Source organism: Enterobacter sp. HG048, from assembly GCF_024702055.1.
GTDB classification, from domain to species: Bacteria; Pseudomonadota; Gammaproteobacteria; order Enterobacterales; family Enterobacteriaceae; genus Enterobacter; species Enterobacter dykesii.
Map to the genome: position 1 here is coordinate 170,079 of NZ_JANLIZ010000001.1, position 114,182 is coordinate 284,260.

Sequence of the window (114,182 nt, forward strand, 5' to 3'; positions counted from 1 at the left end):
TAGACGCCGGGGATCCCGGGTATCTCTTTGCCGAAGCCGTTGTAGCACGCGATGATTGGCTGACCCGCATCCGGCGCGGAGTAACAGTTTCCCGCTATGTGGACACTGCGTTCAGTTCCCGGAATGGTCGACCCCACGGGCAGGCTGGTGGGCACTGAAATAGACGCTAACGATAGCAGCGCGGGCAGGCTCGGCGATTGGCAAGAAGCCTTCGCGTGCGGCATAAAAAGTGCTGCCGTCGTCAGAACGACAAGTAAGAAAAACGATTTTGCTATCTGCATTATGATCGGTCCGGTGTTAATCAGTGGCACTGCGCGGCAGCGTTAATAATGTTGGTGTCATCCTTCTCCTGCATCAGGGCATAATCGGCGACACAATGCTCGCTCGCCTCCTTGCCCCAGGAAACGAAAAGGCGTCCGTGCTGCGGCAGGCCGGTGAGATACACCAGGCCGTCGTTGCCGACGATAAATTCACTGCTCTTATCTTCCGTGGTGACCGTTGCGCCGAAGGGCAGCGGTTTGTCTTTCCAGGCCAGCGTCATTAAGACGCGTTTGCCCACGCGGGTATCAAAGCTGGCGCGAACTACCGCGCCGCGTGACGGTGTGACCGTCTGCGAGGCGTGCGTGACGTCGGCATCTTCTGGCAGTGTCTCCGTGTCCAGTGAAATGGGGTTGTGACGCCACGGCGTGACAAACGGCACCAGCGTATAGCCGCGAGAGTCCGTTTCCACGCCCGTCTGGTTGGCAACGTGCGTGCCATGTGTGCCCGGCGCTTTAATCAGCACCACGGTTTCGCCCAGGGTCTGGCCGAAGGTGATGCCGTCAGAGTGGGCGACGATGCCGCCCTGGATCCCGGCGTTCACGGTGTGCTGATGGCTGTCCTGACTTACGCCGCCGCGCACTTCACCGTAGGTGCCTTTGTAATCCGCATTCATACTGGTGGAACTGTTGTTATTGGCGCTGTCCAGCCCCTGCTGAACGTTCCAGCTCAGCTTGTCCCCCTCCAGCGCGGTACCATTCAGGCCCAGGTTGTGGGTGGTGCCGTCTTTACTGTTGTTCAGGCTGTAGTTTGCCCAGGTGTCAGGCAGCCAGCGGTCGAGCGGAACCGACACGTTGAGGCCGATTTGTCGGTCATAGCTGATGGATTTACCGTCCTCGTCAGTGTCGTCGCTGTTTTTATTGACGCTGTAGCTCAGGCTATAGCTCACGCCGTGCCAGCTGTTGTTGTAGTTAACGCTCAGTGAGGTCATATCCTGACTCTGGCTCCAGTAACTCTCTTTCACCAGGCTCAGCGTCAGCGACCCCCACTTGTCGCCCAGTGTCTGGTCGATGGTGGCCTCCGCCCGCGCGCGGCGCTGCTGTGGAGCGGACCAGTCGTTTGCACGGGTCCAGGACTCCATAGTGTCCTGCAGGGTGTAAAAGCCTTTGCTGTTGTAGCGATAACCCGCCAGCGAGAAGCTAGTGCCGGTCGCGGTAAAATTTTTGCTGTAGCGCAGACGAAGGGATTGCCCTTTGCGGGTTTTGCGCTTTTTCAGTAACGCTTTGGCGCGGGTAACGTCTACGGAGAACGCGCCGAGGTCACCAAAGTTTTTCCCCGCCCCGAGCGCGGTGGAGTGGTAATGCGAACTCTGCTGTGTACCGCCATAAACGGTGACGCCATGTGACAGGCCATAGATGGCGCTGCCCTGGGCGAAAGGGGTCTTCTCAACCTCTTTATCGTATGAACGGTAGCGCCCTGCCGCGACGCTGTACTTCAGGTGCTTTTCCCGCTGCAGAACCGGCACGGAGGCAAACGGCACCACGAAATGACTCTCGCTGCCGTCGGTCTCTTTTACCGTGACGTTCAGATCGCCGCTGCTGCCGGTGGGGTAGAGATCGTTAATCTCAAACGCGCCTGGGGCCACGGTGTTTTGATAGATAACGTAGCCATTCTGGCGAACCACCACCTGGGCGTTACTGTGCGCCGTGCCGCGAACCACCGGGGCATACCCGCGCTCGCTGTCCGGCAGCATGTCGCTTTCGGTAGCCAGTTGTGCACCAGTGTAAGAGACGCTGTCGAAAACGTCGGCCTGGGTGCTGCTCTGACCCACGGTCATCTCGCTCTTCAGCCCCACGATATCGCGATGGGCATAGGTATAGACCGGGGTCAGCTTGCCGTCATCCTGACCGCCGTTCGAATTGTGGTTCCAGGTGCTGTAATTACGCACGCGCCAGGCACCGGTGTTAAAGCCGGGGCGCAGGTTAATAAACTGGCTGCTTTTGTCCGCTTCCCCTTGCTGACGGGCGTGGCTTTGGCTGGCGTTAACGCTATAGTTCAGGATGCCCGCGGTGATCCCTTCGTCATACTCTTTCGGATCGATATAGCCGCGAGGCACCTGGCCCAGCGCCGACTGGGGAATACTCAGCAATAGCTGCTGGTTTTTGATGCGGAAAGTCGCCGAGGCCGAAGGGATAGCGCTCAGATCCGCGCATTCTCCTTTTGCCGCCAGCTTTGGATAATCTTTGGTTTTGATACCCAGATGCGTTAATTCATCCAGGCTCAGGCAAGGCTGCAGAGAATTATCTCCCTGCGCATCTTTTTGTAATGTAAAAAGGACGTCACGTGTGTCGACTTTATTGTTATTGACGAACATCGTGACCTGATATTTACCCGGTGCCTGACCGGGACCGTTTTCATATACAGAGAGATCGGTCTTTGCCTGCTCTGGATTATCAATATCCAGCAGGGCAGGGTTAAAATAATCATCAGCGTGGGCCTGCAGCGCGCAGCATGTCACCGCTATCCCACAAAAAGTGGGCAGCCTTTCACGCAGTCGACGGAATAGCGGCTTAGTTGTGCTGTACATGATTATCCAGGCGTCAAATAGAGTATTAACGAACGGATGCAGACCAGGTTTTACTGATGCTTCCGTAATCGTTAATGACCGACCAGTTTACGGTGTTACCGTTCATATTTGCCGGAAGGGCAAAGCGGGTAGAGGTATCAGGCACAGCCCAGGTCGCTTTTGCCACTTTTTGGCCGTTCAGCGTTACGCTCTGGAAATTCATATAGAAAGGCGTGGGGTTGTTTACCACCAGATCGTTGCCTTCGCGGTGCCATTCCAGTTTATCTGCCACTTCTTCGGGTTTGCCTTTAATCGATGCAGGGCGATACAGCAATTTAATACGGGTATTGATGGCTATTTGTAATGTATTAACGCCCTGTTCATGGCTTGAAGAAGGAATGGCTTTAATATTTAACCAGTATAACGACTCGCGATCTTCTGGCATATTTCCGCCGGTGCGCACCACGCGCAGCACGTTATCTTCTTTAGCGTTCAGACGGAACAGAGGCGGGGTAATCAGAAACGGTGCTTTACCGCCTTTTTTCAAACCGGTATCCACCCAGGACTGTACCAGATAGTTAATATCATCCGGATTGGAAATCCCAATCGAAGACTCTTTTTTCTCTCCCTGATAAACCAGTCGGGTGCCATTAATTATTACACCTGCATGGGCTGTTACTGCGGTCAGTAAAAGTGCGCTTAATAAATAACTGTGTCGCATAAATCTGTCTCAAAGAAAGAGGAGATATTCGCCTTCGCGTGAAGGCGAATATCTCCTTATTGATCGTATCAGTTATAAATAACGGTAAAAGTAGACGCTGAGTTAGCCTGCCCGGCAGTGATCGATGCCTGAGTCTGAATATAACGTGCGCCAAACTCCAGATTATTTACCGTCGTGCCAGCAGCTAAAGGATACTGCTTCGAAGGCGTATATAAACTGACGGGCTGTTCGGAAGAATCAACCAGCTGAATCGCCACGCCGGTTGCCGTCGTCGCACCCGGGGTCAAGGCCAGCGTGGTATTATTATCCGCGTCGGGCGTACCACCGAAATTGATGGCTGCAGACGTGACCGTTTCCGGGCAGTCTTTTAACTGAATGTCAAATTTCGTTAAGGTGCTGGTAGAGCCTGCGCCGGTAAACGTTGTTTTGGAGACTTTGCCCAGCGCAACATTCAGCGGACTGCTTAAGCCGTTAACCACCTGACAGGCGGAATCGATAATTTCACCTGTGAAGTTAATTTGCCCTTCACCGGTGGATGCTGCGAAAGAAGATGCAGAGCATCCCAAAGCGGCAGCAATGAGTAAACCTAAAGTCACTTTTTTCATATTTAAACCTGTATGTTTCTCCTTTCGACCTCTGCATCCCGCATTATTCGAAGTTATGTCTCAACTACTCACCGCTGAGTATTTAATCAGAAAATTCAGGTCGGAAAAGGTCCCGCGCGGCTTCCAAATAATTCAATTAATTCTTGCAAAATAATTTTTCTTAATAAAACAATTGATTATAAAAAACCGCAGGGTGGGCAAAAAAACTAACAGCGGCGACATCATCAGGGCTATATTGTTAACAAGATAAGGCTGTCAGGAGGAATGTCGTGGATTATCGCAAAATTATCAAAGAGGTAGGGCGCGGGAAAAACCATGCCCGCGACCTGGACCATGAAACCGCGCGTGCGCTTTATACCCGCATGCTTAACGGCGAGGTACCTGAGCTGGAGCTGGGTGGTATCCTTATTGCGCTGCGTATTAAAGGCGAAGGGGAAGCGGAGATGCGCGGCTTCTATGATGCCATGCAGGCGCAAACGCTGCGCTTAACGCCGCCGGTGGCTAAACCCATGCCAATCGTCATCCCGAGCTACAACGGCGCGCGCAAGCAGGCAAATTTAACCCCGCTGCTCGCTATCTTGTTACACAAGCTGGGGTTCCCGGTGGTGGTGCACGGCGTCAGCGAAGATCCCACCCGCGTGCTGACGGAGACCATTTTCGGGATGCTGGGCGTTGAGCCCACGCGTCATGCCGGCCAGGCGCAGGCGAAGCTGGATGGCCATCAGCCTGTTTATATCCCGGTCGGCACACTCTGCCCGCCGCTGGAAAAGCAGCTCGATATGCGCTGGCGCATGGGCGTGCGCAACAGCGCGCACACGCTGGCGAAACTGGCCACGCCGTTTGGCGAAGATGCCGCTCTGCGTCTTTCCAGCGTCTCGCACCCGGAATACGTGGCGCGCGTGGGGCAGTTCTTTGAGGCAATTGGCGGAAGAGCGTTGCTGATGCACGGCACTGAAGGCGAGGTTTATGCCAACCCGCAGCGCTGCCCGCAGGTGATGCTGATTGATTCTGCAGGTACGCGCGCCATTCTGGAACGCGGGGAAGAGAATACCGGTGTGATATTGCCTGAAGCAAAAGACCCCCATACTACAGCCCACTGGATTGAGCAGTGTCTTGCCGGAAATGTTCCTGTTCCGCATTCAATCAAGCTGCAGATGGCCTGCTGTTTGCTGGCAACCGGAGAAGTGGAATACATTCAGGCCGGGCTTGAACGCGTGGCGCAGGCGTTTTAGACAAAAAAAAGCCCGTCCAGTGGCGGACGGGCAAGCAAGGGTAACAAACAACAGGGTCAATGAGGGTTGGAGCAGCTCACCAGAGGGTTTGGCGAGGGGACAGCATTCGTTCAGGCGATTATTTGTAGATAACCGCGGTACCGCTCAGCTTGTTATTGCCGTTAGCGGAAGTAATGGTGTATCCGCTTGCACCGGCAGCAGCGGCTTTCTCAGCCAGTTTGGCTTCCAGACCGTCCAGCGTGGTGGCGCCATCAGCACTTACCACACCAACTTTGTTCATGTTCTGTGCCTGAGTAGAAGAGACAGGCTCTACGGCGAAAGCGCCGAAAGACAGAGCGGACAGGGCAACAGCAGCTACAGCATATTTGATGGTTTTCATAATTAATCTCTCGCAGGTGTTTCTGTTAAGGGGACGATGTTCCGTCGATGTGATAAGTATCACGGTTTTTTGCGAGTGATAAAATCGAAGAGAATTGACGTGGTTGCTCAAAAAAATTGAATGACAAATAACTTATTGAATATTAATAAATTCAAAGCACCCCTTTACACTTCTTGCGGGGGCGCTTTACAGAAGCGATACGAAGGGCACGTTTTGCTACGCGTCTGGCTAAAAACCGTGAGCGTAAAGGAACGCGTGCACTCGGTTAGCTTCGGTAAAGCAAAGTCAACGTAACTGGCTGTCTTTCGAACCTCTGCGATTATATCCCGAGTGTGATGCGTTTTTTGAATCTTTATGCTGCTGGCAGGCAATGCAAAGCCGTACGCCGGGAATGGCTTTTCGGCGCGCCTCCGGAATGGGGTCTCCACATTCTTCGCATTCCGTTAAGCTTTCGCCGCGCGGAATTTCACCGCGGGCACGCGCAACCGCATCTTCAATTGTACTGTTGATCTGTTCGTTAACAGCGTCGTCATTTGCCCAGCCGGAAGCCATAGCGTCCTCCTGAAATAGGTTTAGGCCATACGTTTACTATGGGGTTAAAAAATGAACAATCAAGGCGAAGGGAGAAGAGAACTGCATCCGTTGGGCAGATGCAGTCTTATATTATAGAAGAGGTCGGTTATTTATAAATGGTCGCAGTGCCGTACATATGGTTATCTCCGCCAGCGGAGTTTACCACGAATCCTTTTGCGCCTTCCTGACGGGCTTTTTCGGCGAGCTTAGCCTGTAGATCGTCAAGGTTACTGGCACGGCTTACCGAAACGGTGCCTGCTGGACGCAGCTGGCTGGTATCGTTACTCTCGGTCAGCGACTGAACGGACATGGCAGAAAATGAAGCGGTCGCCAGAACGCCGGCGATAACAGCAAGGGTCAGGTACTTTTTCATAATCACATCCTCATGAGGAAACAACAGGTGATTCCCTTTAAGTTTAGAAGCCTGACGAGTGTGACTTAGCGCAAATATTTGATGATGATCTGCTTATTTTTTGAACGATATAAATTGACAATTCGCTGACGAATCATAGACATAAAGGTGTTTGATTTGTGGCGAGTTTTTGAGCGCCGCAGAGAAAGATTTACCGTTGGGCCAGCAAAGGGTATCTTACGCCGCTGTTTAAAGGAGAATGCCATGACTGCCCAAAAGCCGGGATTGCACCCGCGAAATCGCCACCGCAGCCGCTACGACATGAACGCGTTATGCCTGAGCTGCCCGCCGCTGCAGGACTACCTGGTTCAGACCCCAGCGGGTGAGCCCTCGGTCAACTTTGCTGACCCGCAGGCGGTTAAAATGCTGAACAAAGCCCTGCTGGCGCATTTCTATGGTGTGGCTCACTGGGATATTCCGGAAGGCTTTCTCTGTCCCCCTGTGCCGGGCCGCGCGGATTACGTTCATCACCTTGCCGACCTTCTTGCCGAAGGCAATGAGGGTGTTGTTCCGCCGCAGGCCACCATTCTGGATATTGGCACCGGGGCGAATCTGATTTACCCGCTGATCGGGGCGCATGAATATCAGTGGCGCTTTACCGGAAGCGAAATCGGTGACGAGGCCTTTGCCAGCGCCCAGGCGATTATCAGCGCTAACCCGGGAATGAGCCGCGCCATTCGCCTGCGTCGTCAGAAAGATGCAGGGTCGATCTTCAACGGCATTATTCACAAAAACGAAACCTATGACGCCACGATGTGCAACCCGCCGTTCCATGATTCGGCGGCATCGGCCCGTGCGGGCAGCGAGCGCAAGCGCCGTAACCTGGGTCAGGCTGAAGATGCTGCGCTGAACTTCGGTGGTCAGCAGCAGGAGCTCTGGTGTGAAGGGGGCGAAGTGGCGTTTATCCTTCGCATGATTGCGGAAAGCAAACAGTTTGGCCGTCAGGTGAAGTGGTTTACTACGCTGGTTTCCCGCGGTGATAACCTGCCGCCGCTCTACCACGCGCTGACCGAAGCGGGCGCCGTAAAAGTGGTGAAAAAAGAGATGGCGCAGGGCCAGAAACAGAGCCGCTTTATTGCCTGGACGTTTATGGACAATAACAAACGTCGCAAATAGCACTCCGTCGTAGGCCGGGTAAGGCGAAGCCGCCACCCGGCTCGGTTACAGCGTCGGCTCCTGCGGCGGGAGCGGCGATGCGGGTGGCGGCAATACCTGATAAGTCTGTACTGGCATCCGCACGTTCGCCAGATCGAAGTGTTTCTTCACCATGCTGTCGAGCGCAAAGCGTACCGTCCACTGCTTCAGCGGCTGGGTAGTGAACGACACGCGCAGGGTAAAGGCCGTGTTCGTCAGCCCGACGATGCCGGCAAATGACGGCTCTCCGATCACCAGCCCGCGAATATCTTCCATCAGCATCAGTTCTTCTACCGCATCGCGCAGCGCCTGCTTCGCTTTGTCCGCATCCTCGTGGCGATCCACATCGTAGTTCGCCACAACGGAACCAATCCCGCGCACAAAGTTGGCGAAGGTGGTGATCGAAGACCAGGGGATGATGTGGTAGGCCCCGGTGTCCTGACGCACGCCAACCGAACGGATGGACATCCTCTCCACGGTGCCGGTTAACGGTCCGATGGTCACCAGATCGCCCGTGTTCATCCCGTTCTCAAACTGGATAAAGATGCCGGTAATAATATCCTTCACCAGCGTTTGCGACCCGAAGGAGATCGCCAGCCCCAGAGCACCGGCACCCGCCAGCAGTGGGGCGATATTCACGCCGATTTCCGACAGCACGATCATGATGGTGATGGTGCTGATAATGACCGCCAGCGCGTTACGGAACAGGGTTAACAGCGTTCTTGCCCGGGCGCTGGGCAGCGGCCTGCCGTGAATATCCGATACCAGGCGGTTCTCAATAAGGCTCGCCAGCAGCGTCCAGCCGACGGCGGAGAAGAACAAAATCAGCGCGATGCGAATCAGGATATCAACCGTTTTTTCACCCGCACCGTTGTGCAGCCAGTTCCAGAAATCAAACAGGCTCCACGCATTCAGAAGCAGCATAATCGCCACGCAGACGGTGAGAATGCGCGCCACTTTGAGCGATACCGACATCCAGCCGTTTACCCGCTTTTGCAGTTCCGGGTAATTACGCTGGACCTGCGGCGACAGGGTGATGGTTTTCGAGATCCAGCGCGACAGCAGCCCCGACACAAACGCCGCGATGCCGATAATAGCCAGGCTTTTGAACGTCGCCCCCATCATAAATTTCAGGCTATTGCCCGGGTCGAACAGCGAGAAGAAGCACAGCACGATGAAGTAAGCGCTTGCCAGCCAGTGCCACACCAGGGCGAACGCGCGAATAAAGAGGCTAAAGAACGAGAGGGAGCGATCGGCCAGATTCAGCAGGCTTTGGGTAATGGTTTTTTTATTGTGGAAGATCAGATACAGCGACCAGACGGTAATGCAGATCATGATTAGGACGTTTGCCAGCGCGCCAAACTGGACGTTCACCTGGTTGGAGATGATCGGCACGGCAACCAGCAGGCCGTAGCCAATCAGCCCGCTGAGCACGCTCAGGCGCAGCGCCCAGTACTTCGCGGTCGCATCCCGAATGGAGAAAGGACGCAGCTCCGGCACGTGCGGACAAAAGAGTAACCGCAGCAGCGCCTTAAAGAACTCAATCAGGGCAAAGGCATTCAGGAAAAGCGACTGCTGAAAGGCGATGGTTTTGTTGCCTGCATTCAGCCTGTCGGCCAGCATCTGGCCTAAAAACAGCGTCAACGCCAGCAGCAGTAAATCAATGATAAACGCTGAGGCGATCATCAACGGCAGATGCAGCCAGCTGCTTTTATGCTGATTTTTCCTGCGTCCCCATTGCCCCATTTTGCGGTACAGCGGCCACGCGCACAGGCGCACCAGCCAGTAAAAAAGAAATACCGCACCCGCCAGCATCAGGAACTGCGTGGCGGCGGCGGTAAACGTTTGCGGATTAAATGCCTTATGCGGTGAGCCAATCAGGTTGCGGTAAAGCTGAGCGAAGCGCGAGGAGAGCGCTTCCCCATAGTAGCGGCTCACGTCGGTGACGTTTTCCAGCACCGTTTTTTGCTCCTCAACCTGAGGAGGGGTTAGGGTTGGCACCGACTCCTGCGGCGGCGTGGCGGCGGCTTTGCGCAGCTGGCCAATAAGCTCCTGCCGGGAGGTGTCGTTTTCAAGGACGTCGGCAAGCGCACTGTAGGCGGCTTTTTTCTGTTCAACATCGGGTTCCGGAGGTGGCGTACTTTGCTGGGCGGCAGGGGCGCCGGTGGTCACTCCGGGGATCGCGACGGCGAACGATGGCGCACTAAACAGGCTAATCAACAGCAACAGGATCCACGGCACGGCGTCCTCCGGTGAAAATGTCGAACAAAATGATAAGTATAGAAGTCGGGGCGAGGAGGGGGATTTTTGGGAACAATCTGGCGTAAAAAAGCCGGGCATGCCCGGCTTAGCGTAAAGCGATGGATCAGGAGACGTGCTGCAGGAACTCCTGCAAACGCTGGCTCGGCGGGTTCGCAATCAATTCCTGCGGGTTACCGTCTTCCGCGATACGGCCTTTATCAATAAAGATCAGGCGGGACGCCACTTTTTCAGCAAAGCCGATTTCGTGGGTTACGATCACCATCGTCATCCCTTCTTCCGCCAGATCCTGCATGACTTTCAGCACCTCGTGACGCAGCTCCGGGTCAAGCGCAGAGGTTGGCTCATCAAACAGCATCATTTTCGGTTTGACCGCCAGGGCGCGGGCAATCGCCACACGCTGCTGTTGACCGCCAGACAGCTCGGAAGGGTAGTGGTGCGCACGTTCTGCCAGGCCGACTTTCGCCAGCAGGTCTTTTGCCAGCGCTTCCGCTGCCGCTTTGCTGGCACCGCGCACGCGCAGCGGGCCAAACATCACGTTTTCCAGCGCCGTCAGGTGCGGGAACAGGTAGAACTGCTGGAACACCATGCCCGCTTCCTGACGGATCAGACGCTCATCCACTTTCGGGTCGTTTACCTTCAGGCCGTCGACGATCAGATCGCCGCTGGTGATCTCTTCCAGCTTGTTGATGCAGCGCAGCAGGGTGGATTTACCGGAGCCGGAAGGCCCGATAATCACTACCACTTCACCCTGCTTGATGTTCAGATCGATATTGTGCAGCACCTGGGTTGGGCCAAAGTGCTTGGAAACGTTTTTAAATTCAATCACAGGATTTTCATCCTTCTTTCAAGACGACGCAGAACGAAGCTCAGAACCAGAGTAATGATCAGGTAGACAACGGCTACCGCACTCCAGATTTCCAGCGCGCGGAAGTTGCCAGCAATGATCTCCTGCCCCTGACGGGTCAGCTCGGCCACGCCGATAACAATGAACAGCGACGTATCTTTAATGCTGATGATCCACTGGTTACCGAGCGGCGGCAGCATGCGACGCAGCGCCAGCGGCAGAATAACGTGGCGGATCGTTTCGCGACGAGAAAGACCTAGCGCCAGACCGGCTTCACTGAAACCTTTATGAATCGACAGCACCGCACCGCGGGTGATTTCCGCAATATAGGCGCCTGAGTTGATCATAATTGTGACGACGGCTGCGCTGAACGGGTCGATGCGCAGGTCGGTGAACGCCATAGGCAGGGCGAAGTAGATGAACATGACCTGCACGACAATAGGCGTGCCGCGGATCACTTCGATGAAAACCAGTGCGATGTGGTTTGCGATCCAGCCGCCGTAGGTGCGGGCGAAACCGGCGACAAGACCGATAATCAACCCACCAACCAGACCCAGGACCGAAATCCACAGGGTCATTTTAGCGCCTTCAAGCAAGATAGGAATGGCAGGCCAGATGGCGCTCCAGTCAAACTGCATGATAATTTCCTGTTACTGTTACCGTGTTTCAAAAATAGCAGGGGCGAAAGGTCGCCCCCGAGTGAACGTCATTTTTACGTCTTATTATTTAGGCTCGGTGCCGAACCATTTTTTGTAGATTTCGTTATAGGTGCCGTTCTCTTTCAGCGTTTTCAGCGCGCCGTTAACTTTCGTACGCAGGTCGTCGCTGCCTTTCGGGAACGCGATACCGTACTGCTGCGCTTCCAGAGACTCGCCAACGGCTTTGAACTTACCGTTACCGGCTGTCTTGATGAAGTACAGGATGTTAGGCGTGTCGTGCAGAACAGCGTCAGCACGGTTGGTGCCGAGTTCCATGTACGCGTTGTCGATGTTCGGGAACTGACGCAGGTCTTTGGTTTTGATATTTGCTTTAGCGTAATCAACAGAACCGGTTCCGCTCTTCACAGCCACCACTTTGCCGTCGAGATCTTTCACGCTTTTTACGTCGTTATTATCGGCTTTGACCATCACCAGCAGGCCGCTTTTGTAGTAGCCGTCAGAGAAGTCGATCGCTTTTTTACGTTCATCGGTAATGGTGATGCCTGCCAGTGCCAGATCAACGTTTTTGGTTTGCAGTGCCGGGATGATGCCGCTGAAGTCCATAGGCTTCAGGGTGTAATCCAGCTTGAGTTCTTTTGCGATAGCGGCCCACAGATCCACATCAAAACCAACGTATTTATCACCCTGTTTGAATTCAAACGGAACGAACGCCGTGTCGGTCGCCACAACCAGTTTGTCGGCAGCCTGAGAGGACACTGCAAAAGCCAGGGTAAGTGCAGCCAGTGAAACTTTTAATACAGACTTCATAGCATTTCCTTTTATATCCACGGGGCGATCCCCTGCGAGAACAGGTGGCACAATGAAAAAATCGTGCCAACTTTACAAGCTATTGTTTTGCAAAGGGGATGATGTCATGCATTGCACAATAAATGGGGCAATGAGGCTTTATTGCACCAAAGTGAAGCACCGTTTTGGTGCGCTTCGTTTGGCCCAACTGACGGGGAGATATTTAGCGTAAATTCTGACGAAAAAACAATCTTCCGTTAACGGTTGTGTGAGGTGATTATTACATTTCGTTCACTTTTGCAGGCGTGCAGACAAAAACTGTGCACCATAGATGTGCAAAACCCTCACCAATGGCACAGGTGACAGGCAGCTGAAAATGAAAGTGTCAAAACAGGCACGGAAAGAGAAACCTTCACTGCCAGAGTACTGATATGTCCGAGGGATATCTTGTGAGGTTCACGGCGTGGAGAAAATGGTGCTGACATCGCTCCCGCGGACCGCTATTACGGCGTGAGGCAACAAACGCCCCCGACCAGCAAGGCCGAGGGCGATTAAGATAGCAAAAACCGTTCTCCGATGAATTGGCTGCGGAATCCAATAATTTCCCCTGTTAACCCGGAGGAAGGAACGTTAAATCAGCTCCATTAATTTGCTTTTTTTTGCCTGGAATTCTTCTTCCGAAATGATCCCGCTCTCTTTGAGTTCGGAAAGCTTTTTGAGCTGCTCATAGGGATCCTGATGGGTCATAGCCGGTTCGGCTATTGGTGTTTCCGTCTTCACTCCGCGGCCAGCTTCAATCGCCTCAATCAGGGCGAGTTCTGCATCCTTGCTGAACATCTTAAATTCCAGATCGTCGTGGGAAGTATGGATCCGAATGACCCGGTGACCCAGCGTGGACTTGCGTTCAATCGACGTAATGGATTTTAACGGGATAGTCTCAATCACCTCGCCGAGAAAACCTTTACGGTAGAATGCCACTCGCTGGCCCGTAACGATCAGTACACCGTTGTGCTGTTTGTCCTTACCCTGTCCCATCACTTTGCCGATATAGCCTTCTCCCCACTGCAGAACGGCTTCACCAGGATTGAGATGGTTTGCTTCGAATTTGCTGACGTGCTTATTTTCTTTCATCAAAAAACTCCCTTTAAGAAGACCGATGCATTTGGCCTGCATCGGATTGAAGTCACTGCAAAATGAATCATCTATCATATTGCATACCCGGGATAACTGCACTTCTTGAAAGGCGATTGTGTACACGGTATTTACCGGATGATCTGCTTCAGACGCGGAGAGGTCAGCGAGCGGATGCTAAGAAAGAATCCTGCCGGCAGAATAAAGACGACCGCCACGTCTCTTCCGATGCTGGCGCATGAGAGTGAATTACTCCCTAATTAGATCTTATTTTCTGATAATATGACATTGTTTTTTAATGGATATATACAGTCAAAAGGATAACGATGAGCACTTTTCTTTCTTTAATCGCATTTATTCTGTTTGTGGCCTTTTTTATTGGCCTGATTAAACCCTCGCTGGTCAAAATGCCCGGTCGTAAGCAAGCCAGTGCCGTTTATCTGGGCGGTTTTCTGGGCCTCTGCGTAATCAATGCCATCCTGCTACCGGCCGACCGCAGTCCGGCCGTTGTGAAAAAACAGGATCAGCCGCAGAATGCGGATGTCTCCCCGCCGCCTTTCAAATATGCTGATAAAACCCTTACCGAGTATCGTAGGGAGCGTAAGGATACGCGACACAAGATTGTGGCTGCTTATATGGCATATCGTCAGGTGCCCGTTGCGTCAGAAGAGGGGTTTTATGCCTGCGTGAGCCAGAACAGCTACACCACGCAGGGTGACACACCGTTTGGCGTGATAGCGAACTGGTGTGTCACTGAATACCGTTCCAGTCCTGAGATGCTGGCAAAACGCATCAACTTCGATACATTCCAGGATAATTTTAGCGGTTGGAACGGGGCTTATCGTCCGTTAGAGGCCATGATCAAAGCCGACATGCATGATGATTCTTCCTACAAACACCTCTCCACACGGTATCATCTGGTTCTGACCGACGATCCGCATGCCACGATAGATACCACATTCCGTGGCACCAACGCCTTTGGTGGCATAGTCAAAGAGACTGTCTCTGCGCGGGTAGATCTGCGAACCGGGAATGTTATTTCGATCGTTGAACAGTAAGGACAGCACGCTTCCTCGTATGTTTGGGCGCGTGAAGGGCCAAGAGCGAGGCTGCTTTTTTAACATTCATTGATAATATGATTTTTATCATATGTCTTGCTCTCTTTTTTCGCCGAAAAATTAAGCATTAGCGTTTGGCGGCAGAGCGATTATGCGCTCTGCCGTTTTTTTATCCTCGACCCGACGTTAACACCTTGCTCAAGATCGCTTACTTGCTTATAGCGACGGACAGGCTAGTGCTGGAAATAGAGCGTCACCAGGAACCATCTCGAAAAAGCTGGAACATCTGCGTGGAAATCTGGAAGCGTTGTTCATAATAAAACGCCCCCGACCATGAAGGCCGCGGGCGGTTAAGATATCAAAAACCCTTTAATCAGTGAAACACAGTGCCGCTCCGCTTATGTGAACGGCATCGCGTCATGGCGAGGGTTTAATAGAGCAATTATATGAATTACTCGATGTTAGATTCGATAAACCACAGGAACTGATCCAGGTCGCGGGACGCGGCGGTGAAAATATCTGCGGTATCTTCATCTTTGGCTTCGCCAATCGCTTTGCGCACGTCATTGGCCACAATCGCGTAGCGGTCTGCCAGCTCTTTCAGGTGATCCTGAACGGTATGGATATCCAGCGGATAACTTTTCAGTGGCGTTTTGCTGTTGATAACCTGCGTGGTACCCAGCGCCACACCGCCTAGCTGAACGGCACGTTCAGCCATCGTATCGAGGTGGGTCACCAGTGCTGTGCGGAAGCCATCCAGCATTTCATGAACGGCAATAAAGTTTGCACCGCGCATATTCCAGTGGGCCTGTTTGGTGATCAGCGAAAGATCGATGAACTGGATCACCTGACGATTCAGCAACTCAATGGTCGCTTTTTTGTCGCTATCCGATACATCGTTACGGGTATAAAGCAGATTAGACGCTTTCGTTTTCACCAGTTTAGCGGTACTCATAATCTCATATCCTCTTGATGTTTATGTCCCAGGTAATTACGGAACTAAGTATAGCACCGGATTTTTTCTCTGCGGTTTGGCTGTGCCTATCGGTTTAATAGCGAGAAGTGGCTTGAGAATTTAATTAATTGAAACTAAAGAGTTATTTTTTAATTGATACAGATCAATCTTAATTGCTGGATAGGCGTGTAACCGCAGAGGGATATTTCGAAAATAGCGAAAAGAATGTAAAAAATTATAACGTCTGTCTTTTTGGCCTTTATTCTGCATGGCATGGACGCCATGCAGAATATATGGTCTTAGCTGATATCCACTTTCTCAACTTTAGGTTCCGGGCGCATGGTGAGCGTCGAGCCCATTGATGCCGCGATAATCGAGCAGAGCGCCAGCGTCTGGGTCAACGTCAGAGTTTCGCCGAGAAACACCATCCCGGAAATGGCAGCTAGCGCAGGCTCCATGCTCATCAGCGTGCCAAATATGCGCGTCGGCAGACGCGTAAGGGCAATCATCTCCAGAGAGTAGGGAAGTGCGGTAGACAGAATCGCGACCGCCAGCCCGATGGGCATGACGGACCATTGCCAGATAGATTCGGTCGCCTGCGCCATGCCGATGGGCACAAAGACGATGGCAGCGATCAGGGACCCCAGCGCGACGGTCGCAGGACCGTGCTCTTCTCCTGCACGCTGGCCCGTAAGTATATAGACGGCCCAGCAGGCGCCAGCACCCAGCGCCAGGGCTGCGCCCGTCAGATCAATCTCAGCGACGCTCTGGCCCAGCGGCAGCAGGAACCATAAGCCCAGAACGGCTAACACGACCCAGATAAAATCGACCGGACGTCGCGAGGAGAAAAGCGCCACCGCCAGCGGGCCGGTAAACTCCAGCGCGACGGCGATCCCCAGCGGTATTGTCTGAATAGAGAGGTAGAACAGATAGTTCATTGCCCCGAGGGAAAGTCCATAAAACAGCAGGGGTAAACGCTGCTCCTTTTTGAAGCGCAGACGCCAGGGTTTGAAAATGACCACCAGTATCGCCGTGCCCAGCACGATACGCAGGGCTGTCACCCCAGGCGCACCGACCAGCGGAAAAAGTGATTTCGCAAGCGAAGCACCGCTTTGAATGGACAACATGGCAATGAGTATGACTGCGACCGGCAACCAGACCGACGACGTGCGGGATAACCCAGGCATCCTTTCTCCTGTCAGCTTATGTCAAATGAGGTAAAGGTTGCAGTGTAAAGGAAATAAGCGGCAACGGTTGAGGCGCTGTTGAAAAAAAACCGTGTCAAATCCGTAAAATGGTTAAGCGCTGGTGGATTTATCGCCTGATAGATTAGGAATAATCTGGATGAATGTAACGGCGCGTGCGCGCAATATGCGCATTTAGTAGTGAAAATTGCATGTGATTTGAAAGAGATAGCTGAGGCTGGAAACGTTCTGTTACAGGAAAGGTTTCATTAGACATCACGAATCACAAAGAGTTTCGCAAATTTTTTTGATATATTTAAAACTTACGGACTTACTTGAAGCACATTTGAGGTGGTTATGAAAAAAATTGCATGTCTTTCAGCACTGGCCGCTGTACTGGCTGTTTCCGCAGGTACCGCTGTAGCTGCTACTTCGACTGTTACTGGTGGTTACGCTCAGAGCGACTATCAGGGCGTGATGAACAAAGCTAACGGTTTCAACCTGAAGTATCGCTACGAACAGGATAACAATCCACTGGGCGTGATCGGTTCTTTCACCTACACCGAGAAAGATCGTTCTGAAAACGGCGCATACAACAAAGGCCAGTACTACGGCATCACCGCTGGTCCAGCTTACCGTCTGAATGACTGGGCAAGCATCTACGGTGTTGTAGGTGTTGGCTACGGTAAATTCCAGCAGACTGAAAACCAGAGCGAAAGCCGCACTGCAAGCAATAGCGACTATGGCTTCTCCTATGGCGCAGGCCTGCAGTTCAACCCAATCCAGGACGTTGCTCTGGACTTCTCCTATGAGCAGAGCCGTATCCGCAACGTTGACGTTGGCACCTGGATCGCGGGCGTAGGTTACCGCTTCTAATCACTCCGGTGATTAAATAAAAAATCCGCCCAATGTGGCGGATTTTTTTTTGTCTTTTTCCCTCTCCCCGTGGGGTGAGGGCATCAGATCGCTACTTACTCTTAATATCAAAAATATCCGTACCCAGATGGTTGTAGTCAACTTTCTGTAACTTGAAGTTGGTAACGTACACTGGGGGAGCTTTCTTGTTAGAGACAAACGGGTAAGCCGTTTTTATCTGCTCGGCTGTAATTCCCGTCCACTGCGAGAAGAACTGCAGGAAATCATTTGCCGAACGGCGCGCTTTAATCACGCGATGCGTTTTATCGTCGCTCGACAGCACCATAAACGGCACCTGGAAGTTCTGCTGGAACTTGTCATCGTGCGCCAGATACTGCACCTCTTTACCACGCTCTTTAAACGCCAGCCCGTGATCCGAGAAATAGACCATCGAGAAGCTGTCGCCCGTATTGCGTAGCTGATCGTACAGTTTGCTCAGCAGGTCGTCGGTTTGCGTCATGGTGTAGAGATAGCAAGAGGTCTCTTTGGACTGCACGAATTCAGCGTACTTCCCGCCAGTCCGATCGCAGGCCTGCGGGTGCGACCCCATCAGGTGCAGGACGATCAGCTGAGGCTGGGTGCGCGGCGTGGCGAAGACCTGTGCCGTCATTTTCAACAGCGCTTCGTCTTTGGTGTTTTTGTCGGCTTCGAAGTCGCCATTTTTCAGGAACTGCACTTCGTCAGCGCGTTTGGCGATACTGGCGATGGCCGTATCGTATTCGCCAATTTGCCCCTGATTAGAGAACCACCACGTCTGAAAACCCGCGCGGTTTGCCAGGGTGACAAAATTATCCTGATACTGGGGTTTGCCGTCGACGACACGGTTTAGGGTCAGGCCGAGCGATTTCTGCGTCGAGCCGCTGGCCGCGACGTAATCGGTAAACAGCGTGCCTTTGACCGAACTGGCAAACGGTGTGTTATCCCAGTGTCCGCCGAAGGCTCCCATTGCATCGCGACGGGCACTTTCGCCAATCACCACCACATAGGTGTGATATTTCGGCTTAACGGCCAGCACGTTCCAGGTGTCTTTCATATTGGAAAGCTCAGCCATGCGCGCCTGCTCGTCGAGAACCTCTTTATTATTGACAACGACGTCCTTCACGAAGCGGAAAACCGGATAGCCGATATTGCTGAGCCTTAGCTTACCGTCCCAGGGAATATTCTGGATGGGGGCGACAAACGCCACGGCAACGCTGAACACCAGACAGAGTATTTCGATCTTACCCCAGGATTTTTTCTCGCCCGACTGACGGCGGATGGCAATAACGCCCAACGCGAAGATAAAGAGCCCGACCACGTAGCTGTACCACGGGAAAATCGTCAGGATCTCCGTCGACTCTTCCATATTGGTCGAGTGCAGCGCCAGCAGGGTATTAAAGTTTGGCGCGCCGTAAGCCTGACCAAACGGGAAATAGAGTGCAGCGACCAGCGAACAGATCCCGATTAACGCTTTTTGCACGCGCGGTGAGGCTCGCCACAGCAAATGCAGAACGCAGGTGAAAGCCACCGCGTAGAGCAGACTAAAGGGATAACCCAGCGCAAAGTTAATCAGTAATGACTGCAAAAAGTAAAAACCCGTCCACGGGCTTAAGGCCCGGCTGCGGGTCACAACGGTATCTATCAGGGTTACATTCATAGGTCACTATCATGGATGAAAACGCCATGTGCTCACCCTGGCGTCAAGGGTCATAACCTGCCTGACAGTGCGTGGAGAGGGAATGAGGGTCCGCTTCAGCGAGCCGCAAATTGTGCAGGGCTGCAAGAAGATAGTGCGAGCGCTAAATAATATCAACAGTTGCTAAGCAGATGTTTTGCGAAGGGGATTGCAAATCCGTAAAAAAGATCGGGAATAAGGAGGCTGGAAGCCAGTTTACAGCGAGATTGTGACGGGAAAATGAAGCGGCGTACCGCAACGCCGCTTAGTGGGAAGGTTTGTCGTCCTGATGCGGTTTGTTGTTAAACATATCGCACAGCATGTTCAACAGCATTAAGCGCACTTTAAAGGGAGAGTGGGTAAACACGGTCATGCACCTCTTGAATTCGTTCATAAGACCTCCTGAGTTTTGATCCCTTCGATCCGTGAAGGGTGACTGCATTACATACAGATATAGCACAGGCTATATTGTATAGCTATGGCTATTTCGTTAATTTTTTGTGCTTGCGGAGCTATGGTTTACAATGTGCGCTCTCGAAACCGGGCGCTGGAAGCGTCACCCCACTGAGGAAGTACAATGAACCGTCGCGCAGGTCATCCGACAATCAGGAAAACGACGCAACTGGTGAATGTTGAAGAACATGTCGAAGGTTTTCGCCAGGTCCGTGAAGCGCACCGGCGTGAACTGATTGATGACTATGTTGAACTCATTTCCGATCTGATTCGTGAGGTTGGTGAAGCGCGCCAGGTCGATATGGCCGCCAGGCTGGGGGTTTCACAGCCAACTGTCGCTAAAATGTTAAAACGCCTGGCCTCCGTGGGCTTAATTGAAATGATCCCCTGGCGCGGTGTTTTTCTGACGCCGGAAGGGGAGAAGCTCGCGCAGGAGAGCCGCGAGCGCCACCAGCTTGTCGAGAATTTTTTACTGGTGCTGGGCGTCAGCCCGGAGATTGCCCGCCGGGATGCGGAAGGAATGGAACACCACGTGAGCGAAGAGACGCTGGTGAAGTTTCGCGAATTTACCCTTAAATATGGTCCCTCCGCTGAATGAAAATCCCTGGACTGCAGGCCCTGGCACGCGATCGTTTCTTCCATCTCTTATTACTCATTGGCGCAGGGTTAAGCCTCTTTGTGCCGTTTGCGCCACACGCCTGGCCCGCCGCAATTGACTGGCGAACCATCATTACCCTGAGTGGCCTGATGATGCTCACCAAAGGGGTCGAGCTGAGCGGCTATTTTGACGTTCTGGGCCGTAAAATGGTGCGCCGCTTTGCCACCGAGCGCAGGCTGTCCCTGTTTATGGTGTTCTCCGCCGCGGTGCTGTCGACGTTTCTGACCAACGATGTGGCGCTGTTTATCATCGTGCCCCTCACGCTCACGCTGCGTAAGCTGTGCGAGATCCCGGTCAGCCGGCTGATCATCTTTGAAGCGCTGGCCGTCAATGCGGGCTCGCTTCTGACGCCAATCGGCAACCCGCAAAATATCCTTCTCTGGGGACGGTCCGGTCTGTCGTTTGCCGCCTTTACCTGGCAGATGGCCCCTCTGGCGCTGGTGATGATGCTGTCGCTGATGGCGGTGTGCTGGTTTGCGTTTCCGGATAAAAAGCTGCAGTACCACAGCGGCACAACCGGCCCGCAGTGGCAGCCGCGCCTGGTGTGGAGCTGTCTCGGGTTATACATCGTCTTTCTGTTCGCGCTGGAGCTGAAGTATGAGCTGGCGGGCGTCCTGCTCGTTGCTGCGGGCTTTGTCGTCCTGGCGCGTCGCGTGCTGGTGAGCGTGGACTGGACGCTGCTGCTGGTCTTTATGGCGATGTTTATTGATGTGCATCTCCTTATCCAGCTTCCGGTGCTGCAGAACGTTCTGCACAGCGTCAGCACGCTGTCTCAGCCGGGACTGTGGCTGACGGCGATTGGCCTGTCGCAGTTTATCAGCAACGTGCCGTCCACCATTCTGCTGCTCAACTATGTTCCGCCCGATACGCTCCTGGCCTGGGCGGTGAACATCGGCGGGTTTGGGCTGCTGCCCGGCTCGCTGGCAAACCTGATTGCGCTGCGTATGGCCAATGACCGTCGTATCTGGTGGCGTTTCCACGTCTGGTCGATTCCGATGCTGGTTTGGGCCGCGGCGATCGGTTTCGGAATATTCCTTCTCATATAGTGCGCAATTTGTCAGTTTTTCCTGGCAAACGTATAGCAACGTCCTAGCTTTAGTGAACGGCATAGTGTGATGCCGCTCACTGACAGGACCGTTGCTGAACTATGGCTGAAGATCAAAACCCGCCTGCTGACGAGCAGGACAAAAACAATAATGAGCGTAAGCGCCCGGGCAAGAAACCATTAATTATCCTCGGCGTTGTCGTGGTGGTGATGGTCGTCGTGGCGCTGGTCTGGTGGTTTTTAACCCGTAACGAAGAGACGACCGACGACGCCTTTACCGACGGCGACGTGGTGACGATTGCCCCCAAAACGGCGGGCTACGTTACCGAGCTGCGCGTGCGCGATAACCAGCGCGTGAAAAAGGGCGATCTGCTGGTGGTTATCGATCCGCGAGATACCACCGCGCAGCGCGATCAGGCCCAGGCCCAGCTTGGGCTGGCTATCGCGCAGCTGCATCAGGCCCAGGCGCAGCTGGCGCTTTCAAAAGTCCAGTATCCCGCCCAGCGTGACGAAGCCAAAGCGCAGGTGCTGAAAGCGCAGGCCGATCTGGCGAACGCGCAGGCGGAGTACCGTCGCCAGCGCGGCGTCGATCCGCGAGCGACCACCCAGCAAAGTATCGATTCCGCGAACGCTCAACTGCGTAGCGCACAGGCGGGGCTGGCCAGCGCTCAGGCGCAGCTGGAAGTGGCAGAACAGGTCCAGCTGCAAATCCGCCAGCAGGAAACCAACGTTGAAGCGCGCGAGCGTCAGGTCGATCAGGCTAAAGCGCAGCTGGAAACGGCCAATCTGAACCTCTCTTACACCGAAGTCCGCGCCCCTTTCGACGGGTTTGTCACCAAACGCAACGTGCAGCCCGGCACGCTGGTGCAGGCGGGAACGGCGCTGTTCTCTCTGGTTTCCCCGAACGTGTGGGTGGTGGCGAACTTTAAAGAGTCGCAGCTTGAGCGCATGAAGCCCGGCGATAAGGTCACCGTGTCCGTCGACGCGTGGCCGGATATGGCGCTCGAGGGCCACGTAGACAGTATCCAGCAGGGCAGCGGCTCGCGCTTCTCCGCCTTCCCGGCAGAAAATGCCACCGGCAACTTCGTCAAAATTGTGCAGCGCGTGCCGGTCAAAATCGTGATTGATAAGGGCCTGGATCCAAACAAACCGCTGCCGCTGGGGCTGTCGGTGGCACCGAAGGTGACGGTGGAATGACGGATCACAGCCACGACAGCTGGAAGCCCGCCAGCAATCCGTGGGCGGTGGCGATTGTCGTTACCCTGGCGGTATTCATGGAGATTCTGGATACCACCATTGTTAACGTGGCGCTCCCCCACGTGGCAGGCTCGCTCTCGTCCAGCTATGACGAATCCACCTGGGTGTTAACCAGCTATCTGGTGGCGAACGGCATCGTGCTGCCCATCTCGGCGTTTCTGAGCCGGGTGTTTGGCCGCAAGCAGTTCTTCCTGATTTGCATCGTGATGTTTACCGTCTGCTCGTTCCTGTGCGGGATCGCCACCGAACTGTGGCAGATCATCCTGTTCCGCGTGATGCAGGGCTTTTTTGGCGGCGGGCTGCAGCCCACGCAGCAGTCGGTGCTGCTCGACTACTTCAAACCCGAAGACCGGGGCAAAGCGTTTGGTCTCTCCTCCATTGCGATTATCGTTGCGCCGGTGCTGGGCCCGACGCTGGGTGGCTGGATCACCGATAACTACTCCTGGCGCTGGGTGTTCTTTATCAACATTCCGGTGGGGATTGTCACGGTGCTGGCGATCTACCAGCTGCTGGAAGATCCGCCGTGGGAGAGCAAGTCAAAAGAGAAGCTGACTATCGACTGGACGGGGATCGGCCTGATCGCGCTGGGGCTGGGCTGTCTGCAGGTGATGCTCGACCGGGGAGAAGATGAGGACTGGTTCTACTCGAACTTTATCCGCACCTTCGGCGTGTTGACGCTTGTCGGCATTATCGGCGCCATCTACTGGCTGGTATATGCCAGAAAGCCGGTGGTGGATCTGCACTGCATGAAGGATCGCAACTTTGCCATCTCCAGCCTGCTGATGGCGGGGATGGCGATGATCCTGTACGGCAGCTCGGTGGTGATCCCGCAGCTGGCGCAGCAGGATTTGGGCTACACCGCTACCTGGTCGGGGCTGGTGCTGTCGCCCGGCGCGGTGCTGATTGTATTGACTATCCCGCTGGTGCTGAAGCTGATGCCGGTGGTGCAGACGCGCTGGATTATCGCCTTTGGCTTTACCTGTCTGGCGGTGTCGTTCTTCTGGTCGCGCACGCTGACGCCGGATATCGACTTTGAAACGCTGGTGCTGTTCCGCAGCGCCCAGTCGATAGGGCTGGGGTTCCTGTTTGTGCCGCTCACGACTATTGCGTTTATCTCGATACCGAGGCGGCTGAATGCCGATGCGGCGGCGCTGTTTACCATGTTCCGTAACGTTGCGGGGTCGATTGGCATATCCCTTTCGACGGCGGCCATTACCGAACGCGCCCAGGCGCACAGCGCGCATCTGGCGTATCACGCCTCGCCGCTTAACGAGCAGTTCCAGCAGGCGATACGCGAAAGCGCCCAGGCAATCCAGAACTTCACCACCCAGGTAGGGGACCCCACCGGGATTGCCACCGGACGCATGTACCAGACCATGATTGAGCAGTCGCGCTTCCTTGCCTACATCGACGTCTTCACCATCCTGAGCGCGGTGGCCTTGTTACTGATTCCGTTTTGTTTGTTGCTCTCGCCGGTTAAGAGCGAGGGGAGTGCAGGAGCACATTGATGATACACAGACGTTTACACCCCCTGATGATAATGATGCTGCTGGCGGGCTGCGCCGTCGGGCCGGATTACCAGCAGCCTGCGCCGCCCGCCGTTACGCACTGGAACGATAAGGGCGACAGCGCGGTGAAGTCGCAAACTACCTCAGCCGCGACCAATCCGCGCTGGTGGAAGACCTTCGGCTCGCCGCAGCTCGACAGCCTGGTTGAGCGCGCCATTGCCGGAAACCTGACGCTGCAGCAGACGGTGCTGCGCATTGCCGGGGCCCGCGAGCAGATTAACCAGGCGGGCGGGGCGTTTTATCCGTCGGTGAACGGTAATTTGCAGGCAACGCGCCAGCAGCTTGGCCTGGAAGGAGAGCTGAAATCCCACGGCGTGTATGACCAGCTTGATAATGTCGATCCTGAACTGCGGGGCGCGTTAGGGCCGCTGACGCAGCCGATTAATCTCTACCAGGGCAGCTTCGACGCCCAGTGGGAAATCGACCTGTGGGGCAAGGTGCGTCGTCAGGTGGAAGCCGCCGAAGCGCAGCAGAAAGTCGCCATTGAGCAGCGTAACGATGCGCTGGTGTCGCTGGAGGCCGAAGTGGCGCGCGCGTGGCTTCAGCTGCGCGGGGCGCAGAGCATTATCGCCACGCTGAACACCCAGATTAAAAGCGCGCAGCAGACGCTGGATCTCACCGAAAGCCGCCAGCGTGGCGGGCTGTCGCCGCAAATGGATGTGGAAAACGCCCGGGCGCAGTTAGGCAACCTTGAGGCACAGCTTCCGCAATATCAGGCGCAGGAGCGGCAGGCGATGAACGGCCTGGCGATCCTGCTCGGCAAGCCGCCGGGGGCGCTGGATGCGGAACTGCAGAGCGTGCAGCCGATGCCTGCCTTGCCGGATATTGTGCAAACGGGCATTCCGTCCACGCTGGCGCGCCGTCGGCCGGACGTGCGCGAAGCGGAGGCGAACCTCCACGCCGCCACGGCGCAAATCGGCGTCTCGGTGGCGGAGCTGTTCCCGAGCTTTACGCTCTCCGGCCAGTTTGGCCTGCGCAACAGTGAAACCAACTGGCTGACCGACTGGAGCAGCCACTTCTACAGCTTTGGCCCGCAGGTCTCTATTCCTATCTTCCAGGGCGGTCGACTGGTCTCCAGCGTCAAGGTGGCGCGCGCGCAGCAGGGAGCGGCGGTGCTGGACTATCGCCAGACGGTGCTGACCGCGCTCGGGGATGTGGAAAACGCGCTGGTGAGCTATCGCACCGACCAGCAGCGTGAAGCGGGTCTCGCAAAAACGATCGACGCCCTGCAAAACGCCTTTGATTTAGCGAGCGACAGCTACCGGCAGGGGATCGCCAGCTTTATCGACGTGCTGGACGCCCAGCGTCAGCTGGCGCAGGCCCAGCAGCAGCGCGCACAGGCGCAGGTGCAGAGCGCGCTTGATCTGGTGGCGCTCTACAAGGCCCTCGGCGGCGGCTGGGAGCCGTATCAGCAGGTGCAGTTACCGGACTACAGCGTCTTTGGCGACGCCCCGCGTGGATAAATTCAGAGGATTGGGCAAGAAACGGACAGGAACACCACATTCGCGATGGCTGAGGGGCGGGTATAACTATCGGGTACCCAATCGACATGCGAGGAATAACTTATGCGTTATCAAAAACTGGGCAACACCGGTCTGTTTGTTTCTGAACTGTGCCTCGGCACCATGACCTTCGGCGGCGAGGGCGGCATGTGGGGCAAGATTGGCCAGCTCCAGCAGAGTGAAGCCGAGCAGCTGGTGGGCCGCGCGCTGGATGCCGGGATCAACTTTATCGACACCGCGGACGTTTACTCGGAAGGACGCTCGGAGGAGATCACCGGTCAGGCGCTGAAAAACCTGAAAATCCCGCGCGAGAACGTGGTGGTTGCCACCAAAGTGTTCGGCGAAACGGGAACGGCAGGGGTGAACTCGCGCGGCAGCTCGCGCTATCACATCATCAGCAGCGTGAAGGAGAGCCTGCGCCGCCTGCAGCTCGATCATATCGATCTCTACCAGCTTCACGGCTTCGACCCCGCAACGCCGATTGAAGAGATGCTCTACGCGCTGGATAACCTGGTGCAGCACGGCCACGTGCGCTACATCGGCGTCTCGAACTGGGCGGCGTGGCAGATTGCCAAAGCGCTCGGTATTTCTGAACGTCTTGGGCTGGCGCGTTTCGCATCATTGCAGGCGTATTACACCATTGCCGGACGCGATCTGGAGCGCGAGCTGGTGCCGATGATGCAGAGCGAAGGCGTCGGGCTGATGGTCTGGAGCCCGCTGGCAGGCGGTCTGCTGAGCGGAAAATATGGCCGCGACGGGCAGAGCGAAGCCGGTGGTCGCCGTCTGGAGTTTGACTTCCCGCCGGTGAATAAAGATCGCGCCTTCGACTGCGTGGACGTAATGCGCACTATCGCCGAAAGCAAGGGCGTCTCCGTCGCGCAAATCGCGCTGGCGTGGCTGCTGCATCAGAAAGCGGTGACCAGCGTCATCATTGGCGCGAAACGCGTTGAACAGCTGGACGACAATATCGCCGCGACCGGGATCCGCTTAAGCGAAGACGAACTCAAGCAGCTTGATGTGGTGAGCGCGCTGCCGCGCGAATACCCGGGCTGGATGCTGGAGCGGCAGGGGGAATATCGCCGCAATCAGCTCGCGCAACAATAACCTTCCTCGCCCCGGCAGTGCATCGCTTACCGGGGCTTTTTTTCCCCGCATTGCTCACAAAAAACGATCCTCCCCTTTGATCCCCTTTTCATCTTCGCCTATATGACTAGTCATAATATTTTAAATGACTAGGCATATAGGGAGAGACCATGAACAATCAGCTGCCAGCAAACTTTTTATGGGGCAACTCGGTATCCAGCATGCAGACGGAAGGTGCATGGAACGAGGGTGGGAAAGGCATGTCGGTGTACGACATTCGCGAAGCCGGGGAGAACGTCTCCGACTGGAAAGTCGCGACCGACTCCTATCACCGCTACCGGGAAGATTTCGACCTGATGCAGGATCTGGGCATGAACTGCTACCGCTTCCAGATCTCCTGGAGCCGCGTCTGCCCGCAGGGCGACGGCGCGTTCAACGACGAAGGCATCGCGTTTTACGACCGCTTTATTGACGATCTGATCGCCCGCGGCATCGAGCCGATGGTTTGTCTGTATCACTTCGATATGCCGCTGGCGCTGGCGCAGGAGTACAACGGCTTCAACGACCGCCGCGTGATGGAGGCCTTTATCCGCTACGGCAAAAAGATGATCGACTGCTATGGCGACCGCGTGAAGTACTGGCTGACCTTCAACGAGCAGAACATCTTCCATATGCCGGAAGCCTTCCGCATTTCAGGCTATATGCAAGGCGATAAAACCCTGCGCGAGCTGTACGAGCTGCAGCACCATACGATGGTGGCGCACATGGCGCTGACCGAGTATCTGCATCAGACCAGACCCGGCCAGCTGATGGGCGGCATGCTGGCGCACCAGCTGATCTACCCGGCCACCTGCAAACCGCGCGATATCTTCTGCGCCCAGCAGTACGACGAGTTCCTCAACCAGAACCTGCTGCGCGTCTTCGCAGGGCAGGGCTACAGCCCGGCGGTGATGGCGGTGGTGGAGCAGGAAGGCTTTGGTGATATCTACCGCACCGAGGATTTAGCGCTGCTGGCGCGCACCAGAAACGACTATATGGCCTTCAGCTACTACGCCAGCAAAACGCTGGACAGCGATGCGATCCCGGAAGGCACGCCGGTGAACTATTACCTGCTGCACGGCGAGAAAAACAATCCGTACCTGAAGGCCACCGAGTGGAACTGGCAGATCGATCCGCTGGGCTTTCGCACCATCATCACCCGCTACGCCAACGACTGGCGGATGCCGGTCTTCCCGATCGAAAACGGCATCGGGGTGATTGAGTCCTGGGACGGCGTGAACCCGATCGAGGACACCTACCGCATCGACTACCACCGGGCGCATATCAATGCCATGAAGGAGGCGATGTTCGAGGACGGGGCAGAGGTGATCGGCTACCTCGGCTGGGGGTTAATCGACATTCTCAGCTCCCAGGGCGACATGCGTAAGCGCTACGGCGTGGTCTATGTCAACCGGGAAAACCACGACCTGAAAGACCTGAAGCGCGTGCCGAAGAAGAGCTACGCGTGGTTAAAACAGGTTATCCATACCAACGGACGCGAGATGTAAGCCGTACGCTGCCGGGCCGTTTTTGTGACTGATTGATGGGAACACTCCGCTATGTCTGAAACAAAAATAACACCGCACATGCAGTCTTTTGTCGATAAGTTTGTTGAGTTCTCGGCGCGCCTGGCTAATCAGGTGCATCTGCGCTCCCTGCGCGACGCCTTCGCCACGGTGATGCCCATTTTCATCCTCGCCGGCCTGGCGGTGCTGGTGAACAACGTGGTATTTCCGTGGATTTTTCACGGCGACACGCTCGCGCAGTTTAAGGTGTGGGGCGAGGCGATTATCAACGGCACGCTGAACATCGCCGCGCTGCTGCTGGCCCCGATGATTGCCTGGTCGCTGGCGCGCAACAAAGATTTCGACAATCCGGTCTCGGCAGTGGTTATCGCCGTCAGCAGCTTCATCATCATGATGCCGATGCGTCTGCAGATTACGCCCGTCGGCAGCGATGCCGCGGTGAACGTCACCCAGGTGCTAACGTTCGCCAATATTGGCTCAACCGGGATTTTTGCCGGGGTGCTGATCGGGCTGATCTCAACGGAAGTGTTTATCGCTATTTCGCGCCTGAAGGCGCTGCACATTTCCCTCGGGGAAAATGTGCCTCCGGCGGTGAGCAAATCCTTTACCGCGCTGATCCCGACGATCTTCACGCTCTCCCTGTTCGCGGTGCTGGCGGCGATACTGGCAAACGTGCTGCACACGGACCTGATCCATCTCATTACGACCTTTATCCAGCAGCCGCTGCGGCTGATCAACACCAGCCTGCCGGGGACGATTTTCATTTATAGTTTCGGTAACTTCCTGTTCACGCTCGGTATTCATCAGTCAGTCGTTAACAGCGTGGTGCTGGAGCCGTTCCTGCTGATCAACACCAACGAGAACATGCTGGCCTTCGCCAACGGTCAGCCCATCCCGCATATCATCAACAACATCTTCGTGCCGACGTTTGGCATGGTGGGCGGCACGGGCAGCACGATCTCGCTGCTGATCGCCATCTTTATCTTCTCCCGTCAAAAGTCGGCGAAGCAGGTGGCGCGTCTGTCGCTGGCGCCCGGTCTGTTCAACATCAACGAACCGGTGATTTTCGGGCTGCCGATCGTGTTTAACCTGCCGCTGATGATCCCGTTCGTGCTGCTGCCCGCCATCGGTATTTACTTCGCCTGGCTCTGTACCACGCTGGGGTTAATGTCGCGCTGCGTGGTGATGATCCCGTGGACCACGCCGCCCATTCTCAGCGCCTGGCTTGCCACGGCGGGAGACTGGCGGGCGGTGGTGGTGCAGTTGGCAATCATCGTATTTGGTGTATTCTTCTACCTGCCTTTCCTCAAAATTGCTGAGCGAGTGGCCTTGAAAAACAGTGGGATAGAAAACTAACAGAAAGGAAGGACGATGGCGGCGAAGTACATCACCATAGCGCGGGAAATTAAGAAACGCATTATCAGCCAGCAGTACGCCGCCAATGAACCCCTGCCGGACCAGTTTGCGCTGGCGGCGGAGTTCAGCACCAGCCGGATGACCATTCAGCAGGCGATGCGCCAGCTGATCGTCGAAGGGCTGGTCTATACCCGCCAGGGCCAGGGCACGTTCATCCGCAAAAACTTCCTCCAGCTTTCGCAGTGGGATCTCTCCGGCAGCGACTACTTTGGCGCGACCAAAACCTGGGAGCATCTGGGCACGGTGGCCAGCCGGGTAGTGCATTTCGAGCTGCGCTTTCCGAACGAGAAAGAGCAGGCGTCGCTGATGATTAATGCCGATGCGCCGATCTATGACTTCATTCGCCTGCGTTTGCTGAACGGTGAACCTATGTCGCTGGATTCCACGGTGATGCCGATGAATCTGGTGCCGGGCCTGACGAAAAACCATCTTGAAGGTTCAGTGTTCCAGTACGTGCAGGAGACGCTGGGGCTGAAAATTATGGGGTCGTACCGGGTGGTGCGGGCGCTTAAGCCCAACGCGCTGGACAGGGAGCATCTGGTCTGCGAGGAAACCGATCCGGTGCTGGAAGTGGAGCAGGTGATTTATCTGGAGGACGGCACGCCGCTGGAGTATGCCCATTGCCACTATCGGTACGACCACGGCGGGATCGTGATCGTGAATAACGGATAAAAAAAAGCGGGCAACGAGGCCCGCTTTTTTTAATGCTTCTCTGTCAGTTCAAACGCACCGGCATACCGGAGCGGTTCTGCACGGCCTGGTCAACAATCGCCGTTTCGACGTCTGGCTGAGAAGTCACCGCCTGTACCGCGCTGTTCAGCGTAACAGGGACGACTTCGTTGTTGTTGATCTGGTCTTCGCTGGTGGACAGCGGGTTGTGCACTTCGATGTAGCGGCTGCCGTCTGGCTCAGAGGTCGCCTTCACCGGTTCGTTGATGAACTGCACGCGCGTACCGACCGGCACGTTTTCGAACAGGAATTTGATGTCGTCGTTACGCAGACGCACGCAGCCGTGGCTCACGCGCAGGCCGATACCGAAGTTGGCGTTGGTACCGTGGATAGCGTACAGGCGGCCAATGTACAGCGCGTACAGACCCATTGGGTTATCCGGGCCTGCCGGTACAACGGCTGGCAGTGGTTCACCGGCGGCGATGTATTCCGCGTGCATTTTGGCGGTCGGCGTCCAGGTTGGGCCGGCTTTCTTACGCTCAACTTTGGTGGTCCAGTTCATCGGGGTATCTTTACCCAGCTGGCCGATACCGATTGGCAGCACGATAACGGTGTTGGTGCCTTTCGGGTAGTAATACAGACGCATTTCGGCGCTGTTAATCACGATACCTTCATGAACGGTATCCGGCAGGATCAGCTGCTGTGGAATATTCAGCACGGTACCCGCTTTCGGCAGATACGGGTCAACGCCCGGGTTTGCTTCCAGCATGTTAGACAGGCCCAGCTGGTACTGCGCAGCGAAATACTCCAGTGGCTGAGAGTTACCTTCTGGTACCGTCACAACCTGGTTCTGGCCTACCAGACGGCTACCGTCTGTTGGCAGGGGATACGTCACCGCAGACGCGGTCTTACAAAAACCTACTACGGCTAACGCCGCCGCTAAAAGCGTTGTTAATTTCATGTTCATGTTGTGCGAGGTATCTAAGCCATTCTGGCGATGAGTTGATAAGTCTGAATCTGTGATGGGAGCGCATTATATGTGCATTCCCGCTCACAGGGAATTCAGATGTGTACGAAATCACATTTTTTTCGATTTTGTTAAAGTTTAGTGGATTGCCGCAACACGGGATCTCAATTCGGAATTGTGGCATAATGCCGTGTTTATCACACTTTTCGCAGGAATCTCCCCGTGTTAGTTACCAGCAACGTCACTATGCAGTTTGGCAGTAAGCCGCTGTTCGAAAACATTTCCGTCAAATTTGGCGGCGGCAACCGTTACGGCCTGATTGGTGCCAACGGTAGCGGAAAATCCACCTTTATGAAGATCCTCGGCGGTGACCTGGAGCCGACGCTCGGCAACGTATCGCTCGACCCTAACGAGCGTATCGGTAAGCTGCGTCAGGATCAGTTCGCCTTCGAAGAGTTCACCGTGCTCGACACCGTGATCATGGGGCATGGGGAACTGTGGGAAGTGAAGCAGGAGCGCGATCGCATCTATGCGCTGGCCGAAATGAGCGAAGAAGACGGCTATAAAGTGGCCGATCTGGAAACGCAGTACGGCGAGATGGACGGCTACTCTGCGGAAGCGCGTGCGGGCGAGTTGCTGCTGGGCGTCGGTATTCCGGTTGAACAGCATTACGGTCCGATGAGCGAAGTGGCGCCAGGCTGGAAGCTGCGCGTGCTGCTGGCACAGGCGCTGTTCTCTAACCCGGACATCCTGCTGCTCGACGAACCGACGAACAACCTGGACATCGACACCATCCGCTGGCTGGAGCAGACGCTGAACGATCGCGACAGCACCATGATCATCATTTCGCACGACCGTCACTTCCTGAACATGGTCTGTACGCACATGGCGGATCTGGACTACGGCGAGCTGCGCGTTTACCCGGGCAACTATGACGAGTACATGACGGCGGCCACCCAGGCGCGTGAACGTCTGCTGGCGGATAACGCCAAGAAGAAAGCGCAGATTGCTGACCTGCAGTCCTTCGTCAGCCGCTTTAGCGCCAACGCCTCTAAGTCGCGTCAGGCGACCTCGCGTGCCCGTCAGATCGACAAAATCAAGCTGGACGAAGTCAAAGCCTCCAGCCGTCAGAACCCGTTCATCCGCTTCGAGCAGGACAAGAAGCTGTTCCGTAACGCGCTGGAAGTGGAAGCCCTGGCAAAAGGCTTTGAGAACGGTCCGCTGTTTAAAAAGTTCAACCTGCTGCTGGAAGTGGGCGAGAAGATTGCCATCCTCGGCGCCAACGGCGTGGGTAAATCCACCATGCTGAAAACCCTGGTCGGCGAACTGCAGCCGGACAACGGCACCGTGAAGTGGTCTGAAAACGCGCAGATTGGCTACTACGCGCAGGACCATGAGTACGAGTTCGAAAACGACCTGACCGTCTTCGACTGGATGAGCCAGTGGAAGCAGGAAGGGGACGACGAGCAGGCGGTGCGCAGCATCCTGGGCCGTCTGCTGTTCAGCCAGGACGACATCAAAAAGCCGGCTAAAGTGCTCTCCGGTGGTGAGAAGGGCCGCATGCTGTTCGGCAAGCTGATGATGGAAAAACCAAACATCCTGGTGATGGACGAACCGACTAACCACCTGGACATGGAATCTATCGAATCCCTGAACATGGCGCTGGAGATGTATCAGGGTACCCTGATCTTCGTTTCTCACGACCGCGAGTTCGTCAGCTCGCTGGCGACCCGCGTGATCGAAATTACGCCAGAGCGCGTGGTGGACTTCACCGGTAACTACGAAGATTACCTGCGCAGTAAAGGTATCGACGGCTAAAAAAAGCCGGGTGGCGGCTTCGCCTTACCCGGCCTATGTTCTGTTCCCTCTCCCAGTGGGAGAGGGTTAGGGTGAGGGCATCAGGCCGCACTAGATCACCCACTTGCTCCCTTCAGCCCCGTTCACCAGCAGTTTGCGTTTCTCCCCCGCCGGTAATGACACCTTCAGCACCTTCCACGCCGGACGATAATCCCCGCGCGCGTTGACCTTCAGGTTGATGGTTGCGCCGTCGCACACCATTTCCCACTCCACCCACAGCGCATTGCCGTTCTGGTAGCCCCAGCTTTCGCCGTCGTCTTCAAACAGCATTCCGGTGGTCGTGCCGACGCCCTTCACCGGGAACAGCTTCAGCTCGCGGGTGTTGTCTTTTTCAGCGGACACGTGGGTAATGCGTTCGCTCAGCGGCAGAGCGGCACCGGCGCGCACCAGCAGCGGCAGTTTTTCCAGCGGCGCGTCGAGGACGATCGACTGGCCGCCAGCAAACCACGCGTGGGTGTAAAAATCATACCAGCCGGTGTCGTTATCCGGCAGCCAGACGCGGCGCTCGCGCTGCCCGGCTTCGACGACGCTGGCCACCAGCAGGTCGCGGCCCAGCAGGAAGTCATCGCACTCCTCAAACGTCTGCGTATCGTGCTCGTGATCGAGGAAGGTCGGGCGCAGCATCGGCTCGTCGTCGGCGTGCGCCTGCCAGAGCAGGGTATAGAGGTACGGCAGCAGGCGGTAGCGCAGCTCAACCGCGCCGCGAATGGCTGGCGTGACGCCCGGGTACATCCACGGCTCGTTCACGGTGTGGTCATCGTTCCACGAGTGAATGGTAAAGCGCGGGTGCATCACGCCGTTCTGCACCCAGCGTACGAACAGCTCGGCGTCCGGTTTGTCGCCGGAGAAACCGCCGATGTCGTGACCGACGTTGAACAGGCCGGACAGGCTCATGCCCAGCCCCATGCGGATGTTATAGCGCAGGGTGTCCCAGTTGGTGCGGTTGTCGCCGCTCCAGGTCTGAACGTAGCGCTGCATCCCGGCGCAGCCGGAGCGGGAGATGAGATACGGACGTTTTTCCGGCGCGAAACGCTGCTGCGCTTCCAGCGAGGCGCGCATCATCAGCAGCGGCATCACCGGGCGAATGTGCTTGATGGCGATCTCCTTGCCGAAGCCAAAGCAGCGCGCTTCTCCGTCCCACACTTCATATTCGTTGTTGTCGTTCCAGGTGGAGTCGATGCCCATCTCCAGCAACTGCGTGGTCACGCCGTTCTGCCACCACTGCACCGTCTGCGGGTTGGTAAAGTCGAGGTGCGAGCCTTCGTCATCCCAGAAGCTGGAACGTTCAGGTGCATCGGTTTCTGAATCGCGAATGAACAGGCCGCTCTCCGCCACTTCGTTATAGCGCGGATGATCCTGCAGCAGGCACGGCTTGATGTTTGCCGCCAGCTTCAGCCCCGCGTCGTGGAAGGCCTGGCTCATCACCTTCGGCTGCGGCACCTTGTCATAGTTCCAGTTAAAGACGTAGCGCTTGCCGTTGATGGAGGTATAGCCGGAGGAGAGCTGGAACGAGTCGCACGGAATGGCGTGCTCTTCGCACAGGCGGATGAAGTTCATCAGCTGGTTCTGGGCGTCCGGCGCGTCGGTGTAGTGCATGGTAGAGCCGCTGTAGCCCAGGCTCCATTTCGGTCCGAACAGCGTTTTCCCGGTCAGGCGCACGAAGGCTTTGGTGACGTCCAGCACGCGCGTGCCGGTAAAGATGTAGTAATCGATATCGCCTGCTTCCGCCTGCCAGCGGCGATAGGCGGTGTGGTAGTTGTCGATTTCGTTACCCAGATCCAGCCAGCAGCTGCTCAGGTTGTCGTAGAACAGTCCGTAGCTGACGTCGTCGCGGCGGGCGATTGTGAACGGGATGTGCTTGTAGAGCGGGTCGGTGCTGGCCGCGTTGTACCCCATTGCGTCGAGGTTGCGCATCTCATAGCGTTTACCGTTGCGCTGCAGATCGCCCGCTTTCTCGCCCAGACCGTAGAAACGCTCGTCCTTGCGGCGGCTGAGGTAGTGCGCCACGCCGTCGCCGTGGGCGTTCAGCAGGTAGGCGCTGGTTGGACGGTCGTTGACCAGCGGCTGCCACTCGCCCGCCTCATTGCGGTAGTGCCACTCCAGCCACAGCGGCTGGTGGACCGTCACGCGCAGCTGTTCGGTTGCCACCGTGAGCGTCTCATCCTGCTGCGTCAGGGTCCAGGCCGGGCAGGAGAAACCGCTTATATCGTCACGACGGCGGCCTTCCCAGGGCACGTCTTTTTCCGGCGCGATGCTCCAGGTGCGGTCCAGCGCCAGCTCGCCTTTGCGTTTGATCAGCACGCGGAACAGGTTCTCTTCCAGCACATACAGGCACAGGCGGTGCTGGTTATCGACCAGCAGTTCCAGATGATTTGCCGACTGCGTATCAAGGGTCCAGTTTTTCAGGGTTTTCATATGCAATACATCCACTATCAGGCGCGCTTGGCGCGACGTTCAGCAATAAATGCTACCAGGAAGACAGCGCCAATCAGGTCAAAGAAGCCCATGGCAATAAAGAGCGGGTTAAAGCCGATTTTGTCGGCGGTCACGCCGATTAACAGCGAGAAGAGGAAGCTGGCGATCCACGCCGCAGAGCCGCGCATGCCGTTTACGGTCGCCATCTGGCCTTTGTCGAATGACTCCACGACCAGGGCGCTCAGCATGCAGGAGATAATCTGGTGCCCGAAGCCGCCGATGGAGATCAGCACGATGGTGATATACGGGTCGCGGGTAATGGCCACGATGCCCAGAGAGATCATCAGGAACGCGCCCGTCACGGAGCTGGCAACGACCGAGTTAACGCGCGAGCAGCCGAACAGACGGGTGTACAGACGCGTCAGGTAGCCACTCGCCACGCTGCCCAGATCGGCGGCGAGGAACGGCAGCCAGGCAAACATCGCAATCTGCTTCAGGTCCATGCCGTGCTCTTTGGCGAGGTACAGCGGCACCCAGAAGCTCAGCACCGCCCAGGCCGGCTCCGCCATAAAGGCCGGAATGGCGATACCGTAGAAGCGTTTGTTTTTCGAGACGGTTTTCAGCGCGGTCAGGAAGGGCAGTTTGACGGCAGGCGGTTCGTTATCCTGCTTGATAAACGCCAGCTCGTCCTTACTCAGGTTCGGGTGCTGCTCCGGGTTGTGGTAGAACGCCCACCACAGGATCACCCACAGCAGCGCCAGCACGCCGGTAAACATAAACGCGCCCTGCCAGCCGAACGAGGCGTGAGCAAAGTAGATGATAGGCGGGGCCAGCATCGCGCCGATGGAGAAGCCCACGCCCGCCCAGCCGGCGGCAACGGGTCGCTCTGATTTCGGGAACCATTCGCCGATGGTTTTGGCGTTTGCCGGGGTAGCGGCGGCCTCAGAGGCACCCATAAAGAAGCGCAGAATAGCCAGATGCAGCCAGCTTCCGGCGCCCGCGTGGAAGATACACATCAGCGCCCAGATCCCGGCGCAGACCATAAAGCCGATCTTCAGGCCGATGACGTCAATCAGCCAGCCGCACAGGGGCTGGAAAATGGTATAGGCGATCTGGAACGCGCCGACGATCCAGGAGTATTGCTCGGTGGTGATCCCGAGGCTCTCTTTCAGTTCCGGGGCGAGGATCCCGAGTGAGTTTCGGGTGATGTAGTTAACGGTGACGCCAAGTAAGAACAGCACCAGCACGTACCAGCGCAGGTTCTTGATGACGCGACGGGTTTTGCTTGTCGCTACGGTGTTATTGATGTCCTGACTCATTTTACTCTCCACAAGACGGACGCTAAGGGGACGGAGGTTCAGGTGTCACACGGATTTTTATGCCTTTGATTTCTATCCGTTTAAAATGCTTAAGTTGGTATACAACTAGTATGGAAGTTGTGTGACAAGTTCACCTTAAGGAAGAAAATGAGTGGGCAAAAGTGGATTTTGTGCAAAATTTCTCATAACTGACATAAACCCTCTGGCATGATGGTGTTTATGTCAGCTATTGCCTGACCAATACGCTATGAAAATTTTTTCATTTCGCAAATGGAGCCAGATCACAAAATGGACAAAAGGCTAAAAATCACCGAAATCGCCGCCCGAACGCAGCTCTCGATCAGCACCGTGTCGCGGGTGCTGGCGGGAAAAGCGAATACCAGTGAAAAAGCGCGCGCAAAGGTGCTGGCGTGCGCGCGGGAGCTGGGGGTGATGGACGGCATGGCGGCAGGGCGTCTGCTGCTTAACAGCCTGGTGGTTTTTGCCCCGCAGCGGGCGTTTGACGAGCGGTCCGACATCTTTTACTACCGCGTGATCCAGAGCGTGAGTAAAGGCCTTGCGTCCCACGATGTGCGCCTTCGCTACTGCGCGCTGGAGGAGAACGACAGCGACGCCCAGCTGTTTCTGGCACGCATGAACGAAGCGGACACCCAGGCGGCAATCCTTCTTGGCATTGACGATCCCCATATCCACGATCTGGCGGTGGACGTGGGGAAACCCTGCATGCTGATTAACTGCCGCGACCGTCACATGCGTCTGCCTGCCGTCGCGCCGGATCATCGCGCCATTGGCGAACGGGCGGCGGAGTACCTGTTCGAGATGGGACACCGTGAGGTGATGAATGTGCTGTGCCTGCGCCGCTACACCATGGAGCTGCGCCTGGCGGGGATCCGCGACGCGTGGCAGTCTCACAACCTGAAATTCAACGATAAACGCGATCTGCTGGTTGTGCCCAGCTTCAGCGCGCGCGAAACGGAACAGATGGTCAGCGGCTGGCTCAGCGAAATGCAGGGGAAGGATTTACCTACCGCGTTCCTGGTCGGCGGCGACTTTATGGCGGCGGGCACCATTAGCGCCTTACAAAACCACGGCCTGCGCGTGCCGCAGGACGTGTCGGTGATGAGCATTGACGGCTTTAACCTGGCGGCAATCCAGGATGTGCCTCTGACGGCCGTGCATGTTCCCCGCGATGAGCTGGGAACAGAAGCAGTTTATATGCTCCAGCAGCGGCTCATGCGCCCGGAAGCACCGGTGGGGACGTTACTGCTTAACGGCACGCTGGCCGTGCGGGAATCGGTACGGCGGATACGTCAGGGGAAACGACGCACCGCCGTGGAGCGGGAAGGGCTGTACGACAGTTAAACCATGCCCAGCGCGCGCTTGCCGTGGATGTTGAGATCGTTCACGGTAAAGCGGTCCTGCCAGCTTTTTTCATAATCCTCACGCGGGAAGTCTCCCGGCGACGCGCCGGTTTCCAGCGCTTCCTTGACCTTTTTGGCGTAGGCGAGGTTCTTCTCGCACATCGGCGCGGCAGGGATGTACATCACGTTGCCCCAGCCCTGCTGATTTTCCACCGGCGCGACGGAGTGGATCACATCGCAGTGCCACCACACGGAATCGCCCGCGTCGAGTGCCGGAATGCTGGTCAGCGCCTCGATCAGCAGCGGGTGCCATTTCTCTGAAACCGGCAGCACGCGCCCCGGCGCGACGCCGCAAAGCTCGTCTTCCGGCACGTCGTCCAGCAGCGGACGCAGCAGAATATAGGCCATCGCTTCCGGGATCGGCACCACGTGCAGCAGCCCCTGGCCGGGGATCATGTCCGACAGCGCCGTCCAGCCCTGGAAGGTGCGGAACACCGAACATTTAGTGGTGTTATCGACGGTATACTCTTCCACTTCGGTACGGTGCGCGGCGTTCCACGGATCGTATTTCTCGACGTTGCCGTCAAACACGCGGGCAAAGACCTGCTGGTAAGCCGGCAGCAGCCAGCGCTCCAGCGCGCCGGAGTCGGTATGCGCGCCCAGCCCTTTCGAGGTGGTTCCCGGCGGACGGCGGCGGATACGATCCGGGTAAATCACGCTCACGTCCGGGTCGAACCACTGTTTGCCGTTGCTCTCGAATGTCCATAAACGGTTCAGGAACGACTGCACCTGCGCCATCTCTTCGCTCTGGCGCGCCTGCATCTGCGCCTGCGACCAGTAAATCGGGTAAATCTCCGGACGAGAGGCCGTCAGGGTGCCGAAGAAGTTATCGCCCGGGCCTTTGTAGACCTCGTCAAACCTGTTCAGATCGAGGTAGTCGAGCATCGACTGATCCCACGCCAGCGCCTGCTCGCGCGGGAAATGACCTTTAATCACCGCGCAGCCGCGGCGTTTAACGGCCTCGCGCTGTGCGTCGGTAATTGTGCCGTTTTTCACATCCGCAAACGGAATCACCGGCCAGACGGATTCGCCTTTGTTCTTAAGGGCGTTAATTTCCGCCACGCGGGTGGCAATTTTGTCGCTGAGCTTATTAAACACCGCCTGCACGTCGCCGATCTGCGCGCGCAGCTCACGTTTTAACTGACGGATTGCCGCTTTGTGATCCGCCGGCAAAGTTTCACTGGTAAAGGTCATAACTGCCTCGCATCTTTCATTCGAAAGTAAAAATGTCTACAAGTGATACTTTAAGTTAAAAATAAGTTAATGCAAGTTTAAAAACTTGACGCAAGCCACAGGACGGAAAAAGAGTGACAGGCCGGAGCGACGCTCCGGCGAGGAAAAGATCAGACGTCGAACGGGGAATGGTTGTCGAGCACGGCCTGAATGACGTTCAGCGCGCCCTGATGGTTGTTGTCGTCTGTGCTGTAGCGGCTGATTTCTTTAATGCTCTCTGCCGCGTTGCCCATCGCAAAGGAATATTTCACCAGCTTCAGCATCTCGGCATCGTTGCCGCTGTCGCCAATGGCCACGCACTCCTGCGGGGAGATTTTCCAGCGTTTCAGCAGACGGCTGATGCCGTTGGCTTTGTGCAGGCCGGGGATAATCAAATCCACAAAGCCAAAGCCGCTGGTGACCGGCTTCATGATGCCGTCCAGGGAGACGTGCAGTTTATCCACCAGATTTGGGATATCGCTGTCCGGCAGGTTCAGGGAGAACTTAAACAGCACGTCGTCAATTTCGCGATAATCGCTGATGCGCTTTAAGCGGTGATAGTGCTTTGACATCAGCGCAACGAATTCTTCAGGAGCCTGGTCGCTGACGTACGCGCTCTCCAGCCCGCAGGCCACAAAGTTCAGCCCTTTGTCCTTCAGCAGTTCGCCAATCACGATCTGCGATTCATGGCGGGTCAGCTCGCCGTGAAAAATCTGCTCGCCGCGATCGAACACCAGCGCGCCGTTTTCCGCCACGAAGGAGATCCGATCTTTTAGCTCCGGAAAGAAGGAGATGAGCTGGTAATACTGGTTGCCGCTGGCGACAACGAATTCAATGTCGCGGGCTTTAAGCTGTTCAAACTGTGCCTGGAAGCGGTCACGATCGTACTGCTTGGCATCATCAAGGAAAGTTCCGTCCATATCGGTGACGATAACTTTAACGGTCATACTGTGCTCCTGGGTCACTGCGTTTTGAAACATTCTAATAACAAGGTGACGAGGAGCACAAATTTAATTTCGAATGAAAGTCAGAAAGCCCGGTGGCGGCTTCGCCTTACCGGGCGGTTTTTTACAGCGTATGCTCAGTACGGGCGATAATATCGTCCTGCGCATCCGGCGACAGGGCGGTAAAGAACGCCGAGTAGCCCGCCACGCGCACTACCAGGTCGCGGTACTGGTCAGGATGTTTCTTCGCCTCCAGCAGCGTTTCGCGCGAGACGATGTTGTACTGGATATGCCAGCCTTTATGCACCTCGAAGAAGGTGCGCAGCAGCACCATTAGCTTCTGGCGATCGCTGTCGTTTTCCAGCGTCGACGGGTTCAGCTTCTGGTTCAGCAGCACGCCGCCGAGAATCGCTTCCGTCGGCAGTTTACCCACCGAGCCAATTACCGCCGTCGGGCCGAGGTGGTCTGTACCGGAGGCCGGGCTTGCCCCTTCCGCCAGCGGGGTATGCGCCTTACGACCGTCAGGGGTGGCCATCGTTGCCGCGCCAAACGGCACGTTTGCGGAGATGGATGACGTGCCCGCGTAGTAGTTACCGCCAATCGGGCCACAGCCGTAGCGCGGGTTATGGTACTGCTTCAGCTCTTCAATGTAAGTCTGATAGGCGCGCGTCAACAGCATGTCCACGCTGTCGTCGTCGTTTCCGTACTTCGGCGCGCCGTTGATCAGGCGCTGACGCAGCTGCTCGTGGGTCAGCCCGTCGAAGTCATCCGCCAGCGCCGCCGCCAGCTGCTGCTGACCAATAGTGCCCTGTTCGAACACCAGCTTCTTCACAGCAGCCAGGCTGTTGCCGAGGTTAGCGATGCCCACCTGCAGGCCGGAGACCCAGTCATACTTCGCGCCGCCCTGCTTGATGCTTTTCGCGCGCTCGATGCAGTCGTCCACCAGCGCCGAGCAGAGAATATCGTGGACGTTCTCTTCCAGCATGGTGTCCACCACGTACTCAATCTCGATGGATTTACGGGTGTAGTAGCGGATCTGGCTGTCCCACGCCGCCATCACCTCGTCGAAATTGTCGAAGTTACCGGCGGAGAGCGCTTTCTCCTGCGGCAGGAACACCCTGCCGCTGGTGGCGTCGCGCCCGCCTTCCAGCGCGGCGAGCATCACGCGGGCAAAGTTGATAAAGCTCATGCCGGTGCAGCGATAGCCCCACTTGCCGCCCACCGCGGTTTCGATGCAGCCGATGGCCGCGTAGTCGTAGGCGTCGTCACGTTCAACGCCGAGCTTGATGAATTCCGGAATGACGATTTCATCGTTGTTGAACGCGGGCATCCCGAAGCCGCAGCGGATCACCTGCACGCACGCATCGAGGAAGTCGTTGCTCATGCCCGCGTGATAGCGCACGCTCAGGTTCGGCTGGGTGGAGCGCAGGCGGCCGCAGGATTCCAGAATTGCGTAGGAGAGCGGGTTCACCGCGTCCATCGGCTCACCGTTGACCAGCTTCTGGCCGCCGATGGTAACGTTCTGGTACAGCGGGCTGCCGGCAGAGGCTTTCGAGTGCGAGCCGGAGCGGATCTTATTCACTTCAAGCAATTTCAGCCAGCAGCTGTGCAGCAGCTCAATGGCGTGCTCGCGGTCGAGGGTCTGGTTCAGCTCCACGTCGCGGCGGTAGTACGGATACAGGTACTGGTCCATACGCGCGAAGGAGACGGAGTGGCCGTTGGACTCAATTTGCAGGATCAGCTGAATGAAGTAGCACAGCTGCAGCGCCTGCCAGAAGGTTTTTGGCGGCTCGTGGGCAATCACGTCGCAGTTTTCCGCCATCGCCAGCAGCTCGTCGCGGCGGCTTGCGCGGGTTTCGGTGGAGGCCATCTCGCGCGCCAGATCGGCGAAGCGTTTGATATGCAGGCTCACCGCTTCCAGAACGATATCGATCGCCTTCAGGAACTGATCGCCGTGCAGGTCTTCCAGCACCGTCAGGTTAATGCGCGAGCGGCGCTCGGCCACTTTGGCGCGCAGGCCGTCGAGACCTTTCTCCAGCACCAGCGGGAAGTTCACCGCCAGGTGCGCGTCGCCGGAAGTCATGTTGCCTTCGGCTTTGATAATGCCGGTTTCCAGCAGGCCTTTCTGCTCGTCGGTGAACATGCCGTAGCAGCGATCCTGCACCGTTTGGCCGCGCCACCACGGGCAGATGTCGTGCAGCACGCGCTTGTTCTCTTCGCTCACCGCAAAGCCCGCGCCCGGGCGGTCCGCCAGATCGTCGATCTCTTTCTCAATCCAGGAGACGGTGTATTCCGGGAAAATCGGCGCGGCGCGCACTTCACTGGCCTGGTTACCGATAATCAGCTCGTCGTGTTTGATCCAGATGGTACGCTCGACCAGGTGATGCGCCAGCGCCAGAGCGCGACGTACCGGGATCGGCTTGTCCATGTGCTGCTGGTACATTTCGGTGTAATGCTGCGCGCGCTCGGTACAGACCGGCGGCTTAACGATATGCACCAGCGCCGTTTTGTGCGCCTTGATGCGCTCGCTGAGGGTGTTGAGATTCAGGGTCGTCATAGGTTTATCCTCGTAAGGTCGCGGTTAACCCTTTCTGGCAAGCGTACTGCTGCGCGAAGTCCAGCAGGGCAGGGTTATCCAGCGGTTTGTCAGGGGCAGAGTAGGGTTGGCCGAGCAGGGTGTATTTGTTCATGCCCAGCGTGTGATACGGCAGAAAATGAATATCGTCGACGCCGAGTTCGTCGGCGGCGAAGTTAGTAATGGCGGTGATGGACGCTTCGTCAGCGTTAAAGCCCTGGATCAGCGGCACGCGGATGGTGATTTTTTTCCCGGCGGCAGCAAGGCGCTTCAGGTTATCCAGGATTCGCTTAGCCGAGCCGTCCGTCCACTGTTTGAACACCTCACCGTCGACGTGCTTCAGGTCGGCGAGGAACAGATCGACGTACGGTAATGACGGCTCGATGTAGTGCCACGGCACGTGAAGGCAGGTTTCCACGGCGGTGTGGATCCCCTGTTCATGGCTGGCTTTAAACAGGGCGTGCGCCAGCTCAGGGTTCATAAAAGGCTCGCCGCCGGAGAGGGTGATCCCGCCGCCGCTGCGGTCGTAAAAGGGTTTATCGCGCAGTACGGTCGCCATGATCTCCCCGACCTGCTGTTCTTCACCGCAGACGGTCAGCGCCTGCGTAGGGCAGCAGTCGGTGAGGGCGTTGAGCGTGGCTTCATCAAGCTTCTCACGGTGGATAACCAGACCGTTCAGCGCGCGTTCGATGCAGGCCGGTGCCGCCTGCTGGCACAGGTCGCAGCCGTCAAGGCACAGGCGTGCATCAAACAGCACGTCCCGGCTGCGGGAGCGGCTTTCCGGGTTCTGGCACCAGCGACAGCCCAGCGAGCAGCCTTTCAGGAACACCACGGTTCGAATACCGGGGCCGTCGTGGGTAGAGTAACGCTGAATATTGAAGATCATGATTTCGCCTCTCGTATTGCATATGAAGATTAAATGACTTTCGAATGAAAGTTATCTTGATGCAGGTCAACTACTGAGCAGGTTTTGTCGTGATAGGGTAAGTGCAGGCTAAATTTGAGGGTGACATCATGGAACTTTATCTCGACACATCTGACGTTGCGGCAGTCAAAAAGCTGGCGCGTATCTTCCCGCTGGCGGGCGTGACCACTAACCCAAGCATTGTGGCGGCAGGTAAAACGCCGCTGGACGAGCTGCTGCCAGCGCTGCACGACGCGCTGGGCGGCAAAGGCCGTCTCTTCGCGCAGGTGATGGCGACCACCGCCGAAGGGATGGTGGAGGACGCGCGTAAGCTGCGCGCCATCATCAACGACCTGGTAGTAAAAGTGCCGGTGACCGCCGAAGGGCTGGCGGCGATCAAGATGCTGAAAGCGGAAGGGATCCCGACGCTGGGTACGGCGGTTTACGGTGCCGCACAGGGGATGCTCTCGGCGTTGGCGGGGGCTGAGTATGTGGCGCCTTACGTTAACCGCGTGGACGCGCAGGGCGGGGACGGGATCCAGACCGTGGTTGAACTGCAACAGCTGCTGGCGCTGCACGCCCCGCAGTCAAAGGTGCTGGCCGCGAGCTTTAAAACGCCGCGTCAGGCGCTGGACTGTCTGCTGGCAGGCTGCGAGTCCATCACGCTGCCGCTGGACGTGGCGCAGCAGTTTATCACCTCTCCGGCCGTGGATGCGGCGATTGTGAAGTTTGAGCAGGACTGGCAGGGGGCGTTTGGAAGGACGTCTATCTGTCGGGGGTAACCTACGATTTTCTCCCTCTCCCTGTGGGAGAGGGCTGGGGTGAGGGCATCAGGCAGCGACAGGGTTTAACCTCCGCACACCTCACACCCAGGATTACGCATCAGCTTCATCTCGCGGAACTGGCAGGTCATCGCGTCATACATCACGATTTTCCCCGCCGCAGGCGTGCCGTAGCGCGCCAGCACTTTGATCGCTTCCATCGCCTGCAGGGAGCCAATCACGCCGACCAGCGGCGCCATTACGCCCGCCTCAACGCAGGTCAGCGCGTTCTCGCCGAACAGGCGGCTCAGGCAGCGGTAGCAGGGATCACCTTCCGCATACGTGAAGACGCTGATTTGCCCCTCCATGCGGATCGCCGCGCCGGAGACCAGCGGGATTTTGTGGGCGAAACAGCCCGCGTTCAGCTGGTTACGGACGGCGACGTTATCGGTGCAGTCCAGCACCAGGTCGTGCTGCGCAATCTGCGCCGACAGCGCCTCGTCATCCAGCATCGCGTCAATCAGGGTGAACTGAACGTGGGGGTTGATGCGCGCCAGCGCCGTGCGTGCAGAGTCCACTTTCGGCTGTCCAACCGTCGCATCGCTGTGCAACGTCTGGCGCTGGAGGTTAGACACCGACACGGTATCGAAATCCAGCAGCGTCATCCTGCCCACGCCCGCCGCGGCAAGATACTGCGCGGCGGCGCAGCCCAGACCGCCCAGACCAACAACCAGCACGCTTGCTGCCTTAAGGGCTTCCTGGCCCTCGAAGTCAAACCCGCGCAGCACAATCTGGCGGTTGTAGCGCATCATCTCCGGGTCGCTCAGCTCCACCGTCATGTCAGCCTCCGAACAGGTGGTTAAAACGCTCGACCTCAACCCACTCGCCTGCTTCCACATTGCCGCGCTCGCGCTCCAGCACGATAAAGCAGTTGCCCTGGCTGAAGGAGCTGAAAATGTGCGAGCCCTGGTGCCCGGTGGTGCTCACTTCCAGCTCACCGTCCGCGTTGCGCGCCAGAATGCCGCGCTGGAAATCGAGGCGGCCCGGCGATTTTTTCAGGCGCGTGGCGGCGCGCACGCGCTGGCGTTCCGGCAGCGGGCTGGCGCTGTTGCCTGAAAGCTTCGCCAGCAGCGGGATCACCAGCTGGTAGAAGGTGAGTGCCGCCGAGACCGGGTTACCCGGCAGGCCGCAGAACCAGCCGTGCGTGAGCTTGCCAAACGCGAACGGTTTGCCCGGCTTGATGGCCAGCTTCCAGAAGGCGATTTCGCCCAGCTCTTCGAGAATGGTTTTGGTGTAATCCGCTTCGCCCACGGAGACGCCGCCAGAGCTGATAACTACGTCGGCTGCGTTATCCGCCTCGATAAACGCGGCGCGCAGTTTTTCCGGATCGTCAGGAATAATGCCGAGGTTAATCACCTCGCAGCCCAGCTGCTCGAGCATCAGGTGTACCGCCAGGCGGTTGGTATCGTAAATCTGGCCGTCCTGCAGCGGCTGGCCCGGAAGCTGCAGCTCGTCGCCGGTGGAGAAAACGGCCACGCGCACTTTACGAATAACGTCGATTTCAGCCACGCCGAGCGACGCCAGCACCGGCAGCTCACCTGCCGTCAGCTTCTGCCCGGCAGAAAAGACCGTCGCGCCAAGGGTGATATCTTCGCCCGTACGGCGGATGTTCTGGCCCGCTTTAACGTTCGCGGTAAAACGCACGCCGTCGTCGGTCTGTTCGGTCTCTTCCTGCATTACCACGGCGTCGCAGCCGGCCGGAACCGGTGCGCCGGTCATAATGCGCACGCAGGTTCCCGCAGGCCATTCACCGCTAAACGGCTGGCCCGCAAAGGCTTTACCCGCCACCGGCAGGGCGTTACCCGTCTGGAGATCCGCCAGGCGTACCGCGTAACCGTCCATCGCGGAGTTATCAAACCCCGGCACGTTAAGCGGAGAGACGATATCGCGCGCGGCAATACGGCCAAAACAGCGCACGAGGGGCAGCGTCTCAACGTCATGCAGCGGGGAAACTCGGTTAAGCATCTGCGTGAGTGCCGTCTCAAGCGGCATCAGTCCGGCGGTAAAATCCATGGTGGGCTCCTGCGGAGTAACAACGAAAGCGCTCATTATGGCAGAAAAGTGCGGCTAACTGTATGACCCGATGGGTGTACGCTTTACATCACAGTTACGTCTTTCTATATTCAAAAATCATCTGAAGTTTCATCGACGATAATGATATTTATAGAAAAAGCCGCAAATCAGGCTAACGGGTGATGCGAATGGTTAATGCGGTAATCGCAATTCATGGTGGCGCCGGGGCAATCACCCGAGCACAGCTCAGTCCCGAGCAGGAAAAGCGCTATATCGACGCGCTGTACGCCATTGTGGAAACGGGCCAGAGAATGCTGGAATCGGGCGAAAGCGCGCTGGATGTGGTCACCGAGGCGGTGCGCCTGCTGGAAGAGTGTCCGTTATTTAATGCGGGGATCGGTTCGGTCTTTACCCGGGATGAAACGCACGAGCTGGATGCCTGCGTGATGGACGGCGTCACCCTGAAAGCGGGCGCCGTGGCGGGCGTGAGTCATCTGCGCAATCCGGTGCTGGCCGCGCGTCTGGTGATGGAAGCGAGTCCGCACGTGCTGCTGACGGGGGCCGGGGCAGAGACGTTTGCCTTCGAGCACGGGATGGAACCGGTATCGCCGGATCTTTTTTCCACAGAGGAGCGCTATCAGCAACTGCTGGAAGCCCGTTCGGCGGGCATGACGCAGCTTGACCACAGTGCGCCGCTGGATGAAACCACCAAAATGGGCACGGTCGGCGCGGTGGCGCTGGATAAGGCCGGAAACCTCGCGGCGGCAACGTCAACGGGCGGGATGACCAACAAGCTGCCCGGACGCGTCGGCGATAGCCCGCTGCCGGGCGCCGGCTGCTACGCCAATAACGCGACGGCGGCGGTGTCGTGTACCGGAACCGGGGAAGTGTTTATTCGCGCCCTCGCGGCCTACGACATCACCGCGCTGATGGATTACGGCGGTTTAAGCCTCAGCGAAGCCTGCGAGCGCGTGGTGATGGAGAAACTGCCCGCCCTGGGCGGCGTCGGCGGGCTCATCGCGGTGGATCGTGAGGGCAACGTGGCTCTGCCGTTCAACAGCGAAGGCATGTATCGCGCCTGGGGTTATGCCGGTGATGAACCAAGCACGGGCATCTATCGTGAATAAGGGGGCAGCGCGTGCCGCACAGTGAAAAACTGGACAACCGCGAAGTGCTGGCTGTCCATCAGCTCAATATTGCGTTTCAGGAAGAGCGGCAGTTCATCCCCGCAGTACAGAATTTATCGTTCACGCTCAGGCGCGGCGAGACGCTGGCGATTGTTGGCGAGTCCGGTTCCGGAAAATCGGTCACCGCGCTGGCACTGATGCGCCTGCTGGAGCAGACGGGCGGGCAAATCAGCAGCGAGAAAATGCTGCTGCGCCGCCGTAACCGTCAGGTCATTGATTTAAACGAGCTAAGCGGTTCGCAGATGCAGGGCGTGCGCGGGGCGGACATTGCGATGATCTTCCAGGAGCCGATGACCTCCCTGAACCCGGTTTTCCCGGTCGGGGAACAAATCGCCGAGTCTATCCGCCTGCATCAGGGGCTGAGCGGCGATGAAGCGCTCAACGAGGCCCGACGGATGCTGGAGCTGGTGCGCATTCCGGAGGCGCAGGCCATTCTGGGGCGCTACCCGCATCAGCTTTCTGGCGGCATGCGCCAGCGGGTGATGATTGCCATGGCGCTCTCCTGCCGTCCGGCGGTGCTGATTGCCGATGAACCGACGACGGCGCTGGACGTGACGATTCAGGCGCAGATCCTGCAGCTCATTAAAGTGCTGCAGCAGGAGATGGAGATGGGGGTGATTTTTATCACCCACGATATGGGCGTAGTCGCCGATATCGCCGATCGGGTGCTGGTGATGCACAAGGGCAGCGCGGTGGAAACCGGCCCGGTTGAGCAGATTTTTCACGCGCCCGTGCATCCTTACACAAAAGCGCTGCTGGCGGCGGTTCCGCGCCTGGGGGCGATGAACGGCAGCGATTTGCCGCGCCGTTTCCCGCTGATTTCTCCTGAGGCGTCTGAGCTGCAGGAGGAGGAGCGCGAGCAGGACACCGTGGTGCCGGGTAAGCCCATTCTGGAAGTGCGCGATCTGGTCACCCGTTTTCCGCTGCGCAGCGGCGTATTAAACCGCGTGAAGCGCGAAGTGCACGCGGTGGAAAACGTCAGTTTCGATCTCTGGCCGGGCGAAACGCTGGCGCTGGTGGGGGAGTCCGGCTGCGGTAAATCCACCACCGGGCGCGCGTTGCTCCGTCTGGTGGAATCCCAGGAAGGCAGCATTACCTTTAACGGCGAGCGCATTGATACCCTTCCGGACAGCAGGCTGCAGGCGGTGCGGCGGGATATTCAGTTTATTTTCCAGGATCCGTATGCCTCCCTCGATCCGCGCCATACGGTGGGGTATTCGATCATGGAGCCGCTGCGGGTGCATAACCTGCTCGACGGCGAAGCGGCCCAGCGTCGCGTGGCCTGGCTGCTGGAGCGTGTCGGCCTGATGCCGGAGCACGCCTGGCGTTATCCGCACGAGTTTTCCGGCGGACAGCGGCAGCGTATCTGCATCGCCCGCGCGCTGGCGCTAAACCCGAAAGTGGTGATTGCCGATGAGTCCGTCTCGGCGCTGGATGTCTCTATCCGGGCGCAAATCATCAACCTGTTGCTGGATTTACAGCGGGATATGGGAATCGCCTTCCTGTTTATCTCGCACGATATGGCGGTGGTCGAGCGCATCAGCCATCGCGTGGCGGTGATGTTTATGGGGCAGATCGTGGAGATTGGGCCGCGAAGGGCGGTGTTTGAGAACCCGCAGCATCCGTACACCCGCAAGCTTATCGCGGCGGTTCCGGTTGCCGATCCCGCGCATCGTCACGGCCAGCGGGTGCTGCTGCAGGATGAAATGCCGGGCAATATTCATAAACGCGGCGAGGCCGTGGAGCGCGTGACGCTGCGCGAGGTCGGGCCGGGTCATTTCGTCGCTCCCCCGCGACAGGACAACGCTTTTTCGCGGTTATAACTTACAACAGGCAGGAGAACACAATGGTTACATTTGTAGCGCGTAGGTGGTTGTTAGCCGCGAGCGTGACGGCAGCCTTGGCCGCTGCCCCCGCGTTCGCTGCCAAAGATGTGGTGGTCGCCGTCGGCTCCAATTTCACCACGCTCGATCCGTATGACGCCAACGATACGCTCTCTCAGGCGGTGGCGAAATCGTTCTATCAGGGCCTGTTTGGCCTCGATAAAGAGATGAAGCTCAAAAACGTGCTGGCGGAGGGGTATACCGTGTCCGACGACGGGCTGGTGTATACCATCAAGCTCAGGACCGGCGTGAAGTTCCAGGACGGGACAGACTTCAATGCGGAGGCGGTGAAGGTTAACCTGGACCGCGCCAGCAATCCGGAAAATAGCCTCAAGCGCTATAACCTGTATAAAAATATCGCCAGCACCGAGGTGGTCGACCCGGCGACGGTCAAAATCACCCTGAAAGAGCCGTTCTCCGCGTTTATCAATATCCTGGCGCATCCGGCAACGGCGATGATTTCTCCTGCCGCGCTGAAGAAATACGGCAAGGAGATCGGCTTCCACCCTGTTGGCACCGGTCCTTACGAACTGCTCACCTGGAACCAGACCGATTTTGTGAAGGTGAAGAAATTCGCCGGATACTGGCAGCAGGGGCTGCCGAAGCTGGACACCATCACCTGGCGCCCGGTGGTGGACAACAACACCCGCGCGGCGATGCTGCAAACCGGCGAGGCGCAGTTTGCCTTCCCGATCCCATATGAGCAGGCCGCCATTTTGCAGAAAAATAGCAAGCTGGAGCTGGTCGCCAGCCCGTCGATCATGCAGCGCTACATCAGCATGAACGTCACGCAAAAGCCGTTTGATAACCCGAAGGTGCGTGAGGCCATCAACTACGCCATTAACCGTCAGGCGCTGGTGAAGGTCGCCTTTGCCGGCTATGCCACCCCGGCGACCGGCGTGCTGCCACCGGCGATTGCATATGCGCAAAGCTATCAGCCGTGGCCGTACGATCCGGCCAAAGCGCGCGAGCTGCTGAAAGAGGCGGGCTTCCCGAACGGTTTCAGCACCACGCTGTGGTCCTCGCATAATCACAGCACCGCCCAGAAGGTGCTGCAGTTTACCCAGCAGCAGCTGGCGCAGGTGGGTATTAAGGTGCAGGTCACCGCAATGGATGCCGGACAGCGTGCGGCAGAAGTGGAGGGGAAAGGGCAGAAAGAGAGCGGCGTGCGGATGTTCTACACCGGCTGGACGGCCTCGACCGGTGAAGCCGACTGGGCGCTGTCGCCGCTGTTTGCCTCGCAGAACTGGCCGCCAACCCTGTTCAACACCGCGTTCTACAGCAACCCGCAGGTGGACAAAGACCTGGCCGATGCCCTGAAAACCACCAAACCGGAAGAGAAGGCGCGCCTCTACAAGGACGCGCAGGATATTATCTGGAAAGAGTCACCGTGGGTGCCGCTGGTGGTGGAGAAACTGGTGTCAGCCCATAACAAAGCGCTGACCGGGTTCTACATCATGCCGGACACGGGCTTTAGCTTTGACGATGCGGATTTAAAATAAACCTCATGCTGAATTATGTTTGTAAACGCCTGCTGGGGCTTATTCCGACGCTGCTGATTGTGGCGGTCCTGGTGTTTTTGTTTGTCCATATGCTGCCGGGCGATCCGGCGCGTCTGGTCGCCGGGCCTGAAGCGGATGCTACCGTTATTGACCTGGTGCGTAAGCAGCTTGGCCTCGACCAGCCGCTGTATATGCAGTTTATCCATTATATCTGTAACGTTCTGCAGGGCGATTTTGGTATTTCAATGGTGTCGCGCCGTCCGGTGTCGGAGGAGATTGCCAGCCGCTTTATGCCGACGTTCTGGTTAACGATAGCCAGCATGAGCTGGGCGGTCGTGTTTGGGCTTGGCGCCGGGATTATCGCGGCCGTCTGGCGCAACCGCTGGCCGGACAAGCTCGGCATGGCGCTGGCGGTGACCGGCATCTCCTTCCCTGCGTTCGCGCTGGGGATGCTGCTGATGCAGATCTTCTCCGTCGAACTGGGCTGGCTGCCGACCGTCGGAGCCGATACCTGGAAGCATTACATCCTGCCTTCCATGACGCTGGGGGCTGCCGTTTCGGCGGTAATGGCCCGCTTTACCCGCGCCTCGTTCGTTGACGTGCTGAGCGAAGATTATATTCGCACCGCGCGGGCAAAAGGGGTCAGCGAGAAGTGGGTCATTCTCAAGCACGGATTCCGCAATGCGATGATCCCGGTCGTGACGATGATGGGGCTGCAGTTTGGTTTTCTGCTCGGCGGCTCGATCGTCGTGGAAAAGGTCTTCAACTGGCCGGGGCTGGGACGCCTGCTGGTCGATTCCGTCGAGATGCGCGACTACCCGGTGATTCAGGCGGAAGTCCTGCTTTTCTCGCTGGAGTTTATTCTTATCAACTTAGTGGTGGACGTGCTCTACGCTGCCATTAACCCGGCCATCAGGTACAAGTAAGATGCGATTGTTGAACTGGCGACGTCAGGCCGTTTTAAACGCAATGCCGGGGCTAAAACCGGACCACGTCCGCACCCCGTGGTCTGAATTCTGGCGGCGTTTTCGTCGTCAGCCGGTCGCGATGACCGCGGGGCTGTTTGTGCTGCTGCTGATTGCGGTGGCGGTGATAGCGCCGTGGGTTGCGCCGTTTGATGCGGAAAACTATTTTGACTACGACCGTCTGAACGACGGACCGTCGATGCTGCACTGGTTCGGCGTGGACTCCCTCGGGCGCGATATCTTTAGCCGCGTGCTGGTCGGGGCGCAAATCTCGCTTGCCGCCGGGGTGTTCGCGGTGCTGATCGGCGCGGCCATCGGTACCGTGCTGGGCCTCGTTGCCGGATATTACGAAGGCTGGTGGGACCGCATCATCATGCGCATCTGCGACGTGCTGTTTGCCTTCCCCGGCATTCTGCTGGCGATTGCCGTGGTGGCGATCATGGGCAGCGGCATGGCGAACGTCATCATTGCGGTCGCGGTGTTTTCGATTCCGGCGTTCGCGCGGCTGGTGCGCGGCAACACGCTGGTGCTGAAACAGCAGATCTTTATCGAGTCCGCCCGCAGCATGGGGGCCAGCGATGCTACCATCCTGTTCAGCCATATTCTGCCGGGTACGGTGTCGTCCATCGTGGTCTATTTTACCATGCGTATCGGCGTGTCGATTATCTCGGCGGCTAGCCTGTCGTTTCTGGGGCTAGGGGCGCAGCCTCCGACGCCGGAGTGGGGCGCGATGCTGAACGAGGCGAGGGCGGATATGGTAATTGCACCACACGTGGCGATCTTCCCGAGTCTGGCCATTTTCCTGACCGTGCTGGCGTTTAATCTGCTGGGGGACGGGCTGCGCGACGCGCTGGATCCGAGGATTAAGGGGTAGGGAAGTGAAATGTGCCGGGCGGCGACGACGCCTTACCCGGCCTACAAAAGCGGAGCGGGGAGATTAAACCCGGCTACCCCACAGGTCATACTCATCCGCGTTTTCAACCTTCACGCGAATAATATCACCCGGCTTAACGCTGGTTTCGCCGTTCAGGTACACCGCGCCGTCGATTTCTGGGGCGTCCGCCATGCTGCGGCCAATCGCCCCTTCTTCGTCCACTTCGTCAACGATGACCATGATCTCGCGGCCCACTTTTTCCTGCAGACGCTCGGCAGAGATCTGCTGCTGCAGCTGCATGAAGCGGTTCCAGCGCTCTTCTTTCACCTCTTCCGGCACCTGGTCCGCCAGCTCGTTGGCGGTTGCGCCTTCTACCGGGCTGTACTTGAAGCAGCCTACGCGGTCCAGACGCGCTTCTTTCAGGAAGTCGAGCAGCATCTGGAAGTCTTCTTCGGTTTCACCCGGGAAGCCGACGATGAAGGTGGAGCGCAGGGTCAGATCCGGACAGATCTCGCGCCACTGCTTGATGCGCGCCAGCTGGCGGTCAACGGAGCCAGGACGCTTCATCAGCTTCAGGATACGCGGGCTGGCGTGCTGCAGCGGGATATCCAGGTACGGCAGAATTTTGCCTTCCGCCATCAGCGGGATCACGTCGTCAACGTGCGGGTACGGATAGACGTAGTGCAGGCGCGTCCAGATACCGAGCTTAGACAGCTGCTCGCACAGGCCGACCATGCTGGTTTTCACCGGCTCGCCGTTGTGGAAACCGGAGCGGTGTTTAACGTCCACGCCGTAGGCCGAGGTGTCCTGGGAGATGACCAGCAGCTCCTTCACGCCGGCGTCGGCCAGACGTTTAGCTTCCGCCAGCACTTCGCCAATCGGACGGCTCACCAGATCGCCGCGCATGGACGGGATGATGCAGAAGGTGCAGCGATGGTTGCAGCCTTCGGAAATTTTTAAGTACGCGTAGTGGCGCGGCGTCAGCTTCACGCCCTGCTCTGGCACCAGGCTCAGGAACGGGTTGTGCTTTGGTTTTGGCACGTAGTGATGAACATGTTCCAGCACCTGCTCGTAGCTGTGCGGGCCGGTGATCTCCAGCACCTTCGGGTGCACTTCGCGGATCTGGTCTTCTTTCGCGCCCAGACAGCCGGTAACAATCACTTTGCCGTTTTCCGTCAGGGCTTCACCGATGGCTTCCAGTGACTCCTGAACCGCGCTGTCGATAAAACCGCAGGTGTTCACGATCACCATATCGGCGTTGTCGTAGCTTGGCACCACGTCATAGCCCTCGGTGCGCAGTTCGGTCAGGATGCGTTCGGAATCCACGAGGTTTTTCGGGCAGCCCAGGGAGACGAAGCCGATTTTCGGCTGGTGCGTAACATTGCTCATAGGTTAAAAATTCATCAATTATGGAGTTATCAGGGCGGGATTTTACAGCGTATCGCGGGGGATTTATACACTCTTTGCAAGGCTGATGCGCCGGGCAGACGTTGTAACATTGTAAATAATGTTAATCAGTTAATAAAAATTGATCCCAGGCATTAAACTGTACAAAAAATGAACTTATCCTGATTATGCACAATGGCTGACAGAGGAGGAAAGAGCATGACCGTTGACAGACTTAAACGCGATCTGCTTAACAAGCTGATCAACGCCCGAATCGACCTGGCCGCGTACCTGCAGTTGAGGAAGGCAAAAGGGTATATGTCAGTCAGCGAAAGCGAACATCTGCGTGATAACCTGTTTGAACTTTGCAATTTCATGCGTGAAAAAGCACCGACCCTGCAGGCGAAATACGGCGAAAGCGAAGAAATCGCGCTGCGCCGCGCTGCCGAAGTGCTCTCCATTGCAGGGGTGTGTCTGATGAACGGACGCCACGACTGCCCGAACTTTATCGCTGTTAACGCGGAGAAGCTTGAAAACTGCCTGACCACGCTCTCTCTATGCATCATGTGCCTGAACGAGCACAAACAGCTTGAACAGCACTGATTCCGGGGGAGGCGACTCCCCCTTCTGATTAAGCTTTTGTAAAAGTGGTAACGCGCCCGGACGCAGTGGCTAATCTTTATGCCATGTGCCGATAAAGGAGCGCGTTATGCCACGATCCTCGCTAATTTCCCTGCCTGCGCTGTTCATGCCGTTTTCGCTTCTTGCTGCCCCGGAGGCGGTCAAGGTCGAGGTGCTGCAAAACAAACTCGATCATCCCTGGTCTCTGGCGTTTCTGCCGGATAATAACGGGCTGCTGGTGACCCTGAAGGGCGGTCAGCTCAAACGCTGGCAGGCCGGAAAAGGGCTCTCCGATCCAATTGTCGGCGTGCCGAAGGTCTGGGCAAACGGTCAGGGAGGATTGCTGGACGTGGTCCTCGCCCCGGATTTTGAAAAATCACGCCGCATCTGGCTGAGCTTCGCTGAAGCCGGGAGTGACGGCAAAGCCGGAACGGCGGTGGGCTATGGCCGCCTGAGCGACGACTATTCCCGCATCGAGGGATTCCAGGTGGTGTTCCGCCAGATGCCGAAACTCTCCACCGGGAACCATTTTGGCGGGCGGCTGGTGTTCGACGGCAAAGGCTCGCTCTTTATCGGACTTGGCGAGAACAACCAGCGTCCGACGGCGCAGGACCTGGACAAGCTGCAGGGTAAAGTGGTGCGCCTCACCGAAGACGGAAAAGCGCCGCCGGATAACCCGTTTGTGAATACCCCCGGCGCACGACCCGAAATCTGGTCTTACGGCATTCGTAACCCGCAGGGGATGGCGATGAATCCCTGGAGCGACGCGCTGTGGCTGAACGAGCACGGCCCGCGCGGCGGGGATGAGATCAACATCCCGGAGAAAGGAAAGAACTACGGCTGGCCGCTGGCGACGCACGGTATTAACTATAGCGGTCTGAAAATTCCGGAAGCCAAAGGCGAGCACGTTGAGGGAACCGAAAAACCGCTGTTCGTCTGGAAAGTGTCGCCTGCCGTGAGCGGTATGGCCTTTTACAACAGCGACGTCTTCCCGCAGTGGAAAAACAAGCTGTTTATCGGCGCGCTGAAGGAAAAGGACGTTATCGTGCTGAGCGTGGAGGGCAATAAGGTCACGGAGGACGGACGAATTCTGGGCGACCGGGATAAACGTATTCGCGATGTGCGGGTGGGGCCGGACGGCTATTTATATGTGCTGACCGACGAGACGGACGGGCAGCTGTTGAAAGTCAGCCCGTCCGGTGCGTAATCAGGTGACCGGGATCATCACCACGTTACGGTACGCCGGGCGATCGCTCAGCTGTTTTAGCCAGCGCTCAAGATGAGGGCGCGGCGTCCACTTCAGGCCCATGTTGGTCAGGTTCCAGACGAACGGCGCCACGGCGATATCGCCTGTGCCGAACACCTCGCCGGAGAACCAGGCGTGCTTCGCCAGCTCGTCATCCATCATCGCAAACAGGTTTTCGCAGGCATCCTGCGCGGCGTGAATAGCGGGATAATCGCGTTCGGCTTCCGGCGTGCGGATAAGTCCCATCAGGATCACGCGGTGGGTCGGGGATAGCGTCTGATTCGCCCAGTCCATCCACTTTTCGCCCTGAGCACGACGGGTCGGGCTTTCCACCCACAGGCGGCCCTGACCGTACTGGGCGGCGAGGTAGCGGACAATGGTGTTGGACTCCCAAAGCGTCGCGTCTGTTTCATCATCGCGCAGCAGCGGCACCAGGCCGTTCGGGTTCATGGCCAGATAGTCGGCCTCTTTGTTCACGCCGAACGACATGCCGGCCATGATTTGGTTGTAGGGTAAATCCAGCTCCTCGAGCGTCCAGAGCACTTTCTTAACGTTGGTCGAGTTGTTCCTGCCCCAAAGCGTAATCATATTTACTCCTGATGAGTTGTGAATCCGGGTCAGCGTTCGCCATGGTGAGATAAACCTAACAATTACGCAACAGAAGACAAAAAAATCGTCTGAATCAAAGCGTATATGAATGTTATTGCATAAACTTTAATAACTTTACCCTCGTTGGGTTTCTTTAACCGTTTTAGTGCGCTATTACTCATCGCTTCTTGCGACACGGTGATGTGACGTAATTTTTGAATGGACACTCGGGTGGCATTTATGACGCGTAAAATGACTTCTCTGCGCAGCCTTGCGACAGGCTCTGCGCTCCTTTTCCTGTTTGCACCAACTCTCTATGCAGCTGAACAGGCTGCGCCCGAAGCGCCGCCTGTGGATGCGCGCGCCTGGATCCTGATGGATTATTCCAGCGGTAAAGTGCTGGCGGAAGGGGATGCGGATGAGAAACTCGATCCGGCAAGCCTGACCAAAATCATGACCAGCTACGTGGTCGGCCAGGCGCTGAAAGCGGGCAAGATCAAGCTGGACGATATGGTCACCATCGGGAAAGATGCCTGGGCGACCGGCAACCCGGCGCTGCGGGGCTCTTCGGTGATGTTCCTGAAGCCGGGGGATCAGGTCTCCGTTTCCGATCTGAACAAAGGGGTAATTATTCAGTCGGGAAATGATGCGTGTATCGCGCTGGCCGATTACGTTGCCGGCAGCCAGGATTCTTTTATTGGCTTGATGAATGGCTACGCGCAGAAACTGGGCTTAACCAACACCACGTTCAAAACGGTTCACGGTCTGGATTCGCCGGGACAGTTCAGTACCGCGCGCGACATGGCGCTGCTGGGGAAAGCGCTGATCCACGACGTGCCGGATGAATACGCCATCCATAAAGAGAAAGAGTTTACCTTCAATAAAATCCGTCAGCCCAACCGTAACCGCCTGCTGTGGAGCAGCAACGTCAATGTGGACGGAATGAAAACCGGCACCACGGCGGGCGCGGGCTATAACCTGGTGGCCTCCGCGACCCAGGGCGACATGCGTCTGATTTCGGTGGTGCTGGGCACCAAAACCGACCGCATTCGCTTTAATGAGTCAGAAAAACTGCTGACCTGGGGCTTCCGCTTCTATGAAACCGTGACGCCGATTAAGCCGGATGCCACGTTCGTCAGCCAGCGCGTCTGGTTTGGTGACAAGAGCGAAGTGAACCTGGGCGCGGGTGAGGCGGGCTCGGTGACCATTCCGCGCGGTCAGCTGAAAAACCTGAAGGCCAGCTATACCCTGACCGACCCGCAGCTCACGGCTCCGCTGAAAAAAGGCCAGGTGGTCGGGACGATTGATTTCCAGCTAAACGGGAAGTCGATTGAACAGCGTCCGCTGATTGTGATGGAAGCGGTGGAAGAGGGCGGCTTCTTTAGCCGGATGTGGGATTTCGTGATGATGAAATTCCACGGCTGGTTCGGCAGCTGGTTCAGCTAAACCTTTTGGGTTTTCTCCCTCTCCCTGTGGGAGAGGGGCGGGGTGCGGGCATCAGACCGCATCCCTCTTAATACATTAACTTCACCTGCTGCGCCTTCGCGTGGGCCACAATCTCGTCGTCCGGGCGGCAGTCGCTGACGATGGCGTCAAACTGCGCCAGCTCGCCCATTCTTGCCGAACGCACCTTGCCAAACTTGCTGTGATCGACCACCAGCACATGGTACTGCGCCGCACTTAACGCCCAGTGCTTCACCGGAAGCTCTTCCAGGTTAAAGCAGGTCGCACCCTGACGCACGTTGACGCCCGCGGCGGAATAAAACGCGATATCCGGGCAGAGATTGCTGAGCGTGTCCTGCAGGTTAAGCGGCTTAAAGATGGCGTTGCTGGCGTGAAACTCGCCGCCGCAGAGGATCACCCGGCACTCGGGTTTCTCCTGAAGCGCCAGAAAGGTGTTCAGGGAGTAGCACACGGCGGTAAAAGGGATGCTGCTGTCGATGGCTTCGATAATCCACGGCGTGGTGGTTCCGCAGTCAAAAAACAGCGTCTGGTGCGGCTGTACCAGTGAGGCCGCAAGCCGGGCGGCTTTGCGCTTCTCTTCCACCAGGCGCGTCTTCTGGTCGCTGATCAGATAATGGCTGGCGCTACGCGGCTCAAGCACAATATACCCGCCCAGCAGCACGACGGGCGCGCTTTCGCTGTTCAGATCCCGACGAATGGTCATCTCTGAGACGCCGAGGAGGTTGGCGGCTTCCTTAAGATGCAGCTTATCGCTGCGCTTCAGCGCCTGTAGCAGCTGAGCAATGCGGTCATCGCGACGTGTTTCCATAGTTCCTCGGGATAAAAAAGTGAACCCCCGCAGGGCGGGGGCTCAAGTGTAACCTGTCAGGTTGGGGTTAGTCACGTATCCAGCCTTTGCGGATCGGGATAGCGAAAATGGCGCGATAGAGCGAAGACAGCGTGCGGTAAAGCGCTTCACCGAAGAGGCTCCACAGGATAGCCGCGCTCACGCAGCCGATCAGCCCGACCAGGAAACCGCCCACCATATCCAGCGGCCAGTGAACGCCCAGGTAAACGCGTGACCAGGCGATTGCCAGGGCCGCCACCATCAGGACCGCACCGGACCACAGGCGATGCCAGAACAGGAAAGCCAGCGCGAAGGTAAAGATCACCGTACCGTGATCGCTCGGGAACGAGTCATCCGGCGCGTGGTGCAGGAAGGTATAGCCGACGCGATCGACAAACGGACGATCGTGCGGGAACGCATGGCCGAGAATGTAGCTGACCAGGACGCTTACCCCGAGCGCCATCGCGACTTTAATCACCAGCTGGCGCTGCGCCTTCACCTGGCTGCGGGGACCCCACAGCCAGAGAATCGCAGCCAGTGCAGGCACGATACCGATCAGATCTTTTGCCAGGAAGGTGGCAAAATCGATCGTCCACTCAGGCGAGGCTGGCGTGGCGTTGATCAGATAAAACAGCTGATAATTCAGATTCTCTAACATAGCGTTATCACTCTTTAGCAAACCGGGTGGAAATAAGTCCGTAGACAACCACCTGAGAAAACCAGACCCACCACCCGGCCCACAGGTTGTGAGAGAAAAAATGCGCCCCGCGCATGACCTGGCCGTAGCCCATCGCCAGACCTAACACCACGCCCAGCGCGACGAAGCACCAGGCGAGACGCGGACGCTCGCGCCAGAAGGCAAAAAACAGGCCCATCACCATAAAGCCGCTGGAGGCATGACCGCCGGGGAAACAACGCCCCGGACCGCTGTCAGCAGGGACGGCGCTGAACAGGGGATAAGACATAGCCTTACCGCCATATTCCACCAGATCCCACGGGCAGCTGTGATGGCTCACGCTTTTCAGCACGCCTACTACCAGCGCGCCAACGCCCATCAGCAGCGCCGCCGTGACAAGCCTTGCGTTGCGCTTGTAGGCACCGTAAAACAGCGCTACAGCACCTAAGCCGATGGCGATGTACTTTGCCAGGCGGTGGTTTAGCAGATCCAGCAGGTGATCCTTCTGCAGCGGAAAGCTCTGCGTGGCCGCGTCATACCAAAAGCCGGTGATCCATCTGTCGAGCGCTTCACTGCGCGATAGCCATGTAAACACCACGGCAAGGGCAATCAGTACGAAAAGCTGATAACCATAAAAGCGGGTCGGTAAGCGGTAAAGTCGTTTTGTCTTATTTGTCTGTAAGTTAGACAATTCTGAACGGCTGGAGGTGAGTGCCATAATTTGGGGTCGTTGACGAGTAATCGCGCTATCATAAAAGTGTCAACTTAAGGAAACCTTAAACGAAGACGATATGTGCTTTATTTCTGTTTATCCTCGATAAATCACTATCTCGGGCTGCGGCATTTCATTAAACTCGTCGCGATTTTGTCATTATAAAGAGATTGCATGTTAAACCGTTCTTCTTCTGGTTCACGTCTGGGTCGTCAGGCGTTGCTTTTCCCTCTGTGTCTGGTGCTCTACGAATTCTCTACCTATATCGGCAACGATATGATCCAGCCCGGGATGCTGGCCGTTGTGGCGCAGTACAACGCGGGTATTGAGTGGGTGCCGACCTCCATGACCGCCTATCTGGCCGGCGGCATGTTTTTACAGTGGCTGTTAGGCCCGCTGTCGGATCGTATTGGCCGTCGTCCGGTGATGCTGACGGGCGTGGTGTGGTTTATCGTCACCTGTCTCGCCACGCTGCTGGCGCAAAACATTGAACAATTTACCCTGCTGCGCTTCCTGCAAGGGGTGAGCCTGTGCTTTATCGGCGCCGTGGGGTATGCCGCCATTCAGGAATCGTTTGAAGAGGCGGTGTGCATCAAAATTACCGCGCTGATGGCGAACGTGGCGCTGATCGCTCCCTTACTCGGGCCGCTGGTGGGTGCCGCGTGGGTGCACGTTGCGCCGTGGGAAGGGATGTTTGTGCTCTTTGCGCTTCTCGCCGCCTTCGCGTTCTTTGGCCTGCACCGGGCGATGCCGGAAACGGCCACCCGCATCGGCGAGAAACTCTCGCTGAAAGAACTGGGTCGGGATTACAAAGAAGTGCTGAAGAACGGCCGCTTTGTGGCGGGCGCGCTGGCGACCGGGTTCGTTAGCCTGCCGCTGCTGGCGTGGATCGCGCAGTCGCCGGTCATTATCATCAGCGGTGAAAAACTCAGCAGCTACGAGTATGGCCTGCTGCAGGTGCCGATCTTTGGCGCGCTGATTATCGGGAATCTGGTGCTGGCACGCCTGACGTCACGACGCACTGTGCGTTCACTGATTATCATGGGCGGCTGGCCGATTGCGGCAGGGCTGATTCTGGCTGCGGTGGCGACCGTCGCGTCAACACACGCTTATCTGTGGATGACGGCGGGGCTGAGCATCTACGCCTTCGGGATTGGCGTGGCCAACGCCGGGCTGGTGCGCCTGACGCTGTTTGCCAGCGAGATGAGTAAAGGCACGGTCTCAGCGGCGATGGGGATGCTGCAGATGCTGATTTTTACCGTCGGTATCGAGGTGAGCAAGCATGCCTATGCGATGGGCGGCAACGGGCTGTTCAGCCTGTTTAACCTCGCCAACGGCGTGCTGTGGGTTGGCCTGATGGTGGTGTTCCTGAAAGACAAACGCGTCGGGAACGCCCTGCAACCTTAACCTGTTTATTCCCTCTTCCTGTTGGCGAGCACGGAACAGTCCCCTCTCCCTGTGGGAGAGGGCCAGGGTGAGGGCATCAGACCGCACCGGTCAATTAAACGGTGCCTCCCCGTTCAACACTTTCTCAATCACGTTTAAAACGCCTTCATCGTTATTATGCGGCGCCTCAAAACGCGCCGCCGCTTTGATGTGCGGTCTGGCATTCGCCATCGCAAAGCTGAACCCGGACTGGCGCAGCATCTCCACGTCGTTGCCGCTGTCGCCGAAGGCCACCACTTCGCTGTCCTCTATGCCCCAGCGCTTTTGCAGGATCCGCAGGCCGTTAGCTTTGTGCACGCCGGGGATAATCAGATCGATACTGCCGTGACCGGTCGTGACGGGTACCATGATGTCACTCAGCTTTTCATGCAGCAGCGCCTGAATACGCGGAATTTCATCGTCAGAAACGTTAAGCCCGAACTTGAAGAAAATATCGTTCAGGTTGTCGAAATCGCTGACCATTTCGAGGCGGTGGTAATACTTCGCCGCGATATCCTTAAAGCCCTCGTCATAGCATTTCAGCGTGTACGCGCTGCTTTTCCCACAGGCGATAATCTCAATGCCCGGAACCTCGTTTAACACGTTCGCGACGGTGGCGAAATGGGCTTTCGACAGTTCACCGTTAAAGACATCTTCTCCTTCGCTCACCACCCAGCCGCCGTTTTCGGCGACGAACGCAATTTCATGCGCAATCTCCGGGAAAAAGGAGATCAGCTGGTAATACTGGTTGCCGCTGGCGACCACGAAGCGAATGCCTTGCGCCTTCATGCGGGCGTACTGCGCCAGAAAGCGCGGGCGATTGTAGGTCTTGGCATCGCTCAGAAATGTACCATCCATGTCGACGGCGATCAGTTTAACGCTCATATCCCTTCTCCAGTGTCGTTTGATTCGTTTCCGGCTTTGCCACCGCGCGCGCCACCAGCGCCGCGATGATCACTAGCCCTAACACCACCAGCATGGCGCTGCGCAGCCCGTAGTGCTCGCCGAGGAAGCCGAGCAGCGGCGGCCCGACCAGGAAGGCGAGATAGCCCGTGGTCGCCACCACGCTGACGCGCGTCGGGGCATCCGGGCCGGTATCGCTGGCGGCTGAAATGGTCAGCGGGAAGCCGAGCGACGCGCCCAGCCCCCAGAGGATCACCGAGACGCCGGCAATCCAGTCCACATCGACAAAGATGATCATCGCAATACCCAGGCCGCCCAGCAGGGCGCTGGCGCGCACCACCGCCACGCGGCTGTAGCGGTCGATAAACCAGCCGCCGGTGAAGCGGCCAACGGTCATCCCCAGCGTAAACCCGGCGTAAATCAGCGAGCCGGAGGTCGGGCTAAAGCCGTGACCGTCCACCATCAGCAGCGGCAGCCAGTCGTTGGCGGAACCTTCCGCGAACGCCATCGCCAGCACCACCACGCCGATCAGCATCAGCTGGAAGTCGCGGTAGAAGGGCAGCCCTTTTTCGGCCGAGTGCTGTTCGTCAGCGGAGTTCTTACCGGTGCCGTCCGGGATCGCCCGGATGCCTGTCAGGATCGGAATGATGCACACCAGCGCCGCCAGCAGGATATGCAGATTCGCGCTCATGCCAGTGGCCGTCAGCGCCATCCCCACGCCCGCACCGGCCAGCGTGCCGAGGCTGTAAAAACCGTGCATCATCGGCAGCACGGTTTTATTCATTTCGCGCTCGACTGCCGCCCCTTCCACGTTGATGGCAACTTCCGCCGAACCGAAGCTGCCGCCGAATACCGTCAGGCCCAGGGCGAACAGCACCGGCGAGGCAAACCACAGCGCCACGCTTAATATTCCCATCCCGAACACGGCAAAGCACATGGTGGTGCGGATCACCGCTCGCGTACCAAAGCGCTTTACCAGCCACGCGGAGCAGAGGATGCCGCTCATGGAGCCTATCGACAGGCCGAACAGTACGATGCCCATCTCGGCGGTAGAAACGGACAAAATATCGCGAATGGCGGGGGTGCGCGTGGCCCAGGAGGCCATCAGCAGGCCGGGAATGAAGAAGAACATAAACAGCGCCCACAGGCGTCGCTGCAGGGCTTTACGGGGAGAGGTCAGCGTCATCGGGATAGCACCAGAAGTACAACAATAGCGACAACACTAGCAAGTTTGTGTACATTTGTACACAAACCACGTGAGGAATTTATGAGCAGACCACCGAACGATCCGCATCGCCGGGAGAAGATCCTGCAGGCAACACTCGATACCATTGCCGAGCACGGCATTCACGCCGTCACGCACCGTAAAATCGCCACCTGCGCGGGCGTGCCGCTGGGGTCGATGACCTACTATTTCGACGGCATGGAGCCGCTGCTGGAGGAGGCCTTCACGTGGTTTACCCGGCAGATGTCGAAGCAGTACCGGGATTTCTTCGCGGGCGTCACCGGTCCGGAAATGGCGTGCGAATCCATCACCACCCTGATCCACAGCTCACAGGTGACCACGCCGCACAACATGGCGCTGATGTATCAGCTCTACGCCTTTATGCACCGCAGCGCGGCGCTGAAAACGGTGATGCAGGACTGGATGAAGATGAGCCAGACAACGCTCGAGCAGTGGTTCGACCCGGTCACCACCCGCGCGCTGGACGCGTTTATCGAAGGGATGACGCTGCACTATGTCACCGACCGGGCGCCGTTAACCCGGGAGGAGATTCGGGCGATGGTGGGGAGAATTGCGGGCGAGGGGAACCCTTAGGTAACACTCGCCCTGCCACTTTTATCTGTGTTCGATTTTTTTCCCACTGGCGTCCACGACGGCTTCGCCATCCTCTTTCGTAAACGCCCCTTTCTGCGCGTCCGGCAGAATGTCGAGGACGACTTCAGATGGGCGGCACAGGCGGGTACCCAGCGGCGTTACCACGATCGGACGGTTAATCAGGATCGGGTGCTGCAGCATAAAATTGATAAGCTGGTCGTCGGTGAAGTTATCGTCGGCAAGGCCCAGCTGTTCATAGGGCTCCACGTTTTTACGCAGCAGGTCCCGCACTGAAATGCCCATATCGGCAATCAGGGTGGTCAGCTCATCGCGCGACGGCGGGTTTTCCAGATAGAGGATAATCTCTGGCTCCGTGCCGCTGTTGCGGATCATCTCCAGCGTGTTGCGCGAGGTGCCGCAGGCGGGGTTGTGGTAAATGGTGATGTGGCTCATATCAGTGGCTCATTACAGTGTGAAGGAGAGACGTAGCGCCAGCGCGGCGAGCGTCACAAACAGGGCCGGCAGCGTCATAATGATGCCCGTCCGGAAATAGTAGCCCCAGGTAATCGTCATGTTTTTCTGCGCCAGCACGTGGAGCCAGAGCAGGGTGGCGAGGCTGCCGATAGGCGTGATTTTCGGGCCCAGATCGCAGCCAATCACGTTGGCGTAAATCATCGCCTCCTTAATCAACCCCGTTGCCGTGCTGCCCTCAATGGAGAGCGCGCCAATCAGCACCGTGGGCATATTGTTCATTATGGATGACAGGAACGCGGTGATGAACCCGGTACCCAGCGTGGTGGCCCACAATCCGTGCCCGGCCAGGCTATTCAGTACGCCCGTGAGAGAGTCCGTCAGCCCGGCATTGCGCAGGCCATACACCACCAGATACATCCCCAGCGAGAAGATAACGATCTGCCACGGCGCGCCGCGCAGCACTTTTCCGGTGTTTATCGCATGTCCGCGTTTTGCGACGGCAAATAAAATCAGCGCGCCGACGGTCGCAATGGCGCTCACCGGAATGCCGAGAGGTTCAAGCACAAAGAAACCGACAAGCAGAAGGAGCAGGACGATCCAGCCCGTTCTGAAGGTCGGAAGGTCGTGAATGGCCCGCGCGGGCTCCTGAAGTTTCGCCAGGTCATATTCCGGGGGAATTTCCTTGCGGAAGAACAGATGCAGCATGACCAGCGTTGCGGCAATGGCGGCGATATCTACCGGGATCATCACCGAGGCGTATTCGCTGAACCCCAGCTTAAAGAAGTCTGCCGACACAATGTTGACCAGGTTGGAGACAATCAGCGGCAGGCTGGCGGTATCGGCGATAAAACCTGCTGCCATCACAAACGCCAGCGTGGCCTGTTTGCTGAACCCCAGCGCCAGCAGCATGGCGATAACGATAGGGGTCAGGATCAGCGCCGCGCCGTCATTGGCAAACAGCGCCGCAACGGCTGCACCCAGCAGTACGATATACGTAAACAGCAATCGCCCGCGACCGTTCCCCCAGCGGGCGACGTGCAGCGCCGCCCACTCGAAAAAGCCGGACTCATCCAGCAGCAGGCTGATGATGATGACGGCAATAAAGGTTGCAGTGGCGTTCCAGACGATATTCCACACCACAGGTATATCGTTAATGTGAATCACGCCGCTGGCCAGCGCCAGCACGGCACCGATGGTCGCGCTCCAGCCGATACTGAGTCCCCTGGGCTGCCAGATGACCAGTACCAATGTGAATAAAAAAATCGCTCCTGCCAGAAACATCGCTTACTCCGTTATATCTGTTTTTGTGAATGTATTGTTATCAGCACGAGCCTGCAAGTCGGTTTTTCAGCTTCATGCGCGTCTCTTCCCGCAGGCAGTTCCAACTGGTGTCGATAACGGCTGCCGCCCATGCAGGCATGTTGGGAGAGAGACGGTAATGGACCCATTTCCCCTCGCGACGATCGATAACCAGCCCGGACTCGCGCAGCAGCGCCATGTGACGGGAGACCTTAGGCTGCGACTCGGTGGTCGCGGAGCAGAGATCGCAGACGCACAGTTCGCCCGCTTCACGGAGCAGCATGACGATGGCGAGCCGCGTTTCGTCGGAGAGGGTTTTGAAGAGCTGGAGCGGGTGGAGCATGGGAGTTCCTGCAGGTGTGATTTTCATATGCGTTTAATCATATATGTTTTAACTGCAAGAGAGAAGGTGAGATTTGAGTAAGGGGAATTTCAGGCAACAAAAAACCCATCAACCTTGAACCAAAACGGCGGGGTTGATGGGCTCCACAAATTGGGGACATCAAAGAAAAGCAGTGGCACTAGTTATGACTGCCCCCTGATAAAAAAGTTCTGCGCGTAACAAAAATATTTTCCGCCACGCGCATTCTTAGGAGTTATCCGAGCCCGGGCCAGATGATGATAATCAGCGTACCCGCCAGCGTCAGCAGTACGTTAGCGATGGCGTACGTGCCCGCATAACCGAGCGCCGGGATGTTGCTGCGCGCGGTATCGCTGATGATTTCCATCGCAGGCGCACAGGTACGCGCGCCCATCATTGCCCCGAAGAGCAGGGCGCGGTTCATGCGCAGCACGTAGGCGCCGAACAGGAAGCAGATCACCACCGGCACCAGGCTGACGATAAGTCCGGAAACCAGCATCTGCCAGCCGACGGCGCCCAGGCTGTGGCCGATGCCGCTGCCCGCGCTTAAGCCCACGCCTGCCATAAAGACCATCAGACCGAACTCTTTCACCATGTTCAGCGCGCCCTGCGGAATGTAGCCGAAGGTCGGGTGGTTTGCTCGCAGGAAGCCCAGCATGATCCCGGCAAACAGCAGCCCGGCGGCGTTACCGATGCCGAAGCTAAAGTTGCTGAACTGGAAGGTGATCATCCCGATCATCAGGCCAACAATAAAGAAGGCGCAGAAGGCCAGCAGGTCGGTGACCTGGCTGTGAATGGAGATAAAGCCGATGCGGTCGGCAACGGTTTTCACGCGGCGGGCGTCGCCGCTGACCTGCAGAACGTCGCCTTTGTTGAGCACAACGTTATCGTCGATCGGCATTTCAATCTGGCTGCGGATCACTCGGTTGAGGAAGCAACCGTGGTCGGTCAGCTTCAGCTGGGCCAGGCGGCGGCCCACGGCGTTATGGTTTTTTACCACGATCTCTTCGGTGACGATGCGCATGTCGAGCAGGTCGCGGTCGAACACCTCTTTGCCGTTACGGAAGCTCGGGTCGAGACGGGCGTGGGCGTCCGGGTAACCCACCAGCGCGATGTCGTCGCCCATCTGCAGCACCGCGTCGCCGTCCGGGTTCGCCAGAATGCCGTTGCGGCGGATACGTTCGATATAGCAGCCCGTCTGGCGGTAGATCCCCAGCTCGCGCAGGTTTTTGCCGTCGGCCCATGCCACCAGTTCTGGCCCGACGCGATAGGCGCGGATCACCGGGAGATAGACTTTACGTTTGGAATCGGTATCGAGACCGCGCTCGCGCGCGATTTGCTGGGCGCTGGTCTGCAGATCCTGATGCTGCAGTTTTGGCAGGTAGCGTGCGCCGACAATCAGGCTCACCAGACCGATCAGATAGGTCAGGGCATAGCCCAGGCTCAGGTGGTCGAGCGCGGTAGAGAGCTGCGCGCCGGCCATGCCGGAATGGCGCAGGGTATCACCGGCACCCACGAGCACGGGGGTGGAGGTCATGGAGCCTGCCAGCATACCGGCCGTTAACCCGATATCCCAGCCAAACAGTTTACCCAGCCCTAACGCGATCAGCAGCGCGCTGCCGACCATCACCAGCGCCAGCATCAGATAATTTTTGCCGTCGCGGAAGAAAATTGAAAAAAAGTTCGGTCCCGCTTCCACGCCAACACAAAAAATAAACAGCATAAAGCCTAAGTTGAGCGCGTCCGTGTTAATGCTGAAGTGCTGCTGGCCTAATAATAAGGAAACCACTAAAACGCCAATGGAATTACCAAGTTGAACTGAACCCAGGCGCAATTTACCCAGGCAAAGGCCCAGCGCCAGTACCACAAATAATAACAGGATGTAATTCCCATTTAACAAGTCTGCGACGTTTATATTCACGGAGGCTAACTTCTTGTTTACCAGTAAGTTGTTGAATGAAAGGACTATTTGGGCTACTGTTTTTTAGAACAGGGAACGCGTTCAACCCTCCCTGTTACCTAATTTATTCCCTAAAACATTAGCTGGCCGATAGTTTAATCGTATTAGCTACTGACAGCTACCTATTATCGCATCACCCTGTGCGTACTTTGGCATGGATTGCCGCATTGCTTTATCTGACTGGGCGTCTACCCGACGAAGGTGTATTTGATAGAGATAAGTCAGGAGGATAGTTTGAACATTAAACGAAACTGGGCGGGGGTGATCAGCTGCTTTTTGCTGTTTACCGTCGTGTGCATGTCGCTCGCTTTTAATGTGAAAGGGGCATTCAGGGCTGCCGGACACCCGGAGCTGGGGCTGCTCTTTTTTACGCTGCCGGGAGCGGCAGCCAGTTTTCTTTCCCGTAAAGGGGAGGTGGTCAAGCCGCTTATTGGCGCAATGCTGGCGGCACCGCTGTGTCTGCTGCTGATGCGCATGCTGTATGTATCAACGCGAAGTTTCTGGCAGGAGCTGGCGTGGTTGCTGAGCGGCGTCTTCTGGTGCGCCCTCGGCGCGCTGTGCTATTTGTTTGTGTGCAGCCTGATTAAGCATCAACGGCACCACAAATAAAAACGCCCTCCGGGTGAGGGCGTCTTCGCATTACTGGGCGGCAAACAGGCCCAGATGCTCTTTGGCGTAGGCTTCGAAGTCAGTGCAACCGCCGATGTGTTTCTGATCGAGGAAGATCTGCGGTACGGTTTCAACCGGCTTGCCGACGGTTTTTTCGAGATCAGCTTTGGTGATGCCTTCCGCGTGGATGTCCACGTAGCGGAAGTTGAAGTCATCGCGCTCTTCGGTCAGTTTCTCAGCCAGCTCTTTCGCGCGCACACAGTAAGGGCACCCTGGACGACCAAAAATTACTGCAAACATTTCTCTCTCCTCAAAAAACAAGCCTGACGGCGAATAGGACATATAGTGCCCGATAACCTGTCGCCATTAAAGAAGGTTTCGCCTGTCGCTTTGATACAGTAAGGCTATGTTTCGCCAATTACACCGCGCAAATCATTGCCTATACTGGCTGCCATACGGTTTAAGCAAGACAAAGAGAGACAAGATGACGCCAACCATAGACCTGCTCACATCCCACCGTTCCATTCGCCACTTCACCGACGAGCCGATTACCGAGGCGCAGCGCGAAGCGATTATTAACAGCGCCAGAGCGACCTCCAGTTCCAGCTTCCTGCAGTGCAGCTCGATTATCCGCATCACCGACCCGGCCATGCGTGAACAGCTGGTGACGCTGACCGGCGGGCAGAAGCATGTTGCCCAGGCCGCCGAGTTCTGGGTGTTCTGCGCCGACTTTAACCGCCACCTGCAAATTTGCCCTGAAGCGCAGCTGGGGCTGGCCGAACAGCTGCTGCTGGGCGTGGTGGATACCGCACTGATGGCGCAAAACGCCTTCACGGCGGCGGAGTCGCTGGGTTTGGGCGGCGTCTACATCGGTGGCCTGCGTAACAACATTGAAAGCGTGACCGAGCTGCTGAAGCTGCCAAAACACGTCCTGCCGCTGTTTGGCCTGTGCCTCGGCTGGCCTGCGGATAATCCGGATCTGAAGCCACGTATTCCTGCCGCCATGCTGGTGCACGAAAACCACTACCAGCCGGTCGATCGGGACGTCCTGAATCAATATGACGAAGAGCTGGCGAACTACTACCTGACGCGCGACAGCAATAACCGTCGTGATACCTGGACTGACCATATTCGTCGCACCATCATTAAAGAAAACCGTCCGTTTATTCTTGATTACCTGCACAAACAGGGCTGGGCGACGCGATAGTCCATTCCGCCTGCGCCTGCCTGCGTATATGATATGCAGGCTTTTTCCATGTCTTCAGAGAGGTGCAGGGTGAAAATTGCCATATTGTCCCGGGATGGAACGCTCTATTCATGTAAGCGCCTGCGAGAAGCGGCGGCGAAACGCGGGCATCAGGTTGAGATCCTCGACCCGATGTCCTGCTATATGAACATTGACCCGGCCGCCTCGTCGATTCACTACAAAGGCCGCAAGCTGCCGCACTTTGATGCGGTGATCCCCCGCATCGGCTCCCAGATAACCTATTACGGCACCGCCGCGCTGCGCCAGTTTGAGATGCTGGGCAGCTATCCGCTTAACGAATCCGTCGCCATTTCGCGCGCCCGCGACAAGCTGCGCTCGCTGCAGCTCCTCGCCCGTCAGGGGATCGATCTCCCCGTCACCGGTATTGCCCATTCACCTGACGACACCAGCGATCTTATCGACATGGTGGGCGGCGCGCCTTTGGTGATTAAGCTGGTGGAAGGCACGCAGGGCATTGGCGTGGTGCTGGCGGAAACGCGCCAGGCGGCGGAGAGCGTGATTGACGCCTTTCGGGGCCTCAATGCGCACATCCTGGTGCAGGAGTACATCGAAGAGGCGAAAGGGCGCGACATCCGCTGCTTCGTGGTCGGTAATGAAGTGGTGGCGGCCATCGAGCGCCAGGCGAAAGAGGGCGACTTCCGCTCTAACCTTCACCGCGGCGGCGTGGCGCGGGTAGCCGATATCAGCGATCGCGAACGGGAAATTGCCGTCAAAGCGGCGCAAACCTTGGGGCTGGACGTGGCGGGCGTAGATCTTCTGCGGGCGACGCGCGGGCCGCTGGTCATGGAGGTGAATGCCTCGCCGGGGCTGGAAGGCGTGGAAAAAACCACAGGTGTCGATATTGCGGGTAAAATGATCGCATGGATCGAGCGTCATGCCACGCCGGGCTACTGCCTGAAAACGGGTGGTTGAATAGATTACCGCGCACTTTTTGCGTACCCTATGCACAGATTATATTGAAGAGGCTGCACAGCGATGGATTTACAGGTCGTACCTACACTGGATACGTTACGTCAATGGCTTGATGATGCCGGAATTACGTTCTTCGAATGCGATTCCTGCCAGGCGCTGCATCTGCCTCATATGCAGAATTTCGACGGCATTTTCGATGCCAAAATCGATCTCATTAACGACGTGATCCTTTTCTCCGCGCTGGCCGAAGTTAAGCCCTCCGCGCTGCTGGCGCTGGCTTCCGACCTGTCGGCAATCAATGCCAGTTCTTTGACGGTGAAGGCATTTCTCGACATACAGGATGATAATCTGCCAAAACTGGTCGTTTGCCAGTCATTATTCTCCGGGGCAGGGCTGTCGTTCAAGCAGTTCGCCTGGTTTATGCGCTTGAGCGAAGAGCAAATTTCCATGGTTATGATGGAAGCCAATGCACACCATCTGCTGTATAGCGCGGAAGATGATGCAGAGAATAATGATGCACCTCCCAATTTTCTTCACTAAGCCTGTCTGACTTTTGCGCAGTCGCTGCCATAGCGGCTGCAGAAGGCCATTTTTTCTGCTGCTTTTAACCTTTCTTTAAAGAATTTTTCACCTCCCTGAAGGCCGTTTCGGCTTATCACGTAGACATAACCTGCATAAAAAATTGATAAAAGGCGTTTTTTCGTCTGGGCTATAGCCGGGGACACGGGCTACAGTTATTCTTGCGATGCTTAAAAAAGCGAGCGGAAGCTGCCGGGTAAAGAGGTTTCTTTTTATTTTGAGCAGAGCGACAAACTATGCATGATTATTGCATATCTTCAGATTGCACAGTTTTAGTTCGTTTGTTAACGAGCTTTCAGAAGGAATAAAGATATGATCGCCTTGAATAAAAAATGGTTATCGGGTCTGGTTGCGGGTGCTCTGATGGCCGTCTCTGCCGGCACGCTCGCTGCGGAACAAAAAACGCTGCACGTTTATAACTGGTCTGACTATATTGCGCCGGACACGGTGGCAAATTTTGAAAAAGAGACCGGCATTAAAGTGGTCTACGACGTGTTCGATTCCAACGAAGTGCTGGAAGGAAAGCTGATGGCGGGCAGCACCGGGTTTGACCTCGTGGTGCCTTCCGCAAGCTTCCTCGAGCGCCAGCTGACGGCAGGCGTCTTCCAGCCGCTGGATAAGAGCAAGTTACCGAACTGGAAAAACCTCGATCCGGAAGTGCTGAAGCTGGTGGCGAAGCATGACCCGGACAACAAATACGCCATGCCTTACCTGTGGGCGACCACCGGTATCGGCTACAACGTGGATAAAGTCAAAGCGGCGCTGGGCCCGGACGTCAAGCTGGACAGCTGGGACGTGGTGCTGAAGCCGGAAAACCTTGAGAAGCTGAAAAGCTGCGGTGTCTCCTTCCTCGATGCGCCGGAAGAGATTTTCGCCACCGTGCTGAACTACCTGGGCAAAGACCCGAACAGCAATAAAGCCGATGATTACACCGGCCCGGCGACCGATCTGCTGCTGAAGCTGCGTCCAAACATTCGTTACTTCCACTCGTCTCAGTACATCAACGACCTGGCGAACGGCGACATCTGCGTCGCGATCGGCTGGGCAGGTGACGTGTGGCAGGCGGCTAACCGCGCGAAAGAGGCGAAAAACGGCGTGAACGTCTCTTACTTCATTCCGAAAGAGGGGGCGCTGGCGTTCTTCGACGTCTTCGCGATGCCGGCTGATGCGAAAAACAAAGACGAAGCCTATCAGTTCCTCAACTACCTGATGCGTCCTGAGGTGATCGCCCACATCAGCGACCACGTTTACTACGCGAATGGTAACAAGGCCTCCGTGCCGCTGGTAAGCGAAGAAATCCGTAACAACCCGGCTATCTATCCGCCAGCGGATGTGTTCGCCAAGCTCTTCACCCTGAAAGTCCAGGATCCAAAAATTGACCGCGTGCGTACCCGCGCGTGGACCAAGGTGAAAAGCGGTAAATAACCCGTTGTTGTAGGCCGGGGAAGCGAAGCGCCCCGGCAACAGGCGCACCGTTCTGGTGCGCCTGCACCATGTTTTGATTTCTGCCGGAGAACACCCCGTGAATGACGCGATCCCCCGCCCGCAGGCGAAAGTCCGTAAAGCGCTGACCCCGCTTCTTGAAATTCGTAACCTCACCAAATCTTTCGATGGCCAGCATGCCGTGGACGACGTCAGCCTGACGATTTATAAAGGCGAGATTTTTGCCCTTCTGGGGGCTTCTGGCTGCGGTAAATCGACCCTGCTGCGTATGCTGGCCGGTTTTGAACAGCCCACTGCCGGGCAAATCATGCTCGATGGTGTGGATCTCTCCAGCGTGCCGCCGTATCAGCGCCCGATTAACATGATGTTCCAGTCCTACGCGCTGTTCCCGCACATGACGGTGGAGCAGAACATCGCCTTTGGCCTGAAGCAGGACAAGCTGCCGAAGGCCGAAATTACCGCGCGCGTGGCCGAGATGCTGAGCCTGGTGCACATGCAGGAGTTCGCGAAGCGCAAACCGCACCAGCTCTCCGGCGGCCAGCGCCAGCGCGTGGCCCTGGCCCGCAGTCTGGCAAAACGCCCGAAATTATTGTTGCTCGATGAGCCGATGGGCGCGCTGGATAAAAAACTCCGCGACCGTATGCAGCTCGAAGTGGTGGATATCCTCGAGCGCGTGGGGGTGACCTGCGTGATGGTGACCCACGACCAGGAAGAGGCGATGACCATGGCCGGACGTATCGCGATCATGAACCGCGGGAAGTTCGTGCAGATTGGCGAGCCGGAAGAGATTTATGAGCATCCGACCACCCGCTACAGCGCGGAGTTCATCGGCTCGGTCAACGTCTTCGAAGGGCTGCTGAAAGATCGTCAGGAGGATGGCCTGGTCATCGAATCGCCGGGGCTGCAGCATCCGCTTAAGGTCGATCCGGATAACTCTGTTGTGGACAACGTGCCGGTCTACGTCGCGCTGCGTCCGGAGAAGATCATGCTCTGTGAGGATCCGCCTGCCGATGGCTATAACTTTGCCGTCGGCGAAGTGGTGCACATTGCCTATCTGGGCGATCTGTCTATCTACCACGTGCGGCTGAAAAGTGGGCAGATGCTCAGCGCACAGCTACAGAACGAACATCGCTACCGCAAGGGGCAACCAACATGGGGTGACGAAGTGCGCCTGTGCTGGGATGCTGACAGTTGCGTAGTGCTGACGGTATAAGGAGCGGCCAATGAGTACACTTGAACCTCCAGCCCGCGCAGAAAAGCCTGGCGGTTTTGCCCAGTGGCTGACGCGCAAGCAGATGAAGCACGGCCGCAAGCTGGTGATCGCCATGCCGTACGTGTGGCTGATCCTGCTGTTCCTGCTGCCGTTTCTGATTGTTTTCAAAATAAGCCTTGCGGAAATGGCGCGGGCGATCCCGCCCTATACCAACCTGCTGGACTGGGCTGACGGGCAGCTGACGCTGACGCTAAATCTCGGCAACTTCCTGCAGCTCACCGACGACCCGCTCTATTTCGAAGCCTATCTGCAGTCGCTGCAGGTGGCGGCGATCTCGACGCTCTGCTGTCTGGTGATGGGCTACCCGCTGGCGTGGGCGGTGGCGCACAGCAAGCCGTCGACGCGCAACATCCTGCTGCTGCTGGTGATCCTGCCGTCGTGGACCTCGTTCCTGATCCGCGTTTACGCCTGGATGGGGATCCTGAAAAACAACGGCGTGCTGAATAACTTTCTCATGTGGCTCGGGGTTATCGATCAGCCGCTAACGATCCTGCACACCAACCTCGCGGTCTATATCGGCATTGTGTACGCCTACCTGCCGTTTATGGTGCTGCCGATCTATACGGCGCTGACGCGTATTGATTATTCGCTGGTGGAAGCGTCGCTCGATCTCGGCGCGCGTCCGCTGAAGACCTTCTTCAGCGTGATCGTCCCGCTGACCAAAGGCGGCATTATCGCCGGGTCAATGCTGGTCTTTATCCCGGCGGTAGGGGAGTTCGTGATCCCGGAACTGCTCGGCGGCCCGGACAGCATCATGATTGGCCGCGTGCTGTGGCAGGAGTTCTTCAATAACCGCGACTGGCCGGTGGCCTCTGCGGTGGCGATTGTCATGTTGCTGCTGCTGATCGTGCCGATCATGTGGTTCCACAAGCATCAGCAGAAACAGATGGGAGATCACGGATGAACAACTTACCGGTAGTGCGCTCCCCGTGGCGAATAGCGATCCTGGTTATTGGCTTTACCTTCCTGTATGCGCCGATGCTGATGCTGGTGATCTACTCCTTCAACAGCTCCAAGCTGGTGACGGTCTGGGCGGGCTGGTCGACGCGCTGGTACAGCGAGCTGTTCCACGATGATGCGATGATGAGCGCGGTGGGGCTGAGCCTTACCATTGCGGCGCTGGCGGCGACCATGGCGTCCGTGCTGGGGACGATCGCCGCGCTGGTGATGGTGCGTTTCGGCCGTTTTCGCGGCTCAAACGGGTTCGCATTTATGATCACCGCCCCGCTGGTGATGCCGGACGTGATCACCGGTCTGTCGCTGCTGCTGCTGTTCGTGGCCCTGGCGCACGCCATCGGCTGGCCGGCAGACCGCGGTATGCTCACCATCTGGCTGGCGCACGTCACCTTCTGTACCGCGTACGTGGCGGTGGTGATCTCCTCGCGCCTGCGCGAGCTGGATCGCTCCATTGAAGAGGCGGCGATGGATCTTGGCGCGACGCCGCTGAAGGTTTTTTTCATCATTACCCTGCCGATGATTATGCCGGCGGTGATCTCCGGCTGGCTGCTGGCGTTCACGCTCTCCCTTGACGATCTGGTTATCGCCAGCTTTGTCTCCGGGCCGGGCGCGACGACGCTGCCGATGCTGGTCTTCTCCAGCGTGCGCATGGGGGTCAACCCGGAGATTAACGCCCTGGCCTCTATCATCCTCGGCGTGGTCGGAATTGTCGGATTTATCGCCTGGTATTTGATGGCGCGCGCGGAAAAACAGCGCGTGCGCGATATCCAGCGTGCAAGACGCGGCTGAAGGATTTAAAATTTCCAGTGATGTGCCGCGCATGACGCGGCACTGTTTTTCAGGGAAGTAAAACATTGGGATTATTAAAAAAATCACGTATTACGCACGCGCGTCCTAACGTACCTGCACTGGTTCAGGTGGCGGCGCTCGCCATTATTATGATCCGCTGCCTGGACGTGCTGATGATTCTGAACACCCTGGGCGTGCGCGGCATCGGTGAATTCATTCACCGCAGCGTGCAGACGTGGAATCTGACGCTGGTCTTTTTGAGCAGCCTGGTGCTGGTGTTTATCGAGATCTACTGCGCGTTTTCGCTGGTCAAAGGGCGCAACTGGGCGCGCTGGGTCTATCTGCTGACGCAAATTACCGCCGCCAGCTATCTGTGGGCCGCCTCGCTGGGATACGGCTACCCGGAGCTGTTCAGCATTGCCGGTGAATCCAAACGCGAGATCCTGCGCGCGCTGTTTATGCAAAAACTGCCGGACATGCTGGTTCTGTTCCTGCTGTTTGTTCCCGCCTCCAGTCGGCGGTTCTTCCGCCTGCAATAATGTGTATAATCGCAGCCCTCGTGATTCTTGAGGTTTTCATATGCAGTGCGCACTCTATGACGCCGGATGCTGCCGCTCCTGTCAGTGGATAGAACAGCCGGTCTCTCAACAACTCACCGCCAAAATGGCCGACCTGCAACAGCTGCTGGCAGCGCACGCGGTGGGCGAATGGTGCGCACCCGTCAGCGGCCCGGAGCAGGCCTTTCGTAATAAAGCCAAAATGGTGGTCAGCGGCAGCGTTGAAAAACCGCTGCTGGGGATGCTGCACCGCGACGGCACGCCGGAAGATTTAACCGACTGCCCGCTCTATCCCGCCTCCTTTGGGCCCGTCTTTGCCGCCCTGAAACCGTTTATCGCGCGGGCAGGGTTAACGCCCTACAGCGTGGCCCGCAGGCGCGGCGAGCTGAAATATCTTCTGCTGACCGAAAGCCAACTCGACGGCGGTATGATGCTGCGCTTCGTGCTGCGCTCGGAAGCCAAGCTGGAGCAGCTGCGCGCGGCGCTGCCGTGGCTGCAGGAACAGCTGCCGCAGCTGAAGGTCATTACGGCAAACGTTCAGCCGGTGCATATGGCGATCATGGAAGGGGAGAAAGAGATTTTCTTCACCGACCAGCACGCGCTGGCCGAAAGCTTCAACGGCGTACCGCTGTGGATCCGCCCGCAAAGCTTCTTCCAGACTAACCCGACCGTGGCAAGCAGCCTGTACGCCACCGCCCGCGACTGGGTCCGTGCGTTAAACATCCAGCATATGTGGGATCTCTTCTGCGGCGTGGGCGGCTTTGGCCTGCACTGCGCGACGCCAGAAATGCAGCTCACCGGCATTGAGATCTCTGCCGAAGCGATTGCCTGCGCGAAACAGTCCGCCGCCCAGCTGGGGTTAACGAATCTGCACTTCCAGGCGCTCGACTCCACGCAGTTCGCGACCGGCCAGGGCAACGTGCCGGAGCTGGTGCTGGTCAACCCGCCGCGCCGCGGCATCGGCAAGGCGCTGTGCGACTACCTGAGCCAGATGGCGCCCGAGTACATCGTCTATTCCAGCTGTAACGCCCAGACCATGGCGAAAGACATCGCCAGCCTGCCGGGCTACCGCATTGAACGCGTTCAGCTTTTCGATATGTTCCCGCATACCGCGCATTATGAAGTGCTGACGCTGCTCGTGAAGTCTTAAACAAAATGTGAACTCTTCATTCCTGCGAAATCAGGTAAGCTTACGTCATAAGAAATCAATAAAGGCTTACCCATGAAGCAGATCCTGCTGGTGGAAGACGACCACGATATCGCGGCGCTTCTGCGACTCAATTTAGAAGACGAAGGCTACGCCATCACCCACGAGCCCGACGGAGGCAAGGCCTTACTGCGTCTTGAAAAACAGCCGTGGGATGCGGTGATCCTCGACCTGATGCTGCCCAGCGTTGACGGTCTGGAGATTTGCCGCCGTATCCGTCAGATGACGCGCTACCTGCCGGTGATCATCATCAGCGCCCGCAGCAGCGAAACCGACCGCATCACCGGGCTGGAAACCGGCGCCGATGATTATCTGGCTAAGCCGTTTTCGGTGCAGGAACTCATTGCGCGCATCAAAGCGCTGTTCCGCCGCCAGCAGGCGATGGGGCATGCGCAAACCGACGGTCAAATTCAGGCCCACGGTCTGACCATCGATCCGCTGGCGCGCAGCGTGCTGCTTCGCGGCCATGTGGTGGATCTCACCCCGCGTGAATTCGAGCTGCTGTACTTTTTTGCCCGTCATCCCGGCGAGGTCTTTTCCCGTCTGGCGCTGCTGGAGCAGGTCTGGGGCTACCAGCACGAAGGCTACGAGCACACCGTCAATACCCATATCAACCGCCTGCGCATCAAGATTGAGAAGGACGCCGCTGAGCCGGAGATTATTCGCACCGTCTGGGGCAAGGGCTATAAATTTTCGGAGCCAAATCATGATGCGCCGCTTTAGCCTGAGCCAGCGCCTGACGCTGCTGTTCATCCTGCTGATGATGCTCTGCGCCACCGTCGCCTGCGCGGTACAGCTCTACAGCAGTACGCAGTACGGTAACGCGATGGTGCAGCGGCTGTCGGGCGGGCTGGCGCAGCAGATCGTTCAGCGGGAACCGATTCTGGACGGGCAGGGCAGGGTCGACCGAACGGCACTTAAGCCGCTGTTCGATCGGCTGATGACCTTTAATCCGAGCGTTGAGCTGTACGTCGTCTCCCCGGACGGCGATATCCTCGCCGATGCCGCACCGCCGGGTCATATTCAGCGGCAAAAAATCGACCTGGCGCCGGTGCAGAGCTTCCTGAGCGGCGCGCCCATGCCGGTATTGGGCGACGATCCTCGCAGTCAAAATAAAAAGGTCTTTAGCGCCACGCCGCTGCGGCAGGACGGCGAGTTAAAAGGCTACCTGTACATTATTTTACAAGGCGAGGAGTCCAACACCCTGGCGGAAATGGCCTGGCACAAGGCGCTGTGGAGCACGGTGCTGTGGTCAATGCTGTGGGTCGCGCTGTTTGGCCTGCTGGCAGGTTTACTGGTCTGGTACTGGGTCACGCGCCCGGTAAAACAGCTGACTGTCGAAGTCGCCGGGCTGGAGCAGGACAGCATCAGTGCTATCAGGCAGCTGGCGGCACAGCCGTCGGACGCGGCGGCAAAGGATGAAGTGGCGATCCTGCGCAACAGTTTTATCGAGCTGGCGCGCAAAATCACCCGCCAGTGGGACCAACTGGCTGACAGCGATCGCCAGCGCCGGGAATTTATCGCCAATATCTCGCACGACTTACGCACGCCTCTGACCTCGCTGCTGGGCTATCTGGAAACCCTGTCGCTGAAGTCCGCCACGCTGACGCCGCAGGAGCACCAGCAGTATCTCACCACCGCGCTGCGTCAGGGGCAAAAAGTCCGTCATCTTTCGCAGCAGCTGTTCGAGCTGGCGCGCCTTGAGCACGGCGGCATTAAGCCGCAGCGCGAGCGTTTCGCGATGGGGGAGCTGATTTCCGACGTGGCGCAGAAGTTTGAGCTCACCGCCCGCACGCGCGAGGTGAATCTGCATATTGACGTGCCGGGACCGCTGCCGCTGATTAACGCCGACGTGTCGATGATCGAACGCGTGGTAACCAACCTGTTGGATAACGCGATGCGCCATACGCCATCTGGTGGGGAAATTCGTCTGGCGGTCTGGCAGGAGAATGAACGGCTTCAGGTTGAAGTGGCTGACAGCGGAACGGGCGTGGATGCCGCGCTGCGCGACGATCTTTTCCAGCGGCCATCGGCGTTGAATACCCAGGCATCGCGGGAGAATCGCGGTGGGCTGGGGCTGTTAATCGTGAAACGTATGCTGGAGCTGCACGGCGGCGGGATCAGGCTGATGGAGTCGGTGAGCGGGGCGCGGTTCAGGTTCTTTGTGCCGTTGTGAGAAATTGCCGGGTGGCACGGCCTACAGACTACCACCCCCGTAGGCCGAGCCACCCGGCAAAAAAATCTTACTGCGGGAACCACTGCTCGCTGATTTTCTGGTAGGTGCCGTCCGCTTTAATCGCCTTCAGCGCACCGTTCAGTTTTTCCAGCAGGGCTTTGTTATCCGGACGTACCGCGATGCCGAGGCCCGTACCGAAGTACTGCGGATCGGTCACTTTTTCCGTTGCGGTGCCCAGCTGCGGGTTGGTTTTCAGCCATTCGTTCACCACGGCGGTATCGCCGAACACGCCGTCGATACGGCCATTTTTCAGGTCGATAATCGCGTTCTGGTAGCTGTCATAAGCCACGGTTTTCACTTCCGGATGCTTATCCTGGAGGTATTTCTGGTGCGTGGTGCCGTTTTCCATTCCGATGCGTTTGCCTTTCAGCTGATCGAAAGAGGTATACGCGCCTTTCTTCGCAATCACCACCGCCGAGTTGGCGTAGTACGGGTCGGTAAACGCCACCTGTTTGCTGCGCTCAGGCGTGATGTCCATCCCGGAGATCACCGCGTCGTATTTTTTGAACTTCAGCGACGGGATCAGGCTGTCGAAGGCATGGTTGGTAAAGGTGCAGTCGGCCTGCATTTGTTTGCATAGCGCTTTCGCCAGGTCAATGTCGAAGCCCACGATCTGGTTGCTGGCATCCAGCGATTCGAACGGCGGATAGGTGGCGGACACGCCAAAATTGATTTTATCAGCTGCGGATACGCCAGCGGCGAAGGTGGCGAGTAATGCGGCCAGAACTAACTTTTTCATTGTAATACTCCCGTCTGTCTTATTGATGCGCCGTGTCTGCGGCATGGATGTACAATGCCAGTTAATGAATTTATATGCAATAAAAATGATTAAGTATTATTTATCTGGCAAAAAAAAGCGGATAACCCATCAGGTTACCCGCTTCATGAATTTAGTTTTATGCACTCGAGTGGTTAATTTCTGCGCTCAAACGCCAGCGCTTTACGCTCGATCAGGCGCATCATCAGCGTCAACAGGCCGTTAACCACCAGATAGACCACGCCTGCCGCACCGAACACCATCACGTCATAGGTGCGCCCGTACAGCAGCTGTCCGTGACCCATTACCTCCATCAGGGTGATGGTGTAGGCCAGAGAGGTACTCTTGAACACCAGCACCACTTCGTTGGAGTAAGAGGAGAGCGCGCGCTTAAAGGCGTATGGCAGCAGGATCGCCAGCGTGTCTTTCTTGCTCATGCCCAGCGCCCCGCAGGACTGCCATTGTCCTTCCGGAATGGCGCGGATCGCCCCGTAGAACAGCTGGGTGGTATAGGCCGCACTGTTCAGCGAAAGGGCAATCAGGGCACACAGCCACGGTTCAGAGAGCAGATGCCAGATAACCGGATACTCCTGCAGCGACGGAAACTGGCCCGGGCCGTAGTAAATCAGGAAGATCTGCACCAGCAGCGGCGTACCGGTAAACAGGGTGATGTAGCCGCGCACAATCCACACCAGCACCGGCGTTTTCAGCGTCAGGATGATGGTGAAGATGAGGGCCAGGATCAGCGCCACGATAATGGACGCCACGGTCAGCGTCAGGCTGGTGTGCAGCCCTTTCATCAGCTCGGGGAAATATTCAAGCATCAGCCTGGTCTCCGTTCAAAGCGCGTCGCACGCAGGTCAATACGCTTGAGGATGTACTGACTGAGCAACGTGATCACCAGGTAGATAGCCGCCGCCACAATGTACCAGGTAAACGGCTCCTGGGTACGGGTGGCGATGCTTTTGGTTTGCAGCATCAGATCGTTAACGCTTATCAGGCTCACCAGCGCGGTATCTTTCAGCAGCACCAGCCACTGGTTGCCGAGGCCCGGCAGGGCATGGCGCCACATCTGCGGCATAACCAGACGGAAGAAGATGGCTGATTTCGACAGGCCTAACGCCTGGCCGGACTCCCACTGCCCCTGCGGCACGGCTTTCAGCGCTCCGCGCAGCGTTTGCGACGCGTACGCGGAGTAGAGCAGGGAGAGGGCAATCACGCCGCACAGGAACGGGCTGACGTCGAAGTTTTCAATCTGCATCTGCACCGGGATCTGCGCAAAGCCGAGATTGAGGGTGAAGCCGTCAGACAGCGTGAGCAGCAGCTGTGAGGAACCGAAATAGATAAACAGGACCACCAGAATTTCCGGTAGCCCACGCAGCACGGTGACCAGCGCGGAGCCTGTCCAGGCGACGGGGAACCATTTCGCGGATTCCCACACCGCAAAGAACATCGCCAGCACGAGGCCGATAATCAGTGCGCAAACGGCAAGGCCGACGGTCATCCCGGCGGCGCTTGCTAAAGGAAAAATTTCATTCATCAGGAATTACTTCTGGAACCATTTTTTGTAGATGGTTTCGTAGGTGCCGTCTTTCTTCACTTTTTCCAGCGCAGCGTTGAATTTCTGCTGCAGCTCAGTGTTGCCCTGACGAACGGCAATCCCCAGACCGGTACCGAAGTAATCCTTATCGGTCACTTTGTCGCCCACTGGCGCCAGCTTGTCGTTCGCTTTCAGCCACTCGGTCACAACCGCGGTATCACCAAATACGCCATCGATACGGCCATTTTGCAGATCCAGCTTCGCGTTCTGGTAGCTGTCATAAGGAACGGTGGTGATTTCCGGATGTTTATCCATGATGAATTTCTGGTGCGTGGTGCCGTTCTGCACGCCGACTTTTTTGCCTTTCAGCTGATCGACAGAAGTGAATTTACCTTTCTGACCAATGAACAGGGCGGAGTTGTCGTAGTAAGGCGTAGAGAACAGAACCTGCTTTTCACGCTCCGGGGTAATGTCCATACCGGCCATGACGGCGTCGATACGGCGGAACTTCAGGCTTGGGATCAGGCTGTCGAACGCCTGGTTGCTGAAGGTGCAGGTCGCGTCGATCTCTTTACACAGGGCGTTAGCCAGGTCAACGTCGAAGCCAACAATTTTGTTATTCGCATCAATGGACTCAAACGGAGGGTAAGAGGCTTCCGTGGCGAAACGAATGGTCTGGGCTGCGGTAGCGGAAAGGGTAACGCCAGCAAGCAGCACGGCAAGTAATACTTTTTTCATTATATTTCCCCTGACACAATCAATGAGATAAATAGTTTTTGAAGGCATCGGTTTGCGGGTTCGCGAAGCAGCTCGCATCACCTTGCTCAACGATATAGCCGTTTTCCATATAGACCACTCGGCTGGCGGTTTTACGCGCCACTTCCACTTCGTGGGTAACGATAACCTGCGTAATATTGGTTTCCGCCAGCTCGCGAATGATGCTGACGATCTGGGCGGTGATTTCCGGGTCCAGCGCCGCGGTCGGTTCATCAAACAGCAGTACCGCAGGCTCCATCATCAGCGCGCGGGCAATGGCTACGCGCTGCTGCTGACCACCGGAAAGGTGCAGCGGAAAGCGGTCGCTGTATGGCTTAAGACGCAGACGATCCAGCAGCTTTTCGGCGCGCGCGATCGCCTGATCCTTGCTTAGCCCCAGCACGCGGCACGGCGCTTCAATCAGGTTTTGCAGGACGGTCAGATGCGGCCAGAGATTGTATTGCTGGAAGACCATGCCGACGTTTTGACGCAGTTCGCGAATCGCTTTATCAGACGGCGTTTTTGCGAAGTCAAAATGGTTACCGGCAATCGCCAGCGTACCTGAACGGGGCATTTCAAGCAGATTAAGGACGCGCAGAAGGGAGCTTTTGCCTGCACCGCTTGGGCCAAGCAAAACCAGCGTTTCGCCTTCCGGGCAGTTCAGCGTGATGTCAAACAGCGCCTGGTGTGCGCCGTAGAAGCAGTTAATGCCGTTTAGTTTAATACTCATCGGGGCAGTCTTTACTCATCCAGGCAATCTATAGCAATTGAGGCCGCAGATAGTACCGTTGACAGAATAGTTATGCAATATTTCTGCGTTAAAAGTTAAATATAACCCGTGTTTCCTCTTAAACATAGCACAAAATAGCGAACGGTAAGGTCGGCGAGTATAAATGTCGGCATTCCGCATGAAATGCCGCACATTTTACGGGGGTTACCGGGTTGTATCGGCGGGTTTAGCGATTCTCAATCGACTGGCGAAGCGTGCCTGCCGGGGCATGGACGCTGCCGCCCACGTAGCGCACGTCGTCAACCGCCCAGCACTGTCCTTCACGGATCATCAGCACTTCATCCTGCCAGGTTTGGGTTCCCTGCGTCAGCTTCACGCGCAGCGGAATATTGCGGGCATCCGTGTTCGGTATGGTCGACGCGCTGGCTACTTCAGCGCTGTCCGGCAGCGTGGCGCGGCTGGAGAACGGGTCGGATTTCAGCAGGGCGTTATGCTGCGGATCGCGGGTGGCGTCGTTAAGCAGTTTTGCCAGTCCATCGCTCAGATACGGGCGCAGGCCGGTGAGATCGTTGCTGCGGTGCTGAATGCGATAATCATAGAACTGCTGCGCCACGGCGTCCGGGCCGCCCTCAATGCAGGGGCCGCTGCGGGTACCGATATCCTTAAAGGCTGGCGTGACCGTGGTGGTACAGGCGCTGAGCACCAGCGCGCAGGGCACGAAAAGTGTTAAAGCAGAATAGCGCATGTTGATTTCCTTATTTATTAACTATCCTTTCAATCATAGCGTAACGAACCGATAATGCTGTGCCTAAGGCATTGAACGCTAAAGAAGGAGAGAAACCATGCAGTTTTCTACAACGCCAACCCTGGAAGGGCAGACAATAACCGAGTATTGCGGCGTGGTCACCGGTGAAGCGATTCTCGGCGCCAATATCTTCCGTGACTTTTTTGCCGGTATCCGCGATATCGTGGGCGGTCGCTCGGGTGCATACGAAAAAGAGCTGCGCAAAGCGCGTGAAATCGCCTTTAAAGAGCTCGGCGAGCAGGCGGAAGCCCTCGGTGCGGACGCGGTCGTGGGGATTGACATCGACTACGAAACGGTCGGGAAAGATGCCAGCATGCTGATGGTGAGCGTAAGCGGTACGGCGGTGAAAACCCTCCGATGAGGCGTTCGCTTGCCACGCTCCTGCTGGCGCTGCTGCTGGCAGGATGCGTCACGGAAAAAGGGATTATCGACAAAGGTGCCTACGAGCTGGACACGCGCCATCAGGCGCAGGCGGCTTACCCGCGCATCAAGGTGCTGGTGATCCACTACACCGCGGATGACTTTGACAGCTCGCTGGCCACGCTGACGGATAAGAACGTCAGCTCTCACTATTTGATTCCGGCTAACCCCCCGGCACCGGACGGCAAACCGCGCATCTGGCAGCTGGTGCCTGAAAGCGAACTGGCCTGGCATGCGGGCATCAGCTTCTGGCGCGGCACCAACCGGATTAACGATACGTCTGTCGGCATTGAGCTTGAGAACCGTGGCTGGCAAAAAACGTCGGGCGTTAAGCAATTTACCCCGTTTGAGCCTGCGCAAATTGCGGCGCTGGTGCCGCTCGCCAAAGACATTATCACCCGCTACAACATCAAACCTGAAAATGTGGTGGCCCATTCGGACATCGCCCCGCAGCGCAAAGACGATCCCGGCCCGCTGTTCCCGTGGCGTGAGCTGGCGCTGCAGGGGATTGGCGCATGGCCCGACCCGGCACGAGTGGCGTTTTACCTGAACGGCAAGCCGCGCGATGAGCGCGTGGAGCCGCAGGTGCTGCTCGATCTGCTGGCGCGATACGGCTATGAGGTGACCGATAACATGACGAACTCACAGCAGAAGCGCGTGATCGTCGCGTTTCAGATGCATTTTCGCCCGGCACGCTGGGACGGCGTGGCCGATCGCGAAACGCTGGCTATCGCGGAGGCGCTGCTGGAGCGCTACGGGCAGGGGTAATCCTTCGGGTTACCCGACTCCACTTTTTCACGGTCTTCTTTTGGACTGATTTTTAATCACATTCATCGCGTTGATGATTTATAGTTTTCTCAGTCGAAATTACTCGCAAACGTGGTTGAAAATATATCAGCACGATAAATAAGAAACGCCGATCTGCTAACGTTTTAGCTTTACTTTACATTTGTTAAATGGACTACGCATTTATGCGCTGTGATTGCGCACGTTCACCTTTTCAATTTAATTTAATAGGTATAACTATGTTAAGTATCTATGGTAAAAATAGCCGTCCACAAGCTGAAATCGACGCTATTATCGCGGCAACTGAAGGTCTTGAAGAAAGAACCTTACGCAAATGGCAGCGTATCAGTACCGATAACAACGAAGATATTCATTTTATCGTTAGCGGTGAAGTTGAATTTCGTCGCGAGTCGGATGAACTGTGTATGTTCACCTTACAGAATAAATGTATTTTTGGTCTCTCCTCTATTTATTACAACTCAACGCATATGTACGGCCTGGTTCGTGCCAATACCGTGGTGCGCACCCTTAAAAAAGAGGATTTTTTCCGTCTGATGAGCGAAAAAAATCTGTGGGAAGCCTTGAGTAAAGTCCTCTCCTGGTACGTTTGCCTGCTCAGCAAGCGTGACGAAGTGCTGGTGGCCCGCAGCGCGTACTCGATTGTTCGCGAATTCTTGCTGGAAATTAACGAACTGATGGTACACCATCAGCGCGACATCAATATTTACGACTATATTCAGGAATATACCAGCCTGGCCAGGAGTACCATTATTAAAATTCTCGCCGACCTGAAGAAAGGTAATTACATTCAGGTGGACAAAGGTCGTCTAATGCATTTGTCAGCACTGCCGGAGAAATATTAATCGCTTTCCAACTCCTTTTTAAGTGAAAGGGGCGATATGTTTCAGTGAATTATTTGCCTGCGTTCCTGCCGTGGTTTCCTCCTCGGGAGGCGTGGGCATTTTCCCCTGCGAATAATCTTTTTCCTGTTCTTTTAACGCCTTCATTAATAATGCCTTGATCGCCCCGTCATCAACGTTCTGATGGTTCACCTCTGTCCCTGGCAATGTCTCCCGGGAAATATCATGCGGCATTTCACCGTCGGGCGCCTGCTGCCAGTCGGCATCGCCGCTATCAATGGGCATCTCCTGCAGCGGCGGCATCTCTTTTGTCACAGGTTCTTGCTTTGGTTCAGGCTGCGGGAACGGTTTACTGACATAGACATAATGCATATCCGATAGCGTCGTTTCTGGCTTAACGGCGCTCGCTTTTATTGGCTCAGGTACCGGATGGCGCAGATCCCAGTAGAGATGAGCGTAGAGTCCCGCAGCGATCGTCATCACTATTCCCATCGCCCAGATCAGGGTGGAACAGACCACTTTTTTCAGCGAGGGGCGCCGGTAAGAAAACCAGACCGGTGCGTTCAGGGTATAGCTGCGCTGGGCAGCCAGAGTAATCGTCGACATTATGAATGCTTCTCCTGCGCGGTGGGGGCCGCAGATATATTTGCGGACTGAATAAGTACGCTTGGCGTTGTCCTGGCTTCACGCATTAACTGCATCAATGTATCTTCACCCGCAATCCCGTCCACATGCAGATGCATTTTCTGCTGAAACTCGCGGGTACGTTGCATCAGTTCGGCGGTCCACACCTTTGCGTGGGTTTCGGGCAGATTCAGCGCCAGGCTAAGCTGCCGATCCATCCAGCCCAGATCTTTGGCGCTGCTTTCGGCGCTCACGGCATCTTTCCCCTGCGGCGTAAGACGGTGCAATTGGGTGTAATTGCCCGTTGCATGCTGGTTAAACCAGCTGCGGCTCACCTGCCAGGTGCGATTATTCATCAGCAGATCCAGCGAGTTATCATCTACTCTGGCCACCACGACATAGTTCAGGTGATCGCCGGTTTTGATCTCGCCGATCCACGGGTACCCCTCTTTCGCCAACTCCTCGACCGGCGCGCTGCCCTCCTTACACATCAGGTTGACCCGCCCGGCATTCTGGCAGTTTGCCTCTTCCATGGTGGCGTCATAACCCCACATGGTATAGAGCTGATGCATCGCATCGGGCTTATTCACCACTTCATTATCAATAACCGGCACCGCTGGGGCGTCGGTTTTTGGCGCTTGCGGTTTCCAGCTCGCCATTACGGGCAGCTCTACCGGCAGCCTGGCGGTAAGGGTGGGCATGAATGTCCAGCCGCAGGCGGCAAACAGTACAGAGGCAAAAAGACCCATAACGGCAAGGCGTTTGCCCTTCGGTTTCGCCGGCAGAACTTCTCCGGCGGCGAGGCGCAGATGGCGCGGCGATACCTGCGCTGAACGCTCGGTCCAGGCGGCTAGCATCGCAAGGTGCGCCAGCTCGTTGAGTTTGCCAGCCTGTCCTTTGGTCAGAACGTGCATCTTGCGCATGCGGGCCCGGGTGAACGGCGTCGCGTCGCTGCCATGCGCTTCACACTGGGCCTGAACATAGCTCAGGGACTCGCGGCAGGTGAGGGGCCGGAGCGTGTGATGCGTATGAAGAGATTCACGCAACCCGGACTGCAGGAGGGTGGCTTCCTGGTCGGCCGATCCCATTAGCACAATCGACAGAGGCACATCCAGCTCCTGCGCGCGGGTTAACAGCATGGACAGTGCGTCATGGCAATTCGCTTTCATCGACTGAATATGCGAAATGACCAGTACTTTACGCGTGGTTTTGCGGGACAACATCTCGTCCTGCCACTGGCGCAGCACAGCATCAATCGCCTGGATCCGGGTTTTGCTCTCATTGGTGGTGGTGTTGAGTTTATAGAGCAGGCCGTTGGCGCTGAGTTTCGGGAAGGCGTTAATGGCGAGCAGCGTGCCGTCATGCTTTTTCAGCGCATCGCAAAACTGCGAGGCAAGATAGCTGTCGTCGCTAAAGAGCGCGGTGACGCCTGTTGTCTGGCACTTCTCTTTCAGCAAACCGAACACATCCTGATGATACGGAACAAAAAAATCACCTGGCATCCGGGTGACAACCCGGAAAGGCTGGGTAGCGAAATTAAAATGGCGCATATACATAGCGTATTACCGTCTCTTTTATTCATAACAAGGAGCCGGAAAAGTAAAGGATACAGGCGGAAGGGGCAATTTGAATGGAGGGTAAAAATACTCGGTCTGCGCTTCTATCATAGGTTTATTTAGCGATCAATCTTTTTCTAAATTATTGTTAGCGGAAGTGTTAATGGGCGGGAGCGAGGAAACACATTAGCATTTGCACCACTCACTCATACAGCCCTGTGCTGTGAATTACTGACTGGCAGAAAGGCTCGTTAAAAATGCGGATGTCATTTGTTACTCAATTGATTATGCCCTGCGTCATGTTTGTGCTGCTTATTTTCTGCGGCCAGCAAGGGTATATGGTTTATAAAGATTATAAGAAAGTGACGAACAGGTTGTCTGATTCAAAAAAGAATACGCAAAAAAAAAGTCACGATGAAACCCAGTTTGTACTTTTTACGCCGGCGGTGATGCCTGCGAAACAGCCAGCGGCGGTGAAAAAGCCGCTCAGTGCGGAAATCGAAGGTATTCTCAGCAGCGATGAAGCCTGGCTGTCCTTTGCGGTGATAAAAACCCCCGCCGGACAAAAGAGCTATCGCGAGGGCGAAATGCTCGCCGGTTTTGACAATGCCTATATTGCCGAAATTCATGCCGATAATGTGGTGGTGAATTATGAAGGCGCACCGCAGGTTATTTCACTTAACAAGCCAGACTATTTCAAAGGCGGCGTGGATAGCGCCCCGGTAACCAAATCGAAGAAAGATGCAGGGTTGGATAATCTGCATCTGGATGATTATCTGGTGTTAAAACCGTTAATCGAAAAAGGCCAGCTGGAAGGCTACAACATTAATCCACGCAATGCGTCGTCTTTCTACAGCCATGCTGGCCTGGAAAAAGGTGATGTGGTGGTAAAAGTTGACGATGTGGATATGACTAAAGAGGCGCAGGCAAAAGAGATCGTTGCCCGCTGGTCAAAAATGAAAGAAGCGGATGTCATTATTCGGCGTCACGCTCACCTTGAAAATATTCGGGTCAATGTTCTAAACAATTAATAAGTGTACAGACATGAAGAAATTTCCATGGGCGTGCGTAGCGCTGACCGCATTGTCGTTATATTCAGGTTCGCTGTTCGCGGCGAACTTTAGCGCCAGTTTTAAAAATACCGATGTCCGCGAATTTATCGATACCGTTGGGCGTAACCTCAATAAAACCATTCTGGTCGATCCTTCCGTTCAGGGAACGGTGTCGGTCCGCACCTACAACGTACTGACGGAAGATGAATATTACCAGTTCTTCCTGAGCGTGCTGGATCTCTATGGTCTGTCGGTGATCCCGATGGATAACGGGATGGTGAAAGTCGTGCGCTCGTCGGTGGCCCGCATGTCGGGCGCACCGATTGCCGACAGCAAAAACCCTGGTAAAGGCGACGAAATCATCACTCGCGTGGTGCGGATGGAGAACGTCCCGGTACGTGAGCTGGCCCCCCTGTTGCGTCAGCTGAACGACGCCTCCGGCATCGGCAACGTGGTCCATTTTGAACCGTCAAACGTGCTGCTGTTAACCGGCAAAGCCTCGGTGGTTAACCGCCTGGTGGATCTGGTGCAGCGTGTGGATCAAAGCGGCGTCCAGCGCCGTGAAATCGTGCCACTGCGTTTTGCCTCGGCCAAAGAGCTTTCTGACATGTTGAACAACCTCAACAACGAAGAGCAGAAAGGGCAAAACGCCCCGCAGCTGGCGACCAAAGTGGTCGCCGACGATGAAACCAACAGCCTGGTGATCAGCGGCAGCCCGGACGCGCGTCAGCGCACCCGAATGCTGATCTCCCAGCTCGATCGCGAGCAGAACAACGAGGGCAACACCCGCGTCTTCTACCTGAAATACGCCAACGCCAGCAAAGTGGTGCCGGTGCTGACGGGCATCGGCGAGCAGCTGAAAGATAAAGCGGGTGGCGGCAAGAGCAAAGCCGCGCCGATGGCAGGCGATTTGAATATTACCGCCGACGAGTCTACCAATTCGCTGGTGATCACCGCCCAGCCAAACGTCATGAATTCACTGGAAAAAGTGATCGACAAGCTGGATATCCGCCGTCCGCAGGTGCTGGTGGAGGCGATCATCGCCGAAGTTCAGGACGGTAACGGTCTGGATCTGGGCGTGCAGTGGACCGGTAAACACGGTGGGGTTCAGTTTGGTTCGACCGGCCTGCCGATCAGCCAGATCAAGAAGTCAAAAGTCATTGGCAGCTATACGGGCCTGGCGACCGGTTTCTTTAACGGCGACTTTGGCGCGCTGATGACGGCGCTGTCCACTAACGGCAAAAACGACATTCTGTCGACACCGAGCGTGGTGACGCTGGATAACAAAGAGGCGTCGTTCAACGTCGGCCAGGATGTTCCGGTCCTCTCCGGTTCACAGACCACCAGCGGCGATAACGTCTTCAACTCTGTTGAGCGTAAGACCGTCGGTACCAAGCTTAAAATCGTTCCGCAAATCAACGACGGCGACATGATCCACCTGAAGATTGAGCAGGAGGTCTCCAGCGTCGACAACAGCGCGACGGAAGACGCCAGCCTCGGCCCAACCTTTAACACGCGCACCATCAACAACGAAGTGATGGTCCACAGCGGGCAGACGGTGGTGCTGGGGGGATTGATGGAAAACGCCACCAAACAGTCGGTCTCGAAAGTCCCGCTGCTGGGCGATATTCCGGTAGTGGGTCAGCTGTTCCGCTATACCTCCCAGGACAGCGCCAAACGTAACCTGATGGTGTTTATCCACACCACCGTACTGCGCGACGACGACAACTACGGCGCGGTGTCGGAAGAGAAATATGAACAGATCCAGGCGCGTCAGCAGCAGCGTATGGAAGAGCACAAGCTGGGCATCGTAGAGAATGCTGATTCACCGATGCTGCCAGCCTATCCGTCCCAGAACCACGCCGCGCCGGTGAGCGCCAGTGCGCCGGTGTCGTCCCGCAACCCCTTTAAAGAGTAAGGCGGAGGCGATATGACCGAGATGAGTAATGCGCTCTGTACCAGCACCTGGGCGAAAGAGAACGGGGCCCTGTTCTATAACAATGAGGTTTATATCCGCGACGATGCGCAGGCGTATGCCCTGCTGGAGATGCGCCGCGTGCTGGGGCGCTCCTATGCCCCGACGATCCTGACGGCGGACGCGTTTGACGAACTGCTGACCAATATCTGGCAGCAGAACAGCGGCGTCTCGCAGCAGCTTGTGGACGACATGGACGCCGATATTGACCTGATGGCGTTAACCGAGGAGATCCCGGACAACGAAGATCTGCTCGATAACGACGAGAACTCGCCGGTGATCCGCCTGATCAACGCCATTATGGGCGAAGCGGTGAAGGAGGGGGCCTCCGATATTCATATCGAGACCTTCGAGCGCACCCTGAGCATTCGTTTTCGCGTTGACGGCGTGCTGCGTCCGGTGCTGCAGCCGGCGCGCAAGCTCGCGCCGCTGCTGGTGTCGCGTATCAAAGTGATGTCCAAACTGGACATCGCCGAAAAACGTCTCCCCCAGGACGGCCGTATCTCCCTGCGCATTGGCCGCAAGGCCATTGACGTGCGTGTCTCCACCATTCCTTCCCAGTATGGCGAGCGGGTGGTGATGCGTCTGCTGGACAAGAGCAACCTTAAGCCGGACATCAACAAGCTCGGTCTGATTGACGAAGAGCTGGTGAAGTTAAAGGGACTGATTGAACGTCCGCACGGCATCATCCTGGTGACCGGCCCGACCGGTTCGGGGAAAAGTACCACCCTGTACGCGCTGCTGTCGGCGCTTAACGGTCATGAACGTAACATTCTGACCGTGGAAGATCCGATCGAGTATGAACTGGAAGGGGTAGGGCAGACCCAGGTCAACCCGCGCGTGGACATGACCTTTGCGCGCGGACTGCGCGCCATTCTGCGCCAGGACCCGGACGTGGTGATGATCGGGGAAATTCGTGACGGTGAAACCGCGCAAATCGCAGTACAGGCCTCGCTCACCGGTCACCTGGTGATGTCTACGCTGCATACCAACAGTGCGGCGGGCGCCATTACCCGTCTGCGCGATATGGGGCTGGAGTCATTTTTAATTGGTTCGTCGCTGCTTGGCGTCATTGCCCAGCGTCTGGTGCGTCGGCTGTGTCCGCACTGCCGCACGACCAGTCCGCTGGATGACAATGAGAAAGCGCTGTTCACCTTTATGGAAACGCCGCCGAAAGCGATTTATCGCGCCGCGGGCTGTGAACAGTGTCGCCAGAGCGGCTACCAGGGACGCGCAGGCATCCACGAATTTCTGGTGGTCGACAGCGCCATGCGCCGAGCGATCCATGAAGACAAAGATGAGATGTCCATCGAAACGCAGCTTTTCAAAGAGGCCTACAGCCTGCGTGAAAACGGTCTGCTGAAGGTGATCTCCGGCGTGACCTCGCTGGAAGAGGTGATGCGTGTCACCGCCGAGCGCGGGGGGGATGCGTAATGGCCTGGTATGCATGGTCCGCGACGGACGCCGCGGGGAAAACCCAGCGCGGCAGCCTGCAGGCCGAAGGGCCAAAGCAGGTGCGCCAGATGCTGCGCGAACAGAAGCTGATGCCGGTGAACATTGCGCCGACCAGCGATCCGGCGGCGGGAAAAAACGCCCGTAAAGGGGCAAAACTGTCGATTCCGGTGCTGTCGATGTTTACCCGACAGCTCGCGACGCTGGTCAATGCCGCGCTGCCGCTGGAGAGTGCGCTGAGGGCGATTGCGAAGCAGACGGAAGATAAAACCCTGGCGGCGATGGTGACCGAGGTCCGCGACAAGATTGTGGAAGGTCACACGCTGTTCGACGCCTTCAGCCAGTTTCCGCGCAGCTTCGACAAGCTCTACTGCACCCTGGTGATGGCCGGTGAAAAGACCGGCCATCTCGGCGGCGTGCTGGAAAAGCTCGCCGAGTACAACGAGCAGCGCCAGAAGATGAAAAGCAAGCTCACCCAGGCGATGGTCTACCCCATCACCCTGACGGTGGTGGCGATCGCGGTGATCTCCATTCTGCTGGTCGCCGTGGTGCCTCAGGTCATCGACCAGTTCACCCACATGAAACAAGAGCTGCCGGTGACCACCCGCACGCTGATTGCGGTGAGCGACTTTTTACAGGCCTGGGGCATCGTTATCGCCGGCGGCCTGTTCGGGGCGTCGGCGAGCTTTAAATTTTGGATAAAAAAAGAAAAGAACCGATTTGTTTATCATCGGTGGCTGTTGCTAAATTCGCCGCTGAAAAAACTGGTCTGCGCCATCAACAGCGCGCGCTACATCCGCACGCTGAGTATTTTGCAGGCCAGCAGCGTTCCGTTGCTGGAGGGGATGTACATCGCGATGGACGGGATTGAAAACCTCTATGCCCGGCAGGTGCTTGAGCAGGCGGCGGACACCGTGCGCCAGGGGGCATCCCTCTACAACGCGCTGGAACAGGCGAGAATTTTCCCACCCACCATGCTCTACATGGTGGCGTCCGGGGAGGAGAGCGGCGAGCTGGGCTCGTTGATGGATCGTGCGGCGGAAAACCAGGAATCTGCATTACAGCATCGAATTACGTTAACGCTGTCGGTATTTGAGCCGGCACTGGTAGTAACTATGGCGACCGTTGTCTTATTTATCGTTCTTTCAATATTACAACCGCTTCTTCAACTTAATAATATGGTGGGTTAATCATGTCAGTTAAAAAAAATAGCCTGAAGCGTCAGGCGGGATTTACGCTGCTCGAATTAATGGTAGTGATCGTTATTCTCGGTGTGCTGGCCAGTATGGTCGTGCCTAATTTAATGGGCAATAAAGAAAAAGCCGATATTCAGAAAGCGACCAGCGATATTGTGGCGCTGGAAGGTTCGCTGGATATGTACAAACTCGACAACCATCGCTATCCGACCACCGAGCAGGGGCTGCAGGCGCTGGTGACCAAACCTGAAATTGCGCCTATTCCAAAAGGCTACCGTGACGACGGCTATATTCGTCGCCTGCCGCAGGATCCATGGGGCAATGACTATATTCTGGTCAGCCCGGGTGAGCATGGCGCTGTTGATATTTTCTCAGCTGGTCCGGATGCAGAAGCGAATACTGCCGACGATATCAGCAACTGGTCTTTTGATAAAAAAGATAAGTAATGAATAAGCAACGTGGATTTACCCTGCTGGAAATTATCGTGGCGCTGGTGATATTCGCCCTGAGCGCCATGATGGTGGTCACCACCATTCCATCACGCAGCGGCGCAGATACATTTGGTCAGCAGCTAAAATCCCTCGTTGAATATGGTTCTGACCGTGCGGTAATGGACGGAAATATTGTCGGGCTGGTGATGACCTCGTCAGAATTTGAACTGGTTACGCAGGTTGGCAATAGCGGTGAACGCCACTGGGCACCGCTCAAGGCGGGACGAATCGCCACCCGCGGCGAGTTTCCTGAGGAGATGCATGTCTCCCTCTCATCGCGAACGCTGGCAGCCACGCTGGACGATGAACCGCAAATCCTTTTTTTGCCGGACGGCGAGCTTAGCCGCTTCACGCTCAGCCTTGAAAGCCTGGATAAAAAGCAGCGCTTTCACGTGACGTCACAAGGCTCTGTTCCGGTGGTGGTGGAAAACGATGACTAAACGCAAGACCAAAGAGCAGGGGATGACCCTGCTGGAAGTGATGGTGGCGCTGGTGATTTTCTCCACCGCGGCGCTGGCGCTGATGAACTCCGTCACCCTGAACGTGCGCTTTACCCACAGCCTGTCGGAAACGCTGCAGGCCGGCTGGGTGGCGGAAAACCAGCTGGCGCAAGCTCAGCTGGCGCAGGCCGATTTCCCGGACGCCGAGCAGGTAGGCACCGAAACCATGGGCGGACAAACCTGGACCTGGCATATCCAGCGGGTGAAAACCGCCGAAAATACCTTTGCCGATGAGGTACGGGTTTACAGCGAAGGAAGCGAAGCGCAACCGGTGGTGGCTCTTCAGCTCGCCGAACCGGAGGTGGCTAGTGAGTAAGGTGCAGCGTCAGCAGGGATTTACCCTGCTGGAAATTATGATTGCGCTGGCCATCTTCGCGGTGATCGCCATTCTCGCCTGGCAAATTCTCGACGGGGCGATGCGCACCTCGACGGCCAGCGACGAGGCGGCGACGAAGGTGACGGCGCTTCAGCGCACGTACAACCTGCTCTCGCGTGACTTTTATCAGCTGCAGGCTCGCGCGCCGCGCAACAGCGGCGAGGTGTTCGTTCAGCAGCAGAATGGTCTGGAACTGACAACCCTGAACGGCATCAGCGGTCAGGTGCAGCTGGAGCGGGTGCGCTGGACGTTAAAGGACAAACGCCTGTGGCGCAACGTCTGGGTTGCTATCGACGGTCCCGCGAGCGCGCAGCCGGAAGAAGTGCCGATTCTGAACGATGTGAAAGCGATGACATGGCGCTTCTGGCACGAAGGCTGGCAGGAAAAATGGACCGACATCGGCCATCAGCCTGACGGCGTTGAGCTGAATCTGACCATGGAAAACGGCGAAACCTGGCGCTGGGTTTTTATCACTCCCGGCGATATGCCTGAGATCCAGACCGCGCCAAAAGAGACGAATGCGGACCCGGCGCAGCCGGCAGCGGAGAATGCGGCCCAGCCCGTAACAACCCCGCAGCCCGATACGGTAGTCGATCCAGGAGTGAGTTCATGAGCGGCAAAACAGCGCGAAAAGAGCGTGGCGTGGCGCTACTGGTAGTGCTGATCCTGCTGGTGATGATGTCCGCCCTGGCGGCGAAAATCAGTCAGCAGTTCTGCCGCCACCTGCAAAAAACGCATTATCAGGTCAGCCAGCAGACGCTGCGCTGGGCCATTGCCCGTCAACAGAAGGTACTGGAAAACGTATTGCAGAAAGCGGCCAGTTCGGAAGGGGCGGGGCTGCCGCCGCAAGGTGACTGGGCCCAGCCCCTGGAAACCCACGGGGATAACTACACCGTGGTGAGTCAGGTGGAGGATGCCCGGACCTGCTTTAACGTCAATAGTCTGTTGGTCGTTGACGCGGCGCCAGCGGCCCCGGCCGACCCAACTGCGCTGCCGGAAAAACCGGTCAAAGAGCAAATTATCGAACAACTGCTGACGGAAAGTGGCGTCGGTACGCTGGCGGCAGAAGAGATTTACCAGCAGCTGGTGGATTATCTTGACGCCGACGACGTGACGGTAAAACAGGGCCAGGAGGCCGATGCCTGGGCGAACGTGACGCCCGCCCGCGGTCCGGCGAATCAAATGATGCGCACCATCAACGAAATCAGACTGCTGCCCGCCTTTCCGCAGGCGGCGTGGCCGAAGGTCAGCAGGCTGCTGTGCGCCTTGCCGGATACGGATGGCACCATAAATGTGAATACCTTAACACGCGAACAGGCTCCGCTGCTGGCGGCGGTTTTTACCGGCGTGTTAAGCACGGACGACGCTGCCCGCCTGATCGATTCACGCCCGGAGGAGGGGTGGGCGTCGCTGGAGGCATTCAGCAAAGTGCTGGAGAGCAACTATCCGCAGACCAAAGATATCCTGGCGCAGATTCAGGACAGGGTTGCGGTCAACAGTCGCTATTTTCGGGTGGATACCACCGGCAATACCGATGATTTAACGCTGCGCGTCGTCAGCCAGCTTCACGTTGACAGTGAGGCTGGCAAGGTCGTGACCTGGCAACGCCGCTACCGAATGGTTGAATAAGATAAGTAGAAGATAATGAAAAAGGTGCTTTTTATTCGTCCCGACACCCGCGAGGACGGCAAAATTTGGTGGTGTGAATCCGGTAACGATCGGGTGGAGTCTCTGACGGGCTGGAGCGCGCTGAGCGAACTTTCCAGCCACCCGCTTTCTCAGCAGGTGTGCCTGTTGCTGCCGGCGAGCGAGACGATCTTTCGTCATTTTACCCTGCCGAAAAAAGGGCTTTCAGCCCAGACGGCGCCGTTCTCGTGGATGGCGGAAGAGACGCTGCTCGGCGAGGTGGAGACGCTGCACTGGACGGTGCTGAACAAAAAGGGGCCGGAGGTGGATGCCGTGGCCATCGACGCTGCACGTCTGCGCCACTGGCTTGCGCTGTTCGCTCAGGCGGGGCTCACGGTGGTCCAGGCGCTGCCGGATGCCTGGCTGCTGCCGGTGAGCGAAGGGGGCACGACGCTGGTGAGCCTGGAGGAGAGTTACTGGCTGCGTTTTTCCCCCGGCAGCGCTGGCGAAGCCGATATGGTTCTTCTGCCTCTGCTGTTGAGTAAATGCCCGGCGGGTGAAGTGTGCTGCTACGGCGATGCGCCGCAGGAAGTACAGGTGGATGAACGGCTGGCGTGGCAGCATCCGCTGGTACTGATCCAGCCCCAGTGGCAGGGCTGTCGTATCAACATGCTGCACGGTGAGTTTTCCGGGCGCAGCGCCAGCGGTCCGCGTTTTCGCCACGCGAAAACGGCCCTCGCGGCGGCGGCGCTGCTTTGCGTCGGCCTGCTGATCGGCCCCCGCGTTGGTATGGCGTGGATGCTCGCTCATCAGCAAAACGAGATCCGCGGGGAGATGACCACCGTAGCGCAGCATTATTTTCCGACCCTGCGCCAGACCAGCAATCTGAAGTACTACGTCGGGCAAAATATCAGCAAGGCGAAGAAAGGGGTCTTCCTGCAGCTCGAAGCGCTGAATCAAATCAGGCAGTCATTATCGTCTCTGGAGATCAACAGCGTGGAATATGACGAAACGCAAAATCAGCTGACGCTAAATGTGAAGTCCATGGATAAACAGACCCTGCAGGATTTTGTCGCCCGCAGCGCCGAGACTTTTGACTTTGCGATGCAGCCGATCTCCGGCGAGGCGCCTTATACCGCCATTATTACCGGGAGCTATAAATGAAAACGCAAATAGCCCAGTTAAAAAGCCGCTGGCAAAATTATAGTTCACGCGAGCGTCATTTATTTAAACTCTGCGGCGGGGCATTCTGCTGTGCGATGGTGTATTACGGCGCGATGATGCCGCTCGATACGCTGATCAAAAATAACGAGGCCGTGTTATTTAAGCAGAAGCAGACGCTGAACTGGATGCGCCAGGAAATTGATAAAAACCATCTCCAGTCCAGAAGGGTCAATACCCCGAACCCGCGCAGCGTGGTGGAAGAAAGTGCCAAAGTCGTGCACGTCGCGTTGACTGACGTGCGTCAGGAAGGGCAGTCGCTGACCTTTGATGTCGAGCGCGTCAGCGTTTCTGCCCTGCAAAACTGGCTGCGTGAGATGAACGTCTCTTCCGGGATCCATCTGGAGAAACTCGCGTTGACGCCGGTGGATCGTCAGAGTGACGTGAAAGCGCACATTACGCTGAGCTGGGCGAAAAGCGCATGAACCCGCTAATGCTGTTGCAGCAGGCGAATCTGCCGGGTCTGTGCGTCATGAGCGGAGCGCTGGGCGCGATCCTCGGCAGTTTCCTCGGCGTAGTGGCGGAGCGTATTCCGCCGCTGGTAATGGAAGAAGAGGGGGCAGGCAATCTGCTGTTTCCCGCCTCTCACTGCCCGGAATGCCGTCACGCCCTGAGCGCGTGGGAAAATATTCCCATCATTAGCTGGTGTGCGCTGCGCGGCCGCTGCCGCCACTGCCATAGCGCGATTCCGCTGCGGCTGCTGATGGTGGAAGTCTGTAGCGCTCTCTTCTTTGCCGCCAGCGCCGCGCTGGCACCGTCGTTTTCGGCGCTGATCGCGCTGTGGGTGATGTGGAGCCTGCTCCTGCCGCTGGTGGTGATCGATGCGCGCCATATGCTGCTGCCGGACTGCCTGACCCAGCCGCTGCTGTGGACGGGGCTGATGTTCCATGCCCTGTTCCGTACGCTACCGCTGACCGATGCTATCTATGGCGCGGTGGCGGGCTATCTCTCACTCTGGCTGGTTTACTGGGCATTCCGACTGCTGACCGGCCGGGAAGGATTAGGCTATGGTGATTTTAAGCTGCTGGCGGCGCTGGGCGCCTGGTGCGGCTGGCAGGCGTTACCCTCTATTGTGCTTATCGCGTCGCTGGGGGGCATTATCGTGCATTGCCTGTTAAAACCCTTTGAGAATAAAAATAACCTTATTTCCTTTGGCCCCTATATTGCATTTTCCGGGCTGATTGTATTTATCGCGCAAACTTCGCATTTCATCCTTTAAATAATGTAGTCAAGTTTTTTTTGAAATTTTTTCATTGGGGGAATGAAAGGAGAAAATAAATTCCCCACTGTATTCTTCTCTCCGCAATAAAAGATTTGTTGAAGCTTTTATGAGTGGAGGAAGGTACAGCGCAATAATAAACAGGTCTTTCGCGAACCAGAAACGTTCACGATTAATTTATCAGTAAATAACGTTTGTCCATGTTTAATGGAAAAGCATGGGTATTTAATTTCACAAATCGTATTATCAGGATCAAATAATGAAATTTCTGAAGCCTAAATATCTGGCACTCTTCGTTGCAGCGGCTGCAAGCCCGGTGTTCGCAGCAGTGCCCGGTAAAGCAACTATCACCAGTGGTAATGATAAATTTGCCATTGTTGAAGTTGATCAGTCTGCTTCTGCTTACAACAACCTCGTCAAAATCCATGATGGCGCCGATGTTAAAGTGCAGTGGGATGTCTGGAGCGGCGCGGCGCCGACGTCAGCGAAAGTGCTGCTCGACGGCAAAACCGTCTGGACCGGTGCAGGCAGCATGTCCGGTACGGCAACATTTAAAGTGACCAAAGGCGGTCGCTATCAGGAAACGGTTGAACTCTGCAATGCCAGCGGCTGCAGCACCAGCGCCAGCAAACTGATTATCGTCGCGGATACCGACGGTAGCCATCTGCTGCCACTCAACACCACCATGCAGGAAAATAATAAAACCCTCTCTAAGCACACCGATAAAGTGGTCGGTGCCTATTTCCCTGAGTGGGGTGTTTACGACCGTAATTTCCCGGTGGATAAAATCCCGGCAGCTAACCTCAACCACATTCTGTACGGCTTCATTCCGATCTGCGGCGGCGATGGCATCAACGACAGCCTGAAAACCATCGAAGGCGGTAACAGCTTCGAAGCGCTGAAACGCGCCTGTGCGGGCCGTCAGGACTTCCAGGTAGCGATTCACGACCCGTGGGCCGCACTGCAGAAACCTCAGGCTGGCGTCAGCAACTGGGACGACCCCTACAAAGGCAACTTCGGCCAGCTGATGGCGATGAAGAAAGCCAATCCAGGGCTGAAGGTGCTGCCGTCTATCGGTGGCTGGACGCTGTCTGACCCGTTCTTCAAAATGCACGACCCGGCGATCCGCGCGCGCTTCGTCGCGTCCGTAAAAGATTTCCTGAAAACCTGGAAATTCTTCGACGGCGTAGACATCGACTGGGAATTCCCGGGCGGTGGTGGCGAAAACGCCGCGCTGGGCAACCCGCAGCAGGATAAAGAGACGTATACCGCGCTGATGCGCGAACTGCGCGCCATGATGAATGAACTGTCAGCCGAAACCGGCCGTACCTTTGAACTGACCTCAGCAATCGGTTCTGGCAGCGACAAAATTGAAGACGTTGATTACACCACTGCCCAGCAGTACATGGACCACATCTTCCTGATGAGCTACGACTTCTACGGCGGCTGGAGTAACACCGAGTTGGGCCATCAGAATGCGCTGCGTGCGCCGGCGAACAAACCTGATACTAACTACACCACTGAAAACGGCGTCAATGCGCTGCTGGCGCAGGGTGTACAGCCCGGCAAAATTGTCGTGGGGACGGCCATGTACGGTCGCGGCTGGACCGGCGTTCACGGTTACAGCAATAACAACCCGTTCACCGGCACGGCAACGGGCATGGTGAAAGGGACCTGGGAGCCGGGCGTGGTTGACTATCGTCAGATCGTTAACGAGTACAAAGGCAAAGCGGGCTGGGAATACAACTATGACGCTACCGCTGAAGCGCCGTATCTGTTTAACAAAACCACCGGCGATCTGATCACCTATGAAGACGCGCGTTCCGCAACGGCGAAAGGTCAGTATGTGCTGGCGAAAAACCTGGGCGGTCTGTTTGCCTGGTCCATCGACTCCGATACCGGAGACATTCTGAACGCGATGAATGAAAGCCTGACGGGCGGCGGCGCTGCGCCGGTTGATCCGGTGGTGACCAACCATGCGCCGGTGGCGACTTCCGCTGATCAGACTGTCACCGGTCCGGTAACCGTGACCCTGGATGGTTCTGCCTCCACCGATCCGGATGGCGATGCCATCACCTACAAGTGGACGCAGATCTCTGGCCCGTCGGTGACCATCACCAACAGCACCAAAGCGAAAGCGACCTTCAACGTTGCCGCTGTCACCAGTAACCAGACTCTGGCGTTCCGCCTGACGGTCACTGACGCGAAAGGGTTGAGCAGCACCGCTGACGTTCAGGTCGTGAACAAAGCGCCGAAAGCAAACCAGGCGCCGGTGGTGAACCAGATGGAAGCCGTGACGCTGGAAGCGGGCCAGAGCTACTCTCTGCACGCGCAGGCGAGCGATCCAGATGGCGACGCGCTGACCTACTCCTGGAGCGTTCCTGCGAATATGCAGGCGACAGGCGCGGATACCGCGAACCTGAACATCACCGCGCCGGACGTGGACACGGAATCCACTTACACGCTGACCGTGGTGGTAAGCGATGGCAAGTCCAGCGTACAGACTAACGTCCAGGTGACGGTAACGCCTAAAGCGGCTGAAACCCCGTCTGATGAAGGTAACACCCCATCCGATGAAGGCAACACGCCGTCTGACGAAGGTAACACCCCATCCGATGAAGGCAACACGCCGTCTGATGAAGGTAACACCCCATCCGATGAAGGCAATACGCCGTCTGACGAAGGTTCTGCCACCAATAGCTGCGATAAGCCTGTTGACGCCAACGCCAGCAAATATGCTGCCTGGAGCGCAAGCAAGGTTTACAACGCGGGCAATACCGTCAGCTTCGACAACCTGGTCTGGAAAGCAAAATACTGGACTCAGGGCAACCAGCCGGGCTTCGGTGTGGATGCATGGGAGCTGGTCAGTCAGGTGAAATTCAACTGGCGCTCCGACGTGGTCTATAACGGCGGCGACACCACGACCTACAACGGTTTCACCTACACCGCAAAATGGTGGACGAAGGGTGATAAACCAGGTAGCAGCGATGTATGGGTGAAAAAAGGCCCGGCGGCTGACTGCCAGTAAGTCACGGCCATAACAATGCGGGTAAGAAACTTGCCCGCCCTCACGGTTCACGTCCTGCGACGGACGTGAACCGTAAATCAGGAAACAGAGCCATAAGCGCGTAAGGAGACAATGAAAAAGAGCCGGACTGAAAATGAAAACGTTATTTTTATTGTTGCTGATAATAAGCCATAGCGTCTTTGCCAACTGCTGGGATAAAGCCGCCCGTTATTATCATGTGGATCCTTACCTGTTGTATGCCATTGCTAATGTTGAATCGGGAATGAACCCCAATGCGATTGGACAGAATAATGATGGCACGCGTGATGTCGGCCTGATGCAGATTAACAGTTCACATTTTTCCGAGCTGGAGCGAAAAGGCATTAATGAGTACCGGTTAATTACCGAGCCCTGCACCTCGATTATGGTTGGCGCATCGATATTATCCGGAATGATTAAAGTCTATGGCTATAACTGGGAGGCGGTCGGTGCCTATAACGCGGGTTTGAAAAAAGAGAATTACCCGCAGCGCATGGTCTATGCCCGTAAGGTCTGGAATAAATATCAGAAGTTAAAACGTAGCACCCGTAACCGTTATTATTATTGATTTTTGTTTTTTGAAGAGTACCGAATAGTGTTCTTCATAAAACGAAAACTGCTCCCGGGTTTATTTATTAAATGATTAATAAATAAACCGCGAAAAAATTAACTTTTATAGACCCTTAATATCATTAAGAGGACCATTGACATGAACAAAAGAACATTACTCAGTGTTCTTATTGCGGGCGCATGTGTTGCACCGTTTATGGCTCAGGCAACCCTGCTGCAGGCCAGCAGCGAACCTTACACCCTTAAGGCCAGCGATCTGCAGAAGAAAGAGCAGGAGTTAACCAACTTCCCGCTGATGGCTTCGGTGAAGTCAACCATCCGCACGCTGGACAACAGCCTGGTGGAACAAATTGAGCCTGGTAAATCGACAAACCCGGAAAACGTTAAGCGCGTGGAAGGGATTATCAAGGCCAGCGACTGGGATTATCTCTTCCCACTGCGTGCGCCGGAATATACGTACAGCAACTTCCTGAAAGCGGTCGGTAAATTCCCGGCACTGTGCCAGACCTATACCGATGGTCGTAACAGCGATGCCATCTGCCGTAAGTCTCTGGCAACCATGTTCGCGCACTTCGCGCAGGAAACTGGCGGCCACGAGTCCTGGCGTCCGGAAGCCGAGTGGCGTCAGGCGCTGGTTTACGTGCGTGAGATGGGCTGGAGCGAAGGTCAGAAGGGCGGATATAACGGCGAATGTAACCCGGATGTCTGGCAGGGGCAGACCTGGCCGTGCGGTAAAGACAAAGATGGCGATTTCGTTAGCTATTTTGGCCGCGGTGCGAAACAACTCTCCTATAACTACAACTACGGCCCGTTCTCTGAAGCGATGTACGGCGACGTCCGCGTACTGCTGGACAAACCTGAGCTGGTGGCGGACACCTGGCTGAACCTTGCTTCCGCGATCTTCTTCTTCGCCTACCCGCAGCCGCCAAAACCAAGCATGCTGCAGGTTATCGACGGCACATGGCAGCCGAACGATCACGATAAGGCGAATGGTCTGGTACCGGGCTTCGGAGTGACCACGCAGATCATCAACGGCGGCGTGGAGTGTGGCGGCCCGACTGAGATCGCCCAGTCTCAAAACCGTATCAAATACTACAAAGAGTTCGCCAACTACCTGAAAGTGCCTGTTCCGTCTAACGAAGTGCTGGGCTGCGCCAACATGAAGCAGTTCGACGAAGGCGGTGCTGGCGCGCTGAAGATCTACTGGGAACAGGACTGGGGATGGAGCGCGGATACCCCGTCAGGCCAGACCTACTCTTGCCAGCTGGTGGGTTACCAGACGCCATTCAGCGCCTTTAAAGAGGGTGACTACACCAAATGCGTGAAGCATTTCTTCAATGTGAACGTGGTGGGTGAAGACGGGACTTCCGACGGCGGTAGCGTCACGCCAGCCCCGACGCCGACCCCTGTCGACCCAACGGACGAAGGCAACACCACGCCGGTGCCAGACGATAACACCCCGGCTCCGGACGATAATACGCCAGCGCCGGTAAACCATGCGCCGGTAGCAAAAATCGCCGGTCCGGTGGGTGCGGTTGAAGCGGGTAAATCTGTTTCTCTGAACGCGTCTGGCTCGACCGACGAAGACGGTAACCACCTGACTTATACCTGGACAGCTCCGAACGGCCAGACCGTAAGCGGCGAAGATAAAGCGATTATTACCTTCAATGCGCCGGAAGTGGCAGCGGCGACGCAGTACCCGATCAACCTTACCGTCAGTGACGGCGAGCTGAGCAGCACCACCAGCTATACGCTGAACGTACAGGCTAAGCAGACCAACGGCGGCCAGACCGGGACTTACCCGACCTGGACCTCCAAAACCAAATGGAAAGCAGGCGATATCGTTAACAACCGCGGCCAGCTGTTCCAGTGCAAACCTTATCCGTACAGCGGCTGGTGCAATAACGCGCCATCCTACTACGAGCCAGGTAAAGGGATTGCATGGCAGGACGCGTGGACTGCGCTGTAATCAGCAAAACAGCAAAATGACAAACGGCAACCTTCGGGTTGCCGTTTTTTTCTCATCGTAAAAATGCAGGACCCGATCTACCGATGAAGCTTCCCGTGATCCCGCAGCCACGCCGCCGTACGCGTAATCCCTTCATCCAGCGTCACAACCGGTTTGTACCCAAGCTCGTTCTCCGCCCGCGAAATATCCAGCGTGAAATCAAAGTTAAGCTTCGATACGCCGTAATGCGTCAGCGCAGGTTCTTTGGCCGTTTTACTGCCAAAACGCTCCATGCTGCGGGCAATCATATCCAGCATTGGGTAAGGGACTGAACGGATGCGGCAGTCGATCTGCAGTTCGTCAATTAAGCGCTGCACAATGCTGCGCAGCGTGCAGGGTTCGCCGTTCGTGATGTTGTAGGCGCGACCGGAGATCAGCTTATCGCAGTCCGGCTGGCTTGCCAGCCACATGGCGTGAACGGCGTTTTCGTAATAGGTCATATCCACCAGCGCATCGCCGCCGCGCGGCAGCAGCACGCTGCCGTAGTGGTGCATCATCTGCGCCAGGCGCGGAATAAACACTTTGTCGTGCGGCCCGAACAGGCTCTGCGGACGCAATACCGTAAAACGGGTGTGCGGGTTCGACTGCGCCAGCAGGTCAATCACCTCTTCGCTGGCCGCCTTGCTGCGGGCAAACTCGCAGGCAAAGCGAGCCGGACGGAAATCTTCCTGCACGTCACGATGGTGGTGGTAGTCGAAATAGAGCGACGGTGACGAGATATGAATAAAATTGCGCACGCCCCAGGCAACGGCCCATTCGCCCAGACGGCGGGTGGCCCGCACGTTGGCGAGATCGAAGGCTTCCTGGGTACCCCACGGAGAGGTGAAACTGGAGCAGTGCCACAGCGTGTCGATACCGGCGAGCATCACTTTCGCCTGAGAGGAGACCAGCTCCGTCAGGTCAGCATGGACGAACTCCGCGCCCATTTTTTGCAGCAGTTTTCCCATCGCTTCGTTGCGACCGGTAGCCCTGACGCTGATGCCCTTGTTGCGCAGAAATTCGACCGCATTTCGGCCTAAGCCGCTGGTCGCCCCGGTAACCAGTACCTTCATATCAATCCACTGTGTTGAAAAGAATTTCGTGCGCATTCTTTCGTGAATTACGGCGCTATGCAATGGGAAAGGTGAAAGAAAGAGAGTTTTATTTAGATCTTTTCCGTCTTTTGTTCTGCCTGTTGCGCAATGCGTTTCGCCATTCCCCGGAAGATAAACAGGTGGGCAGGGATCATCAACAGCCAGTAGAACAGACCCGGCATTCCGTGCGGATGCCACCAGGCGCGAACGTCCAGTTCACGGTGGGTGCCTTTGTCTTTCAGGGTAAAGCAAAGGCGACCCAATCCCGGGGCCTTCATGCCGAACAGCATCGCCAGCTGTTTTTCAGGCTCGACGATGATGACCTTCCAGCTGTCGACCGCGTCACCCACCTCAAGATACGGGCGTGTCGGGCGGCCTTTCGCCAGCCTGTGCCCCACCAGCAGATCCATTGCTCCGCGCGTTTGCCAGAGGAGATTACCGAAGAAATAACCGTCTTTGCCGCCAATCTGGTTCACCACCTCCCACAAGGCGGTCAGGCTGGCGTGGGTTTTCACCGTGCAGCCCGCCTGTTTCGGGTAATAGCCGTACTCCGGCCGCCAGCGGGCAAACGCCTGGGCGTCGTAACCCCAGTCGCTTGAATTCACCAGCTGCTCTTCTTCTTTCAGCGTATTGCGCACGGCATCGTCAAAGCGGATCAGATCCTGGGGAATGAGTGCCCGCAGTTCGCGATCGTCGGCCAGTAAATCGTGCTTAAGCCCCTGGATCAGCGCTTTGGCGGTCGTCGGCGGCACGGAGGTGATCACATTCAAAAACCACACCGAAATCCAGCGGGTCGGGAAAGGGATGGGGATCAGCCAGCGGCGGCGTCCGCTTACGCGCATGAAATGTTCGAACTGCTCCTGATAGCTCAGCACTTCCGGGCCTGCCGCCTCGAGCACGCGGTGTTGCTCCGCCGGGTGATCCAGCAGCGCCACCAGATAATGCAGTAGGTTCTCCAGCGCAATCGGCGTGGTGCGCGAGCGTACCCAGCGCGGCGGCGTGAGCACCGGCAGGTTGTAGACCATATCGCGCATCACTTCGAAGGCGGCGGAGCCTGCGCCGACGATGATCCCGGCGCGCAGTTCGGTGACGGGGATATTCGCCCCGCGCAGGGTTTCAGCCGTCAGATAGCGGGCGCGCAGGTGATCGGACTGCTCGTGTTCAGGTGCCTGGAGTGAGCTGAGAAAAATCACCTGCTTCACCGGGGTTTGCAGCAGGGCGTCGCGAACGTTCATCGCCACCTGACGCTCGTGGGCGATAAAATCCCCGCCTTCGCCCATGCTGTGCACCAGGTAGTAAAGCGTGTCGACCTCCTCCAGCAGGGCGGGAAGCTCCTTCGGCCAGTTGAGGTCAACGCTGTGGCAGGTAACGCCCGGCAAACCGAGTTTTTGCAGGCGTTCGGTATTGCGTGCCGCGGCCAGCACCTGGTGTCCCTGCTGGCTTAACGCCGCGGTGAGATGCTGACCGATGTACCCGCTGGCGCCGAGCACCAGAATGCGTTGCGGCACGTGATGCTCCTTATCGCTGTAAAAACGCCTGCCAGTGTTTCACCACGTCGGCCAGCTGCTCGCGGCTCACGTCGAGATGCATGACCAGGCGCACGACGGGTGAGGCGTTGATCAGCACGCCACGTGATTTCATAAATTCACCCAGCGCGGCGGCGCGGTCATTGCCCACGCGTACGAACAGCATGTTAGTGTCGTGGCGCATCACGTCGGCGCCAATCTCGCGCAGCTGAGCCGCCATCCACGCGGCGTTGTCGTGATCGTCCTTCAGACGCGCCACGTTGTTTTTCAGGGCATACAGCCCGGCAGCCGCCAGAATACCCGCCTGACGCATGCCGCCGCCGGTCATTTTACGCCAGCGGTTGGCGCGCTTGATGTAGTCCGCGTTGCCGACCAGCAGGGAACCCACCGGCGTGCCCAGCCCTTTTGACAGGCAGATGGTAAAAGAGTCGCAATATTGCGCAACCTCTTTCAGCTCGCAGCCATACTCCACGACGGCGTTAAAGATGCGCGCGCCGTCCACGTGCAGGCCGAGCCTGCGCTCGCGGGTGAATTCCCACGCTGCTTTCAGGTACTCGCGCGGCAGGACCTTGCCGTTGTGGGTGTTTTCGAGGCTGAGCAGCCGGGTGCGGGCGAAGTGAATATCGTCAGCTTTGATTTTTGCCGCGACCTTATCGAGCGGCAGGGAGCCGTCCGGCGCGGCGTCAATTGGCTGCGGCTGGATGCTGCCGAGCACCGCAGCGCCGCCGGCTTCGTAGAGATAGTTATGCGCGCCCTGGCCGACGATATACTCTTCCCCGCGCTCGCAGTGGCTGAGCAGCGCCACCAGGTTAGCCTGCGTTCCTGTCGGCAGGAACAGCGCGGCCTCCTTGCCGCTCAGTTCAGCCGCGTAGCGCTGCAGCTCGTTGACCGTCGGGTCATCGCCGTAGACGTCGTCCCCGACCGGGGCGGCCATCATCTCTTCGAGCATGGCGCGGCTCGGGCGGGTTACGGTATCACTGCGTAAATCAATCATTTCACATCCCTTTATATTAAGAGGTCATGCGAAATGTTTTACCTGAGCCAGTTGGTTTTTGCCAGTTCGATCACCTCGTCACCGCGCCCGCTGATGATGGCGCGCAGCATATAGAGGCTAAAGCCTTTGGCCTGTTCAAGCTTGATCTGGGGCGGGATCGCAAGTTCCTCTTTGGCGACGACGACATCCACCAGCACCGGACCGTCGATGGAAAACGCGCGCTGCAGGGCCTCATCCACCTCGGAGGCTTTCTCCACGCGAATACCGGTGATGCCGCAGGCCTCGGCGATGCGCGCGAAGTTGGTGTCGTGCAGCTCGGTGCCGTCCGTCAGGTAGCCTCCGGCCTTCATCTCCATCGCCACGAAGCCCAGCACGCTGTTGTTAAAGACCACGATTTTCAGCGGCAGCTTCATCTGTACCACCGACAGGAAATCCCCCATCAGCATGCTGAACCCGCCGTCGCCGCACATCGCCACCACCTGACGCTCCGGGGCCGTCGCTTTTGCACCCAGCGCCTGCGGCATGGCGTTGGCCATCGAGCCGTGGTTAAACGAGCCGAGCAGGCGGCGTTTGCCGTTCATCTTCAGATAGCGGGCCGCCCAGACGGTTGGCGTGCCTACGTCGCAGGTGAAGATGGCATCGTCGTCCGCGAAATGGCTGATCTGCTGCGCCAGATACTGCGGGTGAATGGCTTTGTCGCTCGGTTTGGCGAGATCGTCCAGCCCCTTGCGGGCATCGCGATAGTCGCTTAGCGCTTTATCGAGGAACTTGCGGTCGGTTTTCTCTTCCAGCAGCGGCAGCAGGGCGGCAAGCGTGGATTTGATGTCGCCCACCAGCGCCATATCGACCTTGCTGTGCGCGCCGATGCTGGCCGGGTTGATATCAATCTGAATGATTTTCGCATCCGTCGGGTAGAACGCGCGATACGGGAACTGGGTGCCGAGCAGGATCAGCGTGTCGGCGTTCATCATGGTGTGGAAGCCGCTGGAGAAACCGATCAGACCGGTCATCCCCACATCAAAGGGGTTGTCGTATTCAACGTGCTCTTTGCCGCGCAGGGCGTGAACTATGGGGGCTTTAAGCTTACCCGCGAATTCAAGCAGCTCCTTGTGCGCGCCCGCGCAGCCGCTGCCGCACATCAGGGCGATATTGCTGGAGTAACGCAGCAGCTGTGCCAGCTTTTTCAGCTCCTCTTCTGCGGGCGTCACCACCGGCTGTGGGGCGTGATACCAGTGGGTGCTGGCCCCTTCCGGCGCGGCCTTGAGGGCCACATCGCCCGGGATAACGACCACAGAAACGCCGCGGTTCAGCACGGCTTTACGCATGGCTATCGCCAGCACCTGCGGGATCTGCTCCGGGGATGAAACCAGCTCGCAATAGTGGCTGCATTCACGGAACAGCTCCTGCGGATGCGTCTCCTGAAAATAGCCGCTGCCGATTTCGGAAGAGGGGATATGGGCGGCAATGGCCAGCACCGGCACGTGGTTACGGTGACAGTCGAACAGCCCGTTGATCAGATGGAGGTTACCCGGCCCGCACGATCCGGCGCAGACGGCCAGTTCCCCCGTGAGCTGTGCTTCAGCGCCCGCGGCGAAGGCGGCAACCTCTTCATGGCGGGTGGGCATCCATTCGATGGTCTTCATCTTGTTGAGGCTGTCGCTAAGTCCGTTCAGGGAATCGCCGGTTACGCCCCAGATACGTTTCACGCCAGCCTGTTCGAGTGTTTTCGCTATATATGCAGCCACGGTTTGTTTCATGGTTGTCCGTCTCCTTTTTGTGATATCGCTTACAAGCTTAGAAGAAAGTCTCCGTATTGCCCGTCGCATCCCCCCAATTAAAAGGTGCTTTTCACGCGCAATTATTCGGCATAATCTGGTGTTACCTCGGTAAAAACAGGAATCATTTCAAATGGTTAAATCATTGTTAATTGCTGTTAATGAAAAGCTATCGTGCGACGATCTTGGCAAACTCTTGTTACGACTTGCCGTCGGCGGGCTGATGCTTTTTCACGGTTTGCACAAGCTTTTTGGCGGCGTGGGCTTTATTAGCGGCATGCTGGTGGAAAAAGGGTTGCCGGGATTTATCGCCTACGGCGTGTTGGTTGGCGAAGTGGTGGCACCGATCCTGATTATCGTTGGGCTCTTTACGCGCCCGGCCGCGCTGGTGCTGGCCTTTACGATGATTGTGGCGTGGCTGATGGTGGGAATGGGTGAAACGCTCGCCCTCGATAAGGTAGGCGCATGGGCGATTGAAAGCCTGGTGTACTTCTTTATCGGCTCGCTGGCGGTCGCGTTTTTAGGGGCGGGGCGGTTTGCCCTGGGTAAAGCGCCCGCGTGGCGGTGATGTTTTGTAGGCCCGGTAAGCGCTAGCGCCACCGGGCATTTTTTATCAGGCAAGAACCAAATCACCCTGCGGATGACATGAACACGCCAGTACATAGCCTTCAGCAATTTCCGCGTCGGACAGCGTCATGGTGCTGGTGACGGTGTACTCCCCGGATACCACTTTCGTCTTACAGCAGCCGCACACGCCCGCGCGACAGGCCGCCGCTACCGGCACCTTGTTGCTTTCCAGCGCCTCCAGCAGCGTGGTCCCCACGCGGCCAAAGAAGGTCTGCGCAGGCTGCAGTTTGGTGAAGGTAATGCCGCTGGTTGCCGCTTCCGCCACCGGCGTGAAGAACTGCTCTTTGAAGAAGCGGGTCACGCCAAGCGCTTTCACTTCTTTCTCCACGATATCCATGTACGGCGCCGGGCCGCAGGTCATCACGGTGCGGTTCGCAACATCCGGCACGCTTTGCAGCAGCTCGCGGCTCAGGCGACCGGGCACAAAGCCGTGCGTCGCGTTGTGCTCAGCCACCAGCGTCACCGGATAATCACGCCACTCCCCGGCAAAAATCACGTCTTCCGGGGAACGGACGCTGAAGATCGCCTGCACGTCGGCCTGCGGGCGGTTCTTCGCCAGCCAGCGGCGCATCGACATGATCGGTGTTACGCCACAGCCCGCCGCCAGCAGCAGGAATTTATCGTCTGCTTTGTCGTCACAGGTGAAATCGCCCTGCGCGTCAGACAGCCAGATATAATCCCCGCGCTTCACGTCCCGCGTCAGCCACTGAGAGCCCGCGCCGTCGTCAATGCGGCGGACGGTGAGCGTAACGTACTCGCTCACGCCCGGCGTTGAGGAGAGGGTATAGGCGCGCAGGGTGTCCGCCGAGTTGCGAACGCTGACCAGCGCATACTGACCTGCACGGTACGGATAGTAGTCATGGCACAGCAGCGACAGCGTCCACACATCCGGCGTCTCCTGATGGATGTGATGAACCTGCATCCGCCACGGGCATTGTGAGGTTGGCATGGTCATGAATTACTCCTTACGCGCTCAGCAGCTGTTTCATATCGTCTTCAACGTTGGTCACGGAACGCAGGCCGAATTTCTCGTTCAGCACCGCCAGCAGGTCCGGCGTCAGGAAGCCAGGCGCGGTCGGGCCGGTCACGATGTTGGTGACGCCGAGAGAGAGCAGGGTCAGCAGGATGACAATCGCTTTCTGCTCGAACCATGACAGCACCAGCGACAGCGGCAGGTCGTTCACGCCGCAGCCCAGTTTCTCCGCCAGGGTGACCGCCAGAATGATGGCCGAGTAAGCATCGTTACACTGGCCCGCATCGATCAGGCGCGGCAGACCTTCGATGTCGCCGAAGTCCAGCTTGTTGAAACGGTATTTGCCGCACGCCAGGGTCAGGATCAGGCAGTCTTCCGGCACGCGGGTGGCGAAATCGGTGAAGTAGTTACGCTCGCCGCGCGCGCCATCGCAGCCGCCGACGAGGAAGATGTGGCGCAGCTTTTCACGGCTGACGAGATCGATCAGCGAATCAGCAGCACCCAGCAGGGTTTCACGACCGAAGCCGACGGTAATAAGGTGCGGGATCTCGCTGTACGGGAAGCCTGCCATCTGCTGCGCCTGCGCAATCACCGGCCCGAAATCGTCACCTTCAAGATGGCTCACGCCCGGCCAGCCGACGATGCTGCGGGTCCAG

Annotated in this window: 108 protein-coding genes and 1 pseudogene (2 of these 109 cut by a window edge); 58 read left to right on the forward strand and 51 right to left on the reverse strand. The window is 57.0% G+C overall.

Features of this window, described 5'->3' with window-relative positions; genetic code table 11:
- The 4 genes from NUX24_RS00870 to NUX24_RS00885 all read right to left on the reverse strand — a co-directional run.
- Window positions 1-281 carry the beginning of a fimbrial protein gene (locus tag NUX24_RS00870; RefSeq protein ID WP_047650673.1) on the reverse strand. It extends 712 nt beyond the left edge of the window, so only the first 281 of its 993 coding nucleotides appear in the window; it begins with the start codon at window positions 279-281; its stop codon lies off the left edge, out of view.
- 20 nt (window positions 282-301) lie between these two features.
- Window positions 302-2,845, reverse strand: a complete 2,544-nt coding sequence (locus NUX24_RS00875; protein ID WP_257829318.1) for a fimbria/pilus outer membrane usher protein — start codon at window positions 2,843-2,845, stop codon at window positions 302-304.
- A 25-nt stretch (window positions 2,846-2,870) separates the two neighbouring features.
- Window positions 2,871-3,545 (reverse strand): molecular chaperone, encoded by a 675-nt coding sequence (locus NUX24_RS00880; protein ID WP_047650643.1) that lies wholly within the window; start codon window positions 3,543-3,545, stop codon window positions 2,871-2,873.
- Window positions 3,546-3,613: 68 nt separating this feature from the next.
- Window positions 3,614-4,150: a fimbrial protein gene (locus tag NUX24_RS00885; RefSeq protein ID WP_257829322.1), complete on the reverse strand. Its 537-nt coding sequence runs from the start codon at window positions 4,148-4,150 to the stop codon at window positions 3,614-3,616.
- Window positions 4,151-4,419: 269 nt separating this feature from the next.
- Between NUX24_RS00885 and ybiB the strand changes: the two genes are divergently transcribed.
- Window positions 4,420-5,382 (forward strand): DNA-binding protein YbiB, encoded by a 963-nt coding sequence (gene ybiB, locus NUX24_RS00890; RefSeq protein WP_257829325.1) that lies wholly within the window; start codon window positions 4,420-4,422, stop codon window positions 5,380-5,382.
- Between the two features lie 118 nt (window positions 5,383-5,500).
- Here ybiB and ybiJ read toward each other — a convergent pair whose 3' ends face one another.
- The 3 genes from ybiJ to mcbA all read right to left on the reverse strand — a co-directional run bounded on the left by ybiJ (window position 5,501) and on the right by mcbA (window position 6,707).
- A complete protein-coding gene (gene ybiJ, locus NUX24_RS00895; RefSeq protein ID WP_023310874.1) occupies window positions 5,501-5,761 on the reverse strand; it encodes a DUF1471 family protein YbiJ in 261 nt (86 codons plus the stop codon).
- Window positions 5,762-6,046: 285 nt separating this feature from the next.
- Entirely contained in the window at window positions 6,047-6,313 is a 267-nt protein-coding gene (locus NUX24_RS00900; protein ID WP_047650645.1) for a DksA/TraR family C4-type zinc finger protein, read from the reverse strand.
- A gap of 127 nt (window positions 6,314-6,440) precedes the next feature.
- Window positions 6,441-6,707, reverse strand: coding sequence for a DUF1471 family periplasmic protein McbA (gene mcbA / locus NUX24_RS00905; RefSeq protein WP_126328078.1), 267 nt, complete (start codon window positions 6,705-6,707; stop codon window positions 6,441-6,443).
- Window positions 6,708-6,950: 243 nt separating this feature from the next.
- Between mcbA and rlmF the strand changes: the two genes are divergently transcribed.
- Entirely contained in the window at window positions 6,951-7,862 is a 912-nt protein-coding gene (gene rlmF / locus NUX24_RS00910) for a 23S rRNA (adenine(1618)-N(6))-methyltransferase RlmF (protein ID WP_257829329.1), read from the forward strand.
- Window positions 7,863-7,907: 45 nt separating this feature from the next.
- On the opposite strand, the gene ybiO is transcribed toward rlmF, so the two are convergent.
- The 5 genes from ybiO to NUX24_RS00940 form a co-directional block, all read right to left on the reverse strand.
- Window positions 7,908-10,121, reverse strand: coding sequence for a mechanosensitive channel protein (gene ybiO, locus NUX24_RS00915; protein WP_257829332.1), 2,214 nt, complete (start codon window positions 10,119-10,121; stop codon window positions 7,908-7,910).
- Between the two features lie 124 nt (window positions 10,122-10,245).
- On the reverse strand, window positions 10,246-10,968 hold the full coding sequence (gene glnQ, locus NUX24_RS00920; RefSeq protein ID WP_059310721.1) for a glutamine ABC transporter ATP-binding protein GlnQ: 723 nt from the start codon (window positions 10,966-10,968) through the stop codon (window positions 10,246-10,248).
- Window positions 10,965-11,624, reverse strand: a complete 660-nt coding sequence (gene glnP / locus NUX24_RS00925) for a glutamine ABC transporter permease GlnP (protein ID WP_014169254.1) — start codon at window positions 11,622-11,624, stop codon at window positions 10,965-10,967. Before glnP ends, glnQ begins: the two co-directional genes overlap by 4 nt.
- Before the next feature lie 84 nt (window positions 11,625-11,708).
- A complete protein-coding gene (gene glnH / locus NUX24_RS00930; protein ID WP_013097464.1) occupies window positions 11,709-12,452 on the reverse strand; it encodes a glutamine ABC transporter substrate-binding protein GlnH in 744 nt (247 codons plus the stop codon).
- 609 nt (window positions 12,453-13,061) lie between these two features.
- A complete protein-coding gene (locus NUX24_RS00940; protein WP_029740617.1) occupies window positions 13,062-13,562 on the reverse strand; it encodes an SHOCT domain-containing protein in 501 nt (166 codons plus the stop codon).
- A gap of 326 nt (window positions 13,563-13,888) precedes the next feature.
- Between NUX24_RS00940 and NUX24_RS00945 the strand changes: the two genes are divergently transcribed.
- Both NUX24_RS00945 and NUX24_RS00950 read left to right on the forward strand, forming a co-directional pair.
- A complete protein-coding gene (locus NUX24_RS00945; RefSeq protein WP_126328081.1) occupies window positions 13,889-14,620 on the forward strand; it encodes a hypothetical protein in 732 nt (243 codons plus the stop codon).
- 200 nt (window positions 14,621-14,820) lie between these two features.
- A pseudogene (locus NUX24_RS00950) lies at window positions 14,821-14,993 on the forward strand (IS4 family transposase); the annotation flags it as partial.
- Window positions 14,994-15,071: 78 nt separating this feature from the next.
- Here NUX24_RS00950 and dps read toward each other — a convergent pair.
- Both dps and rhtA read right to left on the reverse strand, forming a co-directional pair.
- Window positions 15,072-15,575, reverse strand: coding sequence for a DNA starvation/stationary phase protection protein Dps (dps, locus tag NUX24_RS00955; protein WP_010428924.1), 504 nt, complete (start codon window positions 15,573-15,575; stop codon window positions 15,072-15,074).
- Window positions 15,576-15,874: 299 nt separating this feature from the next.
- On the reverse strand, window positions 15,875-16,762 hold the full coding sequence (rhtA, locus tag NUX24_RS00960) for a threonine/homoserine exporter RhtA (protein WP_023334998.1): 888 nt from the start codon (window positions 16,760-16,762) through the stop codon (window positions 15,875-15,877).
- Window positions 16,763-17,116: 354 nt separating this feature from the next.
- On the opposite strand from rhtA, the gene ompX reads away from it, so the two are divergent.
- Window positions 17,117-17,635 carry an outer membrane protein OmpX gene (gene ompX, locus NUX24_RS00965; protein WP_023310884.1) on the forward strand — a complete coding sequence of 173 codons (519 nt, stop codon included), beginning with the start codon at window positions 17,117-17,119 and terminating at the stop codon, window positions 17,633-17,635.
- Window positions 17,636-17,726: 91 nt separating this feature from the next.
- Here ompX and NUX24_RS00970 read toward each other — a convergent pair whose 3' ends face one another.
- Window positions 17,727-19,310, reverse strand: a complete 1,584-nt coding sequence (locus NUX24_RS00970; RefSeq protein ID WP_257829341.1) for a phosphoethanolamine transferase — start codon at window positions 19,308-19,310, stop codon at window positions 17,727-17,729.
- Between the two features lie 283 nt (window positions 19,311-19,593).
- A complete protein-coding gene (gene mntS, locus NUX24_RS00975) occupies window positions 19,594-19,722 on the reverse strand; it encodes a manganase accumulation protein MntS (RefSeq protein ID WP_014831181.1) in 129 nt (42 codons plus the stop codon).
- Between the two features lie 183 nt (window positions 19,723-19,905).
- Here mntS and mntR point away from each other — a divergent pair, with 183 nt between their 5' ends.
- The 9 genes from mntR (at window position 19,906) to NUX24_RS01020 (ending at window position 30,547) form a co-directional block, all read left to right on the forward strand.
- Complete coding sequence (mntR, locus tag NUX24_RS00980) at window positions 19,906-20,379, forward strand: manganese-binding transcriptional regulator MntR (protein WP_045355726.1); 474 nt, start codon at window positions 19,906-19,908, stop codon at window positions 20,377-20,379.
- Entirely contained in the window at window positions 20,376-21,485 is a 1,110-nt protein-coding gene (locus NUX24_RS00985; RefSeq protein WP_257829345.1) for an anion transporter, read from the forward strand. Before mntR ends, NUX24_RS00985 begins: the two co-directional genes overlap by 4 nt.
- A gap of 101 nt (window positions 21,486-21,586) precedes the next feature.
- The gene (locus NUX24_RS00990) at window positions 21,587-22,681 is read left to right on the forward strand and encodes an HlyD family secretion protein (RefSeq protein ID WP_047653241.1); all 1,095 of its coding nucleotides are present in this window, start codon (window positions 21,587-21,589) and stop codon (window positions 22,679-22,681) included.
- The gene (locus NUX24_RS00995; RefSeq protein WP_033145003.1) at window positions 22,678-24,249 is read left to right on the forward strand and encodes a DHA2 family efflux MFS transporter permease subunit; all 1,572 of its coding nucleotides are present in this window, start codon (window positions 22,678-22,680) and stop codon (window positions 24,247-24,249) included. Before NUX24_RS00990 ends, NUX24_RS00995 begins: the two co-directional genes overlap by 4 nt.
- Entirely contained in the window at window positions 24,249-25,772 is a 1,524-nt protein-coding gene (locus NUX24_RS01000) for an efflux transporter outer membrane subunit (RefSeq protein WP_126328084.1), read from the forward strand. Before NUX24_RS00995 ends, NUX24_RS01000 begins: the two co-directional genes overlap by 1 nt.
- 102 nt (window positions 25,773-25,874) lie before the next feature.
- On the forward strand, window positions 25,875-26,915 hold the full coding sequence (locus NUX24_RS01005) for an aldo/keto reductase (protein ID WP_257829351.1): 1,041 nt from the start codon (window positions 25,875-25,877) through the stop codon (window positions 26,913-26,915).
- A gap of 149 nt (window positions 26,916-27,064) precedes the next feature.
- A complete protein-coding gene (locus tag NUX24_RS01010; RefSeq protein ID WP_257829353.1) occupies window positions 27,065-28,441 on the forward strand; it encodes a glycoside hydrolase family 1 protein in 1,377 nt (458 codons plus the stop codon).
- Between the two features lie 51 nt (window positions 28,442-28,492).
- Complete coding sequence (locus NUX24_RS01015) at window positions 28,493-29,815, forward strand: PTS sugar transporter subunit IIC (RefSeq protein ID WP_047653236.1); 1,323 nt, start codon at window positions 28,493-28,495, stop codon at window positions 29,813-29,815.
- 15 nt (window positions 29,816-29,830) lie between these two features.
- Entirely contained in the window at window positions 29,831-30,547 is a 717-nt protein-coding gene (locus tag NUX24_RS01020) for a GntR family transcriptional regulator (protein WP_257829356.1), read from the forward strand.
- Window positions 30,548-30,590: 43 nt separating this feature from the next.
- On the opposite strand, the gene ldtB is transcribed toward NUX24_RS01020, so the two are convergent.
- Window positions 30,591-31,511, reverse strand: a complete 921-nt coding sequence (gene ldtB / locus NUX24_RS01025) for a L,D-transpeptidase (protein ID WP_045403737.1) — start codon at window positions 31,509-31,511, stop codon at window positions 30,591-30,593.
- Window positions 31,512-31,733: 222 nt separating this feature from the next.
- Here ldtB and NUX24_RS01030 point away from each other — a divergent pair, with 222 nt between their 5' ends.
- The gene (locus tag NUX24_RS01030; protein WP_047653234.1) at window positions 31,734-33,329 is read left to right on the forward strand and encodes an ABC-F family ATPase; all 1,596 of its coding nucleotides are present in this window, start codon (window positions 31,734-31,736) and stop codon (window positions 33,327-33,329) included.
- A 90-nt stretch (window positions 33,330-33,419) separates the two neighbouring features.
- Here the strand turns inward: NUX24_RS01030 and NUX24_RS01035 are convergent, their stop codons facing one another.
- Both NUX24_RS01035 and NUX24_RS01040 read right to left on the reverse strand, forming a co-directional pair.
- On the reverse strand, window positions 33,420-35,783 hold the full coding sequence (locus NUX24_RS01035) for a glycoside hydrolase family 31 protein (protein WP_257829360.1): 2,364 nt from the start codon (window positions 35,781-35,783) through the stop codon (window positions 33,420-33,422).
- A gap of 17 nt (window positions 35,784-35,800) precedes the next feature.
- Window positions 35,801-37,102, reverse strand: coding sequence for an MFS transporter (locus NUX24_RS01040; protein ID WP_014883122.1), 1,302 nt, complete (start codon window positions 37,100-37,102; stop codon window positions 35,801-35,803).
- A 288-nt stretch (window positions 37,103-37,390) separates the two neighbouring features.
- Between NUX24_RS01040 and NUX24_RS01045 the strand changes: the two genes are divergently transcribed.
- Window positions 37,391-38,464, forward strand: coding sequence for a LacI family DNA-binding transcriptional regulator (locus NUX24_RS01045; RefSeq protein WP_257829362.1), 1,074 nt, complete (start codon window positions 37,391-37,393; stop codon window positions 38,462-38,464).
- Here NUX24_RS01045 and NUX24_RS01050 read toward each other — a convergent pair.
- From NUX24_RS01050 to NUX24_RS01065, 4 genes are all read right to left on the reverse strand, one after another.
- Window positions 38,461-39,717: a DUF1479 domain-containing protein gene (locus NUX24_RS01050; protein WP_257829364.1), complete on the reverse strand. Its 1,257-nt coding sequence runs from the start codon at window positions 39,715-39,717 to the stop codon at window positions 38,461-38,463. The genes NUX24_RS01045 and NUX24_RS01050 overlap by 4 nt on opposite strands.
- Before the next feature lie 149 nt (window positions 39,718-39,866).
- Window positions 39,867-40,682 carry a Cof-type HAD-IIB family hydrolase gene (locus NUX24_RS01055; RefSeq protein WP_257829366.1) on the reverse strand — a complete coding sequence of 272 codons (816 nt, stop codon included), beginning with the start codon at window positions 40,680-40,682 and terminating at the stop codon, window positions 39,867-39,869.
- Window positions 40,683-40,803: 121 nt separating this feature from the next.
- Window positions 40,804-43,236: a formate C-acetyltransferase/glycerol dehydratase family glycyl radical enzyme gene (locus NUX24_RS01060; protein WP_257829368.1), complete on the reverse strand. Its 2,433-nt coding sequence runs from the start codon at window positions 43,234-43,236 to the stop codon at window positions 40,804-40,806.
- A 4-nt stretch (window positions 43,237-43,240) separates the two neighbouring features.
- Window positions 43,241-44,140: a glycyl-radical enzyme activating protein gene (locus NUX24_RS01065; protein WP_257829370.1), complete on the reverse strand. Its 900-nt coding sequence runs from the start codon at window positions 44,138-44,140 to the stop codon at window positions 43,241-43,243.
- Between the two features lie 128 nt (window positions 44,141-44,268).
- Here NUX24_RS01065 and fsa point away from each other — a divergent pair, with 128 nt between their 5' ends.
- Entirely contained in the window at window positions 44,269-44,940 is a 672-nt protein-coding gene (fsa, locus tag NUX24_RS01070; RefSeq protein ID WP_257829372.1) for a fructose-6-phosphate aldolase, read from the forward strand.
- Window positions 44,941-45,005: 65 nt separating this feature from the next.
- On the opposite strand, the gene moeB is transcribed toward fsa, so the two are convergent.
- On the reverse strand, window positions 45,006-45,758 hold the full coding sequence (gene moeB, locus NUX24_RS01075; RefSeq protein WP_257829374.1) for a molybdopterin-synthase adenylyltransferase MoeB: 753 nt from the start codon (window positions 45,756-45,758) through the stop codon (window positions 45,006-45,008).
- 1 nt (window position 45,759) lies between these two features.
- Window positions 45,760-46,992, reverse strand: coding sequence for a molybdopterin molybdotransferase MoeA (gene moeA, locus NUX24_RS01080; RefSeq protein WP_257829376.1), 1,233 nt, complete (start codon window positions 46,990-46,992; stop codon window positions 45,760-45,762).
- Between the two features lie 188 nt (window positions 46,993-47,180).
- Between moeA and iaaA the strand changes: the two genes are divergently transcribed.
- From iaaA to gsiD, 5 genes are read left to right on the forward strand one after another with little or no spacing between them, the layout of a single operon-like run.
- The gene (gene iaaA, locus NUX24_RS01085) at window positions 47,181-48,119 is read left to right on the forward strand and encodes a beta-aspartyl-peptidase (RefSeq protein ID WP_257829378.1); all 939 of its coding nucleotides are present in this window, start codon (window positions 47,181-47,183) and stop codon (window positions 48,117-48,119) included.
- Window positions 48,120-48,130: 11 nt separating this feature from the next.
- Window positions 48,131-50,002 carry a glutathione ABC transporter ATP-binding protein GsiA gene (gene gsiA, locus NUX24_RS01090; RefSeq protein WP_257829380.1) on the forward strand — a complete coding sequence of 624 codons (1,872 nt, stop codon included), beginning with the start codon at window positions 48,131-48,133 and terminating at the stop codon, window positions 50,000-50,002.
- Between the two features lie 23 nt (window positions 50,003-50,025).
- Window positions 50,026-51,564 (forward strand): glutathione ABC transporter substrate-binding protein GsiB, encoded by a 1,539-nt coding sequence (gene gsiB, locus NUX24_RS01095; RefSeq protein WP_033145024.1) that lies wholly within the window; start codon window positions 50,026-50,028, stop codon window positions 51,562-51,564.
- A gap of 5 nt (window positions 51,565-51,569) precedes the next feature.
- Window positions 51,570-52,490 carry a glutathione ABC transporter permease GsiC gene (gene gsiC, locus NUX24_RS01100; RefSeq protein ID WP_023310911.1) on the forward strand — a complete coding sequence of 307 codons (921 nt, stop codon included), beginning with the start codon at window positions 51,570-51,572 and terminating at the stop codon, window positions 52,488-52,490.
- A gap of 1 nt (window position 52,491) precedes the next feature.
- Window positions 52,492-53,403, forward strand: coding sequence for a glutathione ABC transporter permease GsiD (gene gsiD, locus NUX24_RS01105; RefSeq protein ID WP_257829385.1), 912 nt, complete (start codon window positions 52,492-52,494; stop codon window positions 53,401-53,403).
- A gap of 63 nt (window positions 53,404-53,466) precedes the next feature.
- Here the strand turns inward: gsiD and rimO are convergent, their stop codons facing one another.
- Window positions 53,467-54,792, reverse strand: a complete 1,326-nt coding sequence (gene rimO / locus NUX24_RS01110; RefSeq protein ID WP_058841665.1) for a 30S ribosomal protein S12 methylthiotransferase RimO — start codon at window positions 54,790-54,792, stop codon at window positions 53,467-53,469.
- A gap of 216 nt (window positions 54,793-55,008) precedes the next feature.
- Here rimO and bssR point away from each other — a divergent pair, with 216 nt between their 5' ends.
- Window positions 55,009-55,392, forward strand: a complete 384-nt coding sequence (bssR, locus tag NUX24_RS01115; protein ID WP_047653221.1) for a biofilm formation regulator BssR — start codon at window positions 55,009-55,011, stop codon at window positions 55,390-55,392.
- A 106-nt stretch (window positions 55,393-55,498) separates the two neighbouring features.
- Entirely contained in the window at window positions 55,499-56,617 is a 1,119-nt protein-coding gene (locus NUX24_RS01120) for a PQQ-dependent sugar dehydrogenase (RefSeq protein WP_257829391.1), read from the forward strand.
- Here the strand turns inward: NUX24_RS01120 and NUX24_RS01125 are convergent, their stop codons facing one another.
- The gene (locus NUX24_RS01125) at window positions 56,618-57,244 is read right to left on the reverse strand and encodes a glutathione S-transferase family protein (RefSeq protein WP_257829393.1); all 627 of its coding nucleotides are present in this window, start codon (window positions 57,242-57,244) and stop codon (window positions 56,618-56,620) included. It abuts the gene before it with no gap.
- Window positions 57,245-57,484: 240 nt separating this feature from the next.
- On the opposite strand from NUX24_RS01125, the gene dacC reads away from it, so the two are divergent.
- Window positions 57,485-58,690, forward strand: a complete 1,206-nt coding sequence (dacC, locus tag NUX24_RS01130) for a serine-type D-Ala-D-Ala carboxypeptidase (protein WP_257829396.1) — start codon at window positions 57,485-57,487, stop codon at window positions 58,688-58,690.
- A gap of 67 nt (window positions 58,691-58,757) precedes the next feature.
- Here the strand turns inward: dacC and deoR are convergent, their stop codons facing one another.
- From deoR to NUX24_RS01145, 3 genes are all read right to left on the reverse strand, one after another.
- Window positions 58,758-59,516: a DNA-binding transcriptional repressor DeoR gene (deoR, locus tag NUX24_RS01135; protein WP_008503427.1), complete on the reverse strand. Its 759-nt coding sequence runs from the start codon at window positions 59,514-59,516 to the stop codon at window positions 58,758-58,760.
- A gap of 67 nt (window positions 59,517-59,583) precedes the next feature.
- On the reverse strand, window positions 59,584-60,192 hold the full coding sequence (gene ybjG, locus NUX24_RS01140) for an undecaprenyl-diphosphate phosphatase (RefSeq protein WP_047653217.1): 609 nt from the start codon (window positions 60,190-60,192) through the stop codon (window positions 59,584-59,586).
- A gap of 7 nt (window positions 60,193-60,199) precedes the next feature.
- Window positions 60,200-60,928, reverse strand: coding sequence for a phosphatase PAP2 family protein (locus NUX24_RS01145; protein WP_039261468.1), 729 nt, complete (start codon window positions 60,926-60,928; stop codon window positions 60,200-60,202).
- Window positions 60,929-61,096: 168 nt separating this feature from the next.
- Between NUX24_RS01145 and NUX24_RS01150 the strand changes: the two genes are divergently transcribed.
- Entirely contained in the window at window positions 61,097-62,329 is a 1,233-nt protein-coding gene (locus NUX24_RS01150) for an MFS transporter (RefSeq protein WP_047653215.1), read from the forward strand.
- A gap of 90 nt (window positions 62,330-62,419) precedes the next feature.
- Here NUX24_RS01150 and NUX24_RS01155 read toward each other — a convergent pair whose 3' ends face one another.
- Window positions 62,420-63,232, reverse strand: a complete 813-nt coding sequence (locus NUX24_RS01155; RefSeq protein ID WP_257829401.1) for a Cof-type HAD-IIB family hydrolase — start codon at window positions 63,230-63,232, stop codon at window positions 62,420-62,422.
- Complete coding sequence (locus NUX24_RS01160; RefSeq protein WP_257829403.1) at window positions 63,222-64,436, reverse strand: MFS transporter; 1,215 nt, start codon at window positions 64,434-64,436, stop codon at window positions 63,222-63,224. Before NUX24_RS01160 ends, NUX24_RS01155 begins: the two co-directional genes overlap by 11 nt.
- A gap of 81 nt (window positions 64,437-64,517) precedes the next feature.
- Here NUX24_RS01160 and NUX24_RS01165 point away from each other — a divergent pair, with 81 nt between their 5' ends.
- Window positions 64,518-65,069 carry a TetR/AcrR family transcriptional regulator gene (locus NUX24_RS01165; protein ID WP_023310923.1) on the forward strand — a complete coding sequence of 184 codons (552 nt, stop codon included), beginning with the start codon at window positions 64,518-64,520 and terminating at the stop codon, window positions 65,067-65,069.
- 21 nt (window positions 65,070-65,090) lie between these two features.
- On the opposite strand, the gene arsC is transcribed toward NUX24_RS01165, so the two are convergent.
- From arsC to NUX24_RS01185, 4 genes are all read right to left on the reverse strand, one after another.
- A complete protein-coding gene (gene arsC, locus NUX24_RS01170; RefSeq protein ID WP_257829406.1) occupies window positions 65,091-65,522 on the reverse strand; it encodes a glutaredoxin-dependent arsenate reductase in 432 nt (143 codons plus the stop codon).
- A gap of 12 nt (window positions 65,523-65,534) precedes the next feature.
- The gene (locus tag NUX24_RS01175; RefSeq protein ID WP_257829408.1) at window positions 65,535-66,824 is read right to left on the reverse strand and encodes an arsenic transporter; all 1,290 of its coding nucleotides are present in this window, start codon (window positions 66,822-66,824) and stop codon (window positions 65,535-65,537) included.
- A gap of 40 nt (window positions 66,825-66,864) precedes the next feature.
- Window positions 66,865-67,185 carry a metalloregulator ArsR/SmtB family transcription factor gene (locus tag NUX24_RS01180; RefSeq protein ID WP_257829411.1) on the reverse strand — a complete coding sequence of 107 codons (321 nt, stop codon included), beginning with the start codon at window positions 67,183-67,185 and terminating at the stop codon, window positions 66,865-66,867.
- Between the two features lie 253 nt (window positions 67,186-67,438).
- Complete coding sequence (locus NUX24_RS01185; protein ID WP_014169303.1) at window positions 67,439-69,124, reverse strand: aspartate:alanine antiporter; 1,686 nt, start codon at window positions 69,122-69,124, stop codon at window positions 67,439-67,441.
- Window positions 69,125-69,397: 273 nt separating this feature from the next.
- Between NUX24_RS01185 and NUX24_RS01190 the strand changes: the two genes are divergently transcribed.
- Window positions 69,398-69,772: an inner membrane protein YbjM gene (locus NUX24_RS01190; protein WP_214576294.1), complete on the forward strand. Its 375-nt coding sequence runs from the start codon at window positions 69,398-69,400 to the stop codon at window positions 69,770-69,772.
- Between the two features lie 30 nt (window positions 69,773-69,802).
- On the opposite strand, the gene NUX24_RS01195 is transcribed toward NUX24_RS01190, so the two are convergent.
- Entirely contained in the window at window positions 69,803-70,072 is a 270-nt protein-coding gene (locus tag NUX24_RS01195) for a GrxA family glutaredoxin (RefSeq protein WP_006809455.1), read from the reverse strand.
- Window positions 70,073-70,256: 184 nt separating this feature from the next.
- Here NUX24_RS01195 and nfsA point away from each other — a divergent pair, with 184 nt between their 5' ends.
- The 11 genes from nfsA (at window position 70,257) to NUX24_RS01250 (ending at window position 80,932) form a co-directional block, all read left to right on the forward strand.
- Window positions 70,257-70,979, forward strand: coding sequence for a nitroreductase NfsA (gene nfsA / locus NUX24_RS01200; RefSeq protein ID WP_047653162.1), 723 nt, complete (start codon window positions 70,257-70,259; stop codon window positions 70,977-70,979).
- A 69-nt stretch (window positions 70,980-71,048) separates the two neighbouring features.
- Complete coding sequence (gene rimK / locus NUX24_RS01205; RefSeq protein ID WP_029739445.1) at window positions 71,049-71,951, forward strand: 30S ribosomal protein S6--L-glutamate ligase; 903 nt, start codon at window positions 71,049-71,051, stop codon at window positions 71,949-71,951.
- Window positions 71,952-72,014: 63 nt separating this feature from the next.
- Window positions 72,015-72,491, forward strand: a complete 477-nt coding sequence (locus NUX24_RS01210; protein WP_257829419.1) for a YbjN domain-containing protein — start codon at window positions 72,015-72,017, stop codon at window positions 72,489-72,491.
- A 351-nt stretch (window positions 72,492-72,842) separates the two neighbouring features.
- On the forward strand, window positions 72,843-73,955 hold the full coding sequence (potF, locus tag NUX24_RS01215) for a spermidine/putrescine ABC transporter substrate-binding protein PotF (RefSeq protein WP_008503444.1): 1,113 nt from the start codon (window positions 72,843-72,845) through the stop codon (window positions 73,953-73,955).
- 97 nt (window positions 73,956-74,052) lie between these two features.
- Window positions 74,053-75,186: a putrescine ABC transporter ATP-binding subunit PotG gene (gene potG, locus NUX24_RS01220; RefSeq protein WP_024907855.1), complete on the forward strand. Its 1,134-nt coding sequence runs from the start codon at window positions 74,053-74,055 to the stop codon at window positions 75,184-75,186.
- A gap of 10 nt (window positions 75,187-75,196) precedes the next feature.
- Entirely contained in the window at window positions 75,197-76,150 is a 954-nt protein-coding gene (potH, locus tag NUX24_RS01225; RefSeq protein WP_257829423.1) for a putrescine ABC transporter permease PotH, read from the forward strand.
- Window positions 76,147-76,992: a putrescine ABC transporter permease PotI gene (gene potI / locus NUX24_RS01230; RefSeq protein ID WP_047653159.1), complete on the forward strand. Its 846-nt coding sequence runs from the start codon at window positions 76,147-76,149 to the stop codon at window positions 76,990-76,992. The genes potH and potI overlap by 4 nt, the downstream gene beginning before the upstream one ends.
- 65 nt (window positions 76,993-77,057) lie before the next feature.
- Window positions 77,058-77,531: a YbjO family protein gene (locus NUX24_RS01235; RefSeq protein WP_024907853.1), complete on the forward strand. Its 474-nt coding sequence runs from the start codon at window positions 77,058-77,060 to the stop codon at window positions 77,529-77,531.
- Window positions 77,532-77,571: 40 nt separating this feature from the next.
- Window positions 77,572-78,699, forward strand: a complete 1,128-nt coding sequence (gene rlmC, locus NUX24_RS01240) for a 23S rRNA (uracil(747)-C(5))-methyltransferase RlmC (RefSeq protein WP_257829427.1) — start codon at window positions 77,572-77,574, stop codon at window positions 78,697-78,699.
- 72 nt (window positions 78,700-78,771) lie between these two features.
- On the forward strand, window positions 78,772-79,479 hold the full coding sequence (locus NUX24_RS01245) for a response regulator transcription factor (protein WP_257829429.1): 708 nt from the start codon (window positions 78,772-78,774) through the stop codon (window positions 79,477-79,479).
- A complete protein-coding gene (locus tag NUX24_RS01250) occupies window positions 79,463-80,932 on the forward strand; it encodes an ATP-binding protein (protein ID WP_257829431.1) in 1,470 nt (489 codons plus the stop codon). The genes NUX24_RS01245 and NUX24_RS01250 overlap by 17 nt, the downstream gene beginning before the upstream one ends.
- 67 nt (window positions 80,933-80,999) lie before the next feature.
- On the opposite strand, the gene artJ is transcribed toward NUX24_RS01250, so the two are convergent.
- The 6 genes from artJ to NUX24_RS01280 all read right to left on the reverse strand — a co-directional run bounded on the left by artJ (window position 81,000) and on the right by NUX24_RS01280 (window position 85,520).
- Window positions 81,000-81,731 (reverse strand): arginine ABC transporter substrate-binding protein ArtJ, encoded by a 732-nt coding sequence (gene artJ, locus NUX24_RS01255; protein WP_047653154.1) that lies wholly within the window; start codon window positions 81,729-81,731, stop codon window positions 81,000-81,002.
- A gap of 173 nt (window positions 81,732-81,904) precedes the next feature.
- Window positions 81,905-82,573 carry an arginine ABC transporter permease ArtM gene (artM, locus tag NUX24_RS01260; RefSeq protein WP_023310940.1) on the reverse strand — a complete coding sequence of 223 codons (669 nt, stop codon included), beginning with the start codon at window positions 82,571-82,573 and terminating at the stop codon, window positions 81,905-81,907.
- Window positions 82,573-83,289, reverse strand: a complete 717-nt coding sequence (artQ, locus tag NUX24_RS01265; RefSeq protein ID WP_025756069.1) for an arginine ABC transporter permease ArtQ — start codon at window positions 83,287-83,289, stop codon at window positions 82,573-82,575. The genes artM and artQ overlap by 1 nt, the downstream gene beginning before the upstream one ends.
- 6 nt (window positions 83,290-83,295) lie before the next feature.
- Window positions 83,296-84,027, reverse strand: coding sequence for an arginine ABC transporter substrate-binding protein ArtI (gene artI, locus NUX24_RS01270; protein WP_033145049.1), 732 nt, complete (start codon window positions 84,025-84,027; stop codon window positions 83,296-83,298).
- Between the two features lie 19 nt (window positions 84,028-84,046).
- Window positions 84,047-84,775 (reverse strand): arginine ABC transporter ATP-binding protein ArtP, encoded by a 729-nt coding sequence (artP, locus tag NUX24_RS01275; RefSeq protein ID WP_047061479.1) that lies wholly within the window; start codon window positions 84,773-84,775, stop codon window positions 84,047-84,049.
- A gap of 226 nt (window positions 84,776-85,001) precedes the next feature.
- A complete protein-coding gene (locus NUX24_RS01280; protein WP_047653153.1) occupies window positions 85,002-85,520 on the reverse strand; it encodes a lipoprotein in 519 nt (172 codons plus the stop codon).
- A 97-nt stretch (window positions 85,521-85,617) separates the two neighbouring features.
- Here NUX24_RS01280 and NUX24_RS01285 point away from each other — a divergent pair, with 97 nt between their 5' ends.
- From NUX24_RS01285 to NUX24_RS01295, 3 genes are all read left to right on the forward strand, one after another.
- Complete coding sequence (locus tag NUX24_RS01285; protein WP_023310944.1) at window positions 85,618-85,941, forward strand: heavy metal-binding domain-containing protein; 324 nt, start codon at window positions 85,618-85,620, stop codon at window positions 85,939-85,941.
- Window positions 85,938-86,768 (forward strand): N-acetylmuramoyl-L-alanine amidase, encoded by an 831-nt coding sequence (locus tag NUX24_RS01290; protein WP_214576299.1) that lies wholly within the window; start codon window positions 85,938-85,940, stop codon window positions 86,766-86,768. The genes NUX24_RS01285 and NUX24_RS01290 overlap by 4 nt, the downstream gene beginning before the upstream one ends.
- Window positions 86,769-87,025: 257 nt before the next feature.
- Window positions 87,026-87,649 (forward strand): helix-turn-helix domain-containing protein, encoded by a 624-nt coding sequence (locus tag NUX24_RS01295; RefSeq protein WP_047653151.1) that lies wholly within the window; start codon window positions 87,026-87,028, stop codon window positions 87,647-87,649.
- A gap of 18 nt (window positions 87,650-87,667) precedes the next feature.
- On the opposite strand, the gene NUX24_RS01300 is transcribed toward NUX24_RS01295, so the two are convergent.
- On the reverse strand, window positions 87,668-88,252 hold the full coding sequence (locus NUX24_RS01300; RefSeq protein ID WP_257829442.1) for a hypothetical protein: 585 nt from the start codon (window positions 88,250-88,252) through the stop codon (window positions 87,668-87,670).
- Entirely contained in the window at window positions 88,252-89,826 is a 1,575-nt protein-coding gene (locus tag NUX24_RS01305; RefSeq protein ID WP_257829444.1) for an ExeA family protein, read from the reverse strand. Before NUX24_RS01305 ends, NUX24_RS01300 begins: the two co-directional genes overlap by 1 nt.
- A gap of 299 nt (window positions 89,827-90,125) precedes the next feature.
- On the opposite strand from NUX24_RS01305, the gene gspC reads away from it, so the two are divergent.
- The 15 genes from gspC to NUX24_RS01380 all read left to right on the forward strand — a co-directional run bounded on the left by gspC (window position 90,126) and on the right by NUX24_RS01380 (window position 106,519).
- Complete coding sequence (gspC, locus tag NUX24_RS01310; protein ID WP_214576404.1) at window positions 90,126-90,857, forward strand: type II secretion system protein GspC; 732 nt, start codon at window positions 90,126-90,128, stop codon at window positions 90,855-90,857.
- A 13-nt stretch (window positions 90,858-90,870) separates the two neighbouring features.
- Entirely contained in the window at window positions 90,871-92,796 is a 1,926-nt protein-coding gene (gspD, locus tag NUX24_RS01315) for a type II secretion system secretin GspD (RefSeq protein WP_047653146.1), read from the forward strand.
- Window positions 92,797-92,808: 12 nt separating this feature from the next.
- Window positions 92,809-94,287: a type II secretion system ATPase GspE gene (gene gspE, locus NUX24_RS01320; protein WP_257829446.1), complete on the forward strand. Its 1,479-nt coding sequence runs from the start codon at window positions 92,809-92,811 to the stop codon at window positions 94,285-94,287.
- Window positions 94,287-95,495: a type II secretion system inner membrane protein GspF gene (gene gspF / locus NUX24_RS01325; protein ID WP_257829448.1), complete on the forward strand. Its 1,209-nt coding sequence runs from the start codon at window positions 94,287-94,289 to the stop codon at window positions 95,493-95,495. The genes gspE and gspF overlap by 1 nt, the downstream gene beginning before the upstream one ends.
- A 2-nt stretch (window positions 95,496-95,497) precedes the next feature.
- Window positions 95,498-95,947: a type II secretion system major pseudopilin GspG gene (gene gspG / locus NUX24_RS01330; protein ID WP_126786626.1), complete on the forward strand. Its 450-nt coding sequence runs from the start codon at window positions 95,498-95,500 to the stop codon at window positions 95,945-95,947.
- Window positions 95,947-96,432, forward strand: coding sequence for a type II secretion system minor pseudopilin GspH (gspH, locus tag NUX24_RS01335; protein WP_193804736.1), 486 nt, complete (start codon window positions 95,947-95,949; stop codon window positions 96,430-96,432). Before gspG ends, gspH begins: the two co-directional genes overlap by 1 nt.
- A complete protein-coding gene (gene gspI / locus NUX24_RS01340; protein WP_257829456.1) occupies window positions 96,425-96,808 on the forward strand; it encodes a type II secretion system minor pseudopilin GspI in 384 nt (127 codons plus the stop codon). The genes gspH and gspI overlap by 8 nt, the downstream gene beginning before the upstream one ends.
- Window positions 96,801-97,481, forward strand: a complete 681-nt coding sequence (gspJ, locus tag NUX24_RS01345) for a type II secretion system minor pseudopilin GspJ (protein ID WP_126328123.1) — start codon at window positions 96,801-96,803, stop codon at window positions 97,479-97,481. The genes gspI and gspJ overlap by 8 nt, the downstream gene beginning before the upstream one ends.
- Window positions 97,478-98,497 carry a type II secretion system minor pseudopilin GspK gene (gene gspK, locus NUX24_RS01350; protein ID WP_257829458.1) on the forward strand — a complete coding sequence of 340 codons (1,020 nt, stop codon included), beginning with the start codon at window positions 97,478-97,480 and terminating at the stop codon, window positions 98,495-98,497. The genes gspJ and gspK overlap by 4 nt, the downstream gene beginning before the upstream one ends.
- Window positions 98,498-98,512: 15 nt before the next feature.
- Window positions 98,513-99,658 carry a type II secretion system protein GspL gene (gspL, locus tag NUX24_RS01355; protein ID WP_047653140.1) on the forward strand — a complete coding sequence of 382 codons (1,146 nt, stop codon included), beginning with the start codon at window positions 98,513-98,515 and terminating at the stop codon, window positions 99,656-99,658.
- Window positions 99,655-100,140: a type II secretion system protein M gene (locus NUX24_RS01360; protein ID WP_257829461.1), complete on the forward strand. Its 486-nt coding sequence runs from the start codon at window positions 99,655-99,657 to the stop codon at window positions 100,138-100,140. The genes gspL and NUX24_RS01360 overlap by 4 nt, the downstream gene beginning before the upstream one ends.
- Window positions 100,137-100,934 (forward strand): A24 family peptidase, encoded by a 798-nt coding sequence (locus NUX24_RS01365; protein WP_257829464.1) that lies wholly within the window; start codon window positions 100,137-100,139, stop codon window positions 100,932-100,934. Before NUX24_RS01360 ends, NUX24_RS01365 begins: the two co-directional genes overlap by 4 nt.
- A gap of 259 nt (window positions 100,935-101,193) precedes the next feature.
- A complete protein-coding gene (locus NUX24_RS01370; protein WP_257829466.1) occupies window positions 101,194-103,962 on the forward strand; it encodes a glycosyl hydrolase family 18 protein in 2,769 nt (922 codons plus the stop codon).
- 133 nt (window positions 103,963-104,095) lie between these two features.
- Window positions 104,096-104,548, forward strand: coding sequence for a type III secretion system invasion protein IagB (gene iagB, locus NUX24_RS01375; RefSeq protein ID WP_047653136.1), 453 nt, complete (start codon window positions 104,096-104,098; stop codon window positions 104,546-104,548).
- Between the two features lie 141 nt (window positions 104,549-104,689).
- Complete coding sequence (locus tag NUX24_RS01380) at window positions 104,690-106,519, forward strand: chitinase (RefSeq protein WP_047653135.1); 1,830 nt, start codon at window positions 104,690-104,692, stop codon at window positions 106,517-106,519.
- A 77-nt stretch (window positions 106,520-106,596) separates the two neighbouring features.
- Here NUX24_RS01380 and NUX24_RS01385 read toward each other — a convergent pair whose 3' ends face one another.
- The 4 genes from NUX24_RS01385 to poxB all read right to left on the reverse strand — a co-directional run bounded on the left by NUX24_RS01385 (window position 106,597) and on the right by poxB (window position 111,908).
- Window positions 106,597-107,610 carry an NAD(P)-dependent oxidoreductase gene (locus NUX24_RS01385; RefSeq protein ID WP_047653249.1) on the reverse strand — a complete coding sequence of 338 codons (1,014 nt, stop codon included), beginning with the start codon at window positions 107,608-107,610 and terminating at the stop codon, window positions 106,597-106,599.
- Between the two features lie 92 nt (window positions 107,611-107,702).
- Window positions 107,703-109,139 (reverse strand): SDR family oxidoreductase, encoded by a 1,437-nt coding sequence (locus tag NUX24_RS01390; RefSeq protein WP_257829472.1) that lies wholly within the window; start codon window positions 109,137-109,139, stop codon window positions 107,703-107,705.
- 10 nt (window positions 109,140-109,149) lie between these two features.
- Window positions 109,150-110,151 carry a low-specificity L-threonine aldolase gene (ltaE, locus tag NUX24_RS01395; RefSeq protein WP_257829474.1) on the reverse strand — a complete coding sequence of 334 codons (1,002 nt, stop codon included), beginning with the start codon at window positions 110,149-110,151 and terminating at the stop codon, window positions 109,150-109,152.
- Window positions 110,152-110,189: 38 nt separating this feature from the next.
- Complete coding sequence (poxB, locus tag NUX24_RS01400; protein ID WP_023310968.1) at window positions 110,190-111,908, reverse strand: ubiquinone-dependent pyruvate dehydrogenase; 1,719 nt, start codon at window positions 111,906-111,908, stop codon at window positions 110,190-110,192.
- A gap of 151 nt (window positions 111,909-112,059) precedes the next feature.
- Here poxB and NUX24_RS01405 point away from each other — a divergent pair, with 151 nt between their 5' ends.
- On the forward strand, window positions 112,060-112,494 hold the full coding sequence (locus NUX24_RS01405) for a DoxX family protein (RefSeq protein ID WP_033145069.1): 435 nt from the start codon (window positions 112,060-112,062) through the stop codon (window positions 112,492-112,494).
- 45 nt (window positions 112,495-112,539) lie between these two features.
- On the opposite strand, the gene hcr is transcribed toward NUX24_RS01405, so the two are convergent.
- Window positions 112,540-113,508 carry an NADH oxidoreductase gene (gene hcr / locus NUX24_RS01410; protein WP_257829477.1) on the reverse strand — a complete coding sequence of 323 codons (969 nt, stop codon included), beginning with the start codon at window positions 113,506-113,508 and terminating at the stop codon, window positions 112,540-112,542.
- A gap of 10 nt (window positions 113,509-113,518) precedes the next feature.
- Window positions 113,519-114,182 carry the final stretch of a hydroxylamine reductase gene (hcp, locus tag NUX24_RS01415; RefSeq protein ID WP_257829479.1) on the reverse strand. It continues 989 nt past the right edge of the window, so only the last 664 of its 1,653 coding nucleotides appear in the window; the start codon falls outside the window, past its right edge — the gene reads right to left on this strand; its stop codon occupies window positions 113,519-113,521.

Bases quoted from the DNA above. Each gene is read 5' to 3' on its own strand.
- arsC (WP_257829406.1), bottom strand. From the start codon at position 65,522: ATGAGCCACATCACCATTTACCACAACCCCGCCTGCGGCACCTCGCGC.
- rimO (WP_058841665.1), bottom strand. From the start codon at position 54,792: ATGAGCAATGTTACGCACCAGCCGAAAATCGGCTTCGTCTCCCTGGGC.
- gspF (WP_257829448.1), top strand. From the start codon at position 94,287: ATGGCCTGGTATGCATGGTCCGCGACGGACGCCGCGGGGAAAACCCAG.
- gspH (WP_193804736.1), top strand. From the start codon at position 95,947: ATGAATAAGCAACGTGGATTTACCCTGCTGGAAATTATCGTGGCGCTG.
- NUX24_RS01005 (WP_257829351.1), top strand. From the start codon at position 25,875: ATGCGTTATCAAAAACTGGGCAACACCGGTCTGTTTGTTTCTGAACTG.
- NUX24_RS01160 (WP_257829403.1), bottom strand. From the start codon at position 64,436: ATGACGCTGACCTCTCCCCGTAAAGCCCTGCAGCGACGCCTGTGGGCG.
- bssR (WP_047653221.1), top strand. From the start codon at position 55,009: ATGACCGTTGACAGACTTAAACGCGATCTGCTTAACAAGCTGATCAAC.
- NUX24_RS00885 (WP_257829322.1), bottom strand. From the start codon at position 4,150: ATGAAAAAAGTGACTTTAGGTTTACTCATTGCTGCCGCTTTGGGATGC.
- gspI (WP_257829456.1), top strand. From the start codon at position 96,425: ATGACTAAACGCAAGACCAAAGAGCAGGGGATGACCCTGCTGGAAGTG.
- mntR (WP_045355726.1), top strand. From the start codon at position 19,906: ATGAACCGTCGCGCAGGTCATCCGACAATCAGGAAAACGACGCAACTG.
- NUX24_RS01045 (WP_257829362.1), top strand. From the start codon at position 37,391: ATGGACAAAAGGCTAAAAATCACCGAAATCGCCGCCCGAACGCAGCTC.
- NUX24_RS00940 (WP_029740617.1), bottom strand. From the start codon at position 13,562: ATGAAAGAAAATAAGCACGTCAGCAAATTCGAAGCAAACCATCTCAAT.
- ybjG (WP_047653217.1), bottom strand. From the start codon at position 60,192: ATGTTAGAGAATCTGAATTATCAGCTGTTTTATCTGATCAACGCCACG.
- NUX24_RS00990 (WP_047653241.1), top strand. From the start codon at position 21,587: ATGGCTGAAGATCAAAACCCGCCTGCTGACGAGCAGGACAAAAACAAT.
- gsiC (WP_023310911.1), top strand. From the start codon at position 51,570: ATGCTGAATTATGTTTGTAAACGCCTGCTGGGGCTTATTCCGACGCTG.
- NUX24_RS01165 (WP_023310923.1), top strand. From the start codon at position 64,518: ATGAGCAGACCACCGAACGATCCGCATCGCCGGGAGAAGATCCTGCAG.
- NUX24_RS01010 (WP_257829353.1), top strand. From the start codon at position 27,065: ATGAACAATCAGCTGCCAGCAAACTTTTTATGGGGCAACTCGGTATCC.
- poxB (WP_023310968.1), bottom strand. From the start codon at position 111,908: ATGAAACAAACCGTGGCTGCATATATAGCGAAAACACTCGAACAGGCT.
- gspC (WP_214576404.1), top strand. From the start codon at position 90,126: ATGTTTGTGCTGCTTATTTTCTGCGGCCAGCAAGGGTATATGGTTTAT.
- glnP (WP_014169254.1), bottom strand. From the start codon at position 11,624: ATGCAGTTTGACTGGAGCGCCATCTGGCCTGCCATTCCTATCTTGCTT.
- NUX24_RS01305 (WP_257829444.1), bottom strand. From the start codon at position 89,826: ATGTATATGCGCCATTTTAATTTCGCTACCCAGCCTTTCCGGGTTGTC.
- NUX24_RS01035 (WP_257829360.1), bottom strand. From the start codon at position 35,783: ATGAAAACCCTGAAAAACTGGACCCTTGATACGCAGTCGGCAAATCAT.
- NUX24_RS00875 (WP_257829318.1), bottom strand. From the start codon at position 2,845: ATGTACAGCACAACTAAGCCGCTATTCCGTCGACTGCGTGAAAGGCTG.
- NUX24_RS01060 (WP_257829368.1), bottom strand. From the start codon at position 43,236: ATGACGACCCTGAATCTCAACACCCTCAGCGAGCGCATCAAGGCGCAC.
- artI (WP_033145049.1), bottom strand. From the start codon at position 84,027: ATGAAAAAAGTATTACTTGCCGTGCTGCTTGCTGGCGTTACCCTTTCC.
- potF (WP_008503444.1), top strand. From the start codon at position 72,843: ATGATCGCCTTGAATAAAAAATGGTTATCGGGTCTGGTTGCGGGTGCT.
- artJ (WP_047653154.1), bottom strand. From the start codon at position 81,731: ATGAAAAAGTTAGTTCTGGCCGCATTACTCGCCACCTTCGCCGCTGGC.
- ldtB (WP_045403737.1), bottom strand. From the start codon at position 31,511: ATGAACATGAAATTAACAACGCTTTTAGCGGCGGCGTTAGCCGTAGTA.
- NUX24_RS01125 (WP_257829393.1), bottom strand. From the start codon at position 57,244: ATGATTACGCTTTGGGGCAGGAACAACTCGACCAACGTTAAGAAAGTG.
- glnH (WP_013097464.1), bottom strand. From the start codon at position 12,452: ATGAAGTCTGTATTAAAAGTTTCACTGGCTGCACTTACCCTGGCTTTT.
- NUX24_RS01120 (WP_257829391.1), top strand. From the start codon at position 55,499: ATGCCACGATCCTCGCTAATTTCCCTGCCTGCGCTGTTCATGCCGTTT.
- gspL (WP_047653140.1), top strand. From the start codon at position 98,513: ATGAAAAAGGTGCTTTTTATTCGTCCCGACACCCGCGAGGACGGCAAA.
- NUX24_RS01000 (WP_126328084.1), top strand. From the start codon at position 24,249: ATGATACACAGACGTTTACACCCCCTGATGATAATGATGCTGCTGGCG.
- NUX24_RS01210 (WP_257829419.1), top strand. From the start codon at position 72,015: ATGGATTTACAGGTCGTACCTACACTGGATACGTTACGTCAATGGCTT.
- NUX24_RS01195 (WP_006809455.1), bottom strand. From the start codon at position 70,072: ATGTTTGCAGTAATTTTTGGTCGTCCAGGGTGCCCTTACTGTGTGCGC.
- ybiJ (WP_023310874.1), bottom strand. From the start codon at position 5,761: ATGAAAACCATCAAATATGCTGTAGCTGCTGTTGCCCTGTCCGCTCTG.
- NUX24_RS00995 (WP_033145003.1), top strand. From the start codon at position 22,678: ATGACGGATCACAGCCACGACAGCTGGAAGCCCGCCAGCAATCCGTGG.
- NUX24_RS01050 (WP_257829364.1), bottom strand. From the start codon at position 39,717: ATGACCTTTACCAGTGAAACTTTGCCGGCGGATCACAAAGCGGCAATC.
- gspD (WP_047653146.1), top strand. From the start codon at position 90,871: ATGAAGAAATTTCCATGGGCGTGCGTAGCGCTGACCGCATTGTCGTTA.
- NUX24_RS01385 (WP_047653249.1), bottom strand. From the start codon at position 107,610: ATGAAGGTACTGGTTACCGGGGCGACCAGCGGCTTAGGCCGAAATGCG.
- NUX24_RS01365 (WP_257829464.1), top strand. From the start codon at position 100,137: ATGAACCCGCTAATGCTGTTGCAGCAGGCGAATCTGCCGGGTCTGTGC.
- NUX24_RS01290 (WP_214576299.1), top strand. From the start codon at position 85,938: ATGAGGCGTTCGCTTGCCACGCTCCTGCTGGCGCTGCTGCTGGCAGGA.
- iagB (WP_047653136.1), top strand. From the start codon at position 104,096: ATGAAAACGTTATTTTTATTGTTGCTGATAATAAGCCATAGCGTCTTT.
- nfsA (WP_047653162.1), top strand. From the start codon at position 70,257: ATGACGCCAACCATAGACCTGCTCACATCCCACCGTTCCATTCGCCAC.
- NUX24_RS01250 (WP_257829431.1), top strand. From the start codon at position 79,463: ATGATGCGCCGCTTTAGCCTGAGCCAGCGCCTGACGCTGCTGTTCATC.
- fsa (WP_257829372.1), top strand. From the start codon at position 44,269: ATGGAACTTTATCTCGACACATCTGACGTTGCGGCAGTCAAAAAGCTG.
- NUX24_RS01155 (WP_257829401.1), bottom strand. From the start codon at position 63,232: ATGAGCGTTAAACTGATCGCCGTCGACATGGATGGTACATTTCTGAGC.
- potI (WP_047653159.1), top strand. From the start codon at position 76,147: ATGAACAACTTACCGGTAGTGCGCTCCCCGTGGCGAATAGCGATCCTG.
- NUX24_RS00900 (WP_047650645.1), bottom strand. From the start codon at position 6,313: ATGGCTTCCGGCTGGGCAAATGACGACGCTGTTAACGAACAGATCAAC.
- NUX24_RS01285 (WP_023310944.1), top strand. From the start codon at position 85,618: ATGCAGTTTTCTACAACGCCAACCCTGGAAGGGCAGACAATAACCGAG.
- NUX24_RS01300 (WP_257829442.1), bottom strand. From the start codon at position 88,252: ATGTCGACGATTACTCTGGCTGCCCAGCGCAGCTATACCCTGAACGCA.
- NUX24_RS01180 (WP_257829411.1), bottom strand. From the start codon at position 67,185: ATGCTCCACCCGCTCCAGCTCTTCAAAACCCTCTCCGACGAAACGCGG.
- gspE (WP_257829446.1), top strand. From the start codon at position 92,809: ATGACCGAGATGAGTAATGCGCTCTGTACCAGCACCTGGGCGAAAGAG.
- artM (WP_023310940.1), bottom strand. From the start codon at position 82,573: ATGCTTGAATATTTCCCCGAGCTGATGAAAGGGCTGCACACCAGCCTG.
- gsiB (WP_033145024.1), top strand. From the start codon at position 50,026: ATGGTTACATTTGTAGCGCGTAGGTGGTTGTTAGCCGCGAGCGTGACG.
- NUX24_RS01040 (WP_014883122.1), bottom strand. From the start codon at position 37,102: ATGAGTCAGGACATCAATAACACCGTAGCGACAAGCAAAACCCGTCGC.
- moeB (WP_257829374.1), bottom strand. From the start codon at position 45,758: ATGACGGTGGAGCTGAGCGACCCGGAGATGATGCGCTACAACCGCCAG.
- mntS (WP_014831181.1), bottom strand. From the start codon at position 19,722: ATGAACGAATTCAAGAGGTGCATGACCGTGTTTACCCACTCTCCCTTT.
- rhtA (WP_023334998.1), bottom strand. From the start codon at position 16,762: ATGCCTGGGTTATCCCGCACGTCGTCGGTCTGGTTGCCGGTCGCAGTC.
- NUX24_RS00970 (WP_257829341.1), bottom strand. From the start codon at position 19,310: ATGAATGTAACCCTGATAGATACCGTTGTGACCCGCAGCCGGGCCTTA.
- iaaA (WP_257829378.1), top strand. From the start codon at position 47,181: ATGGTTAATGCGGTAATCGCAATTCATGGTGGCGCCGGGGCAATCACC.
- NUX24_RS01280 (WP_047653153.1), bottom strand. From the start codon at position 85,520: ATGCGCTATTCTGCTTTAACACTTTTCGTGCCCTGCGCGCTGGTGCTC.
- dacC (WP_257829396.1), top strand. From the start codon at position 57,485: ATGACGCGTAAAATGACTTCTCTGCGCAGCCTTGCGACAGGCTCTGCG.
- gsiD (WP_257829385.1), top strand. From the start codon at position 52,492: ATGCGATTGTTGAACTGGCGACGTCAGGCCGTTTTAAACGCAATGCCG.
- NUX24_RS01065 (WP_257829370.1), bottom strand. From the start codon at position 44,140: ATGATCTTCAATATTCAGCGTTACTCTACCCACGACGGCCCCGGTATT.
- gspK (WP_257829458.1), top strand. From the start codon at position 97,478: ATGAGCGGCAAAACAGCGCGAAAAGAGCGTGGCGTGGCGCTACTGGTA.
- NUX24_RS00945 (WP_126328081.1), top strand. From the start codon at position 13,889: ATGAGCACTTTTCTTTCTTTAATCGCATTTATTCTGTTTGTGGCCTTT.
- artP (WP_047061479.1), bottom strand. From the start codon at position 84,775: ATGAGTATTAAACTAAACGGCATTAACTGCTTCTACGGCGCACACCAG.
- NUX24_RS01370 (WP_257829466.1), top strand. From the start codon at position 101,194: ATGAAATTTCTGAAGCCTAAATATCTGGCACTCTTCGTTGCAGCGGCT.
- NUX24_RS01015 (WP_047653236.1), top strand. From the start codon at position 28,493: ATGTCTGAAACAAAAATAACACCGCACATGCAGTCTTTTGTCGATAAG.
- deoR (WP_008503427.1), bottom strand. From the start codon at position 59,516: ATGGAAACACGTCGCGATGACCGCATTGCTCAGCTGCTACAGGCGCTG.
- NUX24_RS01020 (WP_257829356.1), top strand. From the start codon at position 29,831: ATGGCGGCGAAGTACATCACCATAGCGCGGGAAATTAAGAAACGCATT.
- potH (WP_257829423.1), top strand. From the start codon at position 75,197: ATGAGTACACTTGAACCTCCAGCCCGCGCAGAAAAGCCTGGCGGTTTT.
- dps (WP_010428924.1), bottom strand. From the start codon at position 15,575: ATGAGTACCGCTAAACTGGTGAAAACGAAAGCGTCTAATCTGCTTTAT.
- NUX24_RS01380 (WP_047653135.1), top strand. From the start codon at position 104,690: ATGAACAAAAGAACATTACTCAGTGTTCTTATTGCGGGCGCATGTGTT.
- rlmC (WP_257829427.1), top strand. From the start codon at position 77,572: ATGCAGTGCGCACTCTATGACGCCGGATGCTGCCGCTCCTGTCAGTGG.
- mcbA (WP_126328078.1), bottom strand. From the start codon at position 6,707: ATGAAAAAGTACCTGACCCTTGCTGTTATCGCCGGCGTTCTGGCGACC.
- NUX24_RS01295 (WP_047653151.1), top strand. From the start codon at position 87,026: ATGTTAAGTATCTATGGTAAAAATAGCCGTCCACAAGCTGAAATCGAC.
- hcr (WP_257829477.1), bottom strand. From the start codon at position 113,508: ATGACCATGCCAACCTCACAATGCCCGTGGCGGATGCAGGTTCATCAC.
- NUX24_RS00880 (WP_047650643.1), bottom strand. From the start codon at position 3,545: ATGCGACACAGTTATTTATTAAGCGCACTTTTACTGACCGCAGTAACA.
- NUX24_RS01175 (WP_257829408.1), bottom strand. From the start codon at position 66,824: ATGTTTCTGGCAGGAGCGATTTTTTTATTCACATTGGTACTGGTCATC.
- NUX24_RS00985 (WP_257829345.1), top strand. From the start codon at position 20,376: ATGAAAATCCCTGGACTGCAGGCCCTGGCACGCGATCGTTTCTTCCAT.
- NUX24_RS01150 (WP_047653215.1), top strand. From the start codon at position 61,097: ATGTTAAACCGTTCTTCTTCTGGTTCACGTCTGGGTCGTCAGGCGTTG.
- moeA (WP_257829376.1), bottom strand. From the start codon at position 46,992: ATGGATTTTACCGCCGGACTGATGCCGCTTGAGACGGCACTCACGCAG.
- ompX (WP_023310884.1), top strand. From the start codon at position 17,117: ATGAAAAAAATTGCATGTCTTTCAGCACTGGCCGCTGTACTGGCTGTT.
- rlmF (WP_257829329.1), top strand. From the start codon at position 6,951: ATGACTGCCCAAAAGCCGGGATTGCACCCGCGAAATCGCCACCGCAGC.
- NUX24_RS01360 (WP_257829461.1), top strand. From the start codon at position 99,655: ATGAAAACGCAAATAGCCCAGTTAAAAAGCCGCTGGCAAAATTATAGT.
- NUX24_RS01405 (WP_033145069.1), top strand. From the start codon at position 112,060: ATGGTTAAATCATTGTTAATTGCTGTTAATGAAAAGCTATCGTGCGAC.
- ltaE (WP_257829474.1), bottom strand. From the start codon at position 110,151: ATGATTGATTTACGCAGTGATACCGTAACCCGCCCGAGCCGCGCCATG.
- NUX24_RS01055 (WP_257829366.1), bottom strand. From the start codon at position 40,682: ATGACCGTTAAAGTTATCGTCACCGATATGGACGGAACTTTCCTTGAT.
- NUX24_RS01245 (WP_257829429.1), top strand. From the start codon at position 78,772: ATGAAGCAGATCCTGCTGGTGGAAGACGACCACGATATCGCGGCGCTT.
- NUX24_RS01145 (WP_039261468.1), bottom strand. From the start codon at position 60,928: ATGGCACTCACCTCCAGCCGTTCAGAATTGTCTAACTTACAGACAAAT.
- artQ (WP_025756069.1), bottom strand. From the start codon at position 83,289: ATGAATGAAATTTTTCCTTTAGCAAGCGCCGCCGGGATGACCGTCGGC.
- gspG (WP_126786626.1), top strand. From the start codon at position 95,498: ATGTCAGTTAAAAAAAATAGCCTGAAGCGTCAGGCGGGATTTACGCTG.